The organism is Streptomyces sp. 4N509B (assembly GCF_052245655.1).
Lineage (GTDB): Bacteria > Actinomycetota > Actinomycetes > Streptomycetales > Streptomycetaceae > Streptomyces.
Genome location: NZ_JBQQBZ010000004.1, coordinates 112,739 through 226,331 on the forward strand (window position 1 = coordinate 112,739; position 113,593 = coordinate 226,331).

The window sequence follows — 113,593 nt, forward strand, 5'->3', positions numbered from 1 at the left end:
CTCGACGTCCAGGGCCTGGACGTCCGGCTCACCCAGCTCGCCCACCGGCGCGAGAACCTCCCCGAGCACGCCGAGATCCGCTCGCTGGAGGCGGAGCTCACCCAGCAGCGCGACCTGCTCGTGGCCGCGCGGACCGAGGAGAGCGACACCGCCCGCGAGCTGGCCAAGGCCGAGCAGGACGTCGACCAGGTGCGTCAACGCGCCGCCCGCAACCAACAGCGCCTCGACTCCGGCGCGGTCAGCAGCCCCAGGGACCTGGAGAGCCTGCAGAGCGAGATCGCCTCGCTCGCCCGACGCCAGGACGACCTGGAGACGATCGTCCTGGAGATCATGGAGCGCCAGGACGCCGCCCAGGCCCGCGCGAAGGAGCTCGGCGCCCGGCTGGCGGAGCTGGAGGCCGGCGCCGCCGAGGCGGCCGAGCGCCGCGACGCCGCCACCCACGAGATCGACGCCGAGACCACGACCGTGCGCGAGCAGCGCGCCGCGCTCGTCGCCGACGTGCCCGCCGACCTCCTCGCGCTCTACGACAAGCTCCGCCAGCAGCACGGCGGCGTCGGCGCCGCCCGGCTCTACCAGCGGCGCTGCGAGGGCTGCCGCCTGGAGCTGAACATCACGGAGCTCGGCGAGGTCCGCGGCGCCGCGCCCGACGCGGTGGTGCGCTGCGAGAACTGCCGCCGCATCCTGGTGCGCACGCCCGAGTCGGGGTTGTGACCCGCCGATGAGCAGGAGCTTCATCATCGAGGCCGACGGCGGCTCCCGGGGCAACCCGGGCCCCGCCGGGTACGGGGCCGTCGTGCGCGACGCGGCCACCGGGGAGCCGCTCGCCGAGACCGCCGCCTCCCTCGGCATGGCCACCAACAACGTGGCCGAGTACCAGGGCCTGGTCGCCGGCCTGAAGGCGGCGCGCGCGCTCGACCCGGACGCGCGGGTGCGCGTGCGGATGGACTCCAAGCTCGTCGTGGAACAGATGTCGGGCCGTTGGCGCATCAAGCACCCCGACCTCCGGCCGCTCGCGCAGGAGGCCGCGCGCGTCTTCCCCGCGGGCGCCGTCTCCTACGAGTGGGTGCCGCGGGAACGGAACCGGCACGCCGACCGCCTCGCCAACGAGGCCATGGACGCGGCCCGCAGGGGCGAGACGTGGCGGCCGTCGCGCTCCACGACGACGGCCGGCGGCGCGTCGGCGGGGGACACGGCGGCGAGGGACGCGGCAGGCGGCGGCGCGGACGGTGCGGACGGCGCGCCGGAGGCCGGCGCGGGCGCCGGCGTCGGCCCCGGCCGCCGGGCCGCCGACGCCCGCCAGGCCGAGGAGCGGCCGGCCGTCGGCTGGCGCCCCCCGTCCGGTGCCCCCACCACCTTCCTCCTGCTGCGGCACGGCGAGACCGCGCTCACCCCGTTCAAGCGCTTCTCCGGAAGCGGCGGCTCGGACCCGGAGCTCTCTCCCACCGGCCGCGAGCAGGCCGACGCCGTCGCCCGCCGCCTCGCGGGCCCCGGCGGCCCCCGCATCGACGCGATCGTCTCCTCGCCGCTGCTGCGCTGCCGCCAGACCGCCGAGGCGAGCGCCGCCCGCCTCGGGCTGGAGATCCGCTACGACGAGGGCTGGCGCGAGGTCGACTTCGGCGCCTGGGAGGGCCTCAGCTTCGCCGAGGTCCGCGACCGGCACCCGCGCGACCTCGACGCGTGGCTCGCCTCGCCCGACGCGCAGCCCAGCGGCGGCGGGGAGAGCTTCACGGAGCTGACCCGCCGCGTCGCCGTGGCCCGCGACAAGGCCATCGCCCGCCACCCGGGACGCACGCTGCTGGTCGTCACCCACGTCAGCCCGGTCAAGACGCTGCTGCGCCTGGCCCTCGACGCCCCGGCCGTCTCGATGTTCCGGATGGAGCTCTCGCCCGCGTCCCTGTGCGAGGTGGCGTACTACCCGGACGGCAACGCGATGGTCCACCGCGTCAACGACACGGGCAGCTAGGAGCTGCCCGGCGGGGCCGTCCGGACGCCGGCCGCGTCACCAGCCGGCCCGGACAGCACCCCCTAGCCGGTCACGACCTGCGTGTTCTGCGCCGCCGCGATCCGCCAGGTGCCGGCGTCCTTCGCCAGGACGTAGAACGGCCGCCCCTCGGGGGCGTCCGCCAGCGGCGTCCCGTCCCAACGGACCGGCCGCTGACGGACGTTGACCACCGCGACGTCGGGGCGGACGAACAGCACCCGCTCGATGTCGTACACCGCCGTCGACTCCCGCATGGCGCCCGGCAGGACCTTGTGGGTGAACGCGTTGATCTCCTCCCAGCCGGCCAGCCGCCTGCCGTGGGCCGTGGTCCACACGGGGTCCTCGGTGCGGAAGTGGCTCATGAACGCGTCGGGCAGCTCGCTCTGCTGGGCGTGCTCGACGCCGGCGACCAGCGCGGCGACGGCCCGGACGTCGTCCTCTCCGGCGTCGGGGGAGCCCAGCACCTCGTACGTCCGGTAGGAGCCGGTGGCCAGGTCGGCGACCGCGCCGGCACGGGCCGGTCGCCAGCCCAGCCGCTGGCGCGCGGCGTCCCCGGCGACCCGCTGGTCGAGGGCGAGCGCGTCGGCGAACGCGGCGCCCAGCGCGGCGCGCGCCTCCTCGACCGGCCAGGCGCGCGGCGCCGCCAGCACGTCGGCGGCGCGCCCGGCGGCGCGTGCCACGTCCCGCACCGGGACGGCCGGTTCGGCCACACCGTGCCACAGGGTGCCGGCCTCCGCCCGTTCCACCGCCGCGACGTACAGCTCGGCGAGGTCGTCGACGTGCACCATCGGCCAGTGCACGGGCGCGCCGCCCGCCTCCCCGTCGGGGGCGACGAAGAGCGGCGCCCGGTGGTCCCGCGCCAGGTTCACCAGGAGGGCGGGGATGCCGCCGCCGCGCCCGTGCACGATGCCGGGTCGTATCACGGTGGCCCGCACCTCGTCGGCGGCGGCGGCCAGGACCTGACGCTCGATCAGCGGCCGGTAGCCGACGATCGGGAGCGGGTCGGTGGGGGCGTCCTCGCCTGCCGGATCCGGCCCGGTCGCCCCCAGCACCCACACGCCGCTGGTGTAGACGAACGCGCGCCCGGTGCCGCGCAGCGGCGCCAGCAGGGCGTCGACGGCGGCGGCGTCGGTCGCGGCGTCCCCGGTGGGGGTGGCCGCGTGGACGACGGCGTCGATGTCGGGCGTCACCGCCCGGGTGAGGGACCCGGGGTCCGTGAGGTCGCCGACGCGCCGTTCCCGTCCACGGCCGGGCCGGTCGGCGGCGCCGCGGCCCAGCTCGACGACCTCGTGGCCGAAGCGGGTGAGGTGGTCGGCGACGGCCGATCCGACGTAGCCGGTGGCGCCGAGCAGCAGAACCTTCATCATGACCTCCATCAAAGATTTCGACGTCGAAACTTTAGACCGGAGTCATGCATGGCGTCAAACTCTTCGACGTCGAAGTGTTAGCTGCTAACCTCGCCCCATGACGAACCCCGAACCCCGCGACGGAGTGGACGCGATCATCGACCAGTGGCGGGCCGCCCGCCCCGACCTCGACTGCTCCCCCATGGAGATCGTCGGCCGCCTCTCCCGCGCCTCCCGCCTCCTCGAACGAGCCGTGAAGGAAGAGCTCACCGCGCACGGCGTCGAACCCTGGGAGTTCGACGTGCTGGCCACCCTGCTGCGCTCCGGACCGCCGCACGTGCTCACCGCGGGAGCACTCAGCGCGGCGGCGATGGTCAGCTCTGCCGCGCTGACCAACCGCATCGACCGGCTCCTCGACCGAGGCCTCGTCGACCGGACCGTCGACCCCGACCACCGACGCCGCGTCCTGATCTCCCTCACCGACGAGGGACTCACCCTCGTCAACGAGCTGGTCGAACACCACCTGGCCAACGAACGCCGCCTCCTACAGGGACTCGACACCACCGACCACCAGCGGCTGGCCAGACTCCTGCGCCACCTGCTCGTCTCGCTCGGCGACTCGGCCGACGCCTAGACCGGCCGACACCTGGAAGGACCGTGGGCGCCCGCCCGCCCCCTACAGCTCCGTCACGACAACGTCCAACCGCACCGGCGACCCGCCGCCGCCCCCCTCCGCCCCCTCCACCACGTACCCCAAGTCCCGCAACGCCTCCACCAGCCGCCCCGGCGAACGCGGCAACGCGCCCGCCGTCAGCAGGTCACGCACCACGCGGCCCTTCGTCGCCTTGTTGAAGTGGCTGACGACCGACCGCCGCTCCACCCCGTCCACCACCCGCGACTGCACCACCCGCAACGTCACCGTCCGCCGCGCCAGCTCGCCCGCCGGCCGCCACATGCCCGCGTAGGGCGCCGACCGCAGGTCGAGCACGAGCCCGCCGCCCGCCGCCGCCGGCAGCGCCGTCGCCAACGGCCCGCGCCAGTACGCCGCGAGCGGCCCGACGCCCGGCAGCCGCACCCCGCCCGAGCAGCGGTAGGCCGGGATGCGGTCGGTGATCCGCACCGCGCCCCACAGCCCCGAGAAGACCAGCAGCGCCGCGCGCGCCCGCCGCCTGGCCGCCGCGTCCAGCGACGCCAGGTCGAGCGCCTCGTACAGCACCCCCGTGTACACCGAGCCCGCCGGCCGGGCCGGGGCCGTGGCCAACGCCGCGTTGCGCGCCACCTCCTCGCGCTGGCCCTCGCTCAGGCCCAGCACCTCCCGCGCCTTCTCCGCGTCGCCCTGGCAGAGCGCCACCAGCTCGCCCAGCACGGCCTCACGGGCCGGCGTCAGCTCGGGCAGGGACAGCGTGGACAGCGCGACGGGCGCGCCGGAGGCGGGGGCCGTCTTCCCCTCCGACGGCGGCAGCAGCATCAGCATGCCCGCAGCATACGATCACCCCATGCACGCGCGTGACCAGCAGCGGGGACGGGTGGGCCGCCGGGAGCTCGCGGTCTGGTCCCGCGTCACCCTCACGCCCGGCGCACGCCCCCTGGACCTGCTCACCGCGCGCTTCGACCGGCACCAGTACGCGCCGCACGCCCACGAGGAGTTCGCCGTCGGCGTGACCTCCGGCGGGCTGGAGACCATCGCCTACCGCGGCGGCCACCTCGTCTCCGGCCCCGGCAGCATCGTCGTGCTGGAGCCCGGCGAGATCCACACCGGCGGCCCGGCCCTCAGCGACGCCGGCTACGCCTACCGCGCCCTCTACCCGCCGCCCGCCCTGCTGGCCGAGGCGTGCCACGGAGACGGCGACCGCCCGCACTTCCGCTCCGCCGTCATCCACGACCCGCAGCTCGCCGACGCCCTCGCCCGCGCCCACCGCGCCGCGAGCCGGCCGCCCGGCCACCGCGACCCGCTGCACGCCGAGTCGGAGCTGCCGTGGCTGCTGGCCACCCTCGCCCGCCGCCACGCCGTGCCCGGCAGCGCCCGCCCCAGCCGGCCGTTGCCGCGGGGCGACGGGGAACGCGTCGCCCGCGTCGTACGGCAGCGGCTCGCCGACCAGCCCCTCGCGCCGCCGAGCCTCGCAGAGATCGCCGCCGACCTCGGCCTCTCCCGCTACCAGGTGCTCCGCGCCTTCCGGAGCCACGTCGGCATGCCGCCCTACGCCTGGCTCGCCCAGCACCGCGTCGCGCGCGCCCGCGCGCTGCTGGACGCCGGACAGCCGCCGGCCGCCGTCGCCACGGCCGTCGGCTTCGCCGACCAGGCGCACCTGACGCGCTGGTTCCGCCGCGTCCTCGGCGTCACCCCCGGCGTCTACCGCGACGCCTCGCGCAACAGCGTTCAAGACACCCCGCGCTGAGCCGCCGCACCATGCCGCCATGTCCGCACGCGGCTGGTTCCTCTTCTCCCTGATGTCCCTCCTGTGGGGCATCCCGTACCTCCTCATCAAGGTCTCCGTCGAGGAGGTCTCCGTCCCCGTCGTCGTCTTCGCCCGCACCGCGCTCGGCGCCGCCCTGCTCCTGCCGTTCGCGGTGCGCGTCGCCCGCCGCGACCCGGGGCAGCTGGGGCGGCTGCGCCGCCACGCCCTGCCCATCGCCGCCTTCGCCGCGTTCGAGATCATCGGGCCCTGGTGGCTGCTGTCCGACGCCGAGCGGCGCCTGGACAGCTCCACGACGGGCCTGCTCATCGCCGCCGTGCCGATCCTCGCCGTCGTGCTGGCGCGGCTGACCGGCGACGACGAGCGGCTCGGCGCCCGCCGCTGGGCCGGCCTCGCGGTCGGCCTCGTCGGCGTCGTGGCGCTGGCCGTGCCGCAGGCGCGCGGCGGCAGCACCTGGGCGGTCGCGGAGGTGATGCTCGTCGCGCTCGGCTACGCCCTCGCCCCGCTGATCGCCGCCCGCCACCTGCGCGAGGTGCCGACGCTCCCGCTCACCGCCACCTGTCTGACACTCGCCGCCCTGCTCTACGCCCCGGCCGCCGCGGCCACGTGGCCGCAGCAGCGGCCCAGCGGCGAGGCGCTGGCCGCGCTGGCCGCCCTCGGGGCGGTCTGCACCGCCGTCGCGTTCGTCGTCTTCTTCGAGCTGATCCGCGAGGTCGGCACCTCCCGCGCCATGGTCTTCACCTACGTCAACCCCGCCGTCGCCGTCGCCGCGGGCGTCGCCTTCCTCGACGAGCCCCTGACCGGCGCGCTGCTCGCCGCGTTCCCCCTGATCATCGCCGGCTGCGCGCTCGCCACCACCCGCGACCCGGCCGGGCGCGCGGCGCGGCCCGCGTCGGCGACTACCATGGTCGTCACGGCGGACGAGCCGGCCGGGCGGCCGCGTCGGGACCCCTCACGGGATCCCGCCGAGGAACGTCCGGGCTCCACAGGGCAGGGTGGTAGGTAACGCCTACCTGGGGCGACCCACGGGACAGTGCCACAGAAAGCAGACCGCCGGCACCGCGGCATCCGCCGCGGGGGCCGGTAAGGGTGAAACGGTGGTGTAAGAGACCACCAGCGCCCAGGGTGACCTGGGCGGCTCGGTAAACCCCACCTGGAGCAAGGTCAAGAGGGAGCGGCGGAAGCCTCCGCGGCTCCTGCGCGGACGACCGAGGGCGGCCCGCCCGAGTCCGCGGGTAGACCGCTTGAGGCCGGTGGCGACGCCGGCCCCAGATGGATGGTCGCCACCTCCGGGGCCGCGAGGCCCCGGGGGCACAGAACCCGGCGTACAGGCCGACTCGTCCGCCGCTGCCTGCGGCTCTGGCCGCGAGGACCGCCTCTGACCAGGGGCGGAGGAAACGGTGTTCCCGATCCGCCCGCCCGGCAGCCAGGGCGTCCGCGCCGCCGGGCGCGGCCGCGGTGCCCAGCCGCCCGGTCGGGCGGGTGGGCACCGCGGTCCGGTCTCAGTTCGCCTGCTGGAACTCGATGCGGTGGAGGCCACCGGGCAGGTCGTTGACGTAGTAGAGGTGGTTGCCGTCGGCGGTCGCGGCGATCGCGGTGGGCTGGGTCTGGAACTCGCCGATCTCCGCCGTCTCGTAGGCGCCGTCCGCGGTCGGGCGGATGGCGATGGCCGTGGCGCCGCAGTAGTCGGAGGCCAGGTAGGTGCCCTCGGCCAGGTCGGCGTACTGCTCGCCGCGGTAGACGACGCCGCCGATCACGGCGCAGTTGCCGCCCGTGAGCGGGTAGCTGTGGACCGGCTCGGTGAAGTCCGGGTTCTGCGGGCACTGTTCGGGGTCGTACTCCGTCGAGCCCTCGCGGCAGGACCAGCCGAGGTTCGCGCCGCCCCGGTTCGGGGCCAGGTGGTTGATCTCCTCCTGCTGGCCCTGCCCGACGTCCCCGATCCACAGGGAGTTGTCGGCGGGGTCGAAGGAGAAGCGCCACGGGTTGCGCAGCCCGTAGGCCCAGATCTCCTCGCGGGCGCCCTCGACCCCGACGAACGGGTTGTCCTCGGGCACGCAGTAGGGCAGCTCGCCGCAGGTGGTGCTGACGTCGAGGCGCAGGATCTTGCCGAGCAGGGTGTCCACCCGCTGACCGGTGTCGAACGGGTCGCCCGAGCCGCCGCCGTCGCCGATGCCCCAGTAGAGGAGGCCGTCGGCGTCGAAGGCCAGCTGGCCGCCGTTGTGGTTGCCGTACTCGGCGTGTTCCTGGCTGAGCAGCGGTTCGAGGCTGCCGTCGGCCAGCGAGTAGCGCGCCAGCGTGACCGCGCCGTCCGGCAGCGCCGTGTACGCCAGGTACAGCTCCTGGCTGTCGGCGAAGTCGGCGGGGGTGGCGATGCCGAGCAGGCCGCGTTCGTTCTGCGAGTTGTCGACGACGTCGGCGATGGTGAACAGCGGCTCCTCGGCCAGGCCGTCGTCGGGGTGGTAGACGCGGACGGTGCCGCGCTTCTCGGTGATGAACAGCCGCTGGGTGCCGTCGTCGGGGGCCGCGATCGCGGTGGGGCGCGACAGGCCCGAGCCGACCTGGGTGGAGGTGGCGGCCAGTTGGTCCAGCGGTACGGCCGCCGTGCTCGGCGGCTCGGTGGCCTCGTCGGCCGCCTCGCCGTGGGCGGAGGCCAGCGGTATGAGGACGGCGAGGGCGGCGGCGAGTGCGAGCCCGCCGGTCCAGTGTCGTGGTGACATGTGCGACTCCGTAAGAAACGTGGGGGATCTCTCTGCGGACGTGCGCGATGAGTTGGTGCCCATGGGGCGTCCGGGACGCTACCCGTCGCCGCCGCCGTGCGCCAGAGCGCTGCACCGGGGCCGCCCCCCGCGTGCCCTCGCCGACGGTGGGGAGCTTCGCGCCGCCGTGGTGGGGTCGTCAGCTGTCGGGGAGGGTGTCCGTCCAGGCGGGGAGGGGTTCGCGGCGGGCGTGCCAGGAGTGGGGGAGAGCGGCGGCGCCGGTGCGGGCGGCGACGACGCCGCCGGTGATTGCACAGGTGGTGTCGATGTCTCCCAGGCCCTCGGCCGTCGTCCACAGGGCGGTGGCCAGGTCGTCGAGGTGGTGGGCGGCCGACCACAGGGCGAAGGGGACGGTGTCGTCGGCGCGGACGCGGGAGCCGTTGCCCAACACGGCGGCGGCCTGGCCCGGGGTGGTGTCCGGGGGCAGCGCGGCGGCGCGGCGGAGGCCGTCGCGGGTGTCGCTGGCGGGCGTGCGGTCGGCCACCTGGTGGAGGAGGTCGGCGGCCGGTGGTGGGGGTGTGGCGTGGAGGCGGGCGGCCAGGGCGGCGGCCAGCGTCACGGCGACGGCGCCGGCGACGCCCTCGGGGTGCCGGTGGGTGACGGCGGCGGCCAGCCGTGCCTGGGCGACGGCCTGGTCGAGGTCGGCGTGGAACCAGGCGCCCAGTGGCGCGGTCCGCATGGCGGCGCCGTTGCCGAGGCTGCCCTGGCCGCCGAAGAGGTGAGCGGCGTGGGTGCGCCAGGCGGTGGGGTCGTCGGCCAGAACGGGGAGAAGCTCGTGCATGCCGGGGCCGTAGCCGCGGTACGGGTCGGCGGCGTAGGAGTCGGCGAGGGCGCGGGCGAGGCGGTCCGGGGCGATCGTCCCGTCCTCGTGGAGGAGACGGAGGACGGCCAGCGCCATGGCGGTGTCGTCGGTCCAGGGCCAGCGGGCGTCGGAGGGCGTGTGACGGTCGCGGATCCGGGCGACGACCTGCTCGGAGCCGAGGGAGCGGAGCAGGGGGAACCAGCGCTCGCCGAAGGCGTCGCCCATGGCCAGGCCGTCGATGCTGTCACGGGCCGCGGCCTGGGGGCTCCTGCCGCTGTGAGGGTGGGTCACGCGGGGATGCTGGCAGCCCACTCGCCCCGTTGGCAACCTCGTTTGACGCGGTCAGAGGGGTGCCGGCCGCGGCGTGCAGCCGGGTGGGGGCCCTACGTCGGGTGCTTGCCGGTGGTCACGTCCAGCGCGAACAGGTGGGCCGGCGTGGCCACGTACACCAGGCGGTCGTGGACGACCGGGTGGTTGCCGTCCCCGGTGAGGCCCACCCGCTCACCGGGGGTGAAGGTCCACACCTCGGAGCCGTCCTCGGCGTCCAGCGCCAGGACGGTCGGGAAGTGTTCGCTGCGGTCGGCGACGTAGACCCGCCCGTCGGCGACGGCCGGGATGGTCCCCGCCCGGTCGCCGGCGGCCCACCTCCCCTCGCCGTCGGCCGCGTTCATCGCGTACACCAGCCGGTCGCCCCCGCCGACGTAGAGCGTGTCGCCGGCCACCACGGCCGGTGACGGGCTCTCCAGCCCGTCGTCCCTGATCGGGGAGGTCCACCTCTCGCCGCCGTCGTCCGGGCCGAGGGCGACGACGGCGCCCGCGTCGACGAGGTAGAGGAGCCCCGTGGAGGTGTCCAGGGTGGGCGGTCCCGGCAGGAAGCCGTCCGAGGGACGCGTCCATCGCCGTTCGCCGTCGTCCAGGCGGAGCGCGACGAACTGGTCGTCCCAGTCGCTGAGGTAGACGGTGTCGCCGGTCACCGCCAGCGTGTAGTCCCGCCAGTCCCTCGCGGACTCCCACCGCGTGGCGCCGGTGGCGGCGTCGAGGCAGTACAGGATCCCGTCGGTGACGAGGCACACCGTCCCGCCGTGCGCCCGGACCGTCGTGCCGCGGTCCGTCCCCGACCGGAAGTCCCACCTTGGCCGCGCGTCGCCGTCGAAGGCGTACACCGAGCCGTCGTCGCACCCCACGAACACCTGGGAGCCGGACGCCGTGAGGGAACCGGCCTGTTCCAGGGGGCCGGTCCACAACCTCTCGCCGCTGGACGGCCGAAGGGCGTGGACGCCGTCGAGGTCGATGACGTGGAGCACCCCTCCGGCCACCACGGGGGCGGTGGGGATGACGGAGCTGAGCGCGATCGTCCAGCCGCGGTCGGCGGCCGGGGAACGGGATCCGGTGGTCGACGCGCCGGGCCCGGCTCGGCCGCCTCCCGCCTCGTCCCCGGAGCTCATCAGCGCGGCGACGCCGATGCTCGTGGCGGCCACCGCCGCCGCGCCGAGCCCGAGCGACAGGGCCCGTCGGCGGGAGGGCACGGGGGGCGGCAGCTGCTCGGGGCCGCCCGGCCGCCGGGCGACGAGGGGAGGGGCCGCCGTCCGGGTGGGCAGGGCGTGGGGGTCGGGGCCCACGGGCCGCCCGGCGGGCTCCGCGGCGGGCGAGGGCCGGGGCCGGTCCGCGACCGTGGGCGCGGCGTCGGCCGGGACCACCTCGGTGGGGGTGGGAAGCGCGCTCTCCAGGAGCGAGCGGAGGGTGGCGTGGACGTCGGCGGCGGTGGCGGGCCGGTCGGCGGGGTCCTTGGCGAGGAGGCGGAGGACGAGGGCGTCGAGGGCGGCGGGGACCTCGGCGCGGTGGTGACTGGGCGGCGTCGGCGGCGTGGTGAGGTGGGCGGTCATCAGGGCGACGGGCCCGGTGGCCGGGAAGGGCGGGTGGCCGGTGAGGAGTTCGTGGAGGACGCAGCCCAGCGCGTAGAGGTCGGAGCGGGCGTCACCGGGGTGTTGGTCGAAACGCTCCGGCGGCATGTAGGCGAGGGTGCCCATGACCTGGCTGGACTGGGTGGTGGCGGCCATGAAGCGGGCGATGCCGAAGTCGAGGACCCGGATCTCGTCGTCGGTGGTGAGCATGAGGTTGGCGGGTTTGAGGTCGCGGTGGACGACGTCGGCGGTGTGGGCGGCGGCCAGGGCGGCGGCCGTCTGGGCGGCCCAGTCCACGGCCTGACGGACGGGCGGCGGCCCGTCCTGCCGCAGGAGCGCGGCGAGGTCGCGTCCGGTGACGAACTCCATGACGAGGAAGAGCGTTCCGTCGTCGGGGTCCTCGCCCATGTCGAAGACGGTGACCACGCCGCGGTGGTTGAGGCGGCCGGCGGTGCGTGCCTCGCGGAAGAAGAGCTCGGCGCCGCCGTCGCCCCGGTGGTGGGCGAGGAGCTTGACCGCGACGCGGCGTCCGATGACGCGGTCGCGGGCCTCCCAGACCTCGCCCATGCCGCCCCGCCCCACGAGCGACGCCAGTTCGTACCGGCCCGCGAGTACCCGATCAGCCACGCTTCCCCCGTCCCTCGTCCGTTCGTCCGTCGCACACCAGGACCCTGGGCGCACCATTGAACCGCACATCGCTTCGCCCTCTCCCCGCGTGGCCGAACGCTCCGCGCCGGCACCCCTTGACGGGGTGGGCGGGAGTTTCGACACTCGGATCGGGAGGCCGTGGGGGCACGTTGACCGGTCCGCGTCCCAGCAGCCAGGAGGACATGCCGCCATGCCGCCGCCCACCCGCACCCACACCCGCTCCCGGACTCGTTCCCGGCCCCGCAGACGCACGGCCCTGACGGCCCTCCTGGCCGCGGTCTGCGCCGCCGCCACGGTCCTGACCGGCGGCGCCAGCGGAACCGCCGCCGCGAGCGGACCGATCGACCGGGCCGCCGCCCAGCGCGTGGGCAACCCCTACGCCGGCGCCCGGGTCTACGTGAACCCCGAGTGGTCCGCCAACGCCGCCTCCGTTCCCGGCGGCGACGCCGTCGCCGACCAGCCCACCGCCGTGTGGCTCGACCGGATCGCCGCCATCGACGGCGCCGACGGCGGGATGGGCCTGCGCGAGCACCTCGACGCGGCGCTGGCCCAGGGCGCGGACCTCGTGCAGCTCGTGCTCTACGACCTTCCCTACCGCAACTGCGACCGCCCCTCCCCGCAGGGCGAGCTCGGCCCCGACGACCTGCCGCGCTACCGCGAGAGCTTCGTCGAACCGATCGCCGACATCCTGGCCGAGCCCGCCTACGCCGGCCTGCGGATCGTCACCATCGTCGAGCCGCACTCCCTCTCCCGGCTCGTCACCCACACCCCGCCCCGGCACACCAGCACGCCGGACTGCACGGCGGCCCTGGAGAGCGGTGCCTACGTCGACGGCGTCGGCTACGCCCTGGCCCGGCTCGGCGCGCTCCCCAACGTCTATCCGTACCTGGACGTCAGCCACCACGGCTGGCTCGGCTGGGACGAGGAGTTCCACGCCACGGCGCGGGTCCTCCTCGACGCCGCGACCACCGCCGGCAGCACCACCGCCGCCGTCCACGGCTTCGTCTCCAACGTCGCCGACTACTCCGTGCTGGACGAGCCCTACCTCGACGTCGACGACGTGGTCGCGGGGATCCCCGTCCACCAGTCGTCCTGGATCGACTGGAACCCGTACATCGACGAGCTGCCGTTCGTCGAGGCCTTCCGGGAGGAGCTCGTCGGCCTCGGCTTCGACGAGCACGTCGGCATGCTGGTCGACACCTCCCGCAACGGCTGGGGCGGCCCAGGGCGGCCCACCGGGCCCGGTTCCGCGCACCACGTCGAGGAGTACGTCGACCAGAGCCGCACCGACCGGCGGATCGTCGCCCAGAACTGGTGCAACCAGGCCGGCTCCGGCCTGGGCGAGCGGCCCACCGCCGACCCGGTCCCGGGCGTCGACGCCTACGTGTGGGCCAAACCGCCGGGCGAGTCCGACGGCAGCCCGCTGGATCAGCCGACCGGCCCGCGCCGTGAGCCGATGTGCGACCCGACCTACCTCGGCGCCGGCGCCAACCCCCCACCGACCGGCGCCCTGCCGGACGGGCCGCCGGCCGGGGAGTGGTTCCCCGAGCACTTCGCCGAGCTGCTGCGCAACGCCTGGCCGCCGCTGGACTGACCCACCCCGGGAGGTCCCGACGGGGACCGAACGGGCCCGGCCCACCCGGACGCCCCGAGGGCGGGGCGTGTCGGGTGGGCCGGTTCGCGATCCTCGACCTCGACGGACGGAACCTGCCGCGGCTCTTCCCTCCTGCGGCTGCCCGCGGATCACCCCCCGCGGTCCCCGACGCCCTGTCGCGCCCGCGCGCGATCCTGCACCTCGGCGGCACGGTGAAGGCGCTGCTGCCGCGGGGGTCTGGCTGCGCGGCGTCGCCGTCTCCACGGCGGGGCCAACGCCCTGCCGGCCGCCGAGTACACGCTCGGCATGATCCCGCTGCTGGGCAAGGACGCCCCCGCCGTGCGCGAGGAGTACCGCGCCAGCCGGTCCCGATCCCGGGGCCCCCGGCCCGTCACGTCACGCTGGGCGAGCACCGCGCGGTGGCGGCCAACGCCTTCGGCCGGCACAGCGCGACGCCGGTCTACGAGGCGACCGGCGCCCTGCACGCGACGGCGGTCCTCCTCGGCGACACCCCCGAGGGCGCCGTGCCGCCCCTCCCCGCCGTCACCCGCCTCACCCCGACCGGCGCGACCGTGTCCTGGCCGGACGGCACCACGGACACCGTCACCTGGCCGCGCGGCGCGCCCGAGGAGACGTCGCGAGGGCTGGCGCGGGCCGCCCGACTGCCTGAGACCGCTGCTCAGTCGCCCTCGACGACGAAGGCCCTGATCGCCTCCACGGCGCCGCCGCGCGCCCACTCGGTGAAGGAGGAGGAGAGCATCGGCGTGTCGATGGAGTGGGGGTCGAGGAAGCGCCGCTGGCTCAGGCCCTCCCTGAGGTGCCGCTCCCCGCCGCGGACCACGTCGACGGTCTCGCCGGCGACCACCACGGTCTTCACGCCGGTGAGGTTGGAGACGGTCGCGACGAGCATGCCGAGCGCCCTGCCCGCCTGGCGGACGATGTCCTGGCACACCGCGTCGCCCGCCTCCGCGAGGGGCGCGATCTCGTCCAGGGCCACCGGCCGCCGCAGCCCGTGGGTGGCCGCCGAAAGGATCGCCCCCGACGACAGGTACGACGAGACGCAGCCCCGGTGCCCCACCGGGCACATGGGGCCGCCCGGGTCGAGGATGTGGTGCCCGAACTCCACGACGCCCCGCTCCGGGATCGCGAGGACGCGGCCGTTCAGACAGAGGGCGTACCCGATGCCGGGACCGACGGCCACCACGGCGAAGTCGGAGAGGCCGCGGGCCAGGCCGAACCAGTTCTGGCCGTAGGCGAGGGCGAAGACGTCGTTGCGGACCACGCAGGGAATTCCCATGGCGTCGTTCAGCACGGATTCCAGGGGAACCCGCCACCAGTCCAGCCAGGGAACGTCGAACAGCGCGCTTCCGGCCGTGTCGTCGCCGACCGAGGAGTTCCCGCCGACGGTGAATCCCGCCGCGACGGGCCGGGTGTTTTCCCGTGCCATCCGGTCCATCAGGACGCGCGCCTGCGCGGCGACTCCTTCGGGGGTGCGGTCCTGGAGCGGCTCGGCGTGCTCGGCGACCACCTCGGCCCGCAGATCGGTGATGACCGCGTACATCCAGTCCGACGTCAGCTTCACCCCGAGAAAGTGGAAGTCGTTCGTGACGATGTCCAGGGGAAAGGTGGGGCGGCCGTTGATCGGGTCGTGGCGGGTCTCCCGTTCCACCAGCAGCCCGGACCGCACCAGGGGCTTCGTCAGGCGGGTGAGGCTGCCGGTCGACAGCCCGAGGAGGCGGGCGAGTTCGGTCCGCGACCGTGGTCCGGTGACCAGCAGCTCCCTGATCACGGGGCGGGCGGCCCGGGAGACGGCGTTCCACGCCTCGATGGTCGGCCTGCCGCCGCCCTGCTCGGATGCTACGTGCACAGCCGCAGCGTACAAGCACCCGATTGGCCCCGGTGAGCCCTCCTGGAAGAGGAGAACAGGTGCGGAGCGGAACGAATGGCCCCGAAGAACTCCGTCCTCCGCGTCCTTCTCCGTCGTGCGGTGGACGGTGCGCCGCCCCCGGATAAGGAACGCCGGGCGGGTGCGGATTTCCGGATCGCCACCGTCTTCCCCCGGGTTTTCCCGGGGTCTGTGGCTGATTTCTCGGCGGCCCCCGTCCGCTTCGCGGAGGCGTTGACGGAAGGGACGGGGAACGGGGGCGAAAGGGGAGCGCGGCGTCCCGACCCACCACTTCCGGCCAGCCGGGGAACGTGCCGCCCCGCGTCCACGCCGCCCGTCCGCCCCCCCGGAAGAGGAGTGTCAAGAACGGGGTCCCGCGCGTACGGGCTGCGTCAAGGCGGCGAACGCGGGGCGCGCGCGCTGGTGTGCTGGCTGCGGTCACGCGCCGTGTCGCGAAGCGCCAGCGCCGCCGCCCCGACACAGGCGACAGCACGTGACGTTCTGTATCTCAGAGTGAGCGAGGAGGTGAAGGTCGGCGATGGCTGATCTTCTCCTTGTGCTGGTCGTCCTGACGTTCTTCGGGCTGTGCGTGCTGTACGCGCACGGCATCGAACGCGTCATCGGACGGGACGAGCACGCCCAGGCCCTGGCGGAGAACCCGAGCGGATCCCGCGCGGGCCCCGCGACCGACGCCGCCCACGTCGACACCCCGCACGACGCCGGACGAGGGGCGGGTGGGCCCGCATGAGCATGGACACCGTCGACAACCTCGTCGGCCTGGTGATCGCCGTCGCACTGGCCGCGCTCCTGGTCGTGGCGCTGCTGTTCCCCGAGAGGTTCTGATGCCGCCCACCGCCTGGCTCCAGTTCGCCATGCTGGCCACCGTCCTGCTGGCCACGGCGCCGCCCCTGGGCCGCTACATGGCCGCCGTCTACGGCAGCGACGACCAGGCCCCGGGAGACCGGGTCTTCCTGCCCGTCGAGCGGGCCGTCTACCGGATGTGCCGGGTGGCGCCCGACGGCGAGCAGCGCTGGACCGGATACACGCTGTCCGTGCTGGCCTTCAGCGCCGTCTCCTTCGTCGCGCTCTACGGCATGCAGCGCATCCAGGGCTCGCTGCCGCTCAACCCGACGTCGATGCCGGGCGTCACCGACCACGTCGCGTTCAACGCCTCGATCAGCTTCGTCACGAACACCAACTGGCAGTCCTACAGCGGTGAGGCGACCATGAGTCACCTCACGCAGATGCTGGGCCTCACGGTGCAGAACCTCGTGTCGGCGGCGGTCGGCATGGCGGTGATGGCCGCGTTCATCCGGGGGCTCCACCGCCGCCGGGCCAGCACCCTCGGGAACTTCTGGGTGGACCTGACCCGCACCGTCGTGCGGATCCTGCTGCCGCTGTCGTTCGTGGTCGCCGTCGTGCTCGTCACGCAGGGCGTGATCCAGAACCTCGACGGCCACACCGTCGTCACCACCCTCCAGGGCGCCGCCCAGTCGATCCCCGGCGGGCCGGTCGCCAGCCAGGTCGCGATCAAGCAGCTGGGCACCAACGGCGGCGGCTTCTTCAACGTGAACTCCGCCCACCCGTTCGAGAACCCGACGCCGTTCTCCAACCTCGTCGAGACCTGGGCGATCCTGATCATCCCGTCCGCCCTGGCCTTCACGTTCGGCCACATGGTCCGCGACCGGCGGCAGGGCCGCGCGGTCTTCGCGATCATGTCGGTCATCCTCGTCGGCATGTCGCTGGCGGCGATGCTCCTCGAACAGGCCGGCAACCCCCGGCTCGACCCGCTCGGCGTCACCCAGGCCGCCACGGGCGAGCAGTCCGGCGGCTGGACGGAGGGCAAGGAGGTCCGCTTCGGACCCGCCGCCTCGGGCCTGTGGGCCGCGGTCACGACCGGCACCTCCAACGGGTCGGTCAACGCGATGCACGACAGCTTCACCCCGCTGGGAGGCATGGTCCCCCTCGTCCACATGCTCTTCGGCGAGATCAGTCCGGGCGGTGCCGGCGTGGGCCTCAACGGCATGCTCGTCATGGTGATCCTGGCGGTCTTCGTCGCCGGCCTGATGGTGGGGCGCACCCCGGAGTACCTGGGCAAGAAGATCCAGGCCACCGAGATGAAGCTGGTCATGCTCTACCTGCTGGCCATGCCCGTGACGGTGCTCGGCCTCACCGCCGCGTCGGTGCTGCTCGACAGCGCGGTCGCCTCCCAGGCCAACAGCGGCCCCCACGGCCTGACCGAGATCATGTACGCCTACGCCTCGGGCGCCAACAACAACGGCTCGGCGTTCGCGGGCCTGACGTCCGCGACCTGGTGGTACGACGTCACGATCGGCCTGGCCATGCTCGTCGGCCGGTTCCTCCTGATCATTCCCGTGCTCGCCCTCGCCGGCTCGCTCGTCCGCAAGGGGGCCGCCCCCGAGACGGCCGCGACCTTCCCCACCCACAGGCCGCTCTTCGGCGGGCTGGTCATCGGGGTCGTGGTGATCGTCGCCGGCCTCACGTTCGTGCCGGCGCTCGCCCTCGGGCCCGTCGTCGAGCAACTGTCGCTGTAGGAGACCCAGGATCATGGAAACACGCACACACACCGCGACACCGGCCGGCGGCGAGCGGCCGCCGGGCGGGACGGGTGGGACGGCCGAGGCGGCCGAGGTGTCCAGGAGGGCCGGCCGGTCCCTGTTCGACCGCTCCCTGCTGCGGCAGGCGATGGTCGAGAGTCTCCGCAAGCTCGACCCGCGGGTCCAGGCCCGCAACCCCGTCATGCTCGTCGTCCTGGTCGGCAGCGTGCTGACGACCGTCCTGTTCCTGCGGGACCTGCCAAACGCCCCGGGCGAGGAGAACGTCTTCAACGCCCTGGTCACGCTCTTCCTCTGGTTCACCGTGCTCTTCGCCAACCTCGCCGAGGCCATGGCGGAGGGACGCGGCAAGGCCCAGGCCGCCAGCCTGCGGAAGGCGCAGGCGGAGACGGTGGCCACCCGGCGCACCGCCGGGGGCGGCACCGAGCGGGTGCCGTCCTCGAAGCTGTCGCGCGGCGACGTGGTGGTCGTCTCGGCCGGGGAGACCATCCCCTCCGACGGCGAGGTCGTCGAGGGCATCGCCTCGGTGGACGAGTCCGCCATCACCGGCGAGTCGGCCCCCGTCATCCGCGAGTCGGGCGGTGACCGCTCGGCGGTCACGGGCGGCACGCGGGTGCTGTCGGACGAGATCGTCGTGCGGATCACCGCCGACCCGGGACAGACGTTCCTGGACCGGATGATCTCGCTGGTCGAGGGAGCCTCCCGGCGGAAGACGCCCAACGAGATCGCGCTCAGCATCCTGCTGGCCGGCCTGACCGTCATCTTCCTGCTGGTGGTCGTGACCCTCCAGCCGCTGGCGATCTACTCCGGCACCGAGCAGAAGGTCATCGTGCTGGTAGCGCTGCTGGTCTGTCTGATCCCCACCACCATCGGGGCGTTGCTGTCGGCCATCGGGATCGCCGGCATGGACCGGCTGGTGCGGCACAACGTCCTGGCCACCTCGGGGCGCGCGGTGGAGGCGTCGGGCGACGTCGACACCCTGCTGCTGGACAAGACCGGCACCATCACCCTGGGCAACCGGCAGGCCAGCGAGTTCGTCCCCGCGCAGGGCGTGAGCGCCGAGGAGGTGGCGGACGCCGCGCAGCTGTCCAGCCTCGCCGACGAGACGCCCGAGGGCCGGTCCATCGTCGTGCTCGCGAAGAACGCCCACGGGCTGCGGGCGCGGGAGATGGGCGTGATGCCGCAGGCGCGGTTCGTGCCGTTCACCGCGCAGACCCAGATGTCCGGCGTCGACGTCGTCGAGGGCGGGGACGGGGACGGGGAGGACCGGGTCGTCCGCCGGATTCGCAAGGGTTCGGCCGCCGCGATGACGAAGTGGATCCGCGACAACGGCGGCCACCCCACCGCCGACCTCGGCCCCGTCGTGGACGGCATCAGCTCCGCCGGCGGCACCCCGCTGGTGGTGGCCGAGCACGTCGCCGGCCGGCCGGCCCGCGCGCTCGGCGTCATCCACCTCAAGGACGTCGTCAAGCAGGGCATGCGGGAACGGTTCGAGACGATGCGCCTGATGAGCATCCGCACCGTGATGATCACGGGCGACAACCCGCAGACCGCCAGGGCCATCGCGGAGGAGGCCGGCGTCGACGACTTCCTCGCCGAGGCCAGGCCGGAGGACAAGCTCGCCCTCATCCGCCGCGAGCAGGCCGGCGGCCGGCTGGTGGCGATGACCGGCGACGGCACCAACGACGCCCCGGCCCTGGCCCAGGCCGACGTCGGCGTCGCCATGAACACCGGCACCCAGGCCGCGCGCGAGGCCGGCAACATGGTCGACCTCGACTCCGACCCGACCAAGCTCATCGAGATCGTCGAGATCGGCAAGCAACTGCTCGTCACGCGCGGCGCGCTGACGACGTTCTCCCTGGCCAACGACCTCGCCAAGTACTTCGCGATCATCCCCGCGATGTTCTCGGGCGTCTTCCCGGCCCTGAACGACCTCAACGTGATGGCGCTCCAGTCGCCGCGCTCGGCGATCCTCGCGGCCGTCATCTTCAACGCCCTCGTCATCGTCGCCCTGATCCCCCTCGCGCTGCGCGGCGTGAGGTTCCGGGCCGGGAGCGCCGCGGCGATGCTCCGCCGCAACCTCCTGGTCTACGGGCTCGGCGGCCTGGTCGTGCCGTTCCTCGGCATCAAGCTCATCGACGTCGTCATCACCGCCCTGGGAGTCTCCTGATGCGCCGCCAACTCCTGCCCGCCCTCACGATGCTCCTGGTCTTCACGGTCATCGGCGGGCTGGTCTACCCCCTGCTGGTCACCGGCGTCGCGCAGCTCGCCCTCCGCGACCAGGCCAACGGCTCCCTCGTCGAGCGCGACGGCGAACCCGTCGGATCGAGCCTGATCGGCCAGTCCTTCACCCGCCCGGAGTACTTCCACCCCCGCCCGTCCTCGGCCGGCGACGGCTACGACGGCGCCGCCAGCTCCGGGTCCAACCTCGGCCCCACCAACGCCACCCTGCTCCACGGCCAGGAGGACGACCCGGCCACCCCCGACGTGGACGAGTCGGCCGACGGCATCCAGCAGCGCGTCGCCGCCTACCTGGCGGCCAACCACCTGCCCGAGGCCACCCCCGTGCCCGTCGACGCGGTCACCGGCTCGGGCTCCGGCCTCGACCCGCACATCTCCGTCGCCAACGCCCGTCTCCAGGCCGCCCGGGTGGCGCGGACCCGCGAGCTGCCCATCGAGGAGGTCCGCCGCCTCGTCGACGAGCACACGCGGGGACGCGACCTCGGCTTCCTCGGGGAGCCGGGCGTCAACGTCCTCGAACTCAACCTGGCGCTGGACGCGTTGCGTCCGTGAGCGCGGTGGGCGTCCCTCGGCGCGGGACGCCCACCCCGTGGTTCACGCGCGCACGACGCCTCAGGCGCCGCGCAGCGGCGGGGCCAGCGGCGCGGGGACGCGCAGCTGGGACTCCTGCTCGTAGTCGTAGGCGTAGCCGAGCAGTTCGCCGTCGCTGTAGGGGCGGCCCATGAGGGAGATCGTCATCGGCAGGCCCTGCGAGCCGAGGCCCATGGGCACGACGATGCCGGGGAAGCCCACCGAGCTGTAGCCGGCGAACGTCGCCGGCTGGGGGCGGTTGGAGGAGACGTAGGTGGGGTCCTCGACGCTGAAGGCCGGGTTGCTGATCGGCGAGGCGAAGCTGGTCTGGTAGGGGAAGACCATCGCGTCGAGGTCGTTGTCCTCGAAGACGGCCATCTTCAGCCGCGTCGCCTCCGGCAGGACGTTCTCGATCAGGTCGACGAACGCCGGCATGTCGGCGGAGGTGGTGAGCGAGCGGGTCAGCAGGTCGAGGACGGACGCCTCGACCGGCAGGGGTGAGGCGTTGACCTCGGTCTCGTAGATCTCGATGAACTCCTCGACGGTCCGGGGGACGTCGGGGCCGAGGGTGGTCAGGTACTGCTCCCACTCGGCCCTGAAGCGGTAGTCGGCGATGTGCCGGATGTTCCTGCCGCCGTTGACGATGTAGTAGTCGACGAACGCGGGGTCGAGGGTGATGTCGACGAGTTCGGCGCCGAGGGAGCGCATGGTCTCCAGGGCGGTCTCGGCCAGGGCGTCGATCTCCGGGTCCCCGCCGAAGAAGTCGCGCATCACGCCGAGCCGCCTGCCCCGCAGCGCGCCGCGCCGGAGGTAGCGGGTGTAGTCGAGCGTGCCGGCGGCGGCCTGCCGACGGAACGGGCCGGGGTGGTTCCTGAAGGTCTCCACGCTCAACGGGTCGGCCCGGTCCTCGCCCGCCACGGCGCTGAGCAGGATCGCGGTGTCGGTGACGGTGCGGGCCATCGGCCCGGCCGTGTCGAAGGTGAGGTTCTTCGGCGCGATGCCGTCCCGGCTGATGAGGCCGGTGGTGGGCCGCAGCCCCACGATGCCGCAGTAGGCGGCGGGTCCGCGCACGGAGGTGGAGGTGTCGGTGCCGATCGCGAGGACCGTGAGGTTCGAGGCGGTGGCGGCGCCGGAGCCGGCGCTCGACCCGCCGGTGCCGCGCTTGCGGTGGTAGGGGTTGGTGACCTGGCTGTCGATGGTGTTGTAGGAGCCGCCGGCGAACTCGCCCATGGACGCCTTGCCGAGGATCAGCGCGCCGCGGCGGCGCAGCGCCCGGGTGATGAAGGCGTCGTCGTCGGGGAACGCGTTCCGCAGGATGACCGAGCCGTTGCTGGTCGGCATGTCGACGGTGTCGACGTTGTCCTTGAGCACGACGGGGATGCCGTGCAGCGGGTTGCGGGCGGCTGCGCCGCGGGCGCGCTCGCGGTCCAGCCGCGCGGCCAGCCGCAGCGCGTCGGGGTTGACCGTCGTCATGGAGTTGAGCCGGACGCCGCCGTCCTCGTAGGCGGCGATCCTGGCCAGGTACATCTCGGTGAGCTCCACGCAGCTGAGCGCGCCCGAGGCGTAGGCCCGCCGGATGTCGGCGACGGTGGCCTCCTCGAGGACGAACCGCTCCGGCCGCGGCCGTGACGGACGGCGGCCGCCGTCCGGGCCGCCACCACGGCCGTGTGCGGAGGCGCCCGTGGCGGCTCCCGTTCCCGCCGCGACGCCCATCGCGGCCACGCCCGTGACGAAGCCACGTCTACCCATTCGACTCACGGTGTCTCGTCCTCTCGATCGCTCGACGAAGAAGTGCGGGGCGGCGCCGCGCCGGGGAGGGCGGGCCGTCCCGGGCCGTGTCAACGGCCCGCGTCGTCCGGTTCGTGCGGTGGAAGAGGCCGGGGCCAGAGCGCGCGAGACCGGATCCTTACACAAGGATGCCTAAGTTAAGTCAGTAATATTTCGCCGAGTTTCCTTGCGTGTTACGCCTGTTCGCGGGGCGGTGGCGGCGAAGAGGGGAAGAAAGTACCTATCTTAAGTAAGGGACTTTCGTGATAGGTTTGGCGCTCGTCGGCGGTGTCGCCGCGATCTCCACGGAGGTGCGATGGGTAGGACGGGTGCGGCCGCCACGGAACGCGAGGCGGAGCGGGGACTCACACGGCGCTGGTGCGCGGGGCTCCTGGCGGCCCGGCGGACCGGACTCCCACCCCAGGTGCTGGCCAGGGCACGCCAGGACGCCGCCGGCGTGGCCGGCCGCGCCGTCGCCGGCAGCGGCACGGCGGCGGTCGAGGCGATCCTCGCCACCGCCGCGCGGCTCGGCCCCCACGGCGACGTTCCGGTGCCCGGCCGACGTGAGCGGCTGGCGGCCTCCTGGGCCTGCCTGGCCGTTGGTTCGGCCGCGCGGGTCGGCGGGGACGACCCGCACACGGCCCCCTTCGCCGCCCTGCTGCCCCTCGCCGTCCCGCACGCGCGGCGCGCCGACGACGTCACGCTCACCGCCGCGTTCGCCCTCGGCGTCGAGGCGCAGCTGCGCGTCGCCCGCGCCATGAGTCCCTGGCACCACGAGGAGGGCTGGGACGTCGCCTCGACGGCCGGCGTGCTCGGCGCGGCCGTCGCCGCGGGCGTCGCGATCGGCCTCGACGAGGCCGGCCTGGAGGAGGCCGTGGGCATCGCGGCCAGCACCACCCTCGGCACCCGCGAGGGCGCGGGCACCATGGTCGAGCCGTTCCACGCGGGCAAGGCGGCGGCCAACGGCTGGCTCGCGGCCCAGCTCGCGGCGCACGGCTTCACCGGCTCCCGCGACGTCCTGGCCGCCCCGCGCGGCTACCTCGCGGTCCTGAGCCCCCACGGCAGCGCGCCGGAGCGGCTGACCGAGGGCCTCGGCGAGGAGTGGGCCCTGCTCGCCGTCGCCCCCGCCCCCAGCCCTGCCCCTGCCGCCGCCGACGTGACGGCGGCGGGGACGGACGACGGGCCGGCCTGGTGGGCCTCCTCCGCCTCACGTCCCGGGGGCGCCACGGAAGGGACGACGGCATGACCACCGAGACCGCCACACCCGGGCGACTGACCGCGACGCTGGCCGAGTTCGTCACCGACACCGACCCCGCCGCCGTGCCCGCGTCCGCCCGGCACGCCGCGCGCCGCACCCTCGCCAACGCCGTCTGCCTCGCCGCCGGCGCCGCGCGCCACCCCGTGGTCGAGCGGGCCACCCGCACCCTGCTGGCTCTCGGCCTGACGGGCGCCCACCGCCTGTTCGCCCGCCCCGAGACGCTCGCCCCCACCGCCGCGTGCCTGGTGGGCGGCATCGCCATCCACGTCGAGGACTTCGACGACACCCACCTGCGCACCGTCATCCACCCCGCCGCGCCCGTGCTCCCCGCCGCGCTCGCCGCCGCCGAACTGACCGGCGCCGACGGCGCGGAGCTCGCGCACGCCGTGCTGCTGGGCGTGGAGGTGGCCTGCCGCGTCGGCAACGCCGTCTGCCCCGAGCACTTCGACCGCGGCTGGCACCTCACCTCCACCATGGGCAGGCTGGGCGCGGCCGTGGCCGCCGGCCGGCTGCTGGGCCTGGACGCCGCGGCGACGCGGGTCGCGCTCGGCCTGGCCGCCACCCAGCTCGGCGGGCTGACCTCCGCCCTGGGCACGATGACCAAGTCGTTCCACCCCGGCAAGGCCGCCGCCGACGGCCTGGAGGCCGCCGTCCTCGCCGCGTCGGGCTTCACCGGGCCGGAGCTGCCGCTGGAGGGCGGGCACGGCCTGACCGCGGTGAGCGGCAGCCGCCGCGACCACGCCGAGGCGCTGCGCGGGCTCGGCACCCGCTGGGAGATCGAGGCGAACGCCTTCAAGCCCTACAGCTGCGGCATCGTCAGCCACCCGGTGATCGACGCGGCGATCGAGGCCCGGCCCCTCCTGGGCGGCGACGCCGACGCGATCGCCGCCGTCACCGTCACCGTTCACCCGGTGGTGCTCGACGTGATGGGCGTGGCCGAGCCCGCCGACGGACTCCAGAGCAAGTTCTCCGTCTACCACTGCTTCGCCGTCGGCTTCCTCGACGGCGGCGCCGGCCCCGCGCAGTACTGGGACCAGCGCGCCACCGACCCGGCCGTCGTCGCGCTGCGGCGCAGGGTCCGGGTCGTGACCGACCCCGGCCTGCGCAAGGACGAGTGCCGGGCCGTCGTCGAACGCGCCGACGGCTCCGCGCTGCACCTCCACGTGCCGCACGCCACCGGCAGCGTCGACCGCCCGATGACCGACGAGCAGCTGCGCGCCAAGGCACGGCTGGTGGCCGCGCCCGTGCTCGGCGAGGACTGGCGGCGGCTGTGGGAGGCGGCCGTCGGCGTCGAGGGACTGCCCGACGTCGCCGCGCTCTTCGACGCCGGGCGCTCCTGGGAGGAACGCGAGGAGCGCCAGGAACGGGACGAGCGGGACGAGCGCGAGGAGCGGGACGAGCGAGAGGCACGGGAGGAGAACGGATGAGCGGCCCACCGACCGAGGTGCTGCGCGGCCTTCCGGCCATCGCGGCGCGCGGCCACACCGCGCTCGTCATCGTCGACATGGTCAACGACTTCATCGACCCGGCCGGCAAGACCGCGACCCTGGCCAGGCGGCCCCTGGACCACGCCCGCCGCGTCATCCCCGCGATGCGGACGCTGCTCGCGGCGGCCCGCGCGGCGGGCGTGACGGTGGCGCACGTCCAGCACACCACGCTGCCCGACGGCCTCAGCGACTCGGGGCCCTGGCTGGAGGCGCGCGGACGGGCCACCTTCTCGGTGCCGGACATCTGCCTGGACGGCACCTGGGGCCAGCGGATCATCGACGAGCTGGCGCCGCTACCCGGGGAGGCGCTGGTCACCAAGCACCGCTACAGCGGCTTCGCCGGCACCAACCTCGACATGATCCTGCGCTCGGCCGGGGTCCGGACGGTCGTGTGCTGCGGGGTCTCCACCAACGCCTGCGTGGAGGCGACCGCCCGCGAGGCGTTCAGCCACGACTACTACGTGGTGCTGCCCGAGGACGCCTGCGGCTCCTGGGACGTCGCGCTCCACGAGGCGACCCTGGCCACCGCCCGACACCGCTACGCGACCGTGTGCCGCGTCGAGGAACTGCTCGGCGTGTGGGCGGCGGACGGCGACGACGACCACTGAGGCAACCGAGGGAAGGACACGCGATGGATCTGGGTCTGACGGGGCGCCGTGTCGTCGTCACGGGGGCCAGCTCGGGGATCGGGCGGGCCACCACGCTCGCGCTCGCCCGGGAGGGCGCCGAGCTGCTGCTGGCGGCGCGGCGCGAGGAGGCGCTGGCCGAGACCGCGGCGCGGGCCGCCGAGGCCGGCGCCGCGGCCACCGGCGTGGCCGCGGTCGACCTCGCCACCGCCGCCGGCTGCCAGGCCCTGGGCCGCGCGGCGCTGGCGCGGTGGTCGGGCCGGGTGGACGGCCTGGTGGTCTGCGTCGGCGCGACGCCGTTGGGCACCTTCGCCGAGCTGTCCGACGAGGCGTGGGAACGCGCCTTCACCACCAAGTTCCTCGCCACGGTGCGGCTGGTGCGGGCCCTGCTGCCGGGCCTGCGCGCCGCGGACGGGGACGGCGGCCGGGTGGTCGTCGTCGCCGGCAACGTGGCGCTCGGCCCCGACCCGCTGCTGACGACCTCCGGCGCCATCAACGCCGCCCTCAACAACCTGGTGGGCTCGCTCGGCCGGGAGCTGGCGCCCGAGGGCGTCGGCGTCACCGCCGTCCACCCCGGGCCGACCAGGACCGACCGCTACGCGGCACTGGTCGCCGCGGCGGCCGGCCGCCACGGCGGCGACGCCACGGCGGGGGAGCGGGCGGTGCTGGCCGCGACCCCGAGGGGCGTGCCGGCCGAGGCGGAGGAGGTCGCCGCCGCCGTGACGTACCTGGTCTCCCCGGCGGCCCGGCACGTCACCGGCACCTCCCTGACCATGGACGGCGGCCGGACCTGGGCGAGCTGAGCCCACCGGCCCGCGAGCCGGGGTGACCAGGGCAGACCAGGGCAGACCAGAGCAGAGCAGACGAGCTGACGACACGAGCACGGGAGGACCCGCGTGAGCAACCCCTTCGTTCCGTACGCGCCGGCGGGGGACTCCCCGCCGCTGCCGCCCTTCGAGGGCCACTCCGTCGTCGTGCACGTCGTCCTCAACGTGGAGACCTGGCCGTTCGACCAGCCGATGCCGCGCAAGCTGATCCCCGCGCCCCACGGCGCCGAGTCGGTGCCCGACGTCCTCAACTTCAGCTGGGTCGAGTACGGCATGCGGGTGGGCCTGCCCCGTCTGCTCGCCGCCCTCACGGAGCGGCGGCTGCCCGTCAGCGTCAGCATGAACGCGGCCGTCGCCGACGTCTACCCCAGGGCGGTGGAGCTGCTGGCGGCCACCGGCTGGGAGTTCGTCGGCCACGGCACCACCCAGCGCTCGCTCCACCGCGTCGAGGACGAGCGGGCGGAGATCGCCGCCACCCTCGACCGGATCGAGCGGGCCACCGGCACCCGACCCCGGGGCTGGCTCGGCCCGGGGCTCCAGGAGACGTGGACGACCCTGGCAAGCCTCGCCGAGCTCGGCGTCGACTACGTCTGCGACTGGAGCGTGGACGACGTCCCCGTCTGGGCGAGGGCCGGCGGCTCCTCGCTGGTGGCCGTCCCCTACAACCTGGAGCTGAACGACAGCGTGCTGTTCGCCGTCGAGCGGGCCAGCGCCGCCGAGTTCGAGGCCCGGGCGCGGGCGACCCTCCCGGTGCTCCTGGCGGAGGCCGAACGCTGGGGCACCCGGGTGCTGGCGCTGCCCCTCCACCCGCACCTGCTGGGCGTCCCCCACCGGATCGGGGCGCTGACCCGGGTGCTGGACCACTTCGCCGCCCACGAGCAGGTGACGTTCCAGACCTCGGGCGCGGTCGCCGACTGGTTCGCCGCCACCGTTCCCGCGCCGGCGAACCCGTCGGACTGACGCCGCCGAACCCGTCGGACCGACGCCGGGGACCGACGCCGGGCCGGCCGGCCGGGACGAGGCCCGGGGCCGGCCCCGAGCCCTTCAGCCGCCGGCCCGCACCGTGACGGGACGCGTCGGCGGCGGCGTGTTCCTGCTCCGGCCGAAGCGCAGCTCGCCCTGCGTGACGGCGCAGGCCACGGCGGGCAGGTCGCCGGCCCGCAGCGCCGCGAAGGCGTCCTCGGCGACGGAGCCCACGGGGGCGTCGACGACCAGCAGGTCGGCCTCCTCGCCCACCGCGAGCCGGCCGCCCGGCACGCCGTAGACGGCCGTCACGTTGCCCGTGGCGGCGGCGACGGCCTGGCGCGGGTCGAGCGGCCCCAGCGAGCAGAGCTCGGCCATGGTGCGCAGCATGCCGAGGGGGATGACGCCCGTGCCGGTCGGCGTGTCGGTCGCGATCAGCAGCCGGTGGAAGTCGCCGATCTCCAGCGCGCGTTCGGCGATGTCGATCGCCGAGCGGAGGTTGCCCGCCTGCACCAGCTGGAGCGCGATGTCGCGCCCCTCGGCGACGATGCGGCGGTTCTCCTCCGGGGTCAACGCGGTGGGGCCGCCGTTGATGTGGCCCGCCACGTTGGGGCCCATGGCCAGCAGCACGTCGACGTCGATCTTGGACTGGCTGCCGGGGATGGAGCCGCCGCCCGAGTGGCACATGACCAGCAGCCCGGCCCGCTGCGCGGCGTGCACCACCGGCACGTAGTCCATGGCGGTGGCGAAGGCGCCGAAGCCGCCCTTCGCCATCCGCACGCCGCTGGCGTGGAGCTCGGCGAAGTCCTCCGGCCCGAGGCAGGGTTCGAGGACGACGGAGCCGGCGTGGACGGTGACGCCGCCGGGACGGTAGTCCGCGAAGCAGTGGGCGGCGGCCACGGCGAGCGCCTTGACGCCGATCCGGTTCTTCGGGCGGCCCGGCACGTGGACCTCGCTGGCGGAGATCGCGCGGGTGGTGCCGCCGTGCAGGTAGCTCTCCAGGAACCCGATGGTCTGCTGGCGGGGGGTGTAGTCGCCGAAGGTGGTGTGGACGTGGGAGTCCACGAAGCCCGGTACGACGCAGGCGCCCGCCACGTCGATCACCGTCGGGTGGTCGGCGGGAGAGACGTCCGCCGTGTCGCCGATCCAGGCGACGCGGCCGTCGACGCAGACCAGGGCGTCGCCCGGCAGCCGGCCCGAGGCCGTGCCGTCGCTGGAGTCGCCGATGTTGACCAGAGCCAGGCTGCCGCCGCTCACCGCAGGCCGTCCTCGCCCGTCGCCTCGGCGACGCTCAGGCCGCCGACCCGCTGGTGGACGCGTCCGCCGCTGGAGACCGCGACGGCGACGAGCAGTTCGTCGGGGCGGGGGACGTCGTCCACGCGCAGCGTCACCGCGTCGTAGTGGGAGCGGACGTAGAGGGCGTCCTTGTAGGCCAGCGGCAGGTCGAGCGGCACGCCGGCCGAGCCGCACTTGGTGGCCGAGGAGATCCAGGCCACCCCGCCGCCGACGGCCTCGCGGAACGCGTCGCCGAAGACGGTGGTGACGCAGGCGACGACGTGCTCCTGCTCGCCGTTCACGCCCGCGACGCCGCCCTTGCCGTACCCCTCGACGGGCCTGCCGCCGAGCAACGCCGCCGCGCGGCGCCCGAGTTCCGTGCCGAGCGCGGCGCTCGGCTCGGTCAGCGGCGAGAGGTCGTCGACGAAGCGGCCGGCGAAGGGGTTTTGGACCACCACCCCGACGGCGGCCTTGACCAGCGGCTGCCCGACCGGGGCGCCGCCGTCGTGGTGGACCTCCTCGACGACGGAGATCCACTTGCGGATGTCGTAGGACATGGAGACTCTCCTCTGGGTCTGCTGGTCAGCGTGGACGCCGGTCGGCGTGTGCCGGTCGGCGTGCGGCGGGCTGGAGGCGCGCCGTCAGGGCGCGTCGGCCGCCGGCTCCGGTCCCGTCAGGCCGTAGCCGGCGAGCGCGCGGTCGACGAGCGCCCCCGCGCGCTCGAAGTCGTAGACCTGGGCCATCCGCGCCCTGACGACGTGGGGCGCGCCCGCGTAGAACAGCTCGTACTGCGTGTGCCGGCCGGCGAACTCCGAGCCGACGAGGTCCCAGGCGAGCTTCAGCAGCCTCACCCGCTCCTGGCTCGGGAAGCCCGGCGACTGCACGAAGCGGGCCAGGTCGGCGGCGGTCTGCGGGTGGGCGAAGTCCCGGGCGGAGGACGGGAGCTGGATGAGGCCGCCGCCGCACAGCTCCCGCAGCAGGTGGACCAGGCGCGGGTAGAAGTCGCTCTGCAACGCGAGGGTGGCGAAGCACTCGGCGCGGCCCGGCCAGGCGACGCCGTGGTCGTCGATCTCGCAGTTCTGCTCCTGGCCGTACACGAGCCCGGCGACCATCGCGGCGTAGGAGGTGATCTCGCCCAGCGCGACCCGCACCGAGGGGACGTCGGCGGTGTTGTTCATCCGGGTCACGCGCTCGGCGACGCCCGCCATCAGGTCGAGCTTGGTGGCCAGCCGGATCTGGGCCTGGTTGTTGCCGAGCAGGTGGGCCGGGGTGTGGTTCCACTGCCGCGAGACGACGTCGAGGTCGCGGTAGACGAAGACGCGTTCCCAGGGGACGAAGACCTCGTCGAGGACGATGAGGGCGTCGGTCTCGTCGAAGCGGCTGGAGAGCGGGTAGTCGAAGACGCTGGACGCGGCGGCCGCGTAGCCGCGGCGGCTGTGGATCCGCACGCCGGGCGCGCCGGGCGGCACCGCGACGGACAGCGCGTGGTCCTCGTCCCCCGGGCCCAGCGGGACGATCGAGGTCAGCACGATGTAGTCGCAGATCGCGGAGGCGGTGCCGAGCATCTGCGCGCCCGACACGACGATCCCGCCGTCGCGTTCGCCGACGACGCCCGCGTACAGGCGCGGGTCGCTCTGGCCCGAGGGCGGGCGGCCGCGGTCGATCTGCGGGGGGACGATCGCGTAGGTGCAGTACAGGTCGTTGTCCCGGACGTGCTCGTAGAAGTCGACGATGTTGCGGGCGTACTCCGCTCCGCCCGCGGCGAAGACGTCGCTGCGGCCGGCCCAGCCGGCGAGGAAGCCCGCCATGTGCTCGGGGCCGCGGCCGATGAGGCCGTAGCTCAGCTCGGCCTGGTGGCGCAGCGCGACGCGGCGGCGCCTGAGGTCGTCCTCGCCGCGGGGGATCAGGTGGGAGAGGTTGACGGGTTGGCCCGTGGTGGGGGAGGGGTAGGTCAGCTCCGCCCGGTGGGCCGGGTCGGCCACGTGGTCGTAGTGCGCTGAGACGGAGGCGACCACGCCGCGGGTCGCCGGGTGGCTGGCGAGGTCGGTGACCACCTCGCCGTCGAGGAAGACCTGGCGGCCGTCGGCCAGGCCCGCGCGGTACTCGGCGCCGGTGCGCGTCATTCGAGGGCTCCCACGATCGGCAGCGGGCTCGCCCGCCGGTAACGGGTGGTCACGTCCATCTGTCGGTACCGGCCGCGGAAGTACAGGAGGGGCTCCGCGACGGGGCTCTCCTCCAGGCCGATGGCCCGCACCCGGCCGATGAGGACCGCGTGGGTGCCGGCGGCGACGTTCTGGTCGATCTCGCAGTCGAGGAAGGCGAGCGCGCCCGCGAGCGCCGGGGAGGCCGCGGGCACGGGGGCGAGCCACTCGGGTTCGAGCAGCTTGTCGGCGCCGGGTCGGGCGCAGCGGTCGGAGATCTCGCGGGCGGTCGAGCCGAGCACGTTGACCCCGAAGTGTCCCGAGTCGGCGATGTGGTGGTAGGTGCGCGTGGAGCGGTTCACGCAGACGAGCACCAGGAGCGGGTCCGTGGAGACCGAGGAGAAGGCGGTCGCCGTCATGCCGACGGGCGTGCCGTCGGCGGTCCACATCGTGATCACGTTGACGCTCGCCGCGACCGCGCCCAGGGCCCCCCGGAAGCTGTCGGCGTTCAGCGGAGCGGGTGCCAGTCCCACACGTACCTCCCAGTGAGGAGAGCCGGTGCTCTCGCGCTCTCACGCGTAACCATATCTGAAGATGCTAACTAAAGTCAGCTAGTTTGGTTCGAGGATTCCCTGGGGTCCGACCGGGTTCGATCCGTTGCGCGCCGCCCGGGGGTCCGTCACGCCGTTGCCCGTCCAACGGGCGGTCAGGCCGGTGTCGAGGCCGAGGAGGTCCAGGGCGCGGCTGACCGTGTGGTCGACGATGTCGTCGAGCGTCGCCGGGCGCTGGTAGAAGGCGGGCACGGGCGGCATGACGACCGCGCCGTTCTCGGTGGCCTGGGCCATCAGCCGCAGGTGCCCGGCGTGCAGCGGCGTCTCGCGGACCAGCAGCACCAGCCGCCGGCGTTCCTTCAGCATCACGTCGGCGGCGCGCACCACGAGGTTCTCGGCGTAGGACGTCGCGATGCCGGAGAGCGCCTTGACGCTGCACGGCGCCACGAGCATGCCGGCGGCGGGGAAGGAGCCGCTGGCGATGGCGGCGCCCAGGTTGCCGTCGGCGTGGACCACGTCGGCCAGTGCCGTGACCTCGCCCAGGGTCAGGTCCAGTTCGTACCCGATGGTCGCGCGGGCGCCCCTGGTCACCACCAGGTGGCTCTCGACCCCCGGCAGACCGCGGAGCATCGTCAGGGCCCGCACACCGTAGACCGCCCCCGAGGCCCCCGTCATCGCGACGACGATCCGTCGTGTCTCCACCGCCGCACCTCCTTCCTCCGCGCTGTTCCGTGCCGTGCCGAGCCGTGCCGAGCCCGTGCCGACGCCGGGCGCGCCACCGTCGCGTGCCGTGTCGCCCGGTCGACGTGTCGTTCTGTCGCCGTGTCGCTGTAGCGGCTCAGTGGTCGCGCAGCAGCGTGCCGAAGTCCGCGTAGGTGTCCGCGAAGCCGTTCCGGCGCAGCGCGTGCCAGAGGGTGACGGCGTTCATCGCGAGCACCGGCTTGCCGACGACGAGTTCGACGGCGGCGGCCGGGCGCACCGCCGAGAGGTTCGTCCCGACCTGGACCAGCGCGTCGACGTCGTCGCCGTCGAGCTCGCGCAGCGCGGAGGCCACCCGCTCCGGCGACACCTCCGCGATCGCGGTCGCCGAGGTGCACCGCAGGCCGTGGATGCGCCGCACCTCGATGCCGACCTCGCCGAAGTACTCCACGACCTTCGTGTCGGACACCGGCTGGTACGGCGTCAGCACCCCGACGCGCGAGCAGCGAAGCTCCCGCAGCGCGGCGGCGCACGCGGTGGGGCCCGTCGTGACGCCGACGCCGAAGCGGTCCTCGAGGTCCCGGACGAACGCCTCCGCGCCGGCCGCGCCGTTCCTGATGATCTCGGCGGACATCGCCACCACGAGGTGGTCGGGCCGGGTCGTCATCACCTGTTCGATGGCCTCGTCGCGGGAGGCGTCCATCTGGTCCAGCACGCTGATGGCGGCCTCGTTGGTGCGCATGTCGGGGCGGTGGATCATGGAGCGGCCGGCGTGGAAGGTGATGCCGGGCGGTCTCATCACGGCGAAGTCGTGCTCGACGGTGGTGCTGGTGGAGGGGATGACGACTCCCCAGATGGCGCGGTATCCGACGGCGTTCGGCACGGTCGTTCCCTTCACTGGTCTCGTGGCTGGTCTGGCGGCTGGTCTCATGGCCGGTCTGGCGGCTGGTCCGCGTGGCGTCGGTCGTGTTCCTCGGCGGCCTCCTCGAAGGCGGCCACCAGCCCGGCGTAGCCGGTGCAGCGGCAGACGTTGGCGGCCACGCACTCGCGCGCCGCCTCCCGGGACGGGCCGCGCCGCAGCCAGCCCGCCCCGAGCATCAGGAATCCGGAGGTGCAGAAGCCGCACTGCAACCCCCGGTGCCGGGCGATCGCCGCCTGCAACGGGTGCGGCTCCCCGTCGGGGCCCCGCAGGCCCTCGACGGTCTCCACCCGGCGGCCGTCCGCCTGGACGGCCAGCACCAGGCAGGAGCGGACCGGCTGGTCCTCCAGCAGCACCGTGCAGGCCCCGCAGACCCCGGCCTCGCACCCCACGTGGGTGCCGGTCAGGCCCGCCTCGTCGCGCAGGGCGTCCGACAGCAGCCGGCGGGCCGGCACGCGCAGCTCCCGTCGCGCGCCGTTGACCAGCAGGCGGACGGTGTGGGTCTCCTCCTCGCCGGCCGCGGCGCTCCCCGGCGCGGTCACGGCCGGTCCGGTCGGCGCCACGCCGCGGTGAGGGCCCGCGCCACCAGGACGGTGGCGAGGTGGCGCCGGTACGCGGCGGAGCCGGCGCGGTCGCCGGACGGGCTCAGGACCGCCGCCGCGGCCTCGGCCGCGTGGGCGAACAGGCGCGGGCCCGGCTCGGCTCCCGCCAGCACGGCCTCGGCCGCGGGCAGCCGTGTCGGCGTCGGGCCGGCCCCGGCCACCACCACGCGCGGTCGCCGCAGCACGCCGTCGACCAGGTCGAACCCGGCGGCGGCGGACACGATCGCCGGGTCGCCGGGGCGGCGGGCGCACTCCGTCAGCTCGGCGTGGGCCAGCGGGGTGCGCAGCCGCGCCTGGAGCAGCATCTCGTCGGGCGCGATCGCCGTGACGCCGCGCCCGGTCAGGACGTCGGCGGCCGGCAGCACCCGCAGGCCGCGGACGCTCGCCAGCACCAGCTCGGCGTCGTGCAGCAAGGCCGTCACCCACCACTCCGCCACCGGGTCGGCGTTCGCGAGGCTGCCGCCGACCGTGCCCCGGACGCGGACGGGCAGGTGGGCGATGAACCGGGTCGCCGCCCGCACGTCCTCGAAGCCGGGCAACGGGCCCGGGTGGCGGGTCACCTGGTCGTGGGTGACCAGGGCGCCGACCCGCAGCTCCACGGGCGCGTCGGCCCGCTCACCGCGCACCAGCGCGACGCGCCGCAGCCCGTCGGACGCGTCGGACGCGGTGAACGGGGCGGACGCGTCGGACGGACCGGGCCCGTCGGGCCAGGCGAGCCCGGCCACGTCCACCAGGAGCGTGGGCCGGGCCTGCCTGAGGTTGAGCCGCGCCACCAGGCTCTGGCCGCCGGCCAGCAGCCGGGCGCCGGGAGCCGCGGCGTGCAGCTCCCGCAGCGCCTCCGGCAGCGCCCGGGGACGCAGGTAGCGCAGCGGGGGCGGCTTCACGCGGTCCTCACCCGTCCGTCATGGCCGTCGCCGCACGGCCCCCGCCGGTCGAGGCCGAGGCCGCGCCCGTGAACGTCCCCGGGTCGAGCTCGGGGAAGAGATGTCCCCAGCGCTCCGCCGTGGCGGCCAACAGCCCGGGGGCGATCTGGGCCACCGGCGGGAAGTCGTCGCGGCGCTCGAACGGCACGCAGGCGTCGATCACCGCGCGACTGTTGTAGGGGACGGAGTGGTCGACCAGCAGCGGGTCGGCCTTGCTTCCCCACGTCCTGCGGATCACGTCGATGTCCGCCGACGGGTCGCTGCGGCTGCACATCGCCCAGATCACGTCGTCCAGCCGGCGTGGGTCGACGTCCTCGTCGACCACCACCACGTAGCGGTTCATGTAGGCCGCGGCCGGGGACTGGGCGGTCAGGTGACCGACCTGCCGGGAGTGGCCGAAGTACCGCTGCTCGACGGAGACGGCGATGAACATCCGCCCGCCGCCGGCCTCGTGGGCCCAGACGCCCCTGACGCCGGGGACGCCGGTCTTGACCAGGGCGTCCTGGATCATGGCCGACTTCAGCACGGTCCGCATGTAGGAGTAGTCGTGCGGCGGCTTGCCGGGGGGAGCGCCGAGCAGGATCGGGTCGTCGCGGTGCAGGACCCGCTCGACGTCGAGGGCGAGCACCGGCCGCTGCGAGCCCGAGTAGTACCCGGTCCACTCGCCGAACGGCCCCTCGGGGCGCCGCTTGTCCGGCCGCAGCCACCCCTCGACGACGATCTCGCTGGAGGCGGGGATCGGCAGGCCGGTCACCTCGCTGCGCAGCACCGACAGCGGCTCCCCGAGGATCGCCCCCGCGTAGTTCAGCTCCGAGGTGCCGGTCGGCACCTCCGTGCCGGCCACCATCAGCAGCAGCGGGTCGTGCCCGAGGGAGACGGTGACCGGCGCCCGGCCCTCGCGGGCGAACCAGCGCTGGATGTGCTGGTCGCCGTGCTTGCCCGGGATGGCGTTGACGGTGACCGAGCGGCCCTCGTCCTGGATCTGCATCCGGTACGCGCCGCCGTTGACCACGCCGGTCTCCGGGTCGCGGGTGAGGACGATGCAGCCGGTGCCGAGGTAACGGCCGCCGTCCAGCTCGTTCCAGCGGGGCGCGGGGAACCGGGTGAGGTCCGCGTCCTTCCCGGCGACGACGTTCCGGAGGACGGGGGCGTCGTCGACCACCACCGGCTCGAACTCCGGCGCGTCCCGCTCCCAGGCGAGCGGGAGGCCCTGGAGGGCCTCCACCAGCCGGCGGTCGTCCATGTCGTCGCCGAGCCCGAGCGTGATGCCGAGCCGGCGGGCGTTGGAGAGGGTGCCGCTGACGACGCGGAAGCCGCCCGGGTATCCCGTGATGTCGTCGAACAGCAGCGCGCTGGGGCGCTCACGGCGGTAGTTGAGCTGGGAGATCGCGCCGATCTCGATGTCCCAGTCGGCGCCGCTGACCCGGGTCAGCTCTCCGATCTCGTCGATCTTCGCGAGCCACGTCCGCAGATCGCGGCCCTGGGAGCGATCGTTCCCCATCGCTGCCCTCCTTGTGTCGGACGTCGGGTGGCTATTCGTTCTCGGCGGAGGGGGAGGCGGAGGACGCCTGCTCCTCGACGAGGTCCAGCGCCTGCTCGCGGAAGGACTCGTCGACCATCGCGTCGATGTCGACGTCGTGGTCGAGCTCGCCCATGTCGCGCAGCAGGCCCTCCAGGAAGTTCATCTCGTCCACGGGGATCCGGACGTCGGGGGCGACGAGCTCCTCCTCGATGATCAGGTCGGTCATGTAGGTGATCATCGGGTCGTCAGCGGTGGTGCCCATGTACTCGGCGCTGATCTCGGCGGCCTCGTCCGGGTGGTCGATGGCGTACTGGATGCCCTCGGCCATGGCGGCCAGGAAACGGACCATGCCCTCGGGGCGGTCCTCCAGCGCCTCGCCGCGCGCCATCACCGTGTAGCGGGGGAAGTCGGGGACGACCTCGATGGACTCGGCGAGCACCCGCACGCCCTCGCTCTCCGACTGCGGCACGAAGTCCGAGGGGGAGGAGGCGGCGTCGGCGGCGCCGGAGACGACGGCGCGGTAACGGTCCGCGTTGCTGCCCGCGTTGACCCACTGGATGGAGTCGGTGTCGACGCCCCGGCTGCGGAGGATCGCCTGGGCCACCTGGGCGGGGAGCGCGTTGGGGGCGGAGATGGCGATGGAGGCGCCCTCCAGGTCCTCCACCGAGGCGATGTCGTCCTTCGCGTAGAGCGCGTACGCCAGTCCCGGCATGCTGGAGCCGACGACCCGGATGTCCTGTCCCTGGGCGGCGGCCGGGTAGAGCGCGCCCGGGCTGCCCTCCAGCGAGTCGATCTCGCCGGCGACCAGCGCGGGGAAGGTCTGGGTCCCGCTGGACATGTCGACGATCTCCAGGTCGAGGCCGTACTTCTCGAACAGCCCGAGGTGGTCGGCCATCATCAGGAAGCCCGCCTCGGCGCCCGGGTGGTGGATGCCGTGCTTCCACGGGATCAGCCCGTCCGCGGACTCCCCGCCGTCGTCGGACGAGCCGCATCCGGAGAGGGCCAGCGCTGTCAACAGGGCGACTCCCGCGACCAGTTGTCTTCCGGGGCGCCACCTGCTCTTCGTTCTCATGACCGTGTCCTCCCTAACTCCCCATGGCGTCCACGCGACACCGTGTTGGGAAAACTACTTTCATCATTAACTTTTATCAACTACTTGGGTATGAAGACTCTGTTTCGTCTGAGGGCGCGTCGGCCCCGCGGCTCCCGGGCCTCCCGCGGGCCGCTCACGCAGCAGCGCCCAGACCCGCTCCGGGGTCAGGGGCAGCGAGGTGAGCCCGTCGCCCGGCGGGCCGACGGCGTCGGCCACGGCGTTGGCGACGGCCGCCGCCACGCCCACCACCCCCGCCTCGCCGACGCCCCTGGCGCCCAGCGGATTGCCCGTGGCGGGTGCCAACTCCAGCACCAGGGCCTCGACGTCGGGCACGGCGTCGGCGACCGGCGGAAGGTAGCCGGCGGGGCCGGCGGGGGAGGTCAGCGCCGCGCCGTGCTCGTCGTAGGCCAACTCCTCCAGCAGCGCGCCGCCCAGGCCCTGCACGGCGCCCCCCACCAGCTGGGCGCGGACCGACTCCGGATCGACCGCGCGGCCGCAGTCGTATCCGACGACAAGCCGCTCGACCTCGACCTGCCCGGTGTCCGGATCGACGCGGACGACCGCGATGTGGGCGCCGACGCCGACGGCGGTCTCGGCCGCCGCGTGGCGGCCCACCACCGTGAGCGGGCCCAGCCGCGCCAGCTCCACGGCGTGGCCGTCGCGGCGGGCGAAGCCCTCGGCGGTGCGCAGGAGTTCCTCCGGGGGCGCCCCGAGGAGCCCGGCCGCCCTCCGCCGCAGGGCGGCCAGCATCCGCTCGGCGGCGTCGGCCGCGGCGCTGCCGACGAAGATCGTGGTGCGGCTGCCGAAGGTGCCGTTGCCACCGCCGTGGGCGCGGCTGTCCCCGCTCCACACCGCGACGGCCTCCTCGGGCACCCCGAGCCGGGGGGCGAGGACCCGGGCGGCCATCGTCGCGAGCCCCTGGCCGATCTCGGCCGCCGAGGTGCCGAGGACGAAGCGGCCGGCGGCGTCCAGCCGCAGCTCGACCGTCTCCTCGCCGCCGGCGCCGCTGGCCTCGGCGAAGACCGCGACGCCGAGGCCGGCGAGCTCGCCGGCCCGCCGCCGCTCGCGGACCCGGGAGCGGAGGGCGGGCCAGCCGGCGTGGTCGAGCACCGCCCGCAGCACCGCCCCCGGGTCGCCAGAGTCGGGCCGCAGCTCCGAGACCCCGGACGCCTCCGTCGGCGGCGGCGCGAGGTTGCGCAGGCGCAGCTCGACGGGGTCCACGCCGAGGGCGCGCGCCGCGACGTCGACCGCCCGTTCCCGGGCGAAGGTGGTCTCGGTGGCCAGCGGCGCGCGCATGGTGCCCACCGGCGTCCGGTTCGAGGCCAGGCCGACGGTCTCGACGTCCACCGCGCGCCACCGGTAGGGGCCGGGCAGACACTCCTGGACGAGCCGGGCGTACCGGCCGCCGATGGGGCGCGGATAGGCCCCGAGGTCCACGACGACGCGGTCCCGCAGGGTCAGCAGCCGCCCGTCGGCGGCCACCGCGAGGCGCAGACGGTGCCGCTGCTCGCGCGAGTGGTTGGTCGCCGTCAGGTGTTCGCGCCGGTCCTCCACCCAGCCGACGGGGCGGCGCAGCAGCCGCGCCGCCCAGGGGAGCAGGACGTCCTCGGGGTACAGCTCGCCCCGCACCCCGAACATGCCGCCCACGTCGACCCGGTGCACCACCACGGCGTCCTCGGCGACGCCGAGCGCGGCGGCCACCGAACGGCGCGTGAAGTGCACGTACTTGGTCACGCCCCACAGGTGCAGCCGCCCGTCGTCCCGCCACCACGCCACGAGGCCCCGGGTCTCCGTCGGCAGCCCGGTCTGCCGCCCGACGGCCAGGTCGAGCTCGACGACCCTGGCCGCGTCGGCGTCCGGCACGGCCAGGGCCCGCGCGGCGCCGTGCCGGGCGGTGAAGCGCACCAGTTCGTTGTCGGCGCCGTCGTCCCAGAGCGGGGGCTCGCGCCCACCCAGCGCGGGTGGCCGCCCGGCGAGCCGCAGCGTGACCCGCTCGGCCGCGTCCTCCGCGCGGTAGGGGTCCTCGGCCACGACGAGCGCGACCGGCTCGCCCACGTACCGCACCCGCCCGCTCGCCAGCACGGGCTGGCGGCGGGCCCTCATCCGGTCCGTCTCCATCAGGCGCACCGGCAGCACCGGCACGCGGCCGAGGTCGGCCCGCAGGTCCTCGGCGGCGAGCGCCGCCCGCACGCCGGGCGCGGCGCGCGCCCGCGTCAGGTCCACGCCGAGCAGCTCGGCGTGGGCGACGGGCGAGCGCACCACCCGCGCCCACAGCTGGCCCGGGTGGCGCACGTCGCCCACGAAGCGCCCGTCGCCGGTGAGGAACGGGAGGTCCTCACGCCGCGGCGCGGCCTCCCGCGCCCGCGTGTTCTCCCGTTCCCGCGTCGAGTGGCGTTCCCGCCTCGCGTCCGGCGGCGTCATGACGGACCCCCGGCCGGCCTCAGTGGAGTGCCGCCCCGGCGTTGACGAGCACCGTCTGTCCCGTGACGGCGTCGCTCTCGCGCGAGGCGAGGAAGAGCACGGCGCCGGTGATGTCCTGGACGGACAGCACACCGGGCAGCGCCTGGCCGAGGGCGCGCTGCCGCTTGGCGGCCAGTAGCTCCTCGTCAGGCTCGTCCTCGCTCAGGGTGCTCCCGGGGGCCACGCAGTTGACGCGGACGCCGTCGGGCCCGAGCTCGTGGGCGAGCACGCGGGTCAGGCCGACGACGCCCGCCTTGCTCGCGACGTAGTGCGCCATCCCGCGCACCGGCTTGAAGGCGGTGTCCGAGGAGACGTTGACGATCTTCCCGTAGCCCCGGCGGCGCATCAGGGGGGCGACGGCCCGGCAGGCGAGCCACGTGCCGGCGAGGTTGACCCGCATCACGGCGTCCCACTCGGCGGGGTCGATCTCGTCGAAGGCGGAACGGGAGACGGGGACGCTGGCGAAGACCGCGGCGTTGTTCACGAGCACGTCGACGCCGCCGAAGGTGGCCTCGGCACGCTCGACCATCCGCGCCAGGCTCGCCGCGTCGGCCACGTCGGTCGGCACCGCCAGGGCGCGGGCCCCGGCGGCCCGCAGCGCCGCGCGGGTCTCCTCGCCGGCGCGTTCGTCGAGTTCGGCGACGACGACGGCGGCGCCCTCGGCGGCGAAGCGTTCGCAGTAGGCGCGTCCCAGGCCGTGTCCGCCGCCGGTCACCACGGCCACCCGGCCGGCCAGCCGGTCACCCATGGCCGCGCCGCCTGGCGGAGGGCCGGGTGGGGAACGGACTGAGGGTGACGTTCTTCGGTTGGGTGTAGCTCATGATCTCCTCCAGGGAGTTCTCCTGGCCCAGGCCGCTCAGCTTGTGGCCGCCGAACGGGGCGCCGAAGGGCCGCTGACCGCGGCCGTTGACCCAGACGTAGCCGGCCTGGAGCCGGTGGGAGAGGGCGAGGGCGGCGCTCAGGTCGCCGGTGACGACGTTCGCCGTCAGGCCGAGGGGCAGCCGGTTGGCGCGGGCCACGGCGTCGTCGAGGTCGTCGTAGGAGAGCACGGCGACGACCGGCCCGAACACCTCCTCGGCGGCGATCTCCATGTCCTCGGTGACGCGGTCCAGGACGGCCGGCGCGACGTAGAAGCCGCCTCCCGCCTCCGGCACCGCGTGGCCGCCGGTCAGCAGCCGCGCCCCCTCGGCGACGGCGGTGGCGACGGCGGCGAGCACCCGCCGCTGGTGCGCGGCGTAGGCCAGCGGGCCGACCTCGGTGTCCTCCCGCGACGGGTCACCCACCCGCAGCGCGGCGACGGCCGTGGCCAGCCGGGCGGCGAAGTCCTCCGCGCGGTCGGCCGGCACGTAGACGCGGCTGGTGGAGCCGCAGGACTGGCCCGCCGTGCGCTGGAGGTTCATGCCGTCGAGCGCGAGGTCGACCGAGACGTCGAGGTCCGCGTCGGGGAGGACGAGCATCGGGTTCTTGCCGCCGAGTTCCAGCGTGACGGCCTTGATGTGCTCGGCCGCGCCGCGCAGCACCGCCCGGCCCGTGGCGACGCTGCCGGTGAAGCCGATCCGCGGCACCCCGGGATGGCCGACGAGGGCGGCGCCCGCCGCCGCGCCGCCCGGCAGGACGTTCACCGTGCCGGGGGGCACCAGTTCGGCGAGGAGTTCGGCCAGGTGCAGGGCGCTGAGCGGGGTCTGCTCGGCCGGCTTGAGGATGACGGCGTTGCCGGCCGCCAGCGGCGCGGCGATGGCCTGCGCGGCGAACTGCAACGGGTGGTTGAACGGCACGATCCGCCCCACGACGCCGTAGGGCTCGCGCAGCAGCACGCTGAGGCCGTCGGTGCCGACGTCGGTCGACCCGCCGGGCAGGCCGCCCGCCAGGCCGGCGAAGTACCGCAGGTACGCCAGCGCGTTGGCGACGTCACGCCGCATGCCACGGATCGGGATGCCCGCGTCGCGGACGTCGAGCAGCGCCCAGGACTCCGCCTCGGCCTCGATGCGGTCGGCGACGGCCGTCAGCACCGCCGCCCGCCGCTGCCAGGAGGTCTCCCGCCACGCGGGGGCGGCCCTCGCCGCCGCCGCCACCGCGCGGGCGACGTCGGCGGGGCCCGCGACCGCGACGGTGGCCAGGGGCTCGCCGCTGGCCGGGTCGATCGTCGGCTGGCTGCCCAGCTCGCCCGGGTGGGACTCCTCGCCTCCCAGGTGGAGCCCGTAGGAGGCGCGGAGGGTCGCCGCGCTCACGCGCCGGCCGCCGGCGCGGCCGGGCCCGCCGCGTCGTCGGCGACCCCGTCGAGGCCGTAGCCCGCCAGCGCGGCGTCGACCAGCGCGGAGCCGCGGGAGAAGTCGAAGCTGCGGTACATCCGGCCCTTCACCACGAACGGCGCGCCCGCGTAGAACATCTCGTACTGCTGGTGCCGCCCGGCGAACTCGGAGCCGATCATGTCCCAGGTGAGCTTCAGCAGCTTGACGCGCTCCTTCGCGGGGAAGCCGGGGGACTGGACGAAGCGGGCGATGTCGGCGGCGATCTCGGGGTTGCGGAAGTCCCGGGCGGAGGAGGGCAGCTGGATGAGGCCGCCGCCGCACAGGTCGCGGACCATCGTGATCATCGTGGGGTAGACCTGGCTCTGGAGGGTGACCGAGGCGTAGGTCTCGGCCTGGCCCGGCCAGGCCACGCCGTGCTCGTCGATCACGCAGTTGTGCTCCGCGCCGAGGATCAGGCCGGTCACCATCGAGGCGTAGGCGGCCAGTTCGCCGAGCGTGCCCTGCACGGGGGGCAGTGAGCCGACGCCGTTCATCTCGGCGACGCGGTGGGCGAGGCCGACGAGCAGGTCGAGCTTGGTGGAGAAACGGATCTGCGCCTGGGTGTTGCCCCACAGGTGACCGGGCGTCTCCCACCACTGCTTGGCCGTGACGTCGAGGTTCCGGTAGGCGAAGACGTGCTCCCAGGGGACGAACACGTCCTCGAAGACCACCAGCGAGTCGGTCTCGTCGAAGCGGCTGGAGAGCGGGTAGTCGAAGGTGCTGCTCGCGCCGGCCGCGTAGGAGCGGCGGGAGTAGACCTTCACGCCGGGCGCGGAGACCGGGATCATCACGGAGATCGCGTACGCCTCGTCGCCCGGGCGCAGCGGCTGGATGCAGGAGAGCTGGACCCAGTCGGCGATGGCCATGCCGGTGCCGAGCATCTGCGCGCCGCGGATGACGATGCCGTCGTCGCGCTCCTTCGTGACGCCCGCGTACAGGTGGGGGTCCGCCTGCTGGTGGGCCGGCTTGGAGCGGTCGATCTGCGGCGGCAGGATCGTGTAGGCGGCGTAGACGTCGTTCTCGCGGGCGAAGCGGTGGAAGGCGACCACGTTGTCGGCGAACTCCTCGCCGCCGCGGGCGAAGACGTCCCTGCGGGCGGCGAAGCCGGAGAGGAAGCCCGCGACGTGCTCGGGGCTGCGGCCCATCAGGCCGAAGGTCTGCTCGGACAGCAGCCGCAGGCCCTTCCTGCGGTGGGCCAGGTCCTTGGCGGAGCGGGGGATCATGTACGAGACGTTGACCTGTTCGCCCGTGTCGGGAGAGGTGAACGTCGTGACGCCCCGGTTGGCCGGGTCGTTCGCGACGTCGTACACCCGGGCGACGGAGCGGACGGCGCCGCTGAAGGCGGGGTGCGTCGTCACGTCCTTCACCCGCTCGCCGTCGATGAAGACCGCCCGGCCGTCGCGCAGGCCCTCGATGTAGTCGCTGCCAGTCCGTGTCATGAAGCTTCAGCACTCCCTCGTCGTGGACCCGGAGAAGAAGGGAAAGGGGGGACCTGGACGCGCCGGAGAACGTCGTGGGGACGTTGGCGGCGGCTCTCGCGAAGGGTGAGCGGCGCCCAGCGATAAGTAATTGCTATGAACCTATCGTAGGTTAAGTATTAGGGTCAAGTGTTTCGAGGGGGGCTGGTGGTGAGGAGGGCTGGGTGGCGCGGTGGTTCGGTCCGGGCGGGACAACGCGAAACGGGCCGCCCCGACGGCCGGGGCGGCCCGCGCGTCACCGTGCGGTCAGGCCGATCTGCGCTCCAGCGCCGACCTGACGAGCTTCTCCATCGCCGTGATCTCCTCCGCCTCGAAGGGCACCCCGACGTAGAAGGCGCAGATGCTGAGCGCCGCCATGCGCTCCTCGTCCGCGAGCTGGGACTGGAAGTACGCCACGTGCGCGTGCACGTCGCGGTCGATCCTGGACAGCAGCTCCCGTCCGGCGTCCGTGATGCGGACGAGGGTGATGCGCCGGTCCTCCGTGGACGCCTCGCGCGTCACCAGCTGCTTGCTCTCCAGGTCGCGCACGAGCCGGGAGGCGAAGGCGGGCGCGATGTCGAGCCGCTCCGACACGTCGTTCACGCGCAGCGGCGCGCCGCCCGCGCCGAACACCTGGATCAACGCCTGGTGCTGGAGCGGCTCCAGTCCCACGCGCCGGGCCTGGTCGTCGACGATGCGGAAGACCCGTCGCACCGCGTATCTCGCTGAGGCGATGCCGCGGAAGTAGAGTTCGAGGTCCTCCTGTCGCGTCGCCCCGATGGGGGTGCCCCATCGGCGCTCTTCGTTGGGTTCCACCGCGCGCGTGCCGCCCCTCGGTCCTGGTCACGGAGAGTCATCAAATGTTATTGATCAAGGTAGCATACTTGACGTACATGGTGGCGGTAGAGCCAGCGGCCTGAGTCGCCGAACCACTCCTTTTCGGCCAGCGGCGCGCGCTTCGGTCCCCGGCGTGCCGCGGCGCGCTCCGGCGAGTCCATGACCTCGGCCGACGCCAGTTCGTGGACGGCGAAGTGCGTCCACGGTCCGCCGTCGCCGTCCACGACCCGGTAGCGGCGCACTCGCAGCCAGTCCGCCGCCCGCAGCAGCAGCGGCGAGTGCTCCGTCTCGTACCAGTCGTCGAACCGCTCCTCGTCCTCCTCGGGGACGGCGAAGGCGACCACGGCCAGGTGGGTGTGGTCCCCGGCCGGCCCGGAGTCGGAGACGAGCGTGCACGTGAAGCGCGTGAAGCCCGTCACGGAGGAGAGCATGTCGCGGGTGCGGTCGGAGGGGTCGGTCTTCAGCGTCCGGTACTCGGGGGTGGCGAGCGCCGCCATGTCGGAGAGCTCGTAGACCGCGAGCCAGCGCGGGCTGCCGTCGACCACCTCGTAGCGGGAGGCCGCGGCGAATCCGCTGATGGCCAGCCGGGCGGGAATGTGCTCCTCGTCGTACCAGGCGTGGAACTCCTCCTCCCGTCCCGGCGGGGGCTCCATCTGCGAGAACAGCATGCCCTGCATCCCTGTCACGTTCCTTTCGTTCATGGGCGTTCCGCGTCGTCGGTGGGGCGTCCGCCGCCCCGCTCCCCGCTTCGGGCGCGTGCTCACGCGCCCGCGCCGGCCTGACCGGGCTCGTCCTCCCGCGGCACGAGGCGTGCCCCGGTCTCCAGGTACCGGCCCTCGACCGCCAGCGTCGCCTCCTGCCGGTTCTCCCGCGACCACTGCCCGAGTTCGTAGCCGAACCAGGGCTCCCGCAGGTCGAGCCGCGGCAGTCCGAGGTGCTCCCAGCGGCGTGCCGCCTCGCGCATGTACGGCTCGGTCGGCAGCGAGGTCGGGGGGTAGGGCCCGCCGCGGGTGGCGTCGATGAGGATCGCCGAGCCCTCGGCCCGCACCTCGACGCCGGGCTGGGCCGGCAGCGAGGGGTCCAGGCGCGGCAGCCGGTGGTCGATGATCCGCATGTCCCGCGCGGGCTGGGTCCTGAAGCTCAACGCCCAGACCAGGGCGCCCAGGTCCTCGGGGTCGACGTCGTCGTCGACCGCGACGATGATCTTCCCCATCGACGGCTCGTAGCCGGCCGCCGCGTACAGCGCCTGCCACGCCTGGCCGGGGGAGGGGTCGCGCAGCCGGATGGCGAACATCATGTTGCAGGTCGCCATCTCGTAGAAGCACACGTCCCGCACCGAGCCGATGTTGCACGCCTGCCGCAGGAAGCGGCGGTAGACGTTCTCGAAGCCGATCTTGCGCATCAGCGTCGACTCGCTCGGCGGGAACTCGCTGATGAACGCCTGCACGACGGGCCGGCGCCGGTGGGTGATCGCCGTGACCCTGAGCTCGGGGGAGTGGGTGCGGGGGCCGAGGTAGCCGCTGGCCTCGCCGAACGGGCCCTCGGGCGCCAGCGCCCGCGGGTCGATCGTGCCCTCGATCACCAGCTCCGCGGTGGCGGGCACCGTGAGGTCCACGGTCTCGCAGCGCACCACCTCCAGCGGCCGGCCCATGAGCCCGCCCGCCACCTCGTACTCGCTGGTGCCGTACGGCAGCTTCTGCACACTGGCCAGGCCGACGGCCGGCACGGCGCCGATCACGATCGCGGCCTGGAGGGGCTGGCCGAGGCGCAACGCCTTCCGCAGGTGGACGGCGATGTGCTGGCTCGGGGTGTCCATCTGGAGGCCGACCCGGTCGGGTCCCTTGACCATGCCCCGGTAGGTGCCGACGTTGTAGGTGCCGTCCTCGGGGTCGCGGGTGACCCAGTAGGGCGAGGTGAGGTAGGGCGCGTTGTCGAAGCCCGGCGTTGACACCGGGTGCGGGAAGGCGTCGACCCCACCCGCCTCGACGACCTCCCCTCCCCGCAGCACCACGTCCCTGCACGGGCCGTTCGCCACCAGGCGCGGCGCGAGGGGCGAGGCCAGGGCGCGCTGCCACACCTCGCCGACCTGGTCGAGTTCGGCGCCCAGCGCCCGGGAGTACACCTGGCGGGAGGGGGCGAAGGTGCCCATGGCGACGGAGGCGTCGAAGGCGCGGCCCCGGCTGTCGGTGACGTTCTCGAAGAGGAACGCGCGGCGCTGTTCCTCGGGCAGGCCGCGGAACTGGAGGCGCACCAGCGGCACGAGTTCGGTGTCCTTGTTCACCGGCTCCCTGACCGTGACCAGCAGCCCGTCGTCGTCGAGCGTCGCGAGGTACTGGCGGAGGTCGTCGTAGGGGTACGTCATCGGGGCTCCCCCGTGCCGCCGCCGTCGCCTCCGCTGTCCCCGCCGTCCGGCGCCGGGGACGAGGCGAGCGAGGGCATCCGCGCGGTGAACAGGTCGTCCGGCAGGCTCTCCAGGTGGGCCACGGTCTCCTCGGTGCCGACGACGTCGGCGTACTTCTGGTCTAGGTCGAACAGGCTCATCCAGTGCGAGGCCTGACCCCGGTCGAAGGTGGCCTCCTCCACGACCGCCACCCGGTAGTTGTGGGAGAACGCGTCGACGACGGTGGCGCGGACGCAGCCGCTGGTGGTGGTGCCGGTGACGATCAGCGAGTCGGCGCCGAGGTCCGTCAGGTAGGAGGCGAGCAGCGTGCCGTGGAAGACGCTCGGCTTGGCCTTGGCGATGACGATGTCCGTGTCCACCGGGGCGACCTCGGCCACGATGGCGTCGCCGTCCTCCCGGTGGACGGTGTGGTCCTCCCGGCCACGCCGGTTCTTGTCGGGCCAGCGGCCCCTGTCCCAGCCGTCGGGCCGCGCCGTCGCCATGGTCGAGTAGACGGCGGGGATCCGTCGGGCGCGGGCGGCCCGCAGCAGCCGTTGGATGTGGGGGATGGCCTCCCACGCCTCCTCGCCGCAGGTGTTGCGCCAGGTGTCGAGCGACTCCAGGATCGGCAGCGGCCGGTCGCCACAGAAGTTCCTGTTGACGTCGATGACCATCAGCACGGGTCGTCGGCCGAAGCCCGCCCGCGCGCCGTATCCGGCCTTCGCGAAGACCTTCTGGTCCCGTTCGGTCAGGAACCTGTCCCAGCCGCGTGTCATCTGGTGTCCGCCTTTCTGGCTCGTGCGGTGTGTCGTGGAACGTTCGGTGTGGCGCGGTGACGTGGCGTCGTCGTCCGGCGCCCGTCGGCCGGTGGGCCCTGGCGCGTCACAGTCGGTCGGGGAGCCACAGCGACAGGTCGGGCACGTACGCCACCAGCACCAGCACCAGGACGTTGAGCGCCACGAACGGCATCACGGCGCGGGCCAACAGCCCCGAGGAGACCTTGAACATGCTCTGGCTGACGAAGAGGTTGAGCCCGAAGGGCGGGGTGAACATCCCGATCGCGACCGCGACGGTCATCACCAGACCGAAGTGGACCGGGTCGATCTCCTGGGCCCGCGCCGCCGGCAGCAGCAGCGGCGTGAAGATCACCATCGCCGAGGTGGGCTCGATGAACATGCCGGCGACCAGCAGCACCAGCAGGACCAGCAGCATCGTCACCCAGGCGGGCTTGTCGCCGCCGACGAGCGAGGCGAGGTCCTGCGGCACGCCGCTGATCGTCAGGACGAACGAGAGCATCGCGGCCGAGGCGACGATCACGAAGATCTTCGCCGTGAGCACCGCGGCCTCCCTGGCGCAGGCGAACAGCCCCGAAAGGCCGATGGACCGCTCCCCGAGCGCGACCACCGCCACGTAGAGGGCCGAGACGCCCGCCGCCTCCGTCGGCGTCACGAAGCCGCCGTAGATGCCGACGAAGATGACCAGCGGCGCGCCCAGCGCGAGGACCGCCCGCCGCGCCGTGGAGACGACCTTCCGCCACTCGAACGGGACGCGGGTGTCCCTGGCATGGCGCAGGCTGTACCAGACGCCGTAGGCCGTCAGCGCGACGCCGACGAGGACGCCGGGGATGACGCCGGCCAGGAAGAGGTCGGCGACGGAGGTGTTGGAGCTGACGCCGTAGACCAGCATCGCGATGCTCGGCGGGATGATGATGGCGATCGCGCCGCTGGAGGTGATCAGGCCGAGGCTGAACCGCTCACCGTAGCCGCGCTCCATGAGCGCGGGCTGGAGCGTGCGGCCGATCGTCGCGACCGTGGCCGGGCTCGATCCGGATATGGCGCCGAAGAGTTCGCTGGTGGTGACGGTGGTGATCGGCAGGCTGCCGGGGATCCAGCCGGTCAGGGAGGTGATCCAGTCCACCAGCCGCTGGGCCATCCCGCTGCGGACGAACAGCTCCCCGACGAAGACGAAGCCGGGGACGGCCAGCAGCACGGAGTTGTCCAGGCTGTTGGATATCACGCGGGGGGCGACCTCCATCGGCAGGTCGCTGAGGACCAGGCCCGCGAAGGAGCTCGTGAACAGGACGGCCCACAGCGGCACGCCCGCCAGCATGAGGAGAACGGCGATGACGAGGACGGCGAAGATCACTGCGGGGTCTCCTCGTGCGGCTGGCCGGCGGCCGGGCCCGCCTCGGGCTCCGGCTCGTCGGCGCCGTGACGCATCAGGCGCCCGGCGTGGTGCGTCAGGGTCAGGGCCATCAGCAGGCACCCCACGGGAACGGCCGCCTGGCCGATCCAGCTGGGGAAGGTGCCGCTGACGGAGCGCTGGTCGTAGCTCGCGGCGATGTCGAGCGACACCCAGCCGAGCCAGCACAGCAGCAGGGCGCAGGCCAGGCAGACGAGCGTGCCGAGGAGGTCGAGCACCCGGCGTGCCCGGGGCGGCAGGCTGCCGGAGAGCGCGTCCATGGCGATGTGGTCGTTGCGCAGGCCGAGGGCCGCGGCGCCGAGGAACGTCGTCCAGGCGAGCGTCCAGTGCTGGAGGTCGTCCAGCCACGGCCAGGAGCCGCCGAAGACGTACCGCAGCGCGGCCGTGGCGACGAGCCCGAGCATCGCGAGGGTCAGGCACGCACCGGCGAGCACGGAGGAGACGGAGGCCACGCCGGGCAGCAGCCGTCGGGTCAGGGTTCTCACGGGGGTGCTCACCTGTCCTCGGTCAGCGATCGCAGGACGTCGCGGGTGTCGGGGTCGGAGGCCAGGTCCTCGCGGACCGGCTCGACGAGCTCGCGCAGCCGGTCGATCTCCGCCTCGGGCAGTTCGATCACCTCGGCCGTGCCGGAGGCCGCGATCGCCGCGTCGGCCTGGGCGGCGAACTCGGCGCGCATCGCCGGGATCTCCGCCTCGACCTGCTCGGCCGCGCGGTTCACGGCGCCGCGCAGCTCCTCGGGGAGGGAGTCGTACCACTCCTTCGAGAGCGTGAGGTTCAGGACGAGGGAGCTGTGTCCCGTCTCGACGAAGTACGGGGCGACGTCGTAGAAGCGGGCCGCCGCGTACACCTCCTTGCCCGAGGCGGTGGCGTCGATGATGCCCAGCTGCAACGAGGTGTAGGTCTCCGTGAGCGGCATCGAGACGGCGCCCGCGCCCCACCTCTCGAAGGACTCGGCCTGCTCCTTCCCGCCGAAGTACCTGATCTTCAGGTCCCGAAGGTCGGCGGCGGAGCGGATCGGGGTGTTGGAGACCAGCCCCTGGCCGCCCTCGATGGAGGAGTAGTGGAACAGGACCCGCAGGCCGCGTTCCTCGGCCGCCTCGTTGATCGGTGCCATCGCGGCGTCGTCGGCCAGCACGGCGTCGCGCTGCTCGGCGTCCTCGAAGAGGAACGGCAGCTCCAGGACGCCGAACTCCGGTGCGAACGGCGCGTAGAAGCCGCTGGGCTGGGTGGTGCCCTGGATGCCGTTGACCTGGACGAGCTCCAGCATCTGCTGGTTGCCGCCCAGTTGGCTGGCGGGATAGACCTCGCCCTCGACGCGGCCCTCGCTCTCCTCGGCGACGAGTTCGGCGAAGCGCTGGAGGACCGCCTGCTGGATGTCGTTGGCGGTGGGGGTGCCGAGCCGCATCGTGATCGGCTCCCCTGCCTCCGCCCCCGCGCCGCAGGCGGTCACGGTGGCCAGCGTCGCCAGGGTGAGGAGCGCCGCCGTTCCGCGTGCTCGGGTCCCCTTGGTTGCCTGCCTCATACGTCCTCGTTCTCGGCGCCGGCCCGCCAGGCCGTGCGCGCGGTGGTGGTGAAGCGCCCGAAGGCGTTGTCGTAGAAGAGCAGTGGCGCGCCCGCGCCGCCGCGGTCGGACCACAGCACGTGGCCGGTGACGATCTCGTGGGCTCCGAACGCCACGGTGTCCGCGACGCGGGCCACCAGGCGTGCCACGCAGCCCTCCAGCACGGGCGCGCCCCGCACCGGGTGGTGGGTGAGGCCGGCGAACCGCTCACCGGCCTCGCGCTCCCGCCGCGCGAAGCGGCGGGCGAGCTCCGCCTGGTCCGCCCCGAGGACGTTCACCGCGAACGTGCCGGCCGCCAGGACCAGCGGGAGGGACCGGGAGCCCCGGCCGAGGGTCACCAGGACCATCGGCGGGTCGTGCGCCTCGCCCCAGGCGTTGGCGGTGAGCCCGTGGGGCCGCCCCTCGCCGTAGGCGGTGATCACCGCGACGTTGCTCGCCAGGCGGGCGAGGGCGGCGCGGGCGTCGCCGCCGTGGACCTCGCCGCCGTGGGCCTCGGCGGTGGGGGCGACGGGGTCAGCCATCGTCCCTGGCGCCACTGGTCTGCCGCTGCCAGGGCGCGATCTTCGACTCCAGGAAGCCCACCAGGTTCGTGAGCCCCACACCGAGCACCATCAGCACGATGACCGGCACGAACATCGACGCCGTGTCGAAGCGCTGCCCCGAGGTGAGGATGATGCCGCCCAGGCCGCCGATCGCGGTGAAGAACTCGGCGATGACGATGCCGATCACCGCGCGGCCGATGCCCAGCCGCAGGCCGGTCATGATGTGCGGCAGCGTGGAGGGCACGATGATCTTCCGCATGATGGCCCACTCGGAGGCCACGAACGACCTGCCGACCTCGATCATCGGCCGGGGCACGGCCCGGACGCCCGACCAGGTGCTGATGACGATCGGGAAGACCGTCATCAGGACGACGATCGCGACCTTGATGCTGAAGCCGAGCCCGAACCAGACCAGGAAGAGCGGGATCAGCGCCACCAGGGGAGTGGCGTACCCGGCCGTGACGTAGAAGCCGATGGTCGCCTCCACCCAGCGGTACCGGCCGATCAGCAGCCCGAGCGGGATGCCCACGGCGGCGGCGAGGAGGAAGCCGGTGAGCATCGGCCGCATGCTGTCGCCGATGGCCTCCACGAGGGTGCCGTCGGAGACCATCTCGCCGAACGCCTCCGCGATGGCGGAGGGGTAGGAGGTGTAGATCGGGTTCATCTGACGCCCGATGAGCTCCCACGCGGTGCCGACGACCAGCAGCGACACCAGGGCCGCCGCCAGGTTCGGCCGTATCCACCACGTCCCGCGGGCCGCGCCGCGGGGAGTCGTGGGCCTGCGGGGGGTCGTGTTCGCCGGCCGCGCCGCCGCCTTGCTCGCGGCGCCGTGGTCGACCGTGCTGGGGGAGTGGGTGCTCGGGGAGCTCACGCCGCCTCCTTCTGGGGTGAGTGGGCCTTGTCGGGCGAGTTGGCCATGAGGGCCTGCCAGATCTCGTACCGGGTCTCGGCGAACTCCGGGCGCCGGCGCAGCTCGACGCTGTCGCCGCGGGGCCGGGGCAGCGGGACGTCGAAGATCTGCTGGACGCGGCCGGGATGGGGTGACATCAGGACGACGCGGTCGGCGAGCAGGACGGCCTCGTCGAGGTCGTGGGTGACGAAGATGATCGTCTTGCCGGTCTCCTGGTGGATGCGGAGCACCTCCAGTTGCAGCGCCTCGCGGGTGTGGGCGTCGAGCGCGCCGAACGGCTCGTCCATCAGCAGGACCTGGGGGTCGATGCTGAGGGCGCGGGCGAGGCCGACGCGCTGCTTCATGCCGCCGGAGAGCTGGGCGGGGCGGCGGTCGGCGGACTTCGCCAGGCCCACGAGGTCGAGCTTCTCCATGGCGATCCGGCGGCGTTCCTGCTTGGACACGCCCTGGACCTCCAGGCCGAACTCCACGTTGCCGAGGGCGGTGCGCCACGGCATGAGTTCCGCGTGTTGGAAGACGAGCCCCCGGTCGTGTCCGCAGCCGGTGACGTCCCTGCCGCCGACGGCGACCCGCCCCGCGGAGGCGGTCTCCAGGCCCATGATGATGCGCAGCAGGGTGGTCTTGCCGCAGCCGCTGAGCCCGGTCAGGGCGACGATCTCCCCGTCCCCGACGGCGAAGGAGACGTCGTCCAGCGCCCTGACCTCCTCCTGGGCACGACCGCGCCGGAGTGTGAAGGTCTTCGAGACGTGCTCGACGAGCACCCGGTCATCCATGCTGGAACACTCCTAACGTCACTGACCGCCGGGTCCTTGACGGTGGACACCGCGCTCACGGGTGTGGGCGGTTCGGCACGTGCGGACGCGTTCGGAGGGTGCGGCGGGAGCCGGCATGGCGGGCCGGGGTAGGCGGCGTTGGGCCGACGCGACGGGAACGTGTGGGAACGGGACTCTCCGCTGGCCGTCTCGGCCGGCGGTCCTCGGTGGACACCATCGGGGTAACCGCCCGCTACACGGCGGCGGTTGGGGCCTGCGAGAGGCCGATACAAGCTACGTTGGGTACTTCACTTAAGTCGGTAATCCAGGACCGTAGCGCAGCCGTGAGCGGTCGACAAGCGCACGGGACAAATTTCGTCGCGGCGAATTCGCCGCGTGCCCAGCCACCCTCCGCGTCGCGTGTTGTGGGCCGATGACCTGCGGGTTACGCGCGCTTCACGCGCGTTCGCGCGCGGCGTCGTCCACGCGGGCCCGTGCCAGCACCGCACGGGCGCGCGCCAGTACCGGTTTGTCGACCATCTGGCCATCGACCGTCGTGACCGCGTCCCCGGCGGCGAGGACGGCTCGCGCCCAGGACAGTTCGCCCTCGGACACGGCGAAGCCGGCGGAGACCGCGGCCAGCTGCGCGGGATGGACGCAGAGCTTCCCCGTGAAGCCGAGGCGACGGGCGTGCGCGACGTCGGCCGCGAGCGCCGCCGGGTCGCCGAGCGCGGTGGTCACGCCGTCGAGCGGCGGGCCAAGGCCGGCCGCCACCGAGGCGGACACCAGCCGCGAACGGGCGTACAGCAGCGCGGTGTGGTCGTCGTGCGCGACGCCGAGCTGCGCCGCGAGGTCCACGTTGCCGAAGGCCGCCCGGACGACGCCGGCCGCGGCGCACACCTCACCGGCCCGCTCCACGCCCGCCGCCGTCTCGACGAGCGCGAGGAGGGGGGAACGTCCCCGCGTGCGCGCGGCGATCTCCGCGAGGCGGGCGCCGTCCTCGGCCTTGGGCACCATGACCGGGCAGCCCTCGTGCTCCGCCACGAGGGCGAGGTCGTCGTCGAACCACCGGGTGCCCGGCGCGTTGATCCGGACCACCGCGCGGTGGCCGCGCGCCAGCCAGTCGGCGGCGTGGGCGCGCGCGGCGTCCTTCTCCTCCGGCGCGACCGCGTCCTCCAGGTCGATGACGACCATCTCGGCGCCGGACGCCGCGGCCCTGGCGAAGCGGTCGGGGCGGGTGCCCGGTACGAACAGCAGGCCGCGGGCCGTGGCCAGGGACGCCGCGGCGTCGCCGAACGCGTCGGCTCCCTCGGGTGCGGCGGGGGAGGGGGCAGCGGCCGTCATCCGAACACCACCTCCGCCGTGGCGTGCCGCGGCTGCCGGTGGGTGGCGATCCACGCCCGGGCGCCGTCCGTGGTGGGGGCGCCGCAGGCCAGCAGGTGCTCGCCGACGACGACGGGCGCGCGCAGCCGGAAGGCGAGCGAGCGCACGGGGCGTTCCGGGGCCTCGCGCCGGACGAGCTCCAGCATCAGCAGCGCCAGCAGCGGGCCGTGGACCAGCAGGCCCGGATGGCCCTCGGCCTCCCGGGCGTACGGCGCGTCGTAGTGGATGCGGTGGGCGTTGGCGGTCAGGGCGCTGAAGCGGAAGAGCAGGCTCGGATCGGTGCGCAGCGCGCGGTGCCAGGGGCCGTCCGGTGCCGGCGGTTCTGGCCGCACAGGCGGTGCCGGCGGTGGGGGTGGTGTCGGCGCGGCCGAGCGGTCCCCGGCCGGCGGATCGACGCGGGGGGCGCCGCCGCCGGAGCGGTAGACGATGTCCTGCTCCTCGACCAGGCACGTGCGGCCCCGCTGCCGGTAGGTGGCACGCTGGGTCACGAACAGCAGATCGCCGCTCCTGCCGCGCTTCGCCGTCACGTTCAGCAGCTCGGTGGTCCGCTCCGCGGGCTCGCCCAGGCGCAGCGGCGCCTCGACGGTGCACCGGCCGCCGGCGAACATGCGCCGCCGGTGGGGGAGGGGCGGCAGGAAGTGGCCGTGGGAGGGGTGGCCGTCCGGGCCGAGGTCGCGCTGGGCGGGCCAGTGGAGGAAGTGGAGCCAGTGCCACAGCGGCGGCAGCGCCTCGCCCGCCGCGGCCACCGGCGCCGGCTCGTCGAGGACCGCCGAGAGGGCGGCGACCGGACCCGGCGGCAGGGGGTCCCTCTCCGTCACCGGGGTCGGGTGCCAGTCCGCGACGTGTGCCGCCAGGGGGCTCGTGTCCTGCTCCATGGTTCGTCCTGGGGTCGGGGTGGGGCGCTCGGACAACCATCATGTGAGCTGATAGCTGGAGTTGGACAATAGAAAGCCGTGATGGAGCCATGCGCTGACGGCATCCGCCTCAGCCCTTGCCCGCCGCCCGCTCCTCCTCGGTCTCGCCCCGCGAGGGCCGCAGCCGCGCGGAGGGCCACCGCCCCTGGCGCACCGCCACGGCGAGCTGACGCGTCACCTCCCGGGCCACGACCGTCACGGCGGGCGGCGTGCGGCCGGTCCTCGGCGTGCCGAGCACGATCGAGCGCCACACCTCGGGCTCGCTCAGCGGCGCGGCGCTGAGCCTGCCCAGCGCGACGTCCTCCGCGATCCCGACGCCGGGCAGGACCGTCCAGCCGTGGCCCGCCCCGACCAGCTGCTTCTGGAGCCGCAGGGAGTTGGTCTGCACCACGATGGTCATCTCCACCCCCGCCCGGCCCGCCGCCGCGTCGATCAGGCTGCGCAGGGCGTGCCCGGCCGCCGGCATCACCAGCGGCTGCGCGGCGACCCGCGCGAACGGCACGGGGTCCTCGGCCCGCAGGCCCTCGCCGGCGGGCGCGACGACCCACAGCCGCTCCTCCGCGAGGGGCCGCACGTTCAGCGAGGGGCTGCCCGCGAGGTTGTACAGCAGCGAGAGGTCGAGGTCCCCGTCGTCGAGCCACTGCTGGAGGTGCCCGGAGTACGCGGTCATCAGGCGCAGTTCGATGCCCGGGTGGTCGCGGGCGACGGCGGAGACCAGCGGCTCCGCCAGCAGTTCGGTCGCGCTCTCCAGCAGGCCGACGGTGACGATGCCGCTGACGACGCCGGGGGTGGGCTGGACCTCGGCCCTGGCGCGCTCCAGCTCGGTCAGCGCCCGGCGGGCGCGGTCGACCATGATCGCGCCGGCCTCCGTGGTCCGCATGCCGTGCCGGGTCCGCTCGAACAGCGCCACCCCGAGCTCCTGCTCCAGCGTGCGGATCTGCCGGGTGACCGCCGGCTGCACCAGGTGCAGCAGCTCCGCCGCCCTCGTCACGCTGCCGACCTCGGCCACGGTCACCAGCGCCCTGAGCTGCCTGACGTCCATCGCGTCCCTCCCCGCATTCGCCCCCCGCATGGGGTCATATGAACTTGTTATTTCACAGCTTCACTCATGAGTGTCCATGATGGACCACCGTCGCGGGACACCCCGGAAGGCGTTCTCCCGGCCGTCCCCAAGGAGGTCGCATCCCATGAGCGAGCGTCCGCTCTCCGGCGTCACCGTCGTCAGCGTCGAGCAGGCGGTGGCCGCCCCGTTCGCCACCCGCCAGCTCGCCGACCTCGGCGCCAGGGTCGTCAAGGTCGAACGGCCCGACGGCGGGGACTTCGCCCGCCGCTACGACACCACCGTCCACGGCGAGTCCAGCTACTTCGTCTGGCTCAACCGCTCGAAGGAGTCCCTGACGCTCGACCTCAAGGCGCCGGCCGGCCGCGAGGTGATGGAGCGGCTGCTGCGCGGCGCGGACGTCCTCGTGCACAACCTCGCGCCCGGCGCCGCCGACCGCCTGGGCCTGGCCACCCGGGAGCTCACCGGGCGCCACTCCTCCCTCATCCCGTGCACCATCTCCGGCTACGGCACCACCGGGCCGTGGGCCGACCGCAAGGCCTACGACCTGCTCGTGCAGGCCCAGACCGGGCTCGTGTCGCTGACCGGCACCGCACGGGAGACCGCCCGCGTCGGCGTCTCCATCGCCGACATCGCCGCCGGGATGTACGCCCACACGGGCATCCTCACCGCCCTGTACACCCGCGCGACGACGGGCGTCGCGCGACCCGTCGAGGTCTCCCTCTTCGAGGCCCTGGCCGAGTGGCTCGGCCAGCCCGCGTACTACACCCGCCACAGCGGCACCCAGCCACCGCGGATCGGCACCCACCACGCCACGATCGCGCCCTACGGCGCCTTCCCCGCCGCCGACGGCCGCGAGGTGCTCCTCGCCGTCCAGAACGAACGCGAGTGGGCGGCCCTGTGCGAACAGGTCCTTCGCCGGCCCGAACTCGTCGCCGACCCCCGCTTCGCCACCGGGCCGGCCCGCGTCGCGCACCGCGCGGAGCTGAACGCGATCGTCGCCGAACGCCTCGCCGCGCTGGACAGCGGGCCCGCGTCACGACTGCTGGACGCGGCGGGCATCGCCCACGCCGAGGTCAACTCCGTCCAGCGCTTCCTCGACCACCCCGTGCTGGCCGGTCGCCAGCGCTGGCGGTGGGTGCGCACCCCGGGCGGCCGGGTGCCGGCGCTGCTGCCGCCCGTCGACCTGGCCGGGGTCACCCCCCGCATGGACCCCGTCCCGGCTCTCGGCGAGCACACCGGGAGCATCCTCGCCGAACTCGGCTACGACGCCGCCGCCGTCGACGGCCTCCGCGCCGAGGGCGTCGTCTGACACCCGCGCCGCCCGGCCCCACCCGACCAGGCCCTGTCCCCGTCCCGTCCGGCCCACCCCGTCATCCCCGCACGCCCTCGCCCGCAAGGAGCACCCGCACCATGAGCACGCTCGACATCCTCTCCGACGAGGAGCGGTACGTCGTCGACACCGTCCGCGACTTCGTCGACCGCGACGTCCGACCGGTCGTCCGGGAGCTGGAGCACGGCAACGTCTACCCCGAGGCGCTGATCGAGCGGATGAAGGAGCTCGGCGTCTTCGGCCTCGCGATCCCCGAGGAGTACGGCGGCACCCCGGTCTCCACCTCCTGCTACGTGCTGGTCACCGAGGAGCTCGCGCGTGGCTGGATGAGCCTGGCCGGCGCCATGGGCGGGCACACGGTCGTCGCCAAGCTCCTGCTGCACTTCGGCACCGACGCGCAGCGCGACCGCTACCTGCCCGCCATGGCCACCGGCGCGTGCCGGGCCACCATGGCCCTCACGGAGCCCGGCGGCGGCTCCGACCTCCAGGCCATGCGGACCGTCGCCCGCAGGGACGACGACGGGTACCTCGTCAACGGCACCAAGACGTGGATCACCAACTCCCGCCGCTCCCAGCTGATCGCGCTGCTGTGCAAGACCGACCCGGACGCGACCCCCGCCCACCGGGGCATCTCCACGCTGCTGGTGGAGCACGGGCCCGGCCTGACGGTCTCGCGCGACCTGCCCAAGCTCGGCTACAAGGGCGTCGAGAGCTGCGAGCTGGCCTTCGAGGACCACCGCGCCGGTCCCGACGCCGTCCTCGGCGGCGTCGAGGGCCAGGGCTTCGCCCAGATGATGAAGGGGCTGGAGACCGGGCGGCTCCAGGTCGCCGCCCGCGCGCTCGGCGTGGGCCGCGCGGCGCTGGAGGACGCCCTGGCGTACGCCCAGGAGCGCGAGGCGTTCGGCAGGTTCCTCTGGCAGCACCAGTCGGTCGGCAACTACCTCGCCGACATGGCCACCTCCCTCACTGCGGCCCGCCAGCTGACGCTCCACGCCGCGCGCGAGGCCGACGCGGGCCGCCGCGTCGACATGGAGGCCGGCATGGCCAAGCTCTTCGCCTCGGAGACGGCGCTGACGATCGCGACCAACGCGCTGCGCATCCACGGCGGGTACGGCTACTCCACGGAGTTCGACGTCGAGCGGTACTTCCGCGACGCCCCGCTGATGATCGTCGGCGAGGGCACCAACGAGATCCAGCGCAACGTGATCGCGCGCCAGCTCGTCAGCCGCGGCGGCCTCGACGCCTGACCGCGCAGGGCCTCACCCGGCGTCGGTTTCCAGGGCTTCGACCGTGCCCCCGCACTCCGGGGCCCTGGAAACCGACGCCGGCGTGTCAGCTGGTGCGGTAGGCGTCGACGATGGTCTGCGTGGTGGCGTTGCCCGCGGTGTCGACGATCTCGGCCCGCAGGGAGACGCTGCCGCCGGCGGCCGGGTTGGTGACCCGGACGGTGCCGTCGGTGACAGGGGCCTCCTGCCAGGTCTCGCCGCCGTCGACGGAGGTGGAGACGGTCAGCGAGGCGAGGTTGTCGCCCTCGGCCGAGCCCTGGACGGTGAACGGCACGGTGACGGTCTCGCCCGCGGGCGAGGTGCTGTCCAGCGCGAGGTCGGGTGTGAAGCGCACCGCGCTGGCCGGCAGCGTCACCCGCTCCCCGCCCTCGGGCCGGGCGGAGGTGAAGCGGTAGGAGAGGGTGACCTCGGTGGTGACGTCGCTCGCGATGCCCTCACGGTTGACCGTGCTGACGATCTCGTACTCCGCCTCCTCCGGCGGCAGTTCGAACGTCACGAAGTCCATGACGTCCTCGGCCGAGGCGAACTCCTCGCCGTCGCGGTAGAGCGTCGTGTGGCCGCCCACGTACTCGCTGCCGCCGAGGTGCCCGGCGCTGTCGGCGAACGGGTACGTCATGGCGCTGAGCGTGTCGCCCTCACGGAAGACGCCGCTGCCCGCGTCCGGCGACAGCAGCGGGCCGAAGACCCCGACGTTGAACGGCTCCGCGTACTCCTGACCGGCCTGGTAGTCCGTGGGCGCGGTGCGGTAGTACGCGTCGACGGCGCCGACGGGGTCGGCCTGGAGGAAGTCGAAGCTCCACCGGTCGGCGGCCGCGTCCACGAACACCTCCCTGGTCTGCCCCACCGGCCCGTAGTGGTGGTTGACCATGGTGTTGACGGTGCCGACGACGGCCAGCGAGGCCGTGCGGTCGGGCAGCGATCCGCCGAGGCCGGTGGAGATCCGCGCCAGGTCCGCCTCGCTGACCTCCTTCGTCAGCCCGGTGAACAGCTCGCCGTCGCGGCCGGCGGCGGTGTGGTACCACCGGTCGCCGTTGCGCCAGGCCGCGCTCAGGGAGGACTCGCCGGCCCAGCCCTCGTGCAGGCCGCCGAGCTGCGCGGTGGCGAGGCCCCGCGTCATCGGCCCCGCGTACCAGCCGACGCCGAACCCGAAGCTGCCGCCGTCCTCGCGGATGGTGAGGTTCAGGTTGTGGTCGACCGGCTCGGCACCGGCGTCCGGCACGGTGACCTCCACCGGTTCGGCGTCGCGGGCGTCGAGCGTGAGCGCGACGTCCTCGGTGAGGGCGAGGCCCGGCTGCACCAGCCAGTCCAGGCCCGTGATCAGCTCGCCGGGGGAGTCGTAGAGCGGGAAGTTCGCCTGGAGCAGGTACGAGCCGGCCGGCAGCCGCTCGGTGAGCTCGGCGCCGCCGTCGAGGAGGTGGAAGGTGAACGTCTCCAGGTCGACGGCCATCCCGTACCAGTCCTCGGCCGGGGTGCCGTCCCGCCCGGTGGCGGTCACGGACAGGTCGTGGCTCTCGACCTCCCGGTGGACCGACCCGACGGTGCGGATGGTCATCTCCCCGTCGGAGCCGTCGGCGAGCATCTCGGTGGCGGTGACGGCGACGGTGTACACGCCGTTCGGCCCCTCGACGGAGGTGTCCGCGACGACGTCGACGGCGGAGAGGGTCTGACCCGGCGGCACGACGACGTGGTGGAGGTTGGTGGTGAACATGCCCTCGGGCGCGGGTGCGCCGGAGGGGTCGGTTCCCTCGACCGTGAGGTGGAGCGTGACGGGCTCGTCGGTGAGGTTGGTGTACTCCAGGTCGCGGGCGATCGGCTCGTCGTCCTCGTGGGGCCACTCGGTGCGCCCGAAGTTCAGCGACGACTGCTCGGTGACGACCCGCTGCGCCAGGGCGGCGGCCACGTCGACGCGTCCGGTGCCCTGCTGCATCGGGGTGTGGCCCTCGGTCGGCTGGGTGGAGCCGACCAGCACGGACTTGAGCTGCTCGGCCGTCAACTCCGGCCGGGCCTGGGCCAGCAGCGCCGCGGCGCCCGCGACGTGCGGCGCCGCCATGGAGGTGCCGTCGATGGCGACGTAGCCGTCGCCGGCCGGGGTGCCGCCCTCCTCGACGACGCTGCCGGGCGAGGACGCGGCGGCGATCCCCACGCCCGGGGCGGTCACGTCGGGCTTGACGGCGCCGTCGCGCATCCGGGGGCCGACCGAGGAGAAGCCGGCCACCTGGTCGGCGTCGTCGACGGCGCCGACGGTCAGCGCGGCGTCGGCGGTGCCGGGGCTGTTCAGGCTGCCGGGCGCGGGCCCGGCGTTGCCCGAGGCGACGACGAACAGCGCGTCGGAGGAGGCGGAGAGGGAGTCGACCGCGGCTTCCAGCGGGTCGATCTCCTCGGTGGCCATCGAGCCGAGGCTCATGTTGACGATGTCGGCGCCCTGGTCGACCGCCCACTCCATGCCCTCGATGATGCCGGACTCGAAGCCCTGGCCCGCGTCGTCGAGGACCTTGCCGTTGAGCAGGCTGGCGCCGGGGGCCACGCCGCTCATCGCGCCGCCCGCGTGGGCGCCCGTGCCGGCGGCGATGGAGGCGACGTGGGTGCCGTGTCCGTAGGGGTCGCCGGTGTCGGCGGTTTCGGTGAAGTTCTCCTCGGCGACGACCTTGTCGCCGGAGAGGTCGTCGTGCTCGTCGTGGACGCCGGTGTCGAGGACGGCGATGGTGGTGCCGGTGCCGTCGAAGCCGGCGTCCCACGCCGCCGGGGCGCCGATCTGCGGCACGCTCTGGTCGAGGGTGGCCTCGGCGAGCGCGTCGAGCGCGATGCGTTCGACGCCGGGGACGGCGGCCAGCGGCTGTTCCTCGGTGGTCCGGGTGAGCGCGCGCCAGGTGGCGGCGGCGTCGTCGGCCGTCACCCGCAGCGCCTCGGCACCCGTGGACTCCAGCGTGGCGGCGACCTCGGGTCCGTCGCCTCCGGCGAACACCTCGCCGCGGACGGTCGGCCCGTCGGTGCCGTCCGCGTAGGTGACGATGAGCGGCACCTGCGCGGCGGAGCGGTAGGGCGCGCGGGCGAGCTCCGTGACGTTGAACAGCCGGCGGTCGAGCGTGCCGGCGGCGAGCAGCGGCTGGGCGTCGGCCGGGATGACGTAGCTCTGCCCGGCCGCCTCGTCGGTGAGGACCTGGACGGGGACGGACTCCCGTCCCGGGACGCGCTCCAGCCCCGTGACCGCGCCGTCGGCGTCGAGCAGGACGCGGTCGCCGGTGACGAGGGTGACGATGGTCGGGGCCTTCGCCGCGACGGCGGTGGCTGCGGTGGTGGCCGTGCCGCCGGCGTCGGCGGCCGCCGGCACGTCGCTGGCGTCGACGGACCCGGTGAGCGTGACCGTCAACGCCACGGCGGCGACCGCCGCCGTGGCCGTGAGGGCTCCGCGCCGGGAAAGTGGTGTTTTCCGTGGTACTGGTGCTCTCGGTGTTCTTCTCATAGTAGGAAGACACCCCGCCCCGCGGGGTTTTACCGCCGCGCGTGCGTGAGAGACGAGTGTCAACTACACGGATGTTGTGGATGTGACATGTGCATTATCGGAATGTCTCCGGGGGGCGGGCGCGCGGTGAACGGCCCGCCCCGGCTCAGCGCTGGTGGGCCGGCCGGACGACGATCTCGTTGACGTCCACGTCAGCCGGCTGCGCGAGGGCGTAGGAGACCGCCCCGGCGATCGCGTCGGGCTCGATGGCGTGGGCGCGGTAGAGCCGGATCGCCTCGGCGGTGCGCGGGTCGGTGATCGTGTCGGCGAGCTCGGAGGTGACCACCCCGGGCGAGACGGTCGTGACCCTGATCGAGGGATCGGACTCCAGCCGCAGGCCCTCGGTGACGGCCCACGCCGCGTGCTTGGTGGCGGAGTAGACGGCGCTCGTCGGCACCACCTGGTGGGAGGCGATGCTCGCGACCGTGACGAAGTGCCCAAAACCCTGCTCGGCGAAGACCGGCAGCGCGGCGGCGATCCCGTACAGCAGGCCCCGGACGTTGACGTCCAGCATCCGCTCCCACTGCTCGACCAGCAGCTCCCTCAGGGGCGACAGCGGCATGACCCCGGCGTTGTTGACCAGCACGTCCACGCGGCCGTGGCGAGCGCGGGCGGCGGCCACGAAGGCCTCCACGTCGGCTCGGTCGGTCACGTCGAGCCGCACCGGGTCCACTCCGCCGCCGGTCCGCTCCGCCAGCGCCTCCAGCCGGTCCAGCCGCCGCGCGCCCGCCACCACGCGGTGGCCCTCGGCGGCGAGGCGGGCGGCGATCGCCTCGCCGATGCCGCTGCTGGCACCGGTGACCAGCACCACCTTGCCGTCCGGTCGGTCGGCTGTCGGTCCCGTCCCCGTCGGCCGTGTCGTCGGCGTCGTCGGCGATGTCTGCGTCGTGGGTGTCGTCGGTGTCGTCGGTGTCGTCATGGCGTCGAGCCTGTCCCGCCCGCCGGGGTGCGCGGGAGGCCGCCGCTCCCCTGGGTGCGACGCACCCAGGCACGACCGGCGGACCTCGGCCTAGCCTGGTCGCATGCCACGCTCCGAACTCGGCGCCTACCTCAACGCCCGACGCGCCGCCCTCACACCGGACGAGGTGAACCTCCCCGTCCAGAGCCTGAGCCCGCGCCGGGTCCCGGGCCTCAGGCGTGAGGAGGTCGCGTTGCTGGCCGGCGTCAGCGTCGACTACTACGTCCGCCTCGAACAGGGACGGGAGCGCACGCCGTCCCCTCAGGTCGTCGAGGCGCTGGCCGCCGCGCTCCGCCTGGACGAGGACGGCCGCCAGCACCTGTACCGGCTCGCCGGGCTCGGCCCGCGCGCCCGCGCGGCCCTCCCCACCGCCGGCCGCGTCGATCCGAGCCTGCTGGCGCTCATGGACGCCTGGCCCCACAACCCGGCCGTCGTCCACAACCGCGCCTACGACGTCCTCGCGTCCAACGCGATCGCCGACGCCCTCTTCGACGACTGGACCCACTCGCGCAACCACATGTACCGCATCTTCACCAACCCCGAGGCCCAGAGCTTCTACCCGGACTGGGACGAGGTCGCCCGCGGCGCGGTGGCCGGCTTCCGGCTCGGCCACGGGATGGCGCCCGACGACCCCCGGGTGCGTCGGGTGCTCGACGAACTCCTCGCCGAGAGCCCCGTGTTCGCCGAGCTGTGGACCCGCCACGAGGCCCAGGGCAAGACGCTGTCGCGGAAACGGATCAACCACCGCGACGTCGGCCTGCTGACGTTGACGATGCAGACCTTCGAGGTCCGCGCGGCCCCCGGCCAGGAACTCGTCATCTACCACGCGGCCCCGGGCTCCCGCAGCGCCGAGGCGCTCGCGCTCCTCGGCTCCCTCGCCGCGACGTCCCGGCGCGAGGCGCGTCCGTAGCGGCACGCGGAGCCTGGCGTCACCGGGACGACGGGCCGGGCGGGACGAGCTTCAGCGCGCGCCGAGCCAGCCCGTGGCCGCCACCACGTCCGTGGCCACGTCCACGACCGTGCGGCCGTCGGTGGCCACACGGACCGTGTCGGACGGTGCCCGCGCGTCCAGCATCGGGGCCTTCAGGGCGCTGGTGCGCAGCTCCGCGTCCCGGCGCGATCCCAGCTCCCGGCGGACCAGCCGGCCGGTGGCGGTCTCGTCGGAGGCGGTGAGCAGGACGCGGATCAGCCGCACCCGTGACGCGTCGGACGCCTCGGACCCCTCGGACACTCCCACCGCGCGCCGGACCATGTCCCCGTACTCCGGCAGCACGCACACGGTCCTGGTGTAGACGAGGCGGCGGCAGCCGAGTTCGGCGTAGGCGCGCCACACCGCCGCGAGGTTGCGCTCGGTGATCCCCACGCGGTCGGGGTCGCCGTCGGGAGCGGGGTGGACCTGCCCGAGGAGGTCGCCCTCGACGAGCGCGTGGGCGACCCCGGCGGCGGCCAACCGCGCCGACACCTCCCAGCCGACCGTCGTCTTCCCCGACCCGGCCCGACCACCGATGAGGAGCACGTCCACGGAGTCCCTGTCCACCACGCCAGTGTGCCGCCCTGCCACTGACCCGACTCCGAGGAAGCACCGCGTGCCCGGGAGTGTCGACGTGGTGCCCACGCCGCTCCACCTTCCCCTCGCCCGCGACCTCGTGACGTCCCGTCAGCCAGACGCGGGGTCGCGTCGCGGGTGACGCCCCGGCCTCGGCCGAAGCAGGCGCGGGAGCCGTCGAGGACCGAAGGCTGGCGCCCGCCGGGGCGGCGAGGAGCGGACGACGGGCCCGGAGAACCTCGGGCAGCGCGCGATAGTGCACACGGTGGCCCTCATCGTCCACGCGGAACGACCTAACCTGTCCCTACCCGAGCCGCACGGCGCGGGTGAGACGTCATCCTCACCCGCGCCGGACCCACCTCACGCTGACCGTGCCGTTCACTCCCGGCCTCACGCCCACCACCCCCGCCACCGCGTCACCGTCACCGCGTTCACCGTCACTGCTGCGACTGCTGCTGCTTCGTGTCATCTGCATGCCATCAACCACATCTGTACGTGGAGGGAAGGACACCATGCCTGGACGAAGAAGGAGATCGAGAGCCGCTGCCGTCGGCCTGACCGGCCTGCTCGCGGCGGCGGCCACGCTGGTCGCGCTGGAGGGCAGCGCGCACGCCGGCACCGTCAGGTACGAGGCGGAGGGCTCCTCGGCCACCTGCGAGGGGGCGATCGAGTCCGAGCACGCGGGATTCTCCGGCTCCGGGTTCTGCAACACCGAGAACGCCGCGGGCGCGTCCGCGACGTTCACCGTCAGCGCCGCCTCGGCCGGCCAGGCCACGATCGCCGTCCGGTACGCCAACGGGACCACGACCGCGCGCGGCACCTCCCTCGCCGTCAACGGCGCCACCGTGCAGTCGACCACCTTCGAGGGAACGGGCGCGTGGACGACCTGGGTGACCAGGACCTTCACGGCCCCGCTGAACGCCGGCGGCAACACCGTCGAGCTCACCGCGACCGGCTCCGGCGGCCTGGCCAACATCGACTACGTCGAGGTCACCACCGAAGGCGACGACCCGCCGCCGCCGACCGGCGGCGACACGCTGTACGTCGCGCCCGGCGGCAGCGACGGCGCCGCCGGCACCGAGTCGGACCCGACGACGCTGACCTCCGCGATCGACCGCATCGAACCGGGCGGGACGATCTACCTGCGCGGCGGGACCTACCGCTTCTCCGAGACGGTCACCATCCCCCCGGGGAACAACGGCACCTCCGGTGACCGCACCGAACTCACCGCCCTCCCCGGGCAGACGCCGGTGCTGAACTTCTCCGCCATGGCCGAGGAGACCACCAACCGCGGGCTCGCCGTCAACGGCCAGTACTGGCACATCCGCGGCATCGTCGTCGAGCACGCGGGCGACAACGGCATCTTCGTCGGCGGCAGCAACAACGTCATCGAGCGCACCGTCACGCGCTACAACCACGACAGCGGGCTCCAGCTCTCGCGGATGGCCTCCACCACCCCGCGTGACCAGTGGCCGGCCAACAACCTCATGCTGAGCGTGGAGTCCCACGACAACGCCGACTCCGACGGCGAGGACGCCGACGGCTTCGCCGCCAAGCTCACCTCGGGACCGGGCAACGTCTTCCGGTACGCCGTCGCCCACAACAACATCGACGACGGCTGGGACCTCTACACCAAGAGCGACACCGGCGCGATCGGCGCGGTGACCGTCGAGTACTCCCTGGCCTACGAGAACGGCACCCTCAGCAACGGCGGCCAGGCCGGCAACGGCGACCGCAACGGCTACAAGCTCGGTGGCGAGGACATCCCGGTCAACCACGTGATCCGGCACAACATCGCCTACGACAACGGCAAGCACGGGTTCACCTACAACCGGAACACCGGCTCCATGACCGTGTCGAACAACGTCGGCATCGCCAACGCCGAGCGCAACTTCAACTTCGACGGCGGCTCCTCGGTCTTCCGCAACAACACCTCGTGCGACAGCGGGTCCAACGACCGGACGATCGGAAACGTCGACGGCTCCAACCAGTTCTACTCCGGCTCCAACGGGTCCCGGTGCTCCTCCTACGACGGGGCGCTCGGCTGGTCCTTCGCCTCCGACGGCCGCCTCGTCGTCACCTTCGGCGGCAGCCCCGTGAACCCGTAGGGCCACCCCAGACGGCGTCGCCCGCCCCCGGCCACCCGCCACGGTGGCCACCCTGGCCGGCCCCTCCCCCCGCGGGACGGGCCGGCCAGGTCCGTCCCGGCCCCGCTCCCGCCCGGCCGGGCTCTCAGGTCGTCAGGGGGGTGGTGATGCCGAGCAGGCCCTCCGTCGTCCCGGCGTCGGCGGGCAGCTTGTTGAGCGCGGTGACGATCGTGCGCTCCTCGTACCGGAAGTGGGACTCCAGGATCGAGGAGATGCCGTCGAGCTCGGCGCGCACCCGGCGCGCCTCGACCTCGTCGGGCTCGTCCGTGATGCCGTCCAGGAGCTGCTCCAAGCCGTGCTGGACGACGCGTATCAGCTCGTGGTCCTCCCTCAGCTTGTCGATGACGGGGCCGAGTTCGGGGAACTCCCTGCCCAGCACGGGGAACGCGCCCCCGTCCTCGCCGGTGTGGTGGAGGGTGAGGGCGGAACAGAAGGCCAGGCAGTGGGCCTTCAGCCCGCGTGGCCGCTCGGGCCGGCCCCTGCTGTCGGCGTCGAGGTAGCTGTTGACGTCCGCGTGGAGCTGGGCGATCTCGGCGCGGAGCGCGTCGTGGATCTCGATCAGCTCGTGGCCGAACGAGGTGAGGCGCTGCCGTGCGTGGTCGGGGTCGTTGTCACTACTTGTGGTGATCATCATGTTTCCACGGTGTTTCACGGTGCCTTCGGGTGCCTCACCCTACGGTGCGCGCAAGGTGTCGAGGAAGCGGCTGAACACGGCGTTGAACGTGGCAGGGTCCTCGAGGTTCGGCAGGTGGCCCGCGCGCTCGATGATCTCCAGGCGGGAGTCGGGGATCGCGTCGCTCAGCAGACGGGCCTCGGCGACCGGCGTGAAGGAGTCCTCGCTCCCCACCACGACGAGGGTCGGCACCGCGACGGAGGGAAGCATCGCCACGTAGTCCGGGCGCAGGGCGCGTCCCCGCAGGGCGGCGGCGGCGCCCTCGCGCGGGGTGCGCCGCATCATGGCCGTCACGTGCCGCGCCACCTGGGGCCGCGTGGCGAGGGTGTGGCGGGAGACCATGCGCTCCAGCACCTCGTGCGCGTACCCGTCCATGCCCTCGCGCAGCAGCCGTTCGGCCATGGACGCGCGGGCGCGTCTGCCCGCCGCCGTCTCGGCGACGGCCGAGGTGTCGGCGAGCAGCAGGCCCGTGATCCGCTGGGCGAAGAGGCGGTGGCACTCCATCACGATCTGACCGCCCATCGACAGGCCGCCGAGCACGAACCGCTCCACGCCGAGGCCGTCGAGCAGGCCGACGACGTCCCGCGCGAAGTCCTCCAGCAGCGTGACGCCGGGGACGACGGGGCTGCGGCCGTACCCGCGCAGGTCCGGGGTGATCACGCGCCAGCCCCGCGCCGCGAGCCACTCGGCCTGGGGGCGCCACATCGAACGGTCGAACGGGTGGCCGTGGACGAGCACGACCGTCTCGCCGCGGCCCCGGTCGCCGTACTCCAGTGCGACTCTCATGCCGTCATGCTAAGTGGTGCAAAATCTCGGAGCAAGTATCTCTTTGCCCTCGGTGCAATGTGCTGTGGTCGGGGGTATGCTCGGACGGGAACGGGACGGCGCCGGCGGCACGGCGCGGGCGGGGCGGCTCCACACGCGGCAGCCCCGGCGCGGAGCGTGGGCGGGACACGGGAGGACGAGCAGCACGATGGACGACTACCGCTCGATCGCCGACCACCTGGCGGCCGAGATCATCGCCGGCCGGCTGATGCCGGGGGAGCGGCTGCCGCCGCAGCGGCAGTTCGCCCGGCAGCGCGGCATCGCCGCCTCCACGGCGTCCCGGGTCTACGGCGAGCTGGTCCGCCGCGGTCTCGCCGTCGGGGAGGTCGGCCGGGGCACCTTCATCAGGACGGGGAGCCCGCGCCCGAGCCCCGCGCTCGCGGAGCCGGGCACGGCCCGCGTCGACCTGGAGCTGAACTTCCCGGCGCTGCCCGACGAGCCGGAGCGGCTCGCGCAGGGGCTCGCCCGGCTGCTGCGCGGTGGCGGCATGGGCGAGGCGCTGCGCCCGGTCGGCGCCGTCGGCACGCCCGCGGCGCGGGAGGCCGCCGCGGCGCTGCTGGCTCGCGCGGGCTGGCGGCCGGGTCCGGAGCGGGTGCTGTTCGCCGGCAGCGGCCGGCAGGCGATCGCGGGCGCCATCGCCGCCCTGGTGCCCACGGGCGGTCGGCTCGGGGTCGAGGCCCTGACGTATCCCGTGGTGAAGGGGATCGCGGCCCGCCTGGGCGTGGAGCTCGTGCCGCTCGCGACGGACGACGACGGCCTGGTCCCCGAGGCCCTGGCGAGCGCCGCCTCCGGTGGTGGTGCCTCCGGCGGTGGTGTCGGAGGTGCCGCCTCGGGGGACACGGGGCCGGCCGACCCGGCGGTCGCCGGTCCGGCGGCCGGCCCACGCGCCGCCGCCGGCGCGTGGCCGCGGCTCCACGCGGTCTATCTCCAGCCGGCGCTGCACAACCCCCTGGGCGCCACGATGTCCGCCGCCCGGCGCGCCGCGCTCGTCGAGGTGCTGCGCCGTCACGAGCTGACCGCGATCGAGGACGCGATCTACGGCTTCCTCCGCGAGGACCTGCCGCCGTTGGCCGCGCTCGCCCCCGAGCGCGTCGTCGTGGTGGACAGCCTGTCCAAGCGGCTCAGCCCCGGCCTGACGCTCGGCTTCGCCGTGGCGCCCGAGCCGCTCGTCGGCGGCCTCGCGGCGGCGCTCCGCTCGGGGGCGTGGACGGCGCCACGCTTCGCGCTCGACGCCGCCACGGAGTGGATCACCGACGGCACGGCCGCCGCGATACAGGAGGCCAAGCGCGTCGACGCCGTGAGCCGCCAGCGGCTGGCGGCCCAGCGGCTGGCGGGCCTGGACGTCCGCGCCGACCCGCACGCGTACCACTGCTGGTGGACGCTGCCCGAGCCGTGGCGGGCCGAGACGTTCGTGGCCGCCGCCGCCCGCCTCGACATCGCGGTGACCCCGGCCGCGGCCTTCACCGTGGGCCGGGGGCACGCGCCGAACGCCGTGCGGCTCGCCCTGTCCGCCCCGCCGGTCGACGCGTTGGCCGACGCCCTCGGCGTGCTCGCGGCGCTGGCGCGGCGCTCGCCCGAGGACGTCGGCCCGGAGTGACGTGACGCGTGGGCGTCAGCCGGCGGTGGCCAGCAGGCGGGAGGCGATGCTGGCCAGGCGCTCGCCCTGGTAGCGGGCGGCGGCGAGGGTCTCCTCGGACGGGGCGTCCGAGCCGTGGTGGGCGGTGCCGTACGGGTTGCCGCCCGCCGGGTAGACGACCGGGTCGGCGTAGCCGGGCGGGACGATGATCGAGCCCCAGTGGTGGAAGGTGTTGTAGAGGGCGAGGATCGTGGACTCGTTGCCGCCGTGGGCGTTGAAGGCGCTGGCGAAGCCGGTGGCGGGCTTGCCCGCCATGACGCCCTGCTGCCACAGGCCGCCGGCGGTGTCGATGAACTGCTTCAGCTGCGAGGTCACGTTCCCGAAGCGGGTCGGCGACCCGAGGGCGTAGGCGTCGGCCCAGGACAGGTCGTCGAGCGTGGCGACCTCCACGTTCCTCGTCGCCTCCACGTGCTCGCGCCAGGCCGGGTTGGCGTCGATGGCCTCGTCCGGGGCGAGCTCGGCGACCCGGCGCAGCCGCACCTCCGCGCCCGCCTTCTCGGCGCCCTCGGCCACGGCCGTGGCGAGCCGGTGGACGTTTCCGGTGGAGGAGTAGTAGATGACGGCGACCTTCGCGCTCATGATGATGGGGCCTCTCCCAGCAGTGGTCACAGGACGGAACCGCCGAGGCGGAGCGTCCCCGCCCCAGCGTTGTTGAAGATTAAACCGGATAGCTATCCGCTGGCAAGCCCCAAGCGGATAACTATCCGCTAGTCTCGAACCATGCCCTCCGAGCTTCCCGTCGTCGGCCAGCCGCCGCCGGAGCGGGCGGATGCCGCCCGCAACCGCCGCCGGATCCTCGACGCGGCGGCGCGGCTCGTGGCGGAGCGGGGCCCCGAGGCCGTCACCATGAACGCCGTCGCGCACGCCGCCGGCATGGGCGTCGGCACGGTCTACCGCCGCTTCGGGGATGTCGCCCGGCTCCTGTTCGCCCTGCTCGACGACAGCGAGCGGCGCTTCCAGCAGGCGTTCCTGACCGGACCGCCGCCCCTCGGCCCCGGCGCCCCGGCCGCCGACCGGCTGCGCGCCTTCCTCCACGCCCTCGCCGACCGGGTGGAGGAGCAGCGCCGGCTGATGGGCGCGGTGGAGGCCGCCTCGCCCCGGGCCCGCTACGGCACCGGCGTCTACCACACGCTCCACACCCACGTCGCGATGCTCGTGCCCGAGGTGCGGCCCGAGGGCGACCCGGACGTCCTGGCCCACCTCCTGCTCGCGCCGTTCGTGCCGAGCCTGTTCGAGCACCTCAGGGACACCGAGGGGCTGACGACGGACCAGATCAAGGCCGGCATCGACGGTCTCCTGGCGGCCTGAGGGCGCTCCCCTCGTCCCCGGCGGGTCAGGGGACGGCGTCCGGCGGCGCCGGGCCGCCGCGTGGTGAAGAACGGGGCCACCCCCGCCGAGGTGGAGGAGCGCGTCGGCCCCGCGGGCCGGCCACCGACGACGACACGGCTGGGCGGGGGCCTTCAGGGCGTGTCCGCGCTCCGCTCCGCCACGCCCAGCACGTGGGCGGCGGCGGGGGAGGGGAGGCGGCTGGGCGGGAAGGTGAAGCGGTCCAGCGCGGTGATGGTGAAGCCGGCGGCCGCGACGGCCCCGACCGTGTCGCGGCCGGTGTGGCAGCCGCCCATCAGACGCGGCCAGAGCGTGGCGTCGAGCACCCGCTGGACGCGGCGCAGGCCGGGCGTCTCGGCCCGCACGTGCTCGAAGAAGCGGAGGTCGCCGCCGGGCCGCACCACGCGGTGAAGCTCCGCGAGGGCCGCCCCCGGGTCGGCGATCGAGCAGAGCGTCAGGCACGCGACGGCCGCGTCGAACGACGCGTCGGGAAAGGGGAGCCGCTCGGCGCGGGCGGCGAGGACGTGGGCCGCGACGGGGGAGGAGCGGGCGCGTGCCGCGGCGAGGGCGCGCAGGTGCGGCTCCGGCTCGACGGCCACGAGCCGCGTCACGCCGGAGGGGTAGTGCGGGAGGTTCAACCCGTCGCCCGCGCCGATCTCCACGACCGTCCCGGCGAGCCCGGCCACCAGCCGACGCCGGTGGGCGGCGACGCCCGCCCGCTCCAGCGTCGGGCCGACGAGCCGGGCGTAGTAGCGGGCGAAGAGCGGATGCCTCGTGGAGGTGCGCGCCATGGCGGCCATTCTCCACCGGTTCACGGTCGCCGGTGTGGGATGCCCGGCACGCCATCGAAGACAGCGAAGGATCCCCGAGAGGGTGATAGATCCCTTACACGGTGTTCATCCCTCTCGAAAGGTGCCCCCATGTCTTCGCCCCTCACGGCTCGTCACGCGATCGTCCTGGCCGACGCCGACCCCGTCCGTCGGGAGGCGCTGAGATCCGGCATCGAGCGGTGGTACGGCGAGCAGTTCGCCGTCGTCACGGCGGCCGACGCCGGGGACTCCCTGCGGATCGCCTCGGCGCTCGGGGCGGAGGGCGTGCTGCCCGTGCTGGTCGCCGCCGTGGCCGAGAGCGAGGAGCGGATCGTGGCCGAGGCCCTCGACGCCTCCCGGCTGCCTCAGGGCGCGGGTCGCCTGTGGCTCACGCCGTCGCCGGCCGTGAACGGGGCCGCCAGCGGCCCGGGAGAGCGGGGCGGGGACGGCGTCGGCCGGCTGCCGTTCCCCGTCGACCGCCCGCAGGACCTCGACGTCCGCCTGATCGACACGCTCCTGGCCGACTGGTGGCGCGGCGCCACCCCCCAGGAGCGCGGAGCGCTGACGCTGGTGGTCGTCGGAGCGCACTACAGGACCCAGCGGGCCTTCGAGATCCGCGCCTTCCTGTCCGGATGCGGCGTCGTCTTCGGCTGGACCGAGCAGCCGGCGAGCGAACCCGTCCAGGTCGTGGTCTTCGACGTCGAGGGCGGACAGGTCGAGACCCTCGTCGAGCCGACGCTCGCGCAGCTGGCGGTCGCCTGTCGACTCGTCGACAAGCCGGTCGGCACCGTGTTCGACGTGATCGTCGTCGGCGGCGGGCCCGCCGGCCTGGCCACGGGCATCTACGCGGGCACCGAGGGGCTCAGGGCGCTGATCGTGGAGAACGGCGCGCCGGGCGGTCAGGTCGCCACCTCCCACGAGGTCGCCAACTACCTCGGTTTCCCCGACGGGATCTCCGGCTGGGAGCTCTCCCGGCGCGCCCTGGCGCAGGCGAGGAAGTACGGCGTCGGCTGGCTGCCGGGCCACGTCGCGGGCCCGCTCACCCTCGGCACGGGCACGCAGCGCCACCGGGTCACGGTCGGCGCCGACGTCTACGAGGCGGGCGCCGTCGTGATCGCCAGCGGCCTGAAGCCGGTCGAGCTCGACGCCACGGGCGCGAAGGCGGTCCTCGGCAGGGGGCTGTACTACAGCACCCTGGAGGTGGACCTCGAGCTGCTGAAGGGCCAGCCGGTCGTGGTGGTCGGCGGCGGCAACTCGGCGGGCGAGGCCGCGCTCCAGCTCGCCGGCTTCGCCTCCCGGGTCACGATGCTGGTGCGCAGCACGCTGAAGATGTCCGGCTACCTTGAGGACGCCGTCAGGCGGACGCCGAACATCGACGTCTGGGAGGGCTACGTCGTCGACGAGTGCTTCGCCGACGGCCACGGCGAACTGCACCGCGTCCGCGTGCGGGGCACGGCCACCTTCGACCTCCACTACCTGGACACCCGCTGGCTGTACTGCCTGCTGGGCGGCACCCCCGACACGGCGTGGCTCGGGAGGACGGCGGCGGAGCGGATCCGCTCGGACGGCAAGGGCTTCGTCCTGACGGGCCACCACCTCCCGAAGGAGGTCCAGCCGGCGGCGCCGACGCGGACCAGCGTGGCGGGCGTGCACGCCGTCGGTGACGTGCGGAAGGGGTACCCGCCGCGCGTCGGCTCCGCCGTGGGCCAGGGCTCGGCCGCGGTCGTCGACGTGCTGGAGTACCGCGCCGCGAACCCCGGCCTCTTCCCGTCCCTCACCACCGCCACGGAGGCGGCCGCCGAGCCCGCCGTGGGGTGACGCGCCGCGCGGACACGAGGCGGGGAGGGCGAGCCGACCGGCCGCCCTCCCCGCCTCGTCGATCCCGTCCGTCGTGTCCGTCGCGTCGTGTCCGTCTCGTCCCGCTCCCGGCGGCGGCTACGACGTGGGCACGCCGAAGCCGGTGAACGCGATCAGGTCGCTCATGGTGAAGCCGCCGACCCGACCCTCCAACGTCGGGAGGACGGGCATCCAGGTGGGCGAGTTCGACAGGTACGAGGAGGGGTCGGCCATCAGCATGCCGCAGAAGACCTCGGCGATGATGCGGGAGCCGACCGGCCCCAGGCGCAGCCCGCCGGAGCGCACCTGCGCCTCCTGCAACACGTAGTACCACAGCGGGGCCTGTCCGTTGTCGGGCAGGTCGAGCTCCGCGTCGGTGAGGGCGGTGACCCCCACGGCACGGGCGACGTCCTGCCCGGAGGGCAGCCCGAGCCGCGCGCCACGGGTGAGGTTGCGCACGGCGAGGTTCCTGATGCCCTCGGCCTGCTCGGGCGGCATGTTCTCCAGCGGGAGGACCAGGTGCCGGTCGATCCTGCGGCTCATCTGGAGCTTGTCGCCGCTGCTCCTCATCGGGAAGTAGCGGTTCCACTCGATCTGCCACCCCGGCGGCAGCGGCCGGAAGCCGCCGAGGTGCGCCAGCGGGTCCGTCAGCGCCGAGCGGTCGACGAAGATCTGGCGGCTCACGGCGGCGTTCAGGGCGTAGCCCCGGCGGATCATCGAGTGTCCGAAGCGGTAGGCGGCCACGGCGAACTCGACGGGCATGTAGACCTGGTGGCGCCAGCGGAAGAAGCTCAGGTTCATCTGGGTGGCGTCCTCGCCGCCGGCGGTGAGCGGGCCGCGTCGCATGACGTCGCCGAGGGTCTCCGTCTGGAGGATCTGCGGCAGGAAGTCGTGCATGACGATCCACTGGTAGTGCCAGCGCACCAGCCGCTGGGCGCAGTCGAAGACGTCCTCGTTGCCGCGACGGTGCTCCATGAACATCGCGCCCATGTCGTCGCTCAGCCAGTCGCACACCTTGTTGTGGAAGAGCATCATGGTCAGCTGGAGCTGGCTGACGATGACGTTCTCGTCGTTCCTGGGGTCGCCGATCAGCGCGATGCCGCGGGAGCGGGGGAGGTCGCGCTCGTTCGTCGGGCTGCCGGCCACCTCGCCGATCGCGAAGCGCGGCGCCGGGTCCTTGTCGGTCCTGACGTACATGTAGGGCTGGTCGGCGGGGCCCCGGCCGTAGAGGCAGTCCAGGTCGAAGCGGGGGGTGCGGAAGTTCGTGAGGGCGTCGGGGTCGTTCTGCCGCTCCAGGCTGGAGGCCGGGTCGAAGGTGATGTCGTGGTCGATGAACTGACCGAGGTAGGTGTAGCCGGCCGGGATCTCCCCCGCCTGCTCCGGATCGGTCCCCGTCTCGCTCATCGTCCTCGCGACCTTGTCGATGCGCCCCTCGTCGGGGATGTACGGGGAGAGCTTGCGGAACATCCGGCCGAACCGGCCGGTGTTCAGGGCGGACTCCGGCACGTAGCCCATGCCGCGGACCACGTAGGAGTGGTTGCGGATCGAGGAGGTGGGCATGCCGAGGTCCTTGCCACCGCCGGCCATGTCCACGGTGACCTGGCCCGGGTCCTGCACGTGTCCGTTCGGGGCGACGGCCGTCTGCTCGGCGACGTCTGACGACATGGGCGTTCATCCTTTCCCTGGGGTCGCGGCTCGTCTCCGGCGGCCCCGCCAGTCCCGGCCGTCTGGCTGTTCCGGCAGTCCCGGCCGCGCTGGCCGTCCGCCGGGCCGGGTGGGGCCTGTCCTGAGAGCCGAAATCAACCTAACGTGCGGAATGTCCCTCTCGTGAGTTAATGTCCGCGTCTCGTGTGACGATCCAGGGGGTCTCATTCGGCTGGCTCAGTCGCCCCGCACCGACACGGCCCGCCGCCGCGTCGGCCGACCGGGCGGCTGACGCGACGACGGGCCGTGGGTGGACCGCGGCGGGAGGGGCCTTTAGATCGCGCGGCCCAGCAGCGCCACCAGGGCGCGGCTGGCCTCCTCACCGGCCGGGTTGTGCGTGCGACGGGCCAGCCACAGCGGCAGCTCGCGGGCCGGGGCGTGGAGGTAGCGGGCGGCCTTGGCCGCGATGTCGGTGGCGTCGGCGCCGAGCCCGTGGTCGACGAGGAGGGCGACGGCCTCGCGCCACAGGTGCGGGGAGTCGATCAGCTCGCGCACCGTGGTGACGGCGGCCCGGCCGTTCCGCGTCGCCTGCGGCGCGGGCAGGGACCACGTGTGCCGGCCGTGGCCCACCTCGAACGGCTCGTCGTCGGGTCCGGCCCCCGGGAGGTGGACGGTCGCCCTGGCTCCGACGGGGATGGTGGCCTCGACCACCAGGCGGCCCGCCTCCCGTCGCCAGCCGACGCTCGCCTCGCCGTACGGCGTGAGGTGACGCGCCGAGGCGTGCGTCAGCTCGGAGTAGGGCACCGGCCGGACGGTGATGTGCCGGTACCCCGGGGCGGCGGGGGCGAGCCCGGCGACCGTGCGGTGGAGCCAGTCGGCGACCGCGCCGAGGGCGTAGTGGTTGAACGAGGTCATCTGGCCGGGGTTGATGCTGCCGTCCGGCAGCATGGAGTCCCAGCGCTCCCAGATCGTGGTCGCGCCCATCGTGACGGGGTAGAGCCAGGACGGGCAGCCGCGCTCCAGCAGCAGGCGGTAGGCCAGGTCGGGGCGGCCGGCGGTGGTGAGCGCGTCGGTGATCAGGGGGGTGCCGACGAAGCCGGTGGCGATGCGGAAGCCCTCCTCACGCACCAGGTCGGCCAGGCGCCGCCCGGCGTTCTCGCGCTGCGCGGCCGTGGGCAGCAGCGCCCACTCGATCGCGAGAGCGTAGGCCGTCGGCGCGTCGGACAGGACCCGCCCGGCGGCGGTCACGTAGTGCCGGGCGAACGCCTCCCGCGTGCGCGCGGCCAGCTCCGCGTACGAGGTGCCGTCACGGCCGATGACGCGGGCGGCCTCGGCGACGATCTCGGCGGAACGGGCCAGGTGGGCGGTCGCGACGACGTCGGCGTCCGCGCGGGCGGCGAAGGGGTTGTCCGGCGGCGCGGCCGGGTCGAGCCAGTCGCCGAACTGGAAGCCCCCCGCCCGCACCCCGTCGGTGGTGAGGGAGGCGATCCGGTCGACCCAGGCGCACATCGAGGCGTACTGCCGTTCCAGGATCGCCGGGTCGCCGTAGCGCTGGTACAGCACCCACGGCACGATCGTGGCGGCGTCGCCCCAGGCGGCCGCGGTCGGGGCGGCGTCGCGCAGCGCGTCGGGGATGACGTACGGGACGGACCCGTCGGGCAGCTGGTCGGCGGCGAGGTCGGCGAGCCAGGTGGACAGGAAGCCGGCCGAGTCGAACAGGAAGCTCGCCGTGGGCGCGAAGACCTGGATGTCACCGGTCCAGCCGAGGCGCTCGTCGCGCTGCGGGCAGTCGGTGGGCACGTCGAGGAAGTTGCCGCGCATGCCCCAGACGACGTTGGCGTGCAGCTGGTTGACGTCGGCGTCGGAGCAGGTGAACCAGCCGGTGCGGCGCAGGTCCGTGCCGACGACGACGGCCTCGGCGCGGAAGAACGCGGAACCGAGGCCGGTGACCTCGGCGTAGCGGAAGCCGTGGAAGGTCAGGCTCGGCTCCAGCAGGACGTCGCCGCCCTCCTCCGGCAGGAGGTAGGTGTCGGTGGCCTCGGCGCTGCGCAGCGGGCGGACGCCCAGCTCCTCGTGCTCCAGGACCTCGGCGTGGCGGACGGTGACCTCGGCGCCGCGCGGCACGTCCCGGGCGTGGATCCTGACCCAGCCGACGACGTTCTGGCCGAAGTCGACGAGCACCTTCCCCGAGGGCGAGGACCACACCCGCACGGACGGCAGCACGTCGGTGACGCGGACCGGGGGTCCCTCCGGCGCGACGAGGCGGCCGAGGTCGCCCTCGACGACCTCGACGCCGTCCGCCGCGCCCTCGCCACCGGCGGGGGCGGCGGCGGGAACGCGCAGGTCGGTGCGCTGGCCGTCGTACAGGTCGTCGGCCAGGACGTTGCTGGCGTGCGCGGTCCACCGCTCGTCGGTGACGATCCGCTCGGTCGAGCCGTCGGCGTGGGTGACCTCCAGCTGGGCCAGGAGCGCGAGCCGGTCGCCGTAGAGGGCGCGGGCGCCGCGCCAGCCGAGCCGGCCGCGGTACCAGCCGTTGCCCAGCAGCACCTCCAGCGTGTTCTCGCCCTCCCGCAGCAGCGCGGTGACGTCGTGGGTCTGGTACCGCAGGCGGTGGTCGTAGGAGGTCCAGCCGGGGGCGAGGATCTCGTCGCCGACGCGGGTGCCGTTCAGGGTGGCGACGTAGACGCCGTGCGCGGTGGCGTGCAGGCGGGCCGAGACGATGTCGGGCCCGAGGGTCACCGTCCGTAGCAGGACGGGGGCCGGGTCGCCGACGCGGCCCAGGCGGCTGGGGCTGACGAAGCGGGCCGTCCAGTCCGAGGGCTGAAGCAGCCCGGCCTCGACGGTGGCCGGCTCGCTCCACTCCGACCAGGCCCCGTCTCCGTCGGCGACCCGCACCTGGACGGCGGCGCGGGCGCGGGAGGCCAGCGGCGGGAACGGCCAGGGGACCAGCACCTGTTCCGCGCCCTCCACGCCGACGGTGGCCCGGACGGCGTCCTCGCCGTCGGTGCCGTCGGGGTCGGTCAGGCGCAGTTCGTAGGCGGACTGGGTCCAGGCGGGGTCATCGGTCGTGACCTGCCACGACAGGCGGGGCGTGGCGGTGCCGATACCGAGAGCCGTGTCGCGGTGCTCGAAGCGGACAGGGCTGACGGAGGCGGTGGTCATGGATGCGGTCTCCCGGTCTCGTGGGGTCGGCGTGAGCGAACGTGTGGAGCGTTGCGGCGCGGGGGTGCGCTGGAACGGAGTCGGCGAGTCAGCCCTTGAGGGCGCCCGAGGTCATGCCGGCGACGATCTGCCGGTTGAAGAACAGGAACATCACCAGCGGCGGGATCGTGATGAGCAGGATGTCCATGAACAGGAGGTTGTAGTGGGTCTCGTACTGGCTCTGGAAGTTGAACAGCGTCAGCTGCACCGTCGCGTTCGTCTCGCCCGGCAGGAAGTACAGCGGGTTGACGAAGTCGTTGAAGACGCCGACCGACTGCACGACGATCACCGTCACCGTGACGGGCCGCAGCAGCGGGAAGATCACCCGGAAGAACAGCCGCACCGGCCCCGCGCCGTCGATCACCGCCGACTCGTCGAGCTCGCGTGGCACGGACGCGATGAACGCCCGGAACAGCAGCACGCAGAAGGACATGTGGAAGGCGACCTCGACGAGGATCAGCCCGAAGAGGGTCTTGAACAGTCCGATGTTCTGGAGCACCCAGATCGTGGGGACCACGGCCGGCGGCACGATCAGCCCGGCCAGGACCAGGAAGCTGACGGGCCCCGTCAGCCTGCTACGGCGGCGCTGGAGCACGAACGCCGCCATCGCGGCGAGGACGACCATGAGGGTGACGCTGCCGACGGTCAGCACCGCGCTGTTGATGAACGCGATGATCAGGATGTAGTCGCGGGCCTCGACGACGGCCCGGAAGTTCTCCACGATCCGCCAGTCGCTCGGCATGGAGAACTCCAGCAGCGCGGCCTCCTGCTGCCCCTTGAACGCGGTCAGCACGATGAACGCGAACGGCACCAGGAAGACCACGGCGAAGACGAGCGCGGTGATCCCGCTGATCCAGTAGTTGGGGCGTCGGGTCCTCACCGCTCGGCCTCCTTCCGGTTGAGGAACCAGAAGAGCGGGACGACGATCACCGACACGAGGAGGAAGAGGACGACGTTGCCCGCCGTGGACAGGCCGTAGAAGCCGGCCTGGTACTGCTTGTAGATGACGGAGGCGACCACGTCGGAGGTGAAGCCGGGCCCGCCGCCGGTCATCGCCCAGATGAGGTCGAACGTCCGCAGCCCGCCGATCAGCGACAGGATCAGCACCGTGACGGTGGCCGGCCGCACCAGCGGCAGCGTGATGTGCCAGAAGCGGGCGACGGGCCCCGCGCCGTCGACCTCCGCCGCCTCGTAGTACTCGCGCGGGATGGAGACCACGCCGGCGATGAAGATGACCGTGGCCAGGCCGACGCCCTTCCAGACGTCCACCAGCGCCACCGACAGCAGCGCGAAGTCCGGGTCGGTCAGCCAGGCCGGCCCGTCGACGCCGACGAGGCCGAGCCCTTCGTTGATCATCCCCTCGCTGGGGTGCATCAGCACCGTGAAGGTGATCCCGACGCCGATCGTGCTGACCAGCACGGGGAAGAAGACGACGGAGCGCAGGAAGCCGCGCCCCACGATCGGTGCGGTCAGCAGCACCGCGAGCAGCAGGCCGAAGACCACCTTCAGGCCGCAGGTGACGACGGCGTAGACCAGGGTGTTCGTCAGGCCCTTGACCAGGGCCGGCTCGCTGAAGAACTGGCGGAAGTTGTCCAGGCCGATGAACTCGTGGTCGAAGAGCGTCCAGCGGGTGAAGCTGAAGTAGAACGACGCGAAGGTCGGCACCACGAACAGCGTCGTGTAGACCGCCGCGGCCGGCAGGTAGAACCAGTACGGGTAGGAGCTGCGCCGTCGGGCGCGGGCGCCCGCCCCCTCGCCGCCCCGCCGGCGGCGCGCCCACGGCGGGCGCGTGCCGGACGTGCCGGGCGTGCCGGGTTCCTTCCCCACCCGGGGGGTGGTCGGTGTCGTCGCCGCCATGGCCGGCCTACCAGCCTTCGAGGTCGAGCTGCTGGGCCTGCTTCTCCACGTCCTCGTCGTAGAGCTCCGCGCCGGAGAGGGCGGAGCGGATGCCGGAGCCCACCTCGACGGTGATCTGCTCCAGCGCCGGGCCCTTGACGGGGGAGAGGAACTCCAGCGCGGGGGTGACGGCGCCGTCGTCGAAGTACGCCTGGGTGTCCCTGACCGCCTGCGGCGCGTCGGCGGGCAGCTCGCAGCTCTCGACCGGATACGGCCCGGAGGGCGTCTGCACCGCGCCGATGGACTCGCAGCCGGCCGGGCTCGCGATGAAGGCGAGGAAGCGCTGCGCCGCCTCCAGCTTTTCGCCCTCGGTGGTGGTCGGGATGTACACACCGCCCGGGGTCCACGCCGTCAGCCCGTTCGTGGCGGCGTCGTCGCCGGGGAGCGCGAAGAAGCCCACGGTCTCCTCGGCCTCGGGAACGGCCTCGATCGTCGGGGTGATCGCGTTGGTCAGCATCGGGTAGTGGGCGCCCTCGCCCTCGCCGAGCAGGCGCAGCCCGTCCTCGTAGGTGGCCGAGCCGAAGCCCTCGTTCAGATAGCCGGCGTCGTGGACGTCCTGGAGGTGCTGGAAGCCCTGGAGCGCCGCCGTCGAGGTGGCGTACTTCGCCTCGTTGGCGGTGTAGCGCTCGGCGAAGTCGGGCTCGGCGGCGGCCACGTTGTGGAAGTCGGCCAGCACGAAGAGCTGGGAGGTCCACGTCTCCTGGTAGGTCTGGATGACCGGGGCGATCCCGGCCTCCCTGATGGCCTCGTTGTTCGCCATGAACTGGTCCCACGTCCTCGGCACCTCGAGCCCGAGGTCGGCGTAGACGTCACGGTTGTAGAGCACGCCGCCGCCCATGTTGGAGCCGAAGGGCGCGCCGTACACCTCCTCACCGACGGAGACCGTGGGGGTGAACAGGTCGTCGAGGCCGTCGACCCAGTCCTGGTCGGTCATCGGCACGAGGTTCCGCTCCGGGTCGATCGCCTGGAAGAGGGACCCGGTGTTGTACTGGAAGACGTCGGCCATCTCGCCCGTGGCCAGGCGCGTCTTGACCACGTTGTCGCCCTCGGCGCCTCCGGGGCGCGCCTCGACGTTCACCTGGACGTCCGGGTTCGCCGCGTTGAAGTCCCGCGCCAGCCGTTCACCGACAGGGAGGCTGTCCGGGCCGTTCGGGACCAGGAACGTGAGCGTCAGCTTGTCGTCGTCCCCGCTCGATCCGAGGTCGCCCGCGCTGCACGCGGGCAGTAGCAGCGCGAGGGAGGCCGCGCCGAGCGCGGCGAGCGCCCGGGGGCGGCGCGTCGTCGTACGAGGGGTGTCGAACCTCATCACATCGAACCTCTCTGGAACGTGGACAGCGTTGGCCGATCCGAGTTGGCGATGGGAAGGGACCCGGGAGGGCCCGCGTCGTGCGCGGCGAGCGCGCCGCGGAGGGCCGCCGGAGCTGTGCCGGCGGCCGGGTGGACAGGCGGGGAGGGGGCAGCAGAGGCAGGGGGAGCAGCAGGGGCGGCAGGGTCAGAAGGGGCGGCAGAGGCAGCAGGGATGGCAGAGGCAGCAGGGATGGCAGGGACCGCAGAGGTCGGCGGGGAGGAGGTCGGCCGGGGCGGACAGGAGTCGGGGCACGGGGCGGCCAGGGGGGCCGCCGCTGGCGATCGGCCTCCGGGCGGGGCGGGCGCGGGGTGGCCCTGGTACGTGCCCGGCGACGTCCGGTCGAGGGGAGGCGGGGGTAATTGAATCGTTCAAGTTGCGTGTGAAACGAGACACAGGTTCATCCGGACGCCGCGCCCCGTCAAGTGACCCGTTTGTAACGAAGAGATAAACCGCAGGTGGCCCGGGGGGTCAATACCATGGACGGAACCCCTCCGCGTGTTCGCTACGCTCTCAGGGGTGAACATCCTCGAAGCAGTCCTCCTCGGCGCCGTGGAGGGATTCACCGAGTTCCTCCCGGTCTCCAGCACCGGCCACCTCACCGTTCTGGAACGGCTGCTCGGGTACTCCACCGACGACCCCGACATCACGGCGTTCACGGCGATCATCCAGGTCGGCGCCGTCCTGGCGACCGTCATCTACCTCCGCTCCGACTTCCGCAGGCTGATCACCGCCTGGGTGCGCGGCGTCTTCCGCGCCGAGGAGCGCAAGAACGCCGACTACCGCCTGGCCTGGGCCGTCATCATCGGCTGCGTGCCGATCGGCATCGTCGGCCTGCTGTTCAAGGACAGCATCGAGACCACGCTGCGCAGCCTGTGGTTCGTCGGCGGCGCGCTGATCGTCTGGAGCGGCGCGATGTGGTTCGCCGACCGCACCGGCAAGCAACACCGCGGCGAGAAGGACCTCACCTGGCGGGACACGCTGATCATCGGCACCGTGCAGTGCCTGGCGCTGATCCCCGGCGTCTCCCGCTCCGGCGCCACCATGACCGCCGGCCTCATGCGCGGGCTGGACCGGGTCACCGTCACCCGCCTGTCGTTCCTGCTGTCCGTGCCGGCCCTCGGCGCGGCCGGCGCGCTCCAGCTGGTCACCGAGTTCGACGCCATAACGAACGGCGTCGGCTGGCCGGCCACCATCGTCGCGACGCTGGTCAGCTTCGTCGTGGCGTACGTGGCCGTGGCCTGGCTGCTGAAGTTCGTCGCCAAGCACAACTACTCGGTCTTCATCCGCTACCGCGTCGTGCTCGGCGTCGTCATCCTCGGGCTGCTCGGCTTCGGCGTCGTCTCCGCGACCTGACGCCGCCGGCCGCCCGACGCGCCCGCACCCGCTCCCCGCACCCGCGCCGCCCCCAGGTCGGCCCCCCACCCGCTCCGCGCACCGGCTCCGTTCGGCCGGTGACGCCGCCCGCCCGCGCGCGTCACCCCGGGCGGGCCGCGGGCGCGTGATAGGACCGTGGCGCGTGGAGATCATCGCCTACGGAGTGCTGACCGACGAGCGGCCGCTGCTGGAGTTCGCCTTCGCGAAGGAGTTCGGCGACCGCCACACGCTGCGGTGCCTGGAGCTCTTCCTCACCCCCGACACGCTGCCGACGGCCGCCGGCCGCGAGGTCGTCCTCACCGGCGCCAACGACCAGCTCGACGCCGACGTGCTGCGCGCCCTCGCGGCGGGCGGCACCCGCCTGGTCGCGCAGCGCTCCACCGGCCACAACAACATCGACCTCGACGCGGCCCGCGCCGCCGGCCTGACCGTCGCCCGCGTCTCCCACTACTCCCCGCACTCGGTGGCCGAGTTCGCCTGGGCCCTGGCGCTGGCCGTGAACCGTGGCGTGGTGCGGGCGGCGAACCGCAGCCGCGAGTTCGACTTCCGCCTCGACGGGCTCCTCGGCCGTGACCTGCACGGCTGCGTCGCCGGGATTTTCGGCACGGGCAAGATCGGCGCCGCGTTCGCCCACATCGCCCACGGCTTCGGCATGCGCCTGCTCGGCTGCGACGTCCAGGAGAACCCCGCCTGCCGGGACCTCGGCATGACCTACGTCGACGCCGACCGCCTCTTCGCCGAGTCCGACCTGGTCAGCCTGCACGCCCCCCTGCTGCCCGCCACCCACCACGTGGTCGACGGCGCGGCACTCGCCCTCATGAGGGACGACGCGATCCTGGTCAACACCAGCCGCGGCGGGCTCGTGGACACCGACGCGCTGGTCGCGACGCTGCGCGCGGGGCGCCTCGCCGGCGTCGGCCTCGACGTCTACGAGGAGGAGGCCGGGCTGTTCTCCTTCGACCGGTCGCAGGAGGTCATGACCGACGACACGCTCGCCCGCCTGACGACGTTCCACAACGTCGTCGTCACCTCCCACCAGGCGTACTTCACGCGGCAGGCCGTCGGTGCCGTCGGGCTCGCCGCGCGAGCCGTCGAGCCGTCGAGTCGTCTCAGGCGAGCACGCGCTCCAGCGTGGCCAGGGCCGACTCCAGCTCCTCCCGGGTGATGGTCAGCGGCGGGGCCAGGCGGATCGTGGAGCCGTGCGTGTCCTTCACCAGGAGCCCCTCGGCGATCAGCCGCTCGCTGATCTCCCGCCCCGTGCCGATCGTCGGGTCGACGTCCACCCCGGCCCACAGGCCACGGCTGCGGAAGCCGGTGACGCCCCGGCCGACGAGCGAGGCGAGCCCGTCCCGCAGCACCTTGCCCAGCCGGGCGGCGCGCCGCTGGTACTCGCCGGTGCGCAGCAGCTCCACCACCGCGGAGCCGACGGCGGCGGCCAACGGGTTGCCGCCGAAGGTCGAGCCGTGCTCGCCCGGCCGCAGCACTCCGAGCACCTCGCGGCTCGCGACCACGGCGGAGACCGGCACGATGCCGCCGCCCAGGGCCTTGCCGAGCAGCACCATGTCGGGCCGGACCCCCTCGTGGTCCACCGCGAGCGTGGTGCCGGTGCGGCCGAGGCCCGACTGGATCTCGTCGGCGACGAGCAGCGCGCCGCGCCGCCGGGTCAGCTCGCGGACGCCCGCGAGGTACCCGTCGTCGGGGATGACGACGCCCGCCTCGCCCTGGATGGGCTCGATCAGCACGGCGGCCGTGGTCTCGTCCACGGCGGCGGCCAGCGCCGGCAGGTCGTTGTAGGGGACGAGACGGAAACCGGGCGCGTACGGGCCGAAGCCCTCCCGGGCCACCGGATCGGAGGAGAAGCCGACGATGGTGGTGGTGCGGCCGTGGAAGTTCCCCTCGGCCGCCACGATCGTCGCCTGGTCCGGCGCCACGCCCCTGACCTCGTAGGCCCACTTCCGGGCGACCTTGATCGCGCTCTCCACGGCCTCCGCGCCGGTGTTCATCGGCAGCGTCATCTCCTGGCCGGTGAGCGCGGCGAGATCCTCCGCGAAGCCGGCGAGGCGGTCGTTGCGGAAGGCGCGGGAGGTGAGGGTGAGCCGGTCCAGCTGGCGGTGGGCGGCCTCGATCAGCGCGGGATGGCGGTGGCCGAAGTTCAGCGCGGAGTACCCGGCGAGCATGTCGAGGTACCGCCGCCCCGACACGTCGGTGAGCCACACACCCTCGGCGTGGGCGATGACCACCGGCAGCGGGTGGTAGTTGTGCGCGAGGACGGACTCCTCGACGGCGATCAGCTCCTCGGCGCTCCGCGCCGGGCGGGGGGAGGTGGGTGCGCTCATGACCGGATCTCCAGGGTGCAGCACTTGATGCCCCCGCCGGACTTCCGCAGCTCGGAGGTCTCCACGGGGACCGGGACGAAGCCCCGGCGGGACAGCTGGTCGACCAGCCCGGTGGCGCCGGGGTCGACGAAGACGTGGCGGCCGTCGGACACCGCGTTCAGGCCGAAGGACAGGGCGTCCTCGCGGGTGGCGAGGATCGCGTCGGGGAACAGCCGCCGCAGCACCTCGCGGCTGCCGGGGGAGAACGCCCCCGGGTAGTAGGCGACGTTCTCCTCGTCCAGGGCGAAGAGCGCCGTGTCGAGGTGGTAGAGGTACGGATCGGTCAGCCGCAGGCTGACGACCGGCACGCCGAAGAACTCCTGGACCTCGTGGTGGGCGTCCGGCGTGGTGCGGAAGCCGGAGCCGGCCAGCACCATCCCGCCGACCGGCACGAGGTCGCCCTCGCCCTCGACGACGGTGGTGGGGTCCTGCGGCAGGTGGACGTCGAAGCCGGCCGCCTTGAACCACGTCTGGTAGGCGTCGGACTCGGGGCGGCGCTGGGGGGCGCGGAAGCGGGAGCCGAAGACCTTCCCGTCCAGGACCAGGGCCGCGTTGGCGGCGAAGACCATGTCCGGCAGACCGGGGACCGGGTCGACGGTCTCCACGGTGTGACCGTGATCGCGGTAGGCGCGCACGAGCGCCTCCCACTGGCGGCACGCCCGCTCCGTGTCCACCGGCTCGGGGTCATCCGGCCGCATCCACGGGTTGATGGCGTACCGCACCTCGAAGAACCTGGGTTCACAGACCAGGTAACGGCGCAGAGGGGGCATACCAGCAACGATAGGAAGAGCCGCCAGAAGACGACAACAGATGGACAGTGCGCGACTGCGCAGCGTTGTTGCGTCGTGGGCCGCCTCAGCGGTGATCCGTTGCGTCCGCCGTTCCGGGGCCGGACCCAGGGGTTACCGGCGGGTCGGAAACGGCGTGTGGGCCGGGCACGGCGTGCGAGTCGGACGCGGCGGGAGCGCCGTGGTGCGCGCCGGCCTCGGGGCTGCCGGCGATCAGGTGCGTGAGCACCACGTGGCTGACCGTCCGCTGGATGAACGGCCACGCCCGCACCCGCTCCAGCACGTCCTCGAAGTGGGCGATGTCCCTGGCCCTGATGTGGAGCAGCGCGTCGGGCCCGCCGGTGACGGTCATCGCCGCCGTGATCTCCGGGTGGTCGCGCACCACCTCCGCCAGCCGCCGTGGCGGGGCGGCGCTGTCGCAGTACACCTCGACGTACGCCTCCGTGCGCCAGCCGAGCGCGGAGGGCAGCACCGTCGTGGTGAAGCCCGTGATGACGCCCGCCTCGCGCATCCGGTCGACACGCCGCTTGACGGCCGGGGCGGAGAGGCCGATCGCGGCGCCGATCTCCGCGTAGCTGCGCCGGGCGTTCGCCACCAGGGCGGCGAGGATCCGTCGGTCCAGCTCGTCCATCGGCGGGGGCGGGTGGTGACTCATGGCGTGATCATGCCCGAGATCGCCCCCGTCGCCACCGCTGCGGGTGCGACGGCGGGCGATCAGCGAGAGGATGAAGGGGACGAAGGGTGCAAGGCGACGAGGGGCGCGCCGGGGCATCCGGGCGCCCCGCAGGAGGTGCCCCATGCCGAACGAGACCTGGCACGTGAAGATCGCGATCGACGACAACGACCGCCTGAGCAGGGCGGAGGTCAGAATGGAGGGCAAGCCCGACGCCGTGATGGTGGCCGAGGGCACGGCTCGCGCCAATCCCGACGACGAGAACGTCCCCGGCATCGGGCACGAGCTCGCGGTGGCGCGCGCCCTCTCCGAGCTCTCCCACCAACTGGTGCATGAGACGATCAGGGACATCGAGTCCCACACGCACGAACGGGTGACGCGCCTGCGCGTCTGACGCGGCGCGCCGTGGGCCCGAGGTCGGCGGGGCGGGGGCGAGCGCGCCGTGTGCCCGCCCCTGGCCCCCGCCTCTCCCGGGTCGCCGCGTCACTTCCGCCAGAACAGGTCACTTCCGCCAGAACAGGTGGTGGGTCACACCGCTCGGGCTCGGCACGACCTCCAGGTGGAACCGGTCGCGCAACTCGTCGGGGGACTCCCACAGGCGCAGCCCTGACCCGAGCTTCACGGGCGAGACCGCCACGTGCAGGGTGTCGACGAGGTCGGCGTCGAGGAACTGCCGGATGGTGCGCACTCCGCCGCCCAGCCGCACGTCCTTGCCCTGCGCCGCCTCCCGGGCCTGCGCGAGGACGGCGGCGGGGTCGCCCCCGACGAAGTGGAACGTCGTGTCGGAGAGCGTGAACGAGGGGCGCGGGTGGTGGGTCATGACGAACACCGGGGTGTGGAACGGGGGCTCCTCGCCCCACCAGCCGCGCCACTCGTGGTCCTGCCACGGCCCGCGCTGGGGCCCGAACTTGTTGCGGCCCATGATCTCGGCCCCGATGTTGCACGCGAAGTCGCGCGTGAAGTAGTCGTCGAGACCGCGGCTGCCCCCGGGGTCGGTGCGGCCCGGCCAGCTCGCCGTGGCGCCGGCCCAGGCGAACAGCCTCTCGGGGTGCTCCACGTCCCCGAACGGCCTCTCCAGGCTCTGGCCCTCGGCGGCGCCGACTCCGTCACTGGAGACGTTGAAGTTCTGGACCCTCAGCAGCTGAGCCATGTGTTCCTCCTGGTGTCAGTGGTCATCACTGGTACGACCCGTCCCACCGCGAGAACTCATCGCCGCTCCCACAACGTCACAAGGCAGCCGTGAAACGTCACGTGGCGTGATCGTGCGGGCTTGCCCCTCCGGCCGCGCCCGGCAGGGCTACTCAGCCCTCCGTCAGCCCGGCCGCGAAGGGCGTCGTGCGCCAGTGCTCGACGGCGGGCTTCAGCGCGTCCACCAGCAGCGGAAGCCGGGGGGCGAGCGCGAGGCAGGCGACCGCGCGGAGCATGCCGACGGCGTTGACGAGACGCAGCACGCGTGCGTCCAACGGCCGCAGGCCCAGGCGCCGCGCGGCGTCGTCGTACGCGGCCTCGCACGCGGGGCCGAGGGAGGCCAGGTCCCACTCGACGGGGCCGAGCGTGACCAGCTCGAAGTCGGAGTAGAGCGGACCACCCGGCGTGGCGACGATGTTGACCGCCGGAGCGTCCCCGTGGACCGGCTGGAGCTCCAGCCCGGGGAACGCCGCGTCGAAGCCCGCGCGCGAGCTGACCAGCGGCTCCAGCACCTCCCACTCCCGCCGCGCGCGGTCGAGGTCCGCCGGCTCCAGGAGGTCGGGCCGCGCGTCGAGCACGGCCAGCCCGTCGGTGACGAAGCGCGGCTCCGCCGCCGAGAGGAACGGCAGCTCGCCCGGGTAGTCACGGAGCGCGGCGTGCAGCTCGGCGACGAGGCCGGCGTTGCGCACGTAGTCGGGCTCGGCTCCGGCGTCCTGCTCGACGAACTGCCAGAACGTCATCGAGAAACCGGAGCGCCGCACGGGCTCCGGTGGCACGAGCGGACTCGGCGGCACGACGGGCACGCCCCGCTCCGCGAGCCACCCGACGACGTCGAGCTCCACCCGCTGCCGCGCGGCCTGCGTGTCGGCGTCGGCGTAGGACGGCAACACGACGGGCACCCGGACCACGACGGGGGAGGGCGCCAGGTGCACGACGACGGAGAACACGTCGTGGAGCACCGCCGCGTCGGTCACCGTGAGCCCGAGCCCCCGCCCGGCGGCGACGGCCGCGTCCACGGCCCGGGAGGTTCGGTCACCGAGCTGGTCGGGTGTCATGAATCCGTGCATGCCGACGATCGTGTCATGCCCCTCGGAACGGGCGGCGGCGGGCTCCACGCCCACCCGTTGCCGCCCGGGACCCTCGTCGCGGCGCGCGTCAGGGAGCCGCTGGTGCTCACCCCCTGTGCAGACCGGCCCACTGCGCCAGGGTCGTGAGCTCCGGCTTCGCGCGGCGGTGAAGGGACACGAGCACCCTCGGCACCTCGCGCGCCATCGGGTGCAGGCGCGCCGTCGGGGGCGCCTCGTCGCGCGCCCGGAGGAGGGCGAGGTGCGCGGCGTCCCGGTCGCCGGCCGCGAGGTGGGCGCGGGCCGCGTCGATGTGCAGGTGTCCGATCCGCGTCGGCGCGCAGGCCCGACAGGGCGGTGTCGACGAGGTGTTCGGCCGTCGCGACGGCCTTCTTCGGCCGGTCGAGCTCGATGTGGGCGGGGTGGGCGGACGCGCCGTCGGCCGAGCTCAGGGGCGTGCCGGCCGGGTCGGTGAGCACGGCCGGTGGGCCGGCGTTCAGCGGCGTGTCGCCCGGCGGCGGGGTGTGCGCTGGGTGCACGACACCTTCCGGAGCGCAAGCTTTCATCGCTCCGCCATATCGGTGACGCGTACGCGACAGAGCGCGGACGGTCACGCCCGCTGCACTCGGACGTATGACGCAGGCATCGTCCCCCACAGACGAACTCCGGGCCGCCGCCCGCTCCCTGGACCGTCGTCGGTTTCTGACCGTCACCAGCGCCGCCGCCGCGATCGCGCTCACGACCCACCTCCCCGCGCCCGACGCCAACGCCGCCGCCGCTCCCCGTCGGCCGCGGCACCCGGCCGCCACGATCCCGAGCGACCCCTTCACCCTCGGCGTCGCGTCGGGCGACCCGCTGCCCGACTCCGTCGTGCTGTGGACGCGCCTGGCCCCCGAGCCCTACGCGGTCGACGGCGGCATGGCCGACGAGCCCGTCGCCGTCACCTGGGAGCTCTCCCTCGACCCGGCCTTCTCCACCCTCGTGGCGAGCGGCGAGGTCGTGGCCTACCCCGAGTTCCACCACGCGGTCCACGTCGAGCCCGAGGGCCTCGCCCCCCGGACCGACCACCACTACCGCTTCCGCGTCGGCGACTGGACCAGCCCCACCGGCCGCACCCGCACCGCCCCGGAGCCGGACGAGACGCCCGAGCGGCTGCGCTTCGCCCTCGTCTCCTGCCAGCGCTACGACCAGGGCTACTACACCGCCTACCGGCACCTCGCCGCCGAGGAGGACCTCGACGCCGTCATCCACGCCGGCGACTACCTCTACGAGTACGCCGTGGGCGCCGCCGCCGGCGCCCGCGCCTACACCGAACCCCTCCCGGACGTCTTCGACCGCGAGACCGTCACGCTGGAGGACTACCGCCTGCGGTACGCCCTCTACCACAGCGACCCGGACCTGAAGGCGGCGCACGCCGCGCACCCGTTCATCGTCACCTGGGACGACCACGAGGTCGACAACAACTACGCCGCCGCCGTCTCCCAGGACGCCGACGTCACGGCCGAGGAGTTCCTCGTCCGCCGCGCCGCCGCGTACCGCGCGTACTACGAGAACATGCCGCTGCGCACCCCCCAACTCCCCGAGGGCCCGGACCTCACGCTCTACCGGCGCCTGAACTACGGCCGCCTCGCCCAGCTCGACATCCTCGACACCCGCCAGTACCGCGACGACCAGGCGAACGGCGACGGCTGGGACGTGCCGGGCCCCGAGGTCACCGACCCCGCGCGCACCCTGCTCGGCGCCGCCCAGGAACGCTGGCTCGCCGACGGCCTCGCCGCCTCCGACGCGGTGTGGAACCTGCTCGCCCAGCAGGTCGTCGTCTCCCGCCGCAGCAACCCCGAGCAGGGCGAGGGCACCGTCTCGATGGACGCCTGGGACGGCTACCCCGCCGCCCGGCAGCGGCTGCTGGAGGCCGTCAGCGCCGCCGGCGTCGCCAACCTCGTGGTCCTCACCGGCGACGTCCACGTGCACTTCGCCCTCGACATCAGGGAGGACTTCGACGACCCCGCCTCCCGCACCCTCGGCGTGGAACTCGTCACCACCTCCGTCTCCAGCGGCGGCGACGGCGCCGAGCGTCCCGACAACTGGCGGGCCGTCACCGACGCCAACCCCCACATGCGCCTCTACGACGGCCGCCGCGGCTACCTGCTGGTCACCCTCGACGAGGAGCGGCTGCGCGCCGACTTCCGCGTCGTCTCCCACGTCACCACCGAGGGCGGCACGGTCTCCACGGCCGCGTCGTTCGTCTCCCTCGCCGGCGACCCCGGCCTCGTCGCGGCCCCGTAACCCGCCGGCCACCGGGCCGGCGAGAAGACATGGGATGATTGGGTGGATCGCAGCGAGCTCACGGAGAGGTGCATGTCCCAGCCCGGCCCGTCAGGCCAACCCACCGTCCCCCCACCCACCGCCAGTCCCACCGCCCCACCCCGCCGGCCCTCCGAAGCCGCCTCCCGGACCCCGGACCCCGGCCCGCAGCCGAGCCACAGGCAGCGGGCCGGACTCGTGCTCACCCTCCTCCTCGGCTCCCTCACCGCGATCACCCCGATCTCGATCGACCTCTACCTCCCCGCCCTCCCCGAGATCGGCGACTCCCTCCACACCGGCGCCGCCACCATCCAGCTCACCCTCACGGCCTGCATGCTCGGACTCGGCCTCGGCCAGCTCGTCGTCGGCCCCATGAGCGACCAGCTCGGCCGCCGCCGCCCCCTGCTCGTCGGCATGGCCTGCTACGTCGTGGCCTCCGTCGCCTGCGCCCTGGCCCCCACCGCCGAGACGCTGATCGTCTTCCGCCTCCTCCAGGGCCTGGCGGGCGCGGCGGGCGTCGTCATCGCGCGCGCCGTCGTCCGCGACCTCTTCGACGGCCTCGCCATGGCCCGCTTCTTCTCCACCCTGCTGCTGATCTCGGGCATCGCCCCGATCCTGGCGCCCGTCTTCGGCGCGCAGTTGATGCGCGTCACCGACTGGCGCGGCCTGTTCGTCGCGCTCGCCGTCGCGGGCGTCGTCCTCCTCGCGGTCACCGCCCGGTGGCTGCCGGAGACCCTTCCGCCCCGGCACCGCGACGGCGGCGGCGTCCCCACCGCGCTGCGCACCATGGGCCGGCTCTTCGGCGACCGCGTCTTCACGGGCCACCTACTGGCCGGCAGCCTCACCTTCGCCGCGCTCTTCGCCTACGTCGCGGCCTCCCCGTTCGTCGTCCAGGAAATTCACGACGCCTCGCCGCAGACCTTCAGCCTGTTGTTCATGACCAACGCCATCGGGCTCATCGTCATGGGCCAGGTCAACGGCCGGATCCTCGTCGGCCGGGTCTCCCTCAACCGCATCATGGCCGCGGGCCTGCTGCTGACGGCGCTCGCCGCCGCGGCGCTGCTGGTGATGACCTCCGGGCTCGTCGGGGACGTCGGGCTGCTGCCCGTGGCCACCGGGCTGTTCCTGCTGATGGTCGCCATGCCGCTGGTGCTGCCCAACGCCAACACCCAGGGCCTGCTGCGCACGCCGCACGCCGCCGGCTCGGCCTCGGCGCTGCTCGGCTCCTCGCAGTTCTTCGTCGGCGCCGTGGCCTCGCCCCTGGTCGGCGTCGCCGGGGAGGACACCGCCGTCCCCATGGCCGTCGTCCAGCTCACCGTGATCCTGCTGGCCGCCGCCAGCTTCCTCGCGCTGTGCCGCCCCTGGCGGCCGGCGCCGCCACGGCCGGCGGACTGGACGCCGCCGGCCGACACCGTGGTCCGTCGCGGCCCGGCCACCCACGGCGGCGCTGCGTCCGACGCGTAGCCCGCAGCCCGGCAGCCGGCGCCGCCACGGCCGGCGGCGCCGGACCGCGCGCCGCGCTTCTACACTGGCGCGGTGACGACCACCACCGCCGACCAGCTCAGGGCCGGCCTCGACGCGCTGCTCGACGGGCTGCCGCCCCGGCAGACCTCGGCGGCGGTGGAGCGACTCATCGCCGGATACCGCGGCGGCGGCCCCGGCGGCGCGCCCGTGCTGCGCGACCGCGCCGACGCCGTCGCCTACGCCGCGTACCGGATGCCCGCCACCCACGCGGCGGTCACGGCGGCCCTGACCGGCCTCGCCGAGCGCCGGCCCGGGTGGTCGCCCGCCGAGCACCTCGACATCGGCGGCGGCACCGGCGCGGCGGCGTGGGCGGCGGCCGGGGTGTGGCCGCCGCGCCGGACGGTGCTGCTGGACCGGGCGCGGCCCGCGCTCCAGCTCGGCCGCGAGCTCGCCGAGCACGCCACCGCCCCGGCGCTGCGCGCGGCGGAGTGGCGCCACGAGACGCTCGGCGCCGGCCGCGAGCTGCCGCCCGCCGACCTCGTCACCGCCTGCTACGTGCTCGGCGAGCTGCCCGAGGCCGCGCGCGACGCCGTGGTGGCGGCGGCCGTGAGGGCCACCCGCCCCGGCGGCGCGCTCGTCCTCGTCGAACCCGGCACCCCCGAGGGATACCGGCGCGTCCGCGCGGCCCGCGACCGGCTCACCGCCGCCGGGCTGCGCGTCCTCGCGCCCTGCCCGCACGCCCTGGCCTGCCCCGTCGAGGCCGGCACCGACTGGTGCCACTTCGCGGCCCGCGTGGGACGCTCCTCGTTCCACCGCCGCGTGAAGGGCGGCACGCTCGGCCACGAGGACGAGAAGTTCTCCTACGTCGCCGTCGTCCGCGCGCCCGACGACGACGCGCCCGGCGACGGGGACGGGCCGCCGACGCCCCCGGCGGCCCGCGTCGTGCGGCACCCGCAGATCCGCAAGGGGCAGGTGCTCCTCGACCTGTGCACGCCCACCGGCGAGCTGCGCCGCGAGACGGTCACCAAGCGACGGGGCGCGGGCTACCGCGCCGCCCGTGACACCGCCTGGGGCGACAGCTGGCCACCGGCCGCGCCCTGAGCCGGGCCGCGCCCCGGCGTGCGGAGGCGGCGCGCCCGCCCCACCAGGACCGTTCGCGAGGCAGCGGTGACGGAGGGCCTGCCGAGTGCCCCGACGAGTTCTGTGTGCTCCCCTGTGCTTCTGTGTGCCGGTGTGCTCCGATTACCCATCCGGGACGCGCACGGTGCAGGATGGGCCGAATCGCCGAAACGCCCGGCCACGTGGAGTATCACGCTGATATCACGCGGATTACACGCGGAGATCACTCGCGGAATATTTCGCCACGGGCGGCGCGCTTCGGGGAGCGGGACGGAAGTGAGGCGGTAGTCGGCAGATGAAACGCGAGAGCAGGATCACCCGCTGGTTGCGGGGGGGCGCCCGAGACGCACGAGCCATCCGAGCCATCAGGAGCGCACGCGGCTCCCGGAGCGCCCGCGCCGCGACGGCCGCCCGCGCCGCCGAGGCACGCGGCCGCGAGGACCTGGTGCTCGCCGCCGCCCGCGCGGGCTTCCCCCTGGCGCCCGCCGCCCACCCCCAGGGGTACGGCTGCTCCTGTGAGCGGATCGGCTGCCCCAACCCGGCCCGCCACCCCGTCTCCCTGGCCTGGCAGACCCAGGCCACCACCGACCGCGAGCAGGTCCTGCGCTGGCTGCGCCGCGACCCGCAGGCGAACTTCGTCACCGCCACCGGCCGCGCCCACGACGTGCTGGACGTCCCGCTCGCCGCCGGGTACGCGGCGCTGAAGCGGCTGGCCACCGAGGGCGTCGAGCCCGGCCCCGTGGCCGTCGCCGACCCCGACCGGATGCTCTTCTTCACCACCACGCGCGGCACGCCGGACGACGAGGACGAGTGGTGGCCCTGCGAGCTGGACTGCCACCCGGAGACCATGGACGAGCATCCCGGTCTGCGCTGGCACTGCCGCGGGAGCTACGTGCTGCTGCCGCCCTCCCGGGTGCGTCCCGAAGCCCTCACCGCGGGGACCGTCCGCTGGCTGCGCGGCCCCGAGCACCCCCTCCCCGAGCCGCTGAGCCTGTTGTCCGCGCTCACCGACGCCTGCGCGACCGCCGCCGCGGACGTCGCCCTCGACGAGTACCACCGCCACCACGCCGCCGGCCGGCCCGCCCACTACTAGGCCGGCGCCACCGGCGCCAGCCGGACTCCTCACGACGAGAGGCCTGGCCGGCGCGCTCGGTGCGCGCCGGCCGGGCCTCGTCTCGTCAGGTGTCGACGACGCGAAGCGCCGCGCCCTACTCGCCCTGCGCCGAGACCACGCCCCTGAGCCGGTTGGCGATCGTGATCTCGCCCTCGCCCTCGGGGACGATGGCCGTGCTCATCGCCACCCACTCGCGCGTCACCGAGGTCTCGGCCGTCCCCTCCATCAGCTCCTCCACCAGCGGGTCCACCGACGGCGTGAGGCCCTCCGCGACCGTCTGCTGGTCGAAGTGGCGGGTGGTGAACATCACCATCGCCCCGCCGTCCGCCAGGCGCACCGCGATCGGCGCCATGTGCGGCTCGGCCTCCGGGTCGGCCGCCTCGTCCTGGTAGAACATCTGGTACTCGGGGCTGCTGTTCTCCTCCACGCGCTGCTGGAGCAGGTCCGTCGTGAAGGTGCCCGCGGCGAAGGGGCCGTCCTCCTCCTGGAGGTACGTGGCGTAGGCGGTGCCGAGCTCCTGGGGCGCCATGGCGAGCCCCGGGTACTCCTCGCCGACGGGCAGGTCGTCCAGCGAGCCGTCGGCGTCCTCCGCGAACTCCGGCATCTGGCCGGTCGGCAGCACGGCGAGGTACGTGGCGAACCACTCCTCCTCGATGCTGGTGCGGGTGAAGGCCAGCAGCCACCGCGCGTCGTCGGCCCGGTTCGTCGCCGTGTCGGCCAGGAAGAACTTCGGCCACCCCGCCTGCTGGGGGATGTGGAAGCTCGTGTCGGAGAACTCCAGGGGCTCGAAGTCCGGGTTTCCGCCCGGGTTCAGCCCGTGCTGCGCCCGCAGCACCGCGTTGTCGATCGCGCCCATCGGGCCCCGCTCGATCCGCTCGTTGATCTCCGCGTCGTACTCGCGGTTGGCCTCGTTGCTGCGTTCGAGGTAGCGCTCCAGGGCCGCCTGCGCCTCCTCCTCGGTGGTGGCGGGCACGACGGCCTCCTCCCCGTGCACCGTGATGCAGCCCGCCAGCGACGCCACCAGGGCCAGGGCGCCGAACAGCCCCGCCACCCGCGTCCGCACCCGCATCCGCCGCACCCGCATCGTTGGGCCCTCCCCTTGGAGTCTTGCTGGAATCTCACACCATAAGCCTGGGAACCCTTGGCCCAGGCATCGTATCCGTGCGCGCGAGGCCGACCGGCCACGGGGACGTGGCATGATGCCGGCCATGGAGGGGAGACCCGGCTACCGGGAGGCGCTGGAGCGGCTGCGGTCGGCGCAGAAGTCGGCCAAGGGCGTCTCGCTCTACTCCCGTTACGTCAACCGCCCGCTCGGCCGCGTCCTCGCCGCCGCAGCCCACCGCGTGGGCCTCAGCCCGAACCACGTCACCGCCCTCAGCGGCGTGTGCAGCGGCGCCGCGCTCGCCGCCGTGGCCCTGGCGTCCCCCTCCTGGCCGCTGGCCCTCACGGTCTACGCCGGCCTCGTCCTCGGCTTCGCCCTCGACTCCGCCGACGGCCAGCTCGCCCGGCTGCGGGGCGCCGCGAACCCGGCGGGGGAGTGGCTCGACCACGTCGTGGACTGCGCGAAGATCACCGCGCTCCATGCCGTCGTCCTCGTCTCGTTCTTCCGCTTCCACGAGCTGCCGGGCGACGGCTGGCTGCTGGTGCCGCTCGGCTTCCAACTCGCCGCCGTCGTCATTTTCTTCGGCGGTCTCCTCACCGACAAGCTCACGCCGCGCCCCGCGCCCGGCGCCCGCGCCGCGCACGCCCCGGCGCCCTCCCGCCTGCGGGCCGTCGCGCTGCTGCCCGTGGACTACGGGGTGCTGTGCGCGGTCTTCCTGCTGCTCGGCGACGAACGCGCCTTCCGCCTCGGGTACACCGCGCTCGGCGCCGCCTACGTGCTCTTCTGCGTGGCGTTCCTCGTCAAGTGGTTCCGGGAGCTGTCGGCGAGCGCGTCGAGCGCGGCCCGCAGCTGAGTGCTGGAGGTGTGCACGGTGTACGGGAAGTACACCACCTCCACGCCGACGCCCGCGAAGTCCCGCTCCAGCCGGTCGCCCTTGGGCGTCCCGCGCCAGTCGTCGCCCTTGAACAGCACGTCGAACCTGACCTGCTCCCAGGTGGAGAGCTTGTCCGGCACCGTCTCCACGAACGCCGCGTCCACGAACCGGACGCTGCGCACGATCTGGAGCCGCTCCACCAGCGGGATGACCGGTGGACGGCCCTTGGCCAGCTCCGCCATCTCGTCCGAGACCACGCCCGCCACCAGATAGTCGCAGTGGCTCCTCGCGTGCCGCAGGATGTTCAGGTGCCCGACGTGGAACAGGTCGTAGACCCCGGGCGCGTACCCCACTCTGTGACCCACAGACTGACCCACCCTCAAACCCCCAACTCGCCCCCGCCGTACGGCTGAACGCCGGGAGTTCCCGGCGATGCTCCGAGGATAGGTCCTCCCCTGACGCTTCAGGAGCGGAAGTGGATAAGCTGCGTACTCACCGCCACCGGGGGAGGAGACCACCGTGACGAACCCAGTGAGCAGCCGCCCTGGCACCCCACCCCCCACCACCGGCCGACGGCTCCTCATGGTGTCCACGAACTTCGCCCCCGAACAGGCCGGCATCGGCCCCTACGCCACCCAGATCGCCGAGCACCTCGCGGCCACCCGTGACGCCGAGGTCCACGTTCTGGCCGGGCTGCCCCACTATCCCGCCTGGCGCCTGAGCCCGGCCTACCGCGGCGTGTGGCAGACCGTCGACACCCACCGCGGCGTCTTCGTCCACCGCCGCCGCCACTCCGTGCCGCCCCGCCAGACCGCCGTCCGCCGCGCCCTGTACGAGGCGTCGATCCTGGCCGGCGGCCTGCTCGCGCCGCCCCGCATCGGCCGCCCCGACGCGGTCCTCGCCCAGGTGCCGAGCCTGGCCGGCGGCGTGCTCGCCGCCCGCCTCGCCCGCCGCTACGGCGTGCCGTTCCTGCCCATCGTGCAGGACCTGATGGGCGCCGCCGCCGAACAGAGCGGCATACGCGGCGGAGGCAGGGCGGCCGGCGCCGCGGCGGCGGTGGAGCGCCGCGTGCTGGGCGCGGCCACCCTCGTCGGCGTCATCCACGACAGCTTCCGCGAGCGGGTCCGCGCCCTCGGCGTGCCGGAGGAGCGCATCCGCCTGGTCCCCAACTGGTCCCACATCACGGGCCCGACGACGCCTCCGGTCCACGTCCGCGCCCGCCTCGGCTGGCCCGAGGGGCGGACCGTGCTGCTGCACGCCGGGAACATGGGCCTCAAGCAGGGCCTGGAGGTGCTCGTCGAGACCGCCCGCCGCGCCCCCGACCTCCACGTGGTGCTCATGGGAGACGGCAGCCAGCGCCAGCGCCTGGCCGCCCTGGCCGAGGGGCTCGCCAACGTCGAGTTCCTCTCCCCCGTCTCCCGGGAGGACTTCCCCGACGTGCTCGCCGCCGCCGACGCCCTGGTCGTCACCCAGCGGGCCACCGTGCTCGACATGAGCGTGCCCTCCAAGCTCACCTCCTACTTCGCCGCCGGCCGGCCCGTCGTCGCCTCCGTCGCCGAGACCGGCGGCACCGCCGAGGAGATACGCCGCGCGCGGGCCGGCTGGGTGGTGCGGCCGGAGGATCCCGACGCGCTGGCCGCCGCCGCCCGCGAGATCGCCGAGGACCCGGCCGCCGCCGACGCCATAGGGGCGCGCGGCGCCGACTACGCACGCGACCACCTCTCCCGCGCCGCCGGCCTGGACCGCGTCACGGCCCTGCTGGAGGAGGCCCTGCTGCGCCACTCCCTGACACCGGGCCCGGCTACGGCGCACGGCGCCGCGCGGGCCACCGCGGGGAGAGGGCGGGTCGGCAGATGAGGGCGGACCACACCACGGGCGGCGCGGCCCGCGAGACGCCCACGGGCCACGTCGGGGGCGCCGTCGCGCACCACGCGCCGGGGCACGACGAACCCGACCTGCTACGCGACCAGTTCCGCCAGCTGCTGCGGTACCGGATGCTGATCGTCTGCGGCATCCTCCTGGGCCTGGGCGGCGGCGCCTACCTCGGCCTGACCGGCGACGACACCTACATCGCGACGAGCGAGGTCACCGTCCGCCAGCCCACCGCCGACCCGCTGGCGGTCGACGCGGCGCCGGTGGACCGGGTCGCCATGGGCTCCGAGCGCCGCACCGCGGCCAGCGACACCGTCGCGGAACGCGCCGCCGGACTCCTCGGCATGCCCGCGTCCTCGGCCCGCCCCCTCGCACGCGACCTGTCCGTCACCAACCCGCCCAACACCGAGGTGCTGCGCTTCTCCTACACGGCGGGCGACCCCGCCACGGCCGCCGCCCGCGCCAACGCCTTCACCGAGGCGTACCTGGCCAACCGCCAGGCCCAGGCCGACGAGAGCGTCTCCCACTCCGTCACCTCCCTGGAGGGCCAGCGCGAGCCGCTGCTGGAGCGCCGCGAGGAGCTCCGCGCCGAGCTCGACACCCTCTTCGAGGGCACCGCCGCCTACGAGACCGCCCTGGCCGACCTGTCGACCGTCGCCGGGGAGATCTCCGAGATCAACGGCACCATCGCCGGCCTGCGGGCCCTGGACACCACCGGCGGCCGGATCATCACGGAGGCCACCCCGCCCGGAAGCCCCGCCGGCCCCGGGCTGCCGCTGCTGCTGGCCCTCGGCTACGTCGTCGGACTCGCCCTCGGCCTGCTCGGCGCCTGGGTGCGGCTGGTCTTCGACCCCACCGTCCGCTCCGCGGGCGACGTCACGCGCGCGCTGCGGGCGCCCGTCCTCGGGGTGCTGCCCCGCACCGGGCGCGGCCACCCCGACCAGCTGCTCGCCGAGGGCCGGCTGGCGGAGGAGTACCGCTCCGTCGCCTTCCGCCTGGCCTACGACGAGACGTTCGCGCAGCGCCGTAGGCTGCTGGTGGTGGCCCCGCGCGGCAGCATCGAGACGCCGCTGGCCGCCTCGGTCAACCTCACCGCCGCGTTCGCCGAGATGGGCATGGACGCCCTCCTCGTCGAGGCCGACCTGCGCACCCCGACCCTCATCGAGCAGCTGCGTCACGCCGACGGCGTCCGCCCCGGGTGGGCCGTCGGCCGGGGAGCGTCCGGCGAGGGAGGCGGGGGCGGCTGGCCCGCCGGGATGCGGGTGCCGATCGACGCGGGGGAGTCGGGCTTCTTCGACCTGGTGCCAGGACGCCGGGTGCGGAACGTGCCGCGCGCCCTCACCTCGCCCGCCGCCACCCAGCTCGTCGGCCACGCCGACGCCCGGGGCGCCGTGGTGGTGGTGCTCGCCCCCGCCGTGCTGTCCTACGCCGACGCCATCGCGCTCGTCGACCGCGTGGACGGCGTCGTCGTGGTCTGCGACCCGAGCGAGGTCCGCCGCGACGACCTGGCGCGGGTGCGGGAGCTGGTCGTCGGCGCCGGCGGGCTCCTGCTGGGCGCCGTGCTGCACCCCTGGGGCGCGGGCGACAGCGGTGACGAGCGCGCCGCGGCCTCGACCGCCGCCGTCGAGGAGCCGCCGCGCGGGCCCGTGCCGCCGCGCGGGCGCCGCCCCTCGGCCGAGGCGGCCGAGCCCGCCCAGCCGTCCAGGCAGTCCAAGCAGCAGAGGCAGTCCAAGCCGCCCCGGCAGACGCGGCAGGCCGACTCCAGGGGAGACACCGCGGAGACCATGGGCCTGCGCATTCTCGATCCGTCAGAGCTCGACGACCGTTCCCAGGGCCAGTGAGGGGAGTTGATGGGCAGACCCTGGCCGAACCGGCCACACCAGCACGACCGAGCGGATCGAGCACGGACGGGTGGCTCACGCACCGACGAGGCGGCGACAGCCGACGACGCGGTGGGGGCCGACGACGCGCCGCCGGGTGGCACGGGCAACGGCGTGGGCGGCGCCGTCCTGGCCTCCGCCGCCGACCAGGGCGTCGCGGCGCTCACGAACATCGCCGTCGTCATCGTCGCCGCCCGCCAGGCCACCGCGGCCGACTTCGCCGACTTCGCCATCGCGTACACGATCTTCGCGCTGCTGCTCGGCGCGTTCACCGCCTACGTCGGTCAGGCCCTCGTGCTGCGGCGCGGCGGGCCGGCCGCGCTGGGGCGCGACTGCCGCGCCTCGGTGACCTTCACCCTGCTGGCCTCCCTGCCGCTGGGCGCCGCCCTGGCTCTGACCACGCCCCTCGCGCCGGAGTACGGGGCGCTCGGCGCGGTGCTGCCCGTCCTGCTGACGCAGGACGCGATGCGGTACGCCTTCGCCGTGCTGGGCCGGCCCCGGCTGGCGCTCGCCGTCGACGTGCTGCGGCTGGCGCTGGCGGTCGGGGTGCTCGCGGTGCAGCCGGCCGGTGCCGGCCCGGAGCGGCTGGTCCTGGCATGGGGCCTGTCGGCGCTGCCCGCCCTGGTGTTCGGCGCCGTGCTGCTGGCCGCCGTCACGCGCGGCGCGGGCCGCCCCACCGCCGAGCGGCTGCGGGCGTTGCTGGAGCGACGGCACCTCGGGCGGCGCTTCGTCGTGGAGTTCGGGGTCGGCAACGCCGCCTCACAGCTCGCCATCGTCGGCCTCGGCCTGATCGCCAACCCCCTGGCCGTCGGCGCCCTGCGCGGCGCCACCACGCTCTTCGGCCCGCTGAACGTGCTGTTCAACGCGGCCACCGGATTCGGTCCGCCGCTGCTGAACCGCCTCACGGGGCTGGGCAGTCCCGGCCGCAAGGCCCGCTCCGCCGGCCTCGCGGGCGCCGCGCTCGCGGGGATCGCCGGCTGCTGGGCGCTGGCGCTGGCGCTGCTGCCCGACGCCGCGGGGCGGCAGCTGCTGGGCGACACCTGGGACGCGGCGGCCGAGCTGCTGCCCGCGACCGGCAGCCAGTACGCCGCCATGGCGCTGGGCACCTGCGGCCTGCTGGCCCTGCGGGTCCTGACGCCTCGGGCCACCCTCGGCGTGCAGCTGGTCTTCTCCCTGCTGTCGGTGGCCTGCCTGCTGGTCGGCTACGCGCTGGGGGGCGTCGTCGGCGCGGCCTGGGGCCTGGTGGCCGGCTCGGCGGCGAAGGCCGTGGCCAGCTGGGTCCGGGTCGCCTTCGAGGTGCGGGTCTCCTTCACCCTGCGGGACCGCCGCGCCGCCGGCCGCGAGGCCGGCGCCTCGTAGGGGAGACGCGCCGCCCGCCGCCTCACAGCCGGGCGGCGCGCCCCCGGCCCCCGACGCCGTCGCGGTCACGACCGCCGCGGAACGTCGTCACCAGGGCCAGGCACAGCAGCGCGATGCCGATCCGCCCCGACGCCTGGAGGAGGGAGCCCCGCAGCAGGATGAAGCTGTACCCCGCGACCAGCGGGGCGACCACCGCCAGCACGTTGCCCGGCGACGGGTCGTCCACCGTGCGCTGCACGTACCTCCGGTCGGTGCGGGCCGCGAGGTAGCCCACGGCCAGGAAGCCGACCGTCATCCCCACCGGGCCGAAGTCCAGCCACAGCTCCCCCCACAGTGGCGAGGAGAGGTTCGGGCTGTCGGTCCCCATCCACTCGCCCACCAGGAAGCCGGTGTCCTGCGGCTTGCCCTCCCACACCGAGCGCGGCACGAAGAACAGCGCCGCGCCCGCCAGCTGTTCGCCGAAGGTGTGGGCGTTGCCGTCGTCGACGTAGGTGATCGTGTTGGCGACCATGTTCACCTGGTCGTAGTCCTTGACGACCAGCGGCTCCAGCAGGGAGGTGCTCTCCACCTGCTGCCGGCCCGCCTCGTCGTAGCGGAAGCGGTCGGCGACCGGGAAGAGCACCAGCGCCACCACGATGCCGAGCGCCAGCGACGCCCGGTACATCACGGGGCTGCGGGGGAAGACGGTGAACAGCAGCGAGAACAGGACCGTCAGGAACCAGTACCGGGGGTTGGAGACGGGGTTGTTGACCACGGCGTTGACCACCAGCAGCCCGGCCCACGCCAGCAGCACCGACGGCCGGCTGCGGGCGTGCCGTGAGGTCACGAGCCAGCGGGTCAGGAACAGCAGCGCCAGCAGCGCGGGCACGGTGCCGAAGCCCCGCAGCAGCGCGTTGCCCGCCTCGCCCGTCGCCTCGGCGCCGCCGCCGGCGGTGGCCTCGTTGAGGCTGGCGCCGAGCTCCTCGCGGCTGGTGAAGAAGACGCCGACGCCGCCGACCTGGACGACGAACGCGGCGCTCGCCGCGTAGGCCAGCGCGACCAGCAGCCACAGCCGGCCCCGGTGCACGGTGGCCGGCGGGCGCTGCCGGCGCCGCAGGCCGGGCCGGTGCCGGGCCAGTAACGCGCCCACGTCGAAGGCGACCATGCCGCACAGCACCAGCACGGTGGCCAGCTGCGTGTCCGCGCGCGGCCCGAGCACGGGCGTGGGGTCGCGGCCCAGCACGCTCTGCGCCAGCGGCGCGATGCCCATCGCGAGATAGCCGAAGAGCCAGAACGCGCCCTGGAGCAGGCGCCGCCGTCCCGACAGCACCATCGCGCACAGCCGCACCCCGGCGTAGCAGGCCACCACCAGCTGGAGCCAGAACGTCGTGTCCCTGCTGCCCTCCCCCGGCTGGGCGGCGACGAACAGCGGCAACGCCCCCACGACGGCGGCGATCAGCGGCACCGACAGCGGCAGCGACAGCGGCGGCCGGGAGGGTCGCGTCCAGCCGCCGCGCCGCGCGGTCTCCACCGCCATCCGCCCGCCCCCTTCGTCCCCGGCCCGGTCGACTGACGCGGGCCCAGGGTCACCGTATCCGGCACCCGGCGTAGGGTTTCCTCCCATGTCCTTCACCGACGAAGAGCTCGCGTACATAGGCTCACAGCCGCTCGCCCGCATCGCCACCGTGGCGGGAGACCAGCAGCCCGACGTGGTGCCCGTGGGCTTCGAGTTCGACGGCACGCACTTCCACGTCGGCGGCAGGTCCCCGGAGAGGACCCGCAAGTACAGGAACGTCGCGGCGGGCAACGAGAAGGTCTCCCTCCTCCTGGACGACCTCGCCTCCCTCGACCCCTGGGCGCCGCGCTTCCTGCGGGTCTACGGCGACGCCGAACTCGTCGAGCGCGACGGCCGGTTCGGCCGGGGCACGTACCTGCGGATCGCGCCCCGCGTCTCCTGGAGCTTCAACCTCGACGGCCGTCCCCTGAGCGAGGGCCCCGCCACCCGCAGGACCGAGCACTAGCGACCGGCCTTCCGTCCGTGAACGGGCCCGTCGCGCGGCCGGCTTCGCTAGGGTGGCCGCGTGAAGGTGGCCCATGTGGTGACGCTGCACACGCCGACGCACGCGTTCGGGGGACCGACGCGCGTCGCGCTCAACCTCTGCCGCGGCCTGCGGGCCCGGGGAGACCGCGCCGTGGTGGTCGCGTTGGGCGACGGCTTCGACGGGCCGCTGCCCCGCGCCGTCGAGGGCGTGCCGGTCCGGCTCTTCCAGGCGCGGCACGTGCTGCCCCGCTTCGAGGTCAGCGGCATCACCTCGGGGCCGCTGCTGGCGCGGGCCCTCGCGTACGCGCGGTCGGCCGACGTGGTCCACGTCCATCTGATGCGGGACCTGGTGACGTTGCCGTTCGCGCTGGCGGCGCTCGCGGCCGGGACGCCGCTGGTGCTCCAGACCCACGGCATGGTGGACCCCACAGAGAAGCGGGTGGCGCGGCTCGTCGACCGGCTCGGGGTGCGGCGGGTGCTGCGCCGCGCCGACGCCGTGCTGCACCTGACGGAGCAGGAGCGCCTCGACACGGCGGCCGTCGTCGCGCCCCACCCGATGGCGCCCGCCGTCCGCCTGGTCAACGGCGTGGCGGCGCAGGAGCGTCGGCGTCTTGACGGCACCGAGCCGCCGCGCGTGCTGTACCTGGCGCGGGTGCAGGCCGGGAAGCGGCCCGAGGAGTTCGTCCGGGCCATGCCCGCCGTGCTGGAGCGCGAGCCGGCGGCCCGCTTCGTGATGGCCGGGCCCGACACGGGCGCGCTCGCCGGCACCCTCGCGCTCGCGGAACGGCTCGGCGTGCGCGGCTCTCTGGACTACCTCGGCGCGCTGGAGGCGCCCGCCGTCATGGACCAGCTGCGGCGCGCCTCGGCCCTGGTGGTGCCGTCCCTGAAGGACGCGTTCTCGATGGCGGTGCTGGAGGCCATGTCGGTCGGCACCCCGGTGGTGGTGACCAGGACCACCGGCCTCGCGCCGGACGTGGCGCGCGCGGGCGCCGGCCGGGTGGTCGCGGGCGAGGCGGCCGACGTGGCGCGTGCCGTGCTGGAGCTGCTCGACCCGGCGGCGGGCGAGGCGGCGTCGAGGGCGGCCTGGGAGCTGGTGAGGGAGCGGTTCACCATCGACGCCGTGGTGGAGCGGCTGCGGGAGGTCTACTCGCGTGTGGCCTCGCCGGGCGGCGCCTCGGCCGGCGCCGGGTCCGGGTCCGGGTCCGGGTCCGGGTCCGTGGCCTCGCGCGCGAGCTCGCGGGCCTTCAGGCCGATCTGCCAGCGGTAGACGCTCATCGCGATCGCGTAGTCCAGGCCGGCGCGGCCGTCGAGGAAGCCGCGACGGTAGACGTAGGCGTACGCGAAGGACAGCAGCGGCTTCAGCGGCGCGCGGTGGAAGAGCTGCCCCTGCCGCGTCTTGGCGGTGCGGATCTGCTCGCGGACCACCGGGTGCCGCTCCAGCCACGCCTCCCAGTCCGAGTACCGGTTGTGCCGCTCGAACCAGGTCCGCACCGGGTCGCGGTCGTGGTGCTCGATCGGGGCGCGCAGCCGGACCACCGGGTCGGCCAACGGCTGGTAGTGGCCCTCCTGTTCGCCCATGCCCGGGGCCCTGAGGTCGTCGGGCTCGGGGAAGCGGGCGCGGGTGCGGTCCAGCAGCGCCCGCTTGACGATGGTGTGGCCGTGCCGGAGCCGCCGGCCGGCGAACCAGTACCCGAGCGGGATGTCGAACGCGGCGGGCCGCACGGGGCGGCCGTCGAGGAAGATGCGGTACAGCTCGGCCAGGAGCTCCCCGCTGGCGGTCTCGTCGCCGTCGAGGAAGAGCACCCAGTCGATCTCCGGGCGGACGTGCTGAAGGCACCACTGCTTCTTCTTCGGGTACCGGCCGTCCCACTCGTAGGGGACCACCTCGGCGCCCGCGGCCTTGGCCAGCAGCCGGGTGTCGTCCTCGCTGTCGGAGTCCACCACGACCACCGCTGTGGCGTGGTCGACGACGGAGCGCACCGCGCCGGTGATGTTCGCCGCCTCGTTCCTGGTCGGGATGATGACGACGATGGGCAGCTTCGGCACCCGCTCGCCCTCCTCGGTGTGGGGGTTGTCGGTTGTCAGGGAAGGTGCCCGGGGCCCCGGGAAGGGCCCCGGGCTCTCGGTTCACCCGGTGGCCTCGGCCAGCGCGTCGGCGTACTCCGGGCACAGGTGCTCGACGGCGGGCTCCGCGTTCGGGATCTCGCCGTCGCGCAGCGCCGCCACCAGGGCGTCGGGGTCGTGCCGGTCGAGGTACCCGAGCCGGTCGCACGCCTCCTGGCCGAGCTGGAGGATGGCGCCCGGGTCCACGCCCTCGGGCACCCGGTCGGTGAGGTAGGCGACCTCCTCCTCGGCGAACGTGCCCGCGGGCGGGGTCAGCTCGTCGGTGGGGACGGTCTCCTCGGGGATGCCGTCGTCGGCGGGGGAGGAGGTGGCGGCCGCCGGCTCGGCCGCGCCGCCGCCCCCGTCCTCGCCGGCGCGCTCCTCGCCGCCGCCGCTGCACCCCGTCACCAGCAGGGCCAGGCCCACGGCCGCGGCGGTGAGCGCCCCCGCGGCCCGTCCCGGCGCGCCGCGCCGCCGCACCCCGCGCCGCGGCACTGCTGGCCGGCGCGCGCCTCGCCGCGGCATCACGGCGCCCCGAAGGTGAGGAGCAGCTGCGGCCGGTGCCCGGCGTTGGTGGCCTCGCGCGAGGCCAGCCACAGGCTGTCGGTGCCCTCGCCGACCAGCGCCACGTCGAGCTCGCCGCCCAACGCCGCCGTCAGCGCCGCCTGGTCGAGGGCAACGGTGTACACCCCGTTCACCTCGCTCGGCGAGTCGAGCGTCCCGAGCGTCTGCTCGCCGAGGGCGGGCCGGGTGGCGTACGTGGTGCCGGCCTCGGTCCACGCCCCGGCCACGGTCCGCACCGCCACGTCGTCCGCCGAGCCGGCGAAGGAGTCGCCCGACACCCGCACCCGCAGCGCCGCGTTCTTCAGCACCGTCCCCGCCGGGGCGTCGGGCAGCGCGAAGCGCAGGTAGCTCTCGTACGGGCTGGTGCCGCGGACCGCCAGCTGCCGGTCGCCGCCGTAGGAGGCGGTGGTCGCCGAGCCGTTGACGTACGTGTCGGCGTCCGGCGTCAGCGCCGTCACCGTGTCCGTGGGGGCCGAGGCCGCGTCCACGTGCGCGTCGATCCGGGCGGCCGACAGCTGGGAGCCGTAGATCGCCGTCTCGTCCAGGCGCCCCTCGAAGTAGTCGCTGCTGGGCCGGTTCGGGAAGCGGTCGAGGTTGTCGCCGCCGGTGTGCCAGTAGTACCCGTTGAGGTTGCGGCCCGAGGTGGCGCGGGAGTTGCTGGCGACGCGCTGGCCGTCCACGTACAGCTCCATGCCGCGCGGGCCGACGGACGCGGCCACGTGGTGCCACTCGCCGTCGTTGTACGAGGCGCTGGAGGTGGCCGTGCGGTACGCCCCGGTGTAGAGGGCGAACTGGAGCCGGCCGTCGTTCAGCATGTAGAGGTTGTTGTCGTGGCTGTAGCTCTCCTCCAGGATCGTGTCGCCCATCCCGATGAGCTTGCCCCCGGAGTTCGTGGTGGTGTTGAACCACGTCTCCAGCGTGTACTGCCGCACGCCTGACACCGGGTCGTCGCTGTAGGTGTAGGAGTCGGTGCCGTCGTGTCCCACGGCCGCGGCCTGCGGGCCCGGCACGGCGCCCGGGGTCACGCCACGGCTCGGGCCGCCCCGGTGGACGCCGCTGGCCTCGTTCCCCGAGGCGTCGGAGGCGAAGTTCCCCGAGGTCTCGTCGTGCCGCCAGTACAGCATCGGGTCGTCGGCGAGGACGGCCGCCACGTACGGCTCGGTCGAGGTCCCCGAGGTGGCGGTGACGGGGGCGGACAGGGAGCTGACGTTGCCGGCCGCGTCGGTGGCGGTGACCCGGTAGCTGTGGGACTCGCCCGCCGGCACGCCCGTGTCGACGAACGTCAGCTGGGGCCGGCGCCACGGCATCGACTCGGCGCCCACGGTGTGGATCGGCTCGCTGCCCCCGTCCCGGTAGACGTGGTACGTCAGCCAGCTGTCGTCCAGGTCCAGGCTGGCGCGCCAGGTCAGCTCGATCTGCCCGGGTGTCAGGCTCGTGGCGTGCGTCTCCGGCACCGACGGGTCCACGGTGTCGGGCCCGGTGGCGAAACGGGTCAGGCCCCACTGCGGCTGCCCGTTGACCGTGGTGAAGCCGCCGCCGACCCACAGGAAGTCGCGCTCCTCGCCCGGCAGGTCCTCGGCGACGGCCATCACGCGCGGGCCGAGCTGCTCGCCGAGCCCGTCGTTGGTGTCGGGGAACCAGCCCAGCAGCCCGGGGTCCGCCACGGACTGCGCGAAGAGGTGGTACCGCGGTTGGTTCGGGAACTCGCCCATGCTGGAGCAGTTGTGCGCGTGGTGGCCGCTGTAGAGCACGGTCTCGTGGACGGTGACGGCCTGTGTGGCGCCCAGGCAGGTGTCGCGCCACCGCTCCTCGAAGGTGGCCAGGTCCAGCGCGATGCGGCCGTCGAACACGCCGCCGCCCGAGCCCTCGTTGCCCGTGTAGAAGCCGGTCGCGTCGGTGGCGATGTCCTGCACCGTGGAGGAGGTGGGGATGAAGCCGTTGGGGTAGGCCCGCACCACGTCGCCGTCGGCCGCGCTGACGACGGCCAGGGCGTGGGAGTCCGCGTCGTTGACCGTGAAGAAGTCGCCGCCGAGCAGGACGTGCTGCCCGTCGGGGGTGACCTCGACGGCCTTGCCGATCTCGTCCGCGTCGGCCGACCAGCCCGCCACCACGTCACCGCCCGTCGTGACGGCCGCGAAGCGGCTGCGGGCGGTGTCGTTGATCCGCGTGAAGTCGCCGCCCAGGTAGACCCGGTCCTCGGTCGCGGCGATGGCGCGGACGATGCCGTTGGCCGCCGGCGCGAAGGAGGTGTCGCGGGTGCAGGAGTCGATGTCGATCGCGGCGAGCGAGGAGGCGCCGGAGCCGCCCGCCGAGCCGAAGCTGCCGCCCACGTACAGCGTCTCCTCGTCCGGGGAGACCGCGAGGGCCCGCACCTGCGCGGTGCCGGAGCCGATGGTGAACGACAGCGAGCAGTCGATCGGCTCCCCGGTGGCGGCGTCGAGGGCGGCGAAGTTCAGCGCCGGCTCCTCCTGCGTGCCGGCGGCCGCGCCCGGCGGGCGGATCGTGGAGAAGGTGCCGCCGACGAAGACGACGCCGTCGGCCTCGGCCATGGCGTAGACGATGCCGTTGGTCTGCCAGGTCGGCAGGTCCTCCGCGGTCATCGTCAGGGGAGGGGTGAGGGCGGAGGGCGCCGAGGCGGTGGCCAGGACGCCGAGGCCGCCCGCGGTCATCGCCAGCGCGACGAGCCCGTTGGTCAGCCGTCTGGTGCGGACCGCGTGCACGACGCTGTGAGCGGCCTTGTGTCTGTTCATCGTATGGATCGATTCCCCTCGGGCGGCCGGAGGTTCCGTGAGTGAGACCAACGAACACCCCGTTCGGTTGCGGACGCGGACAGTGAGAGCTTGGGGGCGCGCACGGGGCGCGAAGTAGAGCGTGAAGTGGGGTGCGCAGGGCGCGAGGCGCGACGTGCCGCGCGCGTTTCCGGCCGACTCGCCGAGGGCCGCTCAGCGGTCGATGCGGACCCGCGCGCCGCTCAACTCGGCGTCCAGCGCCTCGATGTCGGCCCTGACCATCAGTTCGGCGAGCTCCCGCCAGCGCACCGCGGGCTCCCAGCCCAGCAGGTCGCGTGCCTTGGCCGCGTCGCCGATGAGCGCGTCCACCTCGCTGGGCCGCTCGTAGTTCGCGTCGAACCCCACGTGCTCGTGCCAGTCGAGGCCGCCCGCCTCGAACGCGGCGCGCAGGAAGTCACGCACGCTGGCGGGCACCCCGGTGGCCAGGACGTAGTCGTCCGGCTCGTCCCGTTGCAGCATGCGCCACATCGCCTCGACGTACTCCGGGGCGTACCCCCAGTCCCGGACGGCGTTGAGGTTGCCGAGGAAGAGCCGGTCCTGCAGGCCCGCCCGGATGCGGGCGACGGCGCGGCTGATCTTGCGGGTGACGAACGTCTCGCCCCTGCGCGGCGACTCGTGGTTGAACAGGATGCCGTTGACGGCGAACATGCCGTACGCCTCGCGGTAGTTGACGGTCGACCAGTAGGCGTAGACCTTGGCGCAGCCGTACGGGCTGCGCGGGTGGAACGGCGTCCGCTCGTTCTGCGGCGGCGGGGCGGCGCCGAACATCTCGGAGGACGACGCCTGGTAGAGGCGGGTGTCGATGCCGCTGGCGCGTATCGCCTCCAGCAGCCGCAGCGTGCCCAGGCCCGTGACCTCCCCGGTGTAGAGCGGCGCGTCGAACGAGACCCGCACGTGGGACTGGGCGCCCAGGTTGTACACCTCGTCGGGTTCGAGCTCCCGCAGCAGGTTGACCAGGGCCACGCCGTCGCTGAGGTCGGCGTGGTGCAGCACGAGGCTCCGCCCGCCCGGCTGGTGCGGGTCCTGGTAGATGTGGTCGATCCGTTCGGTGTTGAACGAGGAGGAGCGGCGCACCAGTCCGTGCACCGTGTACCCCTTCCCCAGCAGCAGTTCGGCGAGGTAGGAGCCGTCCTGTCCGGTGACCCCGGAGATGAGGGCCGTTCTGGCCCCGGCGTCTGGCGTGACCTTGCCCATGGTGTCCTCCCCCAGCGGGATGATGTGGTTATGGATGAAGCAGCGAGAACCGAACGAGCCGTCCGTACCGACACCGCCGGCACGAACGGACGGCCGTCGCTGTTGCGCCCCGGCGCCCTGGTGTTCGTCGCCGGGCACCGGGGGCTCGTCGGCTCGGCGGTCACCCGCCTGCTGTCGGCCGAGGGCTTCGAGGTGGTCACGAGGAGCCGGGACCAGCTCGACCTGCGGGACGCGGAGCGGACGCGGACGTTCCTGGCCCGCACGCGCCCGGACGCCGTGGTGCTGGCCGCCGCCCGGGTCGGCGGGATCATGGCGAACCAGACCCAGCCCGTGCCGTTCCTGGAGGACAACCTCCTGATCCAGCTCAGCGTGATCGCCGCCGCCCACGCCGCCGACGTCGACCGCCTGCTCTTCCTCGGCTCCTCGTGCATCTACCCCAGGCACGCGCCGCAGCCCATCCGCGAGGAGGCGCTGCTGACGGGTCCGTTGGAGCCGAGCAACGAGCCCTACGCCCTGGCGAAGATCGCGGGAATCTCCCAGGTGCGCTCCTACCGCCGGCAGTACGGCCGCCGTTACGTCGCGGCCATGCCGACCAACCTCTACGGCCCGGGGGACAACTTCGACCCCGAGACCTCGCACGTGTTGCCCGCCCTCATCCGGCGCTTCGACGAGGCGCGGCGCGAGGGGCGGCGGGAGGTGGTGCTGTGGGGCAGCGGCACGCCGCGCCGGGAGTTCCTGCACAGCGACGACCTGGCCCGCGCCTGCCTGCTGATGCTGCGCCACTACGACGACGAGCTGCCGCTGAACGTGGGCTGCGGCGAGGACCTGACGATCGCGGAGCTCGCGGACACCGTGGCGCGGGCGGTGGGGTACGTCGGCCGCGTCGGCTGGGACCGGACGCGTCCCGACGGCACGCCGCGCAAGCTGCTGGACGTCGCGCGGCTGCGCGCCCTCGGCTTCGCGCCGAGCATTCCGCTGGAGCGCGGCGTCCGCGAGGTCCACGCGTGGTGGTCTCGCCACGGCGAGCCCGGCGCACACGGTGACGCCGGCTAAGCGGCTCATCTCTCGTCCCCCTCTCCGTCCTGTCGTCCACGCCGGCCCGGCGCGGCCCGAGGACTCCTCCTGCCCGGAGCCGACGCCCGCGCGCGCCGCGCCGGCGCGGGCACGTCCCGCGTCGGCATCGCCTCGCGTCGGCAGTGCCCTCGCGTCGGCGTCCTCGTCGTCGTCGGCGCGGGTCCACGTCGCGTGACGGCGTTTCGTCACGCGCATCGTGTCATGTCCCTGCTTGCCCCGGTGTGGGGTCAGTAGGCGCCCCGCCCGTCCACGACGGCACGGACGGTGCGGGCGAGCACGTCGAGGTCGCCGGTGACGGACCAGTTGTCGGCGTAGTCCAGGTCCAGCGCCAGCCCCTCGTCCCAGGACAGCTCCGAGCGTCCCCCGACCTGCCACAGCCCGGTCATCCCCGGTCTGACCGTCAGCCGCCGCGCCTCCACCTGCCCGTAGCGGGCGACCTCCTCCGGCAGCGGCGGGCGCGGCCCCACCAGGGACATCTGACCGCGCACCACGTTCACCAGCTGCGGCAGCTCGTCGAGCGAGGTGCGGCGCAGCAGCCGGCCCAGGCGGGTGACGCGCGGGTCGGCGCGCATCTTGAACAGCGGCCCGCCGCCGTGGTCGTTCACGGTCTCCAGCAAGGGGCGTATTCGCTCGGCGTCCTCGACCATGGTGCGGTACTTGAGCATGGTGAACGGCTCGCCGTGGCGTCCCACCCTGACCTGACGGAAGAGCGCGGGCCCGGGGGAGTCCAGCCGCACGGCCAGCGCCAGCAGCGCCAGCAGCGGCGCGAGCAGCAGCAGGCCGAGCGCGGCGACGGCGCGGTCGAGCGTCGCCTTCAGCGCCGGCTCGGCGCCGCCGCGCGGCGGCCCGGCGACGTGCAGCAGGCTCAGCCCCGCCGCGTTCGCGAGGGTGACGCGGCGGCGCGCCACGTCGGTGAGGCCCGTCGCGACCACGAGCGACAGGCCGGCGTCCTGCACCGCCCACGTCAGGCGCCGCAGCCGGTCGCCCACGAGGTCGCAGCCGGGCGCCACGAACACCACGTCGGCCGCGTGCTCCCGCGCGGCGGCGACGACGGCGTCGCCGTCGTCCACCGGACCCTCGGACGAGGCGCTCTCCCTGGCGGCCGAGCCGGCGGGCAGACGCCCTAACGCGGCGACGCCGCTCGTCCCCAACGCGCCGCCGACCGGCACGGCGCCGATCACGACGTACGGGTGGTCGGTGCGGGCCGCCAGGCGTGCGGTGAC

General features: G+C 74.1%; 95 protein-coding genes, 1 other RNA gene and 2 pseudogenes (2 of these 98 cut by a window edge). 38 read left to right on the forward strand and 60 right to left on the reverse strand.

Going from position 1 to position 113,593, the window contains the following annotated elements:
• Both ACTWP5_RS06530 and ACTWP5_RS06535 read left to right on the forward strand, forming a co-directional pair.
• On the forward strand, positions 1–711 hold the 3' portion of the coding sequence (locus ACTWP5_RS06530; RefSeq protein ID WP_443219951.1) for a zinc ribbon domain-containing protein. 33 nt of this gene lie to the left of the window's left edge; 711 of the gene's 744 nt are visible here — the last part of the coding sequence; its start codon lies off the left edge, out of view; it ends in the stop codon at positions 709–711.
• 7 nt (positions 712–718) lie between these two features.
• Positions 719–1,963, forward strand: coding sequence for a bifunctional RNase H/acid phosphatase (locus ACTWP5_RS06535; RefSeq protein ID WP_443219778.1), 1,245 nt, complete (start codon positions 719–721; stop codon positions 1,961–1,963).
• A gap of 62 nt (positions 1,964–2,025) precedes the next feature.
• On the opposite strand, the gene ACTWP5_RS06540 is transcribed toward ACTWP5_RS06535, so the two are convergent.
• Positions 2,026–3,348 carry an SgcJ/EcaC family oxidoreductase gene (locus ACTWP5_RS06540; RefSeq protein WP_443219779.1) on the reverse strand — a complete coding sequence of 441 codons (1,323 nt, stop codon included), beginning with the start codon at positions 3,346–3,348 and terminating at the stop codon, positions 2,026–2,028.
• Positions 3,349–3,445: 97 nt separating this feature from the next.
• Between ACTWP5_RS06540 and ACTWP5_RS06545 the strand changes: the two genes are divergently transcribed.
• Positions 3,446–3,961, forward strand: a complete 516-nt coding sequence (locus tag ACTWP5_RS06545; protein ID WP_443219780.1) for a MarR family winged helix-turn-helix transcriptional regulator — start codon at positions 3,446–3,448, stop codon at positions 3,959–3,961.
• Positions 3,962–4,003: 42 nt separating this feature from the next.
• Here the strand turns inward: ACTWP5_RS06545 and yaaA are convergent, their stop codons facing one another.
• Positions 4,004–4,801, reverse strand: coding sequence for a peroxide stress protein YaaA (yaaA, locus tag ACTWP5_RS06550; RefSeq protein WP_443219781.1), 798 nt, complete (start codon positions 4,799–4,801; stop codon positions 4,004–4,006).
• Positions 4,802–4,823: 22 nt separating this feature from the next.
• Between yaaA and ACTWP5_RS06555 the strand changes: the two genes are divergently transcribed.
• Positions 4,824–5,723, forward strand: coding sequence for an AraC family transcriptional regulator (locus ACTWP5_RS06555; protein WP_443219782.1), 900 nt, complete (start codon positions 4,824–4,826; stop codon positions 5,721–5,723).
• A gap of 52 nt (positions 5,724–5,775) precedes the next feature.
• Positions 5,776–6,537, forward strand: a pseudogene (locus ACTWP5_RS06560) (DMT family transporter); the annotation flags it as partial.
• On the opposite strand, the gene ACTWP5_RS06565 reads toward ACTWP5_RS06560, so the two are convergent.
• Positions 6,483–6,656, reverse strand: a complete 174-nt coding sequence (locus tag ACTWP5_RS06565; protein WP_443219783.1) for a hypothetical protein — start codon at positions 6,654–6,656, stop codon at positions 6,483–6,485. The pseudogene ACTWP5_RS06560 and the gene ACTWP5_RS06565 sit on opposite strands and share 55 nt — an antisense overlap.
• Positions 6,657–6,662: 6 nt before the next feature.
• Here ACTWP5_RS06565 and rnpB point away from each other — a divergent pair.
• Positions 6,663–7,085: RNase P RNA component class A (rnpB, locus tag ACTWP5_RS06570), an RNA gene on the forward strand.
• Positions 7,086–7,243: 158 nt separating this feature from the next.
• Here rnpB and ACTWP5_RS06575 read toward each other — a convergent pair.
• The 3 genes from ACTWP5_RS06575 to ACTWP5_RS06585 all read right to left on the reverse strand — a co-directional run bounded on the left by ACTWP5_RS06575 (position 7,244) and on the right by ACTWP5_RS06585 (position 11,827).
• Complete coding sequence (locus ACTWP5_RS06575) at positions 7,244–8,458, reverse strand: PQQ-dependent sugar dehydrogenase (RefSeq protein ID WP_443219784.1); 1,215 nt, start codon at positions 8,456–8,458, stop codon at positions 7,244–7,246.
• A gap of 178 nt (positions 8,459–8,636) precedes the next feature.
• Complete coding sequence (locus ACTWP5_RS06580; RefSeq protein ID WP_443219952.1) at positions 8,637–9,524, reverse strand: ADP-ribosylglycohydrolase family protein; 888 nt, start codon at positions 9,522–9,524, stop codon at positions 8,637–8,639.
• Positions 9,525–9,682: 158 nt separating this feature from the next.
• Positions 9,683–11,827, reverse strand: a complete 2,145-nt coding sequence (locus ACTWP5_RS06585; RefSeq protein ID WP_443219785.1) for a protein kinase domain-containing protein — start codon at positions 11,825–11,827, stop codon at positions 9,683–9,685.
• A 211-nt stretch (positions 11,828–12,038) separates the two neighbouring features.
• On the opposite strand from ACTWP5_RS06585, the gene ACTWP5_RS06590 reads away from it, so the two are divergent.
• The gene (locus tag ACTWP5_RS06590; RefSeq protein WP_443219786.1) at positions 12,039–13,442 is read left to right on the forward strand and encodes a glycoside hydrolase family 6 protein; all 1,404 of its coding nucleotides are present in this window, start codon (positions 12,039–12,041) and stop codon (positions 13,440–13,442) included.
• A 679-nt stretch (positions 13,443–14,121) separates the two neighbouring features.
• Here the strand turns inward: ACTWP5_RS06590 and ACTWP5_RS06595 are convergent.
• Positions 14,122–15,309, reverse strand: coding sequence for an ROK family protein (locus ACTWP5_RS06595; protein ID WP_443219787.1), 1,188 nt, complete (start codon positions 15,307–15,309; stop codon positions 14,122–14,124).
• A 556-nt stretch (positions 15,310–15,865) separates the two neighbouring features.
• Here ACTWP5_RS06595 and ACTWP5_RS06600 point away from each other — a divergent pair.
• From ACTWP5_RS06600 to kdpC, 5 genes are read left to right on the forward strand one after another with little or no spacing between them, the layout of a single operon-like run.
• On the forward strand, positions 15,866–16,075 hold the full coding sequence (locus ACTWP5_RS06600) for a hypothetical protein (protein ID WP_443219788.1): 210 nt from the start codon (positions 15,866–15,868) through the stop codon (positions 16,073–16,075).
• Positions 16,072–16,170, forward strand: a complete 99-nt coding sequence (gene kdpF / locus ACTWP5_RS06605; protein ID WP_443219789.1) for a K(+)-transporting ATPase subunit F — start codon at positions 16,072–16,074, stop codon at positions 16,168–16,170. Before ACTWP5_RS06600 ends, kdpF begins: the two co-directional genes overlap by 4 nt.
• Complete coding sequence (gene kdpA, locus ACTWP5_RS06610; protein ID WP_443219790.1) at positions 16,170–17,882, forward strand: potassium-transporting ATPase subunit KdpA; 1,713 nt, start codon at positions 16,170–16,172, stop codon at positions 17,880–17,882. Before kdpF ends, kdpA begins: the two co-directional genes overlap by 1 nt.
• Positions 17,883–17,895: 13 nt before the next feature.
• Entirely contained in the window at positions 17,896–20,073 is a 2,178-nt protein-coding gene (kdpB, locus tag ACTWP5_RS06615; protein ID WP_443219791.1) for a potassium-transporting ATPase subunit KdpB, read from the forward strand.
• The gene (gene kdpC / locus ACTWP5_RS06620) at positions 20,073–20,696 is read left to right on the forward strand and encodes a K(+)-transporting ATPase subunit C (protein ID WP_443219792.1); all 624 of its coding nucleotides are present in this window, start codon (positions 20,073–20,075) and stop codon (positions 20,694–20,696) included. Before kdpB ends, kdpC begins: the two co-directional genes overlap by 1 nt.
• Positions 20,697–20,756: 60 nt before the next feature.
• Here the strand turns inward: kdpC and ACTWP5_RS06625 are convergent, their stop codons facing one another.
• On the reverse strand, positions 20,757–22,463 hold the full coding sequence (locus ACTWP5_RS06625) for an amidase family protein (RefSeq protein WP_443219793.1): 1,707 nt from the start codon (positions 22,461–22,463) through the stop codon (positions 20,757–20,759).
• Between the two features lie 334 nt (positions 22,464–22,797).
• Between ACTWP5_RS06625 and ACTWP5_RS06630 the strand changes: the two genes are divergently transcribed.
• The 5 genes from ACTWP5_RS06630 to ACTWP5_RS06650 all read left to right on the forward strand — a co-directional run bounded on the left by ACTWP5_RS06630 (position 22,798) and on the right by ACTWP5_RS06650 (position 27,639).
• A complete protein-coding gene (locus ACTWP5_RS06630) occupies positions 22,798–23,727 on the forward strand; it encodes an MmgE/PrpD family protein (protein ID WP_443219794.1) in 930 nt (309 codons plus the stop codon).
• Entirely contained in the window at positions 23,724–25,166 is a 1,443-nt protein-coding gene (locus ACTWP5_RS06635; RefSeq protein ID WP_443219795.1) for an MmgE/PrpD family protein, read from the forward strand. The genes ACTWP5_RS06630 and ACTWP5_RS06635 overlap by 4 nt, the downstream gene beginning before the upstream one ends.
• Positions 25,163–25,834 (forward strand): cysteine hydrolase family protein, encoded by a 672-nt coding sequence (locus tag ACTWP5_RS06640; RefSeq protein ID WP_443219796.1) that lies wholly within the window; start codon positions 25,163–25,165, stop codon positions 25,832–25,834. Before ACTWP5_RS06635 ends, ACTWP5_RS06640 begins: the two co-directional genes overlap by 4 nt.
• A gap of 23 nt (positions 25,835–25,857) precedes the next feature.
• A complete protein-coding gene (locus tag ACTWP5_RS06645; protein ID WP_443219797.1) occupies positions 25,858–26,655 on the forward strand; it encodes an SDR family NAD(P)-dependent oxidoreductase in 798 nt (265 codons plus the stop codon).
• Between the two features lie 93 nt (positions 26,656–26,748).
• Positions 26,749–27,639: a polysaccharide deacetylase family protein gene (locus ACTWP5_RS06650; protein ID WP_443219798.1), complete on the forward strand. Its 891-nt coding sequence runs from the start codon at positions 26,749–26,751 to the stop codon at positions 27,637–27,639.
• 84 nt (positions 27,640–27,723) lie between these two features.
• On the opposite strand, the gene ACTWP5_RS06655 is transcribed toward ACTWP5_RS06650, so the two are convergent.
• The 27 genes from ACTWP5_RS06655 to ACTWP5_RS06785 all read right to left on the reverse strand — a co-directional run bounded on the left by ACTWP5_RS06655 (position 27,724) and on the right by ACTWP5_RS06785 (position 56,095).
• Positions 27,724–28,899 (reverse strand): amidohydrolase family protein, encoded by a 1,176-nt coding sequence (locus ACTWP5_RS06655; RefSeq protein ID WP_443219799.1) that lies wholly within the window; start codon positions 28,897–28,899, stop codon positions 27,724–27,726.
• Positions 28,896–29,474 (reverse strand): amino acid synthesis family protein, encoded by a 579-nt coding sequence (locus ACTWP5_RS06660; protein ID WP_443219800.1) that lies wholly within the window; start codon positions 29,472–29,474, stop codon positions 28,896–28,898. Before ACTWP5_RS06660 ends, ACTWP5_RS06655 begins: the two co-directional genes overlap by 4 nt.
• Before the next feature lie 84 nt (positions 29,475–29,558).
• Positions 29,559–31,040 (reverse strand): 4-hydroxyphenylacetate 3-hydroxylase family protein, encoded by a 1,482-nt coding sequence (locus ACTWP5_RS06665; protein WP_443219801.1) that lies wholly within the window; start codon positions 31,038–31,040, stop codon positions 29,559–29,561.
• Positions 31,037–31,591 carry a flavin reductase family protein gene (locus ACTWP5_RS06670; protein WP_443219802.1) on the reverse strand — a complete coding sequence of 185 codons (555 nt, stop codon included), beginning with the start codon at positions 31,589–31,591 and terminating at the stop codon, positions 31,037–31,039. Before ACTWP5_RS06670 ends, ACTWP5_RS06665 begins: the two co-directional genes overlap by 4 nt.
• 78 nt (positions 31,592–31,669) lie before the next feature.
• Entirely contained in the window at positions 31,670–32,311 is a 642-nt protein-coding gene (locus tag ACTWP5_RS06675) for a UbiX family flavin prenyltransferase (protein ID WP_443219803.1), read from the reverse strand.
• 136 nt (positions 32,312–32,447) lie between these two features.
• Positions 32,448–33,191, reverse strand: coding sequence for a maleate cis-trans isomerase family protein (locus ACTWP5_RS06680; RefSeq protein ID WP_443219804.1), 744 nt, complete (start codon positions 33,189–33,191; stop codon positions 32,448–32,450).
• A gap of 44 nt (positions 33,192–33,235) precedes the next feature.
• Complete coding sequence (locus ACTWP5_RS06685; RefSeq protein ID WP_443219805.1) at positions 33,236–33,769, reverse strand: (2Fe-2S)-binding protein; 534 nt, start codon at positions 33,767–33,769, stop codon at positions 33,236–33,238.
• A complete protein-coding gene (locus ACTWP5_RS06690) occupies positions 33,766–34,713 on the reverse strand; it encodes an FAD binding domain-containing protein (RefSeq protein WP_443219806.1) in 948 nt (315 codons plus the stop codon). The genes ACTWP5_RS06685 and ACTWP5_RS06690 overlap by 4 nt, the downstream gene beginning before the upstream one ends.
• Before the next feature lie 7 nt (positions 34,714–34,720).
• Complete coding sequence (locus ACTWP5_RS06695) at positions 34,721–36,253, reverse strand: UbiD family decarboxylase (protein WP_443219807.1); 1,533 nt, start codon at positions 36,251–36,253, stop codon at positions 34,721–34,723.
• A gap of 31 nt (positions 36,254–36,284) precedes the next feature.
• Complete coding sequence (locus ACTWP5_RS06700; RefSeq protein ID WP_443219808.1) at positions 36,285–37,346, reverse strand: ABC transporter substrate-binding protein; 1,062 nt, start codon at positions 37,344–37,346, stop codon at positions 36,285–36,287.
• Positions 37,347–37,412: 66 nt separating this feature from the next.
• A complete protein-coding gene (locus ACTWP5_RS06705) occupies positions 37,413–39,788 on the reverse strand; it encodes a xanthine dehydrogenase family protein molybdopterin-binding subunit (RefSeq protein ID WP_443219809.1) in 2,376 nt (791 codons plus the stop codon).
• A 19-nt stretch (positions 39,789–39,807) separates the two neighbouring features.
• Complete coding sequence (locus tag ACTWP5_RS06710) at positions 39,808–40,575, reverse strand: SDR family NAD(P)-dependent oxidoreductase (RefSeq protein ID WP_443219810.1); 768 nt, start codon at positions 40,573–40,575, stop codon at positions 39,808–39,810.
• Positions 40,568–42,055, reverse strand: coding sequence for an aldehyde dehydrogenase family protein (locus ACTWP5_RS06715; protein WP_443219811.1), 1,488 nt, complete (start codon positions 42,053–42,055; stop codon positions 40,568–40,570). The genes ACTWP5_RS06710 and ACTWP5_RS06715 overlap by 8 nt, the downstream gene beginning before the upstream one ends.
• On the reverse strand, positions 42,052–43,554 hold the full coding sequence (locus ACTWP5_RS06720) for a 4-hydroxyphenylacetate 3-hydroxylase family protein (RefSeq protein ID WP_443219812.1): 1,503 nt from the start codon (positions 43,552–43,554) through the stop codon (positions 42,052–42,054). Before ACTWP5_RS06720 ends, ACTWP5_RS06715 begins: the two co-directional genes overlap by 4 nt.
• Positions 43,555–43,839: 285 nt before the next feature.
• Positions 43,840–44,388: a MarR family winged helix-turn-helix transcriptional regulator gene (locus ACTWP5_RS06725; protein WP_443219813.1), complete on the reverse strand. Its 549-nt coding sequence runs from the start codon at positions 44,386–44,388 to the stop codon at positions 43,840–43,842.
• A gap of 47 nt (positions 44,389–44,435) precedes the next feature.
• Positions 44,436–45,095, reverse strand: a complete 660-nt coding sequence (locus ACTWP5_RS06730; protein WP_443219814.1) for a hypothetical protein — start codon at positions 45,093–45,095, stop codon at positions 44,436–44,438.
• A 74-nt stretch (positions 45,096–45,169) separates the two neighbouring features.
• Positions 45,170–46,771: a UbiD family decarboxylase gene (locus ACTWP5_RS06735; RefSeq protein ID WP_443219815.1), complete on the reverse strand. Its 1,602-nt coding sequence runs from the start codon at positions 46,769–46,771 to the stop codon at positions 45,170–45,172.
• Positions 46,768–47,565: an isochorismatase family protein gene (locus ACTWP5_RS06740; RefSeq protein ID WP_443219816.1), complete on the reverse strand. Its 798-nt coding sequence runs from the start codon at positions 47,563–47,565 to the stop codon at positions 46,768–46,770. Before ACTWP5_RS06740 ends, ACTWP5_RS06735 begins: the two co-directional genes overlap by 4 nt.
• Positions 47,566–47,671: 106 nt before the next feature.
• Positions 47,672–48,934 (reverse strand): TRAP transporter large permease, encoded by a 1,263-nt coding sequence (locus tag ACTWP5_RS06745; RefSeq protein WP_443219817.1) that lies wholly within the window; start codon positions 48,932–48,934, stop codon positions 47,672–47,674.
• Entirely contained in the window at positions 48,931–49,476 is a 546-nt protein-coding gene (locus ACTWP5_RS06750; protein WP_443219818.1) for a TRAP transporter small permease, read from the reverse strand. The genes ACTWP5_RS06745 and ACTWP5_RS06750 overlap by 4 nt, the downstream gene beginning before the upstream one ends.
• An 8-nt stretch (positions 49,477–49,484) precedes the next feature.
• Positions 49,485–50,513 carry a TRAP transporter substrate-binding protein gene (locus ACTWP5_RS06755; RefSeq protein WP_443219819.1) on the reverse strand — a complete coding sequence of 343 codons (1,029 nt, stop codon included), beginning with the start codon at positions 50,511–50,513 and terminating at the stop codon, positions 49,485–49,487.
• Positions 50,510–51,073, reverse strand: coding sequence for a flavin reductase family protein (locus ACTWP5_RS06760; protein ID WP_443219820.1), 564 nt, complete (start codon positions 51,071–51,073; stop codon positions 50,510–50,512). The genes ACTWP5_RS06755 and ACTWP5_RS06760 overlap by 4 nt, the downstream gene beginning before the upstream one ends.
• Positions 51,066–51,965 carry an ABC transporter permease gene (locus tag ACTWP5_RS06765; RefSeq protein WP_443219821.1) on the reverse strand — a complete coding sequence of 300 codons (900 nt, stop codon included), beginning with the start codon at positions 51,963–51,965 and terminating at the stop codon, positions 51,066–51,068. Before ACTWP5_RS06765 ends, ACTWP5_RS06760 begins: the two co-directional genes overlap by 8 nt.
• Complete coding sequence (locus ACTWP5_RS06770) at positions 51,962–52,777, reverse strand: ABC transporter ATP-binding protein (RefSeq protein WP_443219822.1); 816 nt, start codon at positions 52,775–52,777, stop codon at positions 51,962–51,964. Before ACTWP5_RS06770 ends, ACTWP5_RS06765 begins: the two co-directional genes overlap by 4 nt.
• A 435-nt stretch (positions 52,778–53,212) precedes the next feature.
• Entirely contained in the window at positions 53,213–54,100 is an 888-nt protein-coding gene (locus ACTWP5_RS06775) for an HpcH/HpaI aldolase/citrate lyase family protein (protein WP_443219823.1), read from the reverse strand.
• A complete protein-coding gene (locus ACTWP5_RS06780; protein WP_443219824.1) occupies positions 54,097–55,014 on the reverse strand; it encodes a hypothetical protein in 918 nt (305 codons plus the stop codon). The genes ACTWP5_RS06775 and ACTWP5_RS06780 overlap by 4 nt, the downstream gene beginning before the upstream one ends.
• A 109-nt stretch (positions 55,015–55,123) precedes the next feature.
• Positions 55,124–56,095 carry a LysR family transcriptional regulator gene (locus ACTWP5_RS06785; RefSeq protein ID WP_443219825.1) on the reverse strand — a complete coding sequence of 324 codons (972 nt, stop codon included), beginning with the start codon at positions 56,093–56,095 and terminating at the stop codon, positions 55,124–55,126.
• A 145-nt stretch (positions 56,096–56,240) separates the two neighbouring features.
• Here ACTWP5_RS06785 and ACTWP5_RS06790 point away from each other — a divergent pair, with 145 nt between their 5' ends.
• Together ACTWP5_RS06790 and ACTWP5_RS06795 are read left to right on the forward strand one after the other, a co-directional pair.
• Complete coding sequence (locus ACTWP5_RS06790; RefSeq protein ID WP_443219826.1) at positions 56,241–57,425, forward strand: CaiB/BaiF CoA transferase family protein; 1,185 nt, start codon at positions 56,241–56,243, stop codon at positions 57,423–57,425.
• A gap of 101 nt (positions 57,426–57,526) precedes the next feature.
• Positions 57,527–58,693 (forward strand): acyl-CoA dehydrogenase family protein, encoded by a 1,167-nt coding sequence (locus ACTWP5_RS06795; RefSeq protein WP_443219827.1) that lies wholly within the window; start codon positions 57,527–57,529, stop codon positions 58,691–58,693.
• Between the two features lie 85 nt (positions 58,694–58,778).
• On the opposite strand, the gene ACTWP5_RS06800 is transcribed toward ACTWP5_RS06795, so the two are convergent.
• Positions 58,779–62,105, reverse strand: coding sequence for a S8 family serine peptidase (locus ACTWP5_RS06800; protein WP_443219828.1), 3,327 nt, complete (start codon positions 62,103–62,105; stop codon positions 58,779–58,781).
• A 232-nt stretch (positions 62,106–62,337) separates the two neighbouring features.
• Positions 62,338–63,150, reverse strand: coding sequence for an SDR family oxidoreductase (locus ACTWP5_RS06805; RefSeq protein ID WP_443219829.1), 813 nt, complete (start codon positions 63,148–63,150; stop codon positions 62,338–62,340).
• Between the two features lie 103 nt (positions 63,151–63,253).
• On the opposite strand from ACTWP5_RS06805, the gene ACTWP5_RS06810 reads away from it, so the two are divergent.
• Positions 63,254–64,099: a helix-turn-helix transcriptional regulator gene (locus tag ACTWP5_RS06810; RefSeq protein WP_443219830.1), complete on the forward strand. Its 846-nt coding sequence runs from the start codon at positions 63,254–63,256 to the stop codon at positions 64,097–64,099.
• A gap of 51 nt (positions 64,100–64,150) precedes the next feature.
• Here ACTWP5_RS06810 and ACTWP5_RS06815 read toward each other — a convergent pair whose 3' ends face one another.
• The gene (locus ACTWP5_RS06815; protein ID WP_443219831.1) at positions 64,151–64,726 is read right to left on the reverse strand and encodes a hypothetical protein; all 576 of its coding nucleotides are present in this window, start codon (positions 64,724–64,726) and stop codon (positions 64,151–64,153) included.
• Between the two features lie 521 nt (positions 64,727–65,247).
• Between ACTWP5_RS06815 and ACTWP5_RS06820 the strand changes: the two genes are divergently transcribed.
• Positions 65,248–66,843 carry a carbohydrate-binding protein gene (locus ACTWP5_RS06820; protein WP_443219832.1) on the forward strand — a complete coding sequence of 532 codons (1,596 nt, stop codon included), beginning with the start codon at positions 65,248–65,250 and terminating at the stop codon, positions 66,841–66,843.
• A 124-nt stretch (positions 66,844–66,967) separates the two neighbouring features.
• On the opposite strand, the gene ACTWP5_RS06825 is transcribed toward ACTWP5_RS06820, so the two are convergent.
• A complete protein-coding gene (locus tag ACTWP5_RS06825) occupies positions 66,968–67,516 on the reverse strand; it encodes a hemerythrin domain-containing protein (RefSeq protein WP_443219833.1) in 549 nt (182 codons plus the stop codon).
• Positions 67,517–67,555: 39 nt separating this feature from the next.
• On the reverse strand, positions 67,556–68,341 hold the full coding sequence (locus ACTWP5_RS06830) for an alpha/beta fold hydrolase (protein WP_443219834.1): 786 nt from the start codon (positions 68,339–68,341) through the stop codon (positions 67,556–67,558).
• Between the two features lie 187 nt (positions 68,342–68,528).
• On the opposite strand from ACTWP5_RS06830, the gene ACTWP5_RS06835 reads away from it, so the two are divergent.
• Positions 68,529–69,977 carry an aminotransferase-like domain-containing protein gene (locus ACTWP5_RS06835; protein WP_443219835.1) on the forward strand — a complete coding sequence of 483 codons (1,449 nt, stop codon included), beginning with the start codon at positions 68,529–68,531 and terminating at the stop codon, positions 69,975–69,977.
• A gap of 15 nt (positions 69,978–69,992) precedes the next feature.
• Here the strand turns inward: ACTWP5_RS06835 and wrbA are convergent, their stop codons facing one another.
• A complete protein-coding gene (wrbA, locus tag ACTWP5_RS06840; RefSeq protein WP_443219836.1) occupies positions 69,993–70,595 on the reverse strand; it encodes an NAD(P)H:quinone oxidoreductase in 603 nt (200 codons plus the stop codon).
• Positions 70,596–70,736: 141 nt separating this feature from the next.
• Here wrbA and ACTWP5_RS06845 point away from each other — a divergent pair, with 141 nt between their 5' ends.
• Positions 70,737–71,324: a TetR/AcrR family transcriptional regulator gene (locus tag ACTWP5_RS06845; RefSeq protein WP_443219837.1), complete on the forward strand. Its 588-nt coding sequence runs from the start codon at positions 70,737–70,739 to the stop codon at positions 71,322–71,324.
• Positions 71,325–71,476: 152 nt separating this feature from the next.
• Here the strand turns inward: ACTWP5_RS06845 and ACTWP5_RS06850 are convergent, their stop codons facing one another.
• Complete coding sequence (locus ACTWP5_RS06850) at positions 71,477–72,133, reverse strand: class I SAM-dependent methyltransferase (protein ID WP_443219838.1); 657 nt, start codon at positions 72,131–72,133, stop codon at positions 71,477–71,479.
• Between the two features lie 129 nt (positions 72,134–72,262).
• Here ACTWP5_RS06850 and ACTWP5_RS06855 point away from each other — a divergent pair, with 129 nt between their 5' ends.
• Positions 72,263–73,969 (forward strand): NAD(P)/FAD-dependent oxidoreductase, encoded by a 1,707-nt coding sequence (locus ACTWP5_RS06855; RefSeq protein ID WP_443219839.1) that lies wholly within the window; start codon positions 72,263–72,265, stop codon positions 73,967–73,969.
• Positions 73,970–74,086: 117 nt separating this feature from the next.
• Here the strand turns inward: ACTWP5_RS06855 and ACTWP5_RS06860 are convergent, their stop codons facing one another.
• The 5 genes from ACTWP5_RS06860 to ACTWP5_RS06880 form a co-directional block, all read right to left on the reverse strand.
• Positions 74,087–75,652: a peroxidase family protein gene (locus tag ACTWP5_RS06860; RefSeq protein WP_443219840.1), complete on the reverse strand. Its 1,566-nt coding sequence runs from the start codon at positions 75,650–75,652 to the stop codon at positions 74,087–74,089.
• Positions 75,653–75,964: 312 nt separating this feature from the next.
• The gene (locus ACTWP5_RS06865; RefSeq protein WP_443219841.1) at positions 75,965–78,793 is read right to left on the reverse strand and encodes a family 78 glycoside hydrolase catalytic domain; all 2,829 of its coding nucleotides are present in this window, start codon (positions 78,791–78,793) and stop codon (positions 75,965–75,967) included.
• Positions 78,794–78,881: 88 nt separating this feature from the next.
• Positions 78,882–79,712: a carbohydrate ABC transporter permease gene (locus ACTWP5_RS06870; RefSeq protein WP_443219842.1), complete on the reverse strand. Its 831-nt coding sequence runs from the start codon at positions 79,710–79,712 to the stop codon at positions 78,882–78,884.
• Complete coding sequence (locus tag ACTWP5_RS06875; protein WP_443219843.1) at positions 79,709–80,689, reverse strand: carbohydrate ABC transporter permease; 981 nt, start codon at positions 80,687–80,689, stop codon at positions 79,709–79,711. The genes ACTWP5_RS06870 and ACTWP5_RS06875 overlap by 4 nt, the downstream gene beginning before the upstream one ends.
• Positions 80,690–80,696: 7 nt before the next feature.
• Positions 80,697–82,034 (reverse strand): ABC transporter substrate-binding protein, encoded by a 1,338-nt coding sequence (locus tag ACTWP5_RS06880; RefSeq protein WP_443219844.1) that lies wholly within the window; start codon positions 82,032–82,034, stop codon positions 80,697–80,699.
• Positions 82,035–82,592: 558 nt separating this feature from the next.
• Here ACTWP5_RS06880 and ACTWP5_RS06885 point away from each other — a divergent pair.
• Complete coding sequence (locus ACTWP5_RS06885; protein WP_443219845.1) at positions 82,593–83,429, forward strand: undecaprenyl-diphosphate phosphatase; 837 nt, start codon at positions 82,593–82,595, stop codon at positions 83,427–83,429.
• Between the two features lie 163 nt (positions 83,430–83,592).
• Positions 83,593–84,615, forward strand: a complete 1,023-nt coding sequence (locus ACTWP5_RS06890; RefSeq protein ID WP_443219846.1) for a 2-hydroxyacid dehydrogenase — start codon at positions 83,593–83,595, stop codon at positions 84,613–84,615.
• Here the strand turns inward: ACTWP5_RS06890 and rocD are convergent.
• The 3 genes from rocD to ACTWP5_RS06905 all read right to left on the reverse strand — a co-directional run bounded on the left by rocD (position 84,560) and on the right by ACTWP5_RS06905 (position 87,268).
• Positions 84,560–85,786, reverse strand: a complete 1,227-nt coding sequence (gene rocD, locus ACTWP5_RS06895) for an ornithine--oxo-acid transaminase (RefSeq protein WP_443219847.1) — start codon at positions 85,784–85,786, stop codon at positions 84,560–84,562. The two genes, ACTWP5_RS06890 and rocD, sit on opposite strands and share 56 nt — an antisense overlap.
• Entirely contained in the window at positions 85,783–86,595 is an 813-nt protein-coding gene (gene ddaH, locus ACTWP5_RS06900) for a dimethylargininase (protein ID WP_443219848.1), read from the reverse strand. Before ddaH ends, rocD begins: the two co-directional genes overlap by 4 nt.
• 85 nt (positions 86,596–86,680) lie before the next feature.
• Positions 86,681–87,268: an Lrp/AsnC family transcriptional regulator gene (locus tag ACTWP5_RS06905; RefSeq protein ID WP_443219849.1), complete on the reverse strand. Its 588-nt coding sequence runs from the start codon at positions 87,266–87,268 to the stop codon at positions 86,681–86,683.
• Positions 87,269–87,410: 142 nt separating this feature from the next.
• Between ACTWP5_RS06905 and ACTWP5_RS06910 the strand changes: the two genes are divergently transcribed.
• Positions 87,411–87,680, forward strand: coding sequence for a dsRBD fold-containing protein (locus ACTWP5_RS06910; RefSeq protein WP_443219850.1), 270 nt, complete (start codon positions 87,411–87,413; stop codon positions 87,678–87,680).
• A 108-nt stretch (positions 87,681–87,788) separates the two neighbouring features.
• On the opposite strand, the gene ACTWP5_RS06915 is transcribed toward ACTWP5_RS06910, so the two are convergent.
• Both ACTWP5_RS06915 and ACTWP5_RS06920 read right to left on the reverse strand, forming a co-directional pair.
• Entirely contained in the window at positions 87,789–88,436 is a 648-nt protein-coding gene (locus ACTWP5_RS06915; protein ID WP_443219851.1) for a dihydrofolate reductase family protein, read from the reverse strand.
• Between the two features lie 151 nt (positions 88,437–88,587).
• A complete protein-coding gene (locus tag ACTWP5_RS06920; RefSeq protein WP_443219852.1) occupies positions 88,588–89,541 on the reverse strand; it encodes a phosphotransferase family protein in 954 nt (317 codons plus the stop codon).
• A 630-nt stretch (positions 89,542–90,171) separates the two neighbouring features.
• Here ACTWP5_RS06920 and ACTWP5_RS06925 point away from each other — a divergent pair.
• The 4 genes from ACTWP5_RS06925 to ACTWP5_RS06940 all read left to right on the forward strand — a co-directional run bounded on the left by ACTWP5_RS06925 (position 90,172) and on the right by ACTWP5_RS06940 (position 95,518).
• Positions 90,172–91,824: an alkaline phosphatase D family protein gene (locus ACTWP5_RS06925; RefSeq protein WP_443219853.1), complete on the forward strand. Its 1,653-nt coding sequence runs from the start codon at positions 90,172–90,174 to the stop codon at positions 91,822–91,824.
• 72 nt (positions 91,825–91,896) lie between these two features.
• A complete protein-coding gene (locus tag ACTWP5_RS06930) occupies positions 91,897–93,306 on the forward strand; it encodes a multidrug effflux MFS transporter (protein ID WP_443219854.1) in 1,410 nt (469 codons plus the stop codon).
• Between the two features lie 72 nt (positions 93,307–93,378).
• Entirely contained in the window at positions 93,379–94,407 is a 1,029-nt protein-coding gene (locus ACTWP5_RS06935; protein WP_443219855.1) for a small ribosomal subunit Rsm22 family protein, read from the forward strand.
• 313 nt (positions 94,408–94,720) lie between these two features.
• Positions 94,721–95,518: a bifunctional DNA primase/polymerase gene (locus ACTWP5_RS06940; protein ID WP_443219856.1), complete on the forward strand. Its 798-nt coding sequence runs from the start codon at positions 94,721–94,723 to the stop codon at positions 95,516–95,518.
• A 115-nt stretch (positions 95,519–95,633) separates the two neighbouring features.
• Here ACTWP5_RS06940 and ACTWP5_RS06945 read toward each other — a convergent pair whose 3' ends face one another.
• Positions 95,634–96,623 (reverse strand): hypothetical protein, encoded by a 990-nt coding sequence (locus ACTWP5_RS06945; RefSeq protein ID WP_443219857.1) that lies wholly within the window; start codon positions 96,621–96,623, stop codon positions 95,634–95,636.
• A gap of 124 nt (positions 96,624–96,747) precedes the next feature.
• Here ACTWP5_RS06945 and ACTWP5_RS06950 point away from each other — a divergent pair, with 124 nt between their 5' ends.
• On the forward strand, positions 96,748–97,494 hold the full coding sequence (locus tag ACTWP5_RS06950; RefSeq protein ID WP_443219858.1) for a CDP-alcohol phosphatidyltransferase family protein: 747 nt from the start codon (positions 96,748–96,750) through the stop codon (positions 97,492–97,494).
• Here the strand turns inward: ACTWP5_RS06950 and ACTWP5_RS06955 are convergent.
• Entirely contained in the window at positions 97,413–97,880 is a 468-nt protein-coding gene (locus tag ACTWP5_RS06955; protein WP_443219859.1) for an adenylyltransferase/cytidyltransferase family protein, read from the reverse strand. The genes ACTWP5_RS06950 and ACTWP5_RS06955 overlap by 82 nt on opposite strands.
• A gap of 217 nt (positions 97,881–98,097) precedes the next feature.
• Between ACTWP5_RS06955 and ACTWP5_RS06960 the strand changes: the two genes are divergently transcribed.
• From ACTWP5_RS06960 to ACTWP5_RS06970, 3 genes are all read left to right on the forward strand, one after another.
• Complete coding sequence (locus ACTWP5_RS06960; protein ID WP_443219953.1) at positions 98,098–99,372, forward strand: glycosyltransferase family 4 protein; 1,275 nt, start codon at positions 98,098–98,100, stop codon at positions 99,370–99,372.
• On the forward strand, positions 99,369–101,228 hold the full coding sequence (locus ACTWP5_RS06965) for a lipopolysaccharide biosynthesis protein (protein ID WP_443219860.1): 1,860 nt from the start codon (positions 99,369–99,371) through the stop codon (positions 101,226–101,228). Before ACTWP5_RS06960 ends, ACTWP5_RS06965 begins: the two co-directional genes overlap by 4 nt.
• Before the next feature lie 111 nt (positions 101,229–101,339).
• Positions 101,340–102,626, forward strand: a complete 1,287-nt coding sequence (locus ACTWP5_RS06970) for a hypothetical protein (protein ID WP_443219861.1) — start codon at positions 101,340–101,342, stop codon at positions 102,624–102,626.
• Between the two features lie 22 nt (positions 102,627–102,648).
• Here the strand turns inward: ACTWP5_RS06970 and ACTWP5_RS06975 are convergent, their stop codons facing one another.
• Positions 102,649–104,142, reverse strand: coding sequence for a hypothetical protein (locus ACTWP5_RS06975; protein WP_443219862.1), 1,494 nt, complete (start codon positions 104,140–104,142; stop codon positions 102,649–102,651).
• 85 nt (positions 104,143–104,227) lie between these two features.
• Between ACTWP5_RS06975 and ACTWP5_RS06980 the strand changes: the two genes are divergently transcribed.
• Together ACTWP5_RS06980 and ACTWP5_RS06985 are read left to right on the forward strand one after the other, a co-directional pair.
• Positions 104,228–104,626: a PPOX class F420-dependent oxidoreductase gene (locus ACTWP5_RS06980; RefSeq protein WP_443219863.1), complete on the forward strand. Its 399-nt coding sequence runs from the start codon at positions 104,228–104,230 to the stop codon at positions 104,624–104,626.
• Between the two features lie 60 nt (positions 104,627–104,686).
• Positions 104,687–105,913 (forward strand): glycosyltransferase, encoded by a 1,227-nt coding sequence (locus tag ACTWP5_RS06985; RefSeq protein ID WP_443219864.1) that lies wholly within the window; start codon positions 104,687–104,689, stop codon positions 105,911–105,913.
• Here the strand turns inward: ACTWP5_RS06985 and ACTWP5_RS06990 are convergent.
• The 4 genes and pseudogenes from ACTWP5_RS06990 to gmd form a co-directional block, all read right to left on the reverse strand.
• Positions 105,871–106,692, reverse strand: a pseudogene (locus ACTWP5_RS06990) (glycosyltransferase family 2 protein); the annotation flags it as partial. The gene ACTWP5_RS06985 and the pseudogene ACTWP5_RS06990 sit on opposite strands and share 43 nt — an antisense overlap.
• Positions 106,693–106,773: 81 nt before the next feature.
• Positions 106,774–107,274, reverse strand: a complete 501-nt coding sequence (locus tag ACTWP5_RS06995; RefSeq protein WP_443219865.1) for a hypothetical protein — start codon at positions 107,272–107,274, stop codon at positions 106,774–106,776.
• Positions 107,274–110,063 carry a CBM96 family carbohydrate-binding protein gene (locus tag ACTWP5_RS07000; protein ID WP_443219866.1) on the reverse strand — a complete coding sequence of 930 codons (2,790 nt, stop codon included), beginning with the start codon at positions 110,061–110,063 and terminating at the stop codon, positions 107,274–107,276. The genes ACTWP5_RS06995 and ACTWP5_RS07000 overlap by 1 nt, the downstream gene beginning before the upstream one ends.
• Positions 110,064–110,255: 192 nt before the next feature.
• Positions 110,256–111,296 (reverse strand): GDP-mannose 4,6-dehydratase, encoded by a 1,041-nt coding sequence (gene gmd / locus ACTWP5_RS07005; protein ID WP_443219867.1) that lies wholly within the window; start codon positions 111,294–111,296, stop codon positions 110,256–110,258.
• Positions 111,297–111,326: 30 nt separating this feature from the next.
• On the opposite strand from gmd, the gene ACTWP5_RS07010 reads away from it, so the two are divergent.
• Positions 111,327–112,349 (forward strand): GDP-L-fucose synthase family protein, encoded by a 1,023-nt coding sequence (locus tag ACTWP5_RS07010; RefSeq protein ID WP_443219868.1) that lies wholly within the window; start codon positions 111,327–111,329, stop codon positions 112,347–112,349.
• 248 nt (positions 112,350–112,597) lie between these two features.
• Here the strand turns inward: ACTWP5_RS07010 and ACTWP5_RS07015 are convergent, their stop codons facing one another.
• Positions 112,598–113,593, reverse strand: partial view of an exopolysaccharide biosynthesis polyprenyl glycosylphosphotransferase gene (locus ACTWP5_RS07015; protein WP_443219869.1) — the 3' portion only. The gene runs 519 nt beyond the window's last position; the window shows 996 of its 1,515 coding nt (coding positions 520–1,515); the start codon falls outside the window, past its right edge; the stop codon is at positions 112,598–112,600.

Excerpts from the sequence above, each read along its gene's own strand:
- ACTWP5_RS07000 (WP_443219866.1), bottom strand. The coding sequence starts at position 110,063 with ATGAACAGACACAAGGCCGCTCACAGCGTCGTGCACGCGGTCCGCACC.
- ACTWP5_RS06795 (WP_443219827.1), top strand. The coding sequence starts at position 57,527 with ATGAGCACGCTCGACATCCTCTCCGACGAGGAGCGGTACGTCGTCGAC.
- ACTWP5_RS06790 (WP_443219826.1), top strand. The coding sequence starts at position 56,241 with ATGAGCGAGCGTCCGCTCTCCGGCGTCACCGTCGTCAGCGTCGAGCAG.
- ACTWP5_RS06810 (WP_443219830.1), top strand. The coding sequence starts at position 63,254 with ATGCCACGCTCCGAACTCGGCGCCTACCTCAACGCCCGACGCGCCGCC.
- ACTWP5_RS06820 (WP_443219832.1), top strand. The coding sequence starts at position 65,248 with ATGCCTGGACGAAGAAGGAGATCGAGAGCCGCTGCCGTCGGCCTGACC.
- ACTWP5_RS06785 (WP_443219825.1), bottom strand. The coding sequence starts at position 56,095 with ATGGACGTCAGGCAGCTCAGGGCGCTGGTGACCGTGGCCGAGGTCGGC.
- wrbA (WP_443219836.1), bottom strand. The coding sequence starts at position 70,595 with ATGAGCGCGAAGGTCGCCGTCATCTACTACTCCTCCACCGGAAACGTC.
- ACTWP5_RS06920 (WP_443219852.1), bottom strand. The coding sequence starts at position 89,541 with ATGCACGGATTCATGACACCCGACCAGCTCGGTGACCGAACCTCCCGG.
- ACTWP5_RS06825 (WP_443219833.1), bottom strand. The coding sequence starts at position 67,516 with ATGATGATCACCACAAGTAGTGACAACGACCCCGACCACGCACGGCAG.
- ACTWP5_RS06665 (WP_443219801.1), bottom strand. The coding sequence starts at position 31,040 with ATGACGCGCACCGGCGCCGAGTACCGCGCGGGCCTGGCCGACGGCCGC.
- ACTWP5_RS06760 (WP_443219820.1), bottom strand. The coding sequence starts at position 51,073 with ATGGCTGACCCCGTCGCCCCCACCGCCGAGGCCCACGGCGGCGAGGTC.
- ddaH (WP_443219848.1), bottom strand. The coding sequence starts at position 86,595 with ATGCCCCCTCTGCGCCGTTACCTGGTCTGTGAACCCAGGTTCTTCGAG.
- ACTWP5_RS06555 (WP_443219782.1), top strand. The coding sequence starts at position 4,824 with ATGCACGCGCGTGACCAGCAGCGGGGACGGGTGGGCCGCCGGGAGCTC.
- ACTWP5_RS06950 (WP_443219858.1), top strand. The coding sequence starts at position 96,748 with ATGGAGGGGAGACCCGGCTACCGGGAGGCGCTGGAGCGGCTGCGGTCG.
- ACTWP5_RS06845 (WP_443219837.1), top strand. The coding sequence starts at position 70,737 with ATGCCCTCCGAGCTTCCCGTCGTCGGCCAGCCGCCGCCGGAGCGGGCG.
- ACTWP5_RS06915 (WP_443219851.1), bottom strand. The coding sequence starts at position 88,436 with ATGGCTCAGCTGCTGAGGGTCCAGAACTTCAACGTCTCCAGTGACGGA.
- ACTWP5_RS06940 (WP_443219856.1), top strand. The coding sequence starts at position 94,721 with ATGAAACGCGAGAGCAGGATCACCCGCTGGTTGCGGGGGGGCGCCCGA.
- ACTWP5_RS06710 (WP_443219810.1), bottom strand. The coding sequence starts at position 40,575 with ATGGGTGACCGGCTGGCCGGCCGGGTGGCCGTGGTGACCGGCGGCGGA.
- ACTWP5_RS06575 (WP_443219784.1), bottom strand. The coding sequence starts at position 8,458 with ATGTCACCACGACACTGGACCGGCGGGCTCGCACTCGCCGCCGCCCTC.
- ACTWP5_RS06910 (WP_443219850.1), top strand. The coding sequence starts at position 87,411 with ATGCCGAACGAGACCTGGCACGTGAAGATCGCGATCGACGACAACGAC.
- ACTWP5_RS06960 (WP_443219953.1), top strand. The coding sequence starts at position 98,098 with ATGGTGTCCACGAACTTCGCCCCCGAACAGGCCGGCATCGGCCCCTAC.
- ACTWP5_RS06535 (WP_443219778.1), top strand. The coding sequence starts at position 719 with ATGAGCAGGAGCTTCATCATCGAGGCCGACGGCGGCTCCCGGGGCAAC.
- ACTWP5_RS06980 (WP_443219863.1), top strand. The coding sequence starts at position 104,228 with ATGTCCTTCACCGACGAAGAGCTCGCGTACATAGGCTCACAGCCGCTC.
- ACTWP5_RS06975 (WP_443219862.1), bottom strand. The coding sequence starts at position 104,142 with ATGGCGGTGGAGACCGCGCGGCGCGGCGGCTGGACGCGACCCTCCCGG.
- ACTWP5_RS06830 (WP_443219834.1), bottom strand. The coding sequence starts at position 68,341 with ATGAGAGTCGCACTGGAGTACGGCGACCGGGGCCGCGGCGAGACGGTC.
- ACTWP5_RS06700 (WP_443219808.1), bottom strand. The coding sequence starts at position 37,346 with ATGAGAACGAAGAGCAGGTGGCGCCCCGGAAGACAACTGGTCGCGGGA.
- ACTWP5_RS06755 (WP_443219819.1), bottom strand. The coding sequence starts at position 50,513 with ATGAGGCAGGCAACCAAGGGGACCCGAGCACGCGGAACGGCGGCGCTC.
- ACTWP5_RS06775 (WP_443219823.1), bottom strand. The coding sequence starts at position 54,100 with ATGACGGCCGCTGCCCCCTCCCCCGCCGCACCCGAGGGAGCCGACGCG.
- ACTWP5_RS06635 (WP_443219795.1), top strand. The coding sequence starts at position 23,724 with ATGACCACCGAGACCGCCACACCCGGGCGACTGACCGCGACGCTGGCC.
- ACTWP5_RS06640 (WP_443219796.1), top strand. The coding sequence starts at position 25,163 with ATGAGCGGCCCACCGACCGAGGTGCTGCGCGGCCTTCCGGCCATCGCG.
- ACTWP5_RS06540 (WP_443219779.1), bottom strand. The coding sequence starts at position 3,348 with ATGATGAAGGTTCTGCTGCTCGGCGCCACCGGCTACGTCGGATCGGCC.
- ACTWP5_RS06545 (WP_443219780.1), top strand. The coding sequence starts at position 3,446 with ATGACGAACCCCGAACCCCGCGACGGAGTGGACGCGATCATCGACCAG.
- gmd (WP_443219867.1), bottom strand. The coding sequence starts at position 111,296 with ATGGGCAAGGTCACGCCAGACGCCGGGGCCAGAACGGCCCTCATCTCC.
- ACTWP5_RS06660 (WP_443219800.1), bottom strand. The coding sequence starts at position 29,474 with ATGTCCTACGACATCCGCAAGTGGATCTCCGTCGTCGAGGAGGTCCAC.
- ACTWP5_RS06645 (WP_443219797.1), top strand. The coding sequence starts at position 25,858 with ATGGATCTGGGTCTGACGGGGCGCCGTGTCGTCGTCACGGGGGCCAGC.
- ACTWP5_RS07010 (WP_443219868.1), top strand. The coding sequence starts at position 111,327 with ATGGATGAAGCAGCGAGAACCGAACGAGCCGTCCGTACCGACACCGCC.
- ACTWP5_RS06875 (WP_443219843.1), bottom strand. The coding sequence starts at position 80,689 with ATGGCGGCGACGACACCGACCACCCCCCGGGTGGGGAAGGAACCCGGC.
- ACTWP5_RS06770 (WP_443219822.1), bottom strand. The coding sequence starts at position 52,777 with ATGGATGACCGGGTGCTCGTCGAGCACGTCTCGAAGACCTTCACACTC.
- ACTWP5_RS06865 (WP_443219841.1), bottom strand. The coding sequence starts at position 78,793 with ATGACCACCGCCTCCGTCAGCCCTGTCCGCTTCGAGCACCGCGACACG.
- ACTWP5_RS06630 (WP_443219794.1), top strand. The coding sequence starts at position 22,798 with ATGGGTAGGACGGGTGCGGCCGCCACGGAACGCGAGGCGGAGCGGGGA.
- ACTWP5_RS06695 (WP_443219807.1), bottom strand. The coding sequence starts at position 36,253 with ATGGGGAACGATCGCTCCCAGGGCCGCGATCTGCGGACGTGGCTCGCG.
- ACTWP5_RS06995 (WP_443219865.1), bottom strand. The coding sequence starts at position 107,274 with ATGCCGCGGCGAGGCGCGCGCCGGCCAGCAGTGCCGCGGCGCGGGGTG.
- ACTWP5_RS06780 (WP_443219824.1), bottom strand. The coding sequence starts at position 55,014 with ATGGAGCAGGACACGAGCCCCCTGGCGGCACACGTCGCGGACTGGCAC.
- ACTWP5_RS06905 (WP_443219849.1), bottom strand. The coding sequence starts at position 87,268 with ATGAGTCACCACCCGCCCCCGCCGATGGACGAGCTGGACCGACGGATC.
- ACTWP5_RS06925 (WP_443219853.1), top strand. The coding sequence starts at position 90,172 with ATGACGCAGGCATCGTCCCCCACAGACGAACTCCGGGCCGCCGCCCGC.
- yaaA (WP_443219781.1), bottom strand. The coding sequence starts at position 4,801 with ATGCTGATGCTGCTGCCGCCGTCGGAGGGGAAGACGGCCCCCGCCTCC.
- ACTWP5_RS06835 (WP_443219835.1), top strand. The coding sequence starts at position 68,529 with ATGGACGACTACCGCTCGATCGCCGACCACCTGGCGGCCGAGATCATC.
- rocD (WP_443219847.1), bottom strand. The coding sequence starts at position 85,786 with ATGAGCGCACCCACCTCCCCCCGCCCGGCGCGGAGCGCCGAGGAGCTG.
- ACTWP5_RS06930 (WP_443219854.1), top strand. The coding sequence starts at position 91,897 with ATGTCCCAGCCCGGCCCGTCAGGCCAACCCACCGTCCCCCCACCCACC.
- kdpB (WP_443219791.1), top strand. The coding sequence starts at position 17,896 with ATGGAAACACGCACACACACCGCGACACCGGCCGGCGGCGAGCGGCCG.
- ACTWP5_RS06855 (WP_443219839.1), top strand. The coding sequence starts at position 72,263 with ATGTCTTCGCCCCTCACGGCTCGTCACGCGATCGTCCTGGCCGACGCC.
- ACTWP5_RS06590 (WP_443219786.1), top strand. The coding sequence starts at position 12,039 with ATGCCGCCGCCCACCCGCACCCACACCCGCTCCCGGACTCGTTCCCGG.
- ACTWP5_RS06735 (WP_443219815.1), bottom strand. The coding sequence starts at position 46,771 with ATGACGTACCCCTACGACGACCTCCGCCAGTACCTCGCGACGCTCGAC.
- ACTWP5_RS06945 (WP_443219857.1), bottom strand. The coding sequence starts at position 96,623 with ATGCGGGTGCGGCGGATGCGGGTGCGGACGCGGGTGGCGGGGCTGTTC.
- ACTWP5_RS06705 (WP_443219809.1), bottom strand. The coding sequence starts at position 39,788 with ATGACGCCGCCGGACGCGAGGCGGGAACGCCACTCGACGCGGGAACGG.
- ACTWP5_RS06805 (WP_443219829.1), bottom strand. The coding sequence starts at position 63,150 with ATGACGACACCGACGACACCGACGACACCCACGACGCAGACATCGCCG.
- ACTWP5_RS06580 (WP_443219952.1), bottom strand. The coding sequence starts at position 9,524 with ATGGGCGACGCCTTCGGCGAGCGCTGGTTCCCCCTGCTCCGCTCCCTC.
- ACTWP5_RS06880 (WP_443219844.1), bottom strand. The coding sequence starts at position 82,034 with ATGAGGTTCGACACCCCTCGTACGACGACGCGCCGCCCCCGGGCGCTC.
- ACTWP5_RS06600 (WP_443219788.1), top strand. The coding sequence starts at position 15,866 with ATGGCTGATCTTCTCCTTGTGCTGGTCGTCCTGACGTTCTTCGGGCTG.
- kdpC (WP_443219792.1), top strand. The coding sequence starts at position 20,073 with ATGCGCCGCCAACTCCTGCCCGCCCTCACGATGCTCCTGGTCTTCACG.
- ACTWP5_RS06720 (WP_443219812.1), bottom strand. The coding sequence starts at position 43,554 with ATGACACGGACTGGCAGCGACTACATCGAGGGCCTGCGCGACGGCCGG.
- ACTWP5_RS06740 (WP_443219816.1), bottom strand. The coding sequence starts at position 47,565 with ATGACACGCGGCTGGGACAGGTTCCTGACCGAACGGGACCAGAAGGTC.
- kdpF (WP_443219789.1), top strand. The coding sequence starts at position 16,072 with ATGAGCATGGACACCGTCGACAACCTCGTCGGCCTGGTGATCGCCGTC.
- kdpA (WP_443219790.1), top strand. The coding sequence starts at position 16,170 with ATGCCGCCCACCGCCTGGCTCCAGTTCGCCATGCTGGCCACCGTCCTG.
- ACTWP5_RS06860 (WP_443219840.1), bottom strand. The coding sequence starts at position 75,652 with ATGTCGTCAGACGTCGCCGAGCAGACGGCCGTCGCCCCGAACGGACAC.
- ACTWP5_RS06965 (WP_443219860.1), top strand. The coding sequence starts at position 99,369 with ATGAGGGCGGACCACACCACGGGCGGCGCGGCCCGCGAGACGCCCACG.
- ACTWP5_RS06850 (WP_443219838.1), bottom strand. The coding sequence starts at position 72,133 with ATGGCGCGCACCTCCACGAGGCATCCGCTCTTCGCCCGCTACTACGCC.
- ACTWP5_RS06625 (WP_443219793.1), bottom strand. The coding sequence starts at position 22,463 with ATGGGTAGACGTGGCTTCGTCACGGGCGTGGCCGCGATGGGCGTCGCG.